Raw genomic sequence first — 113,931 nt, 5'->3', positions numbered from 1 at the left:
GCCCGCTCGGCCTGCTCGGCGTGCAGCCGCCGGGTGAGTTCGGCGGAGCGGCGGGCCAGATGCCCGAACCAGACCAGCACCGAGCAGTACAGCAGGGCCTGGCCGAGCACGGACGCCATGGACGGGGTGCGGCTGACCACACCGGCGTACGCCCAGACCCCGGTCATGGCGGCCGCGCAGACCACGGCGGTGCGCACCGGGCGGACGGAGGCCACGGTGTACAGCGCGAGCATGGCGCCGAAGGTGCACACCACCGGCCAGTAGCCGAGGGTGATGTAGACGACCGCGGCGGCCTGGACGACGGTGAAGACGGCGAGGGGCCGACGGCCGCGCAGGGCGACCGGCAGATGGGCGAGGGCGACCAGGACATAGGCGCGACCGTCGAGTTCCGGCCAGCCCTGCGACCGCGACTCCTGTCCGAGCAGGACGGCGACCACGGCCATGGCGACCGCGATCAACGTGTCCACGACGAGCGGGCGGGGGGTCATCGGTCGCACCGCCGCAGGGTAACGCCCGAGGCCGGACAGGGGAGTCAACCGGACGCGGTACCGCGGAAGTTGCAGACACCGGCCGGGCACCTCCCGGGGCGGTACGGGAGTTCAGCCTGTCGGCGGAGGCGGGAGGGGGGCGGGCGGCCGTAGCGTCGGGGACGGGATGCGCCGATGGCCCGCGCCCCGGGGGGAGGCGTGGGCCATCGGCGCACACGGACACCGCCGCGCGTCGGCGCGGGCGCCGCTATCTGTTGCTGGTGAGCGTGAAGTGCAGGGTGTCCTTCAGGAACGGGATCACGATCCACGGCTTGGGCTGGGCCATCAGCGCCAGCAGCACGATCGCGAGGCCGAGGATGCCGTAGGTCGCGACGTCCGTGAAGCGGGAGCGGACGGCGAGCATGCCGACGCTCGGCAGTGTCCAGCGCATGACCGCGCCGGCCAGCAGGGCGGCGCCGATCAGCAGGGTGCCGAAGCGGAACATGTCGAGCGCGGTCAGCAGCAGGCCGAGCGCGACCGCGCCCAGCACGACGAGCAGCGGCCACTGCCGCGCCGGGGCCGGGGCGTCGCCGGGCGCGGCCCGGCCGCCGCCCTCCGGCCGGGCGGTGTCCCGCGTGATCCGCGGGAAGCGGCGGGTGACCCGCCGGGACCCCGGCTCGGTGCCGTGCGCTGCGCGGACCACCGCAGCCGCGTTCTTCGCTCCGCGGGTGGGCGCCCCCGCGCGGACGTCCTCAGTCGACACTGCGCTCCGCCGCCTCGACCACGTTGACCAGCAGCTGCGCCCGGGTCATCGGGCCCACACCGCCGGGGTTCGGGGAGATCCAGCCGGCCACCTCGACCACGTCCGGGTGGACGTCTCCGAGGATCTTGCCCTCGGCGTTGCGGGAGACACCGACGTCCAGGACGGCGGCGCCCGGCTTGACGTCCTCGGCGCCGATCAGGTGCGGGGAGCCGGCGGCCGCGATGATGATGTCGGCCCGCTTGAGGTGGGCGGACAGATCGCGGGTGCCGGTGTGGCACTGGGTCACGGTGGCGTTCTCGCTGCGCCGGGTGAGCAGCAGCGGCATCGGGCGGCCGATGGTCACGCCCCGTCCGACGACCACGACCTCGGCGCCCTTGATCTCCACGCCGTGGGCCCGCAGCAGGCTGAGGATGCCGTTGGGGGTGCAGGGCAGCGGCGCGGGCTCGTTCAGCACCAGCCGCCCGAGGTTCATCGGGTGCAGGCCGTCGGCGTCCTTGGCCGGGTCCATCAGCTCCAGGATGCGGTTCTCGTCGATGCCCTTGGGCAGCGGCAGCTGGACGATGTAGCCGGTGCAGTCCGGGTCCTCGTTCAGCTCGCGGACGACCGCCTCGATCTCCTCCTGGGTCGCCGTGGCCGGAAGTTCCCGCTGGATGGAGGCGATGCCGACCTGCGCGCAGTCGCGGTGCTTGCCGGCGACGTATTTCTGACTGCCGGGGTCGTCCCCGACCAGGATCGTGCCGAGGCCGGGCGTGACGCCCTTCTCCTTCAGCGCCGCCACGCGGGCGGTCAGATCGGACTTGATCGCGGCTGCGGTGGCCTTGCCATCGAGAATCTGGGCGGTCATGTTCCCATCCTCGCGGATGAACCCGCCGCGGTTCCAATCCGGGGGCCGGCCGCCGTACCGCATTGTCGGCAGATGATCAACGATGTTGCACTTGCACAACACCTGGGGCTTCCGGCTGGACAAGTCAGCAATCAGTCAAGAACGATGAGCAGCACAGTGCAGCGGGCAGCTCAACGGGGGGACGGACCGCATCTGTAGAAACGCTCCTCCGTGCAGTGCCGCGCCTCGTCCCCAGCACTCGGAACATACGGAGGAAACACCGCCATGAGCTTCGGCGACCCGAACAACCCCTACGGCCCGCCGCCCCAGCAGCCCCCGGCCGCTCCCGGCTACGGCTTCCCGCAGGCTCCCGGCGTTCCCCCGCAGGGCTACGGCTACCCGCAGCAGCCTGCCTACCCCGGCTACCCGATGGCCAACGCGATGCCGCAGACCATGCCGGGCCTGATGACCACCGCTCGGGTCCTGCTCTACATCGTGGCGGCCGTGCAGATCCTCATCGGCATCTTCGCCATATTCGGCGCGGCGACGATCAACGACGCCTCCAACGCGGGCGAGGACACCTTCGGGAACAACGGCTTCTCCGACATCGGGCACGCCGGGGCGGGCATCGTCCTCGTCGTCGCGCTGCTCTTCCTCGGGCTCGCCGCGCTGTCGATCACGCTGGGCGTGAAGTTCACCCGGGGCGGCCAGGGCATCCGCATCACCACCATGGTCTACGGCATCCTGGGTGCCCTCGTCGGAGTCCTGATCATGATCAGCGCGGCCAACGTGGGCTCCAGCGCCGCACTGGTCTGGGCGCTGCTGTGGATCGGCTTCGGCGGCATCATGGCGGCCGCGATGATCGCTCCGTCCGGCGCGGCCTGGTTCAACCGTCCTAGGTACTGAACCCGCTCGCGCGACAGAACAGTTCGCGCCAATCCGCGTCAAGGGCCGTGTCTCACCCGTCCAGGGGAGGCACGGCCCCGCCGTCTCCCCCTACTCTGACTTGCGTAGCCGTACCGGCCGGGGTGGCCGTCAGCTCGGGGAGACGCACCTTGTACAGCATCATCGTCGTACCTCCACCGCCCCCGGAGGACGGGGAGGACCGCAGTCAGGTCCGGCTCGCCCCCGGCGAGCGCCTCAGCTTCGGGCGGGCGTCCGGCAATGATCTGACGATCCCTCACGACGGGGTCTCGCGCCGGGCCGGCGAGCTGGGCGCGCAGGGCGCGTTCTGGATACTGAGCAACCTCTCCGCGCGGCAGACGTACGTCGTGGAGAACCCGGAAGGCGCCGGCGAGCACATCAAGGTCGGTCCGGGCCGACTCGACGCACCCGTCCCCTTCGAGTTCTCGCGGATCGTGCTGCCCGCCGCCGGTGACCTGCTGGCGATCGAGGTGTGGGCGCCGCGGCACGACTACCTGCGCGACGGCGGCGAGCCCGACGGCGACATCACCGCCCCCGCCTTCTCCGTCGACCGCACCAAGCGCTACTTCGCGGTCCTGGCCGCCCTGTGCGAGCCGCGGCTGCGCGGCGACCCGCATGCCCCGCTGCCCACCGTCGACCAGGTCGTGGACCGGCTGCGACCCGCCTGGCCGGCCGCCTCGCGCACCTCGGTGCAGTGGAACATCGACTACCTGGCCGTGAAGCTACGGCTCAAGCCCGGCCCGGAGACCGCGGACACCGGCCCCCGCCTCAACGGCAAGAAGGAGTCCCTGGTGTCCCTGGCGCTCCGCTTCGACCTGGTGCGGGAGGACGACCTGGTCGTCCTCAGCGGATCCGGATCCGCGAGCCGGGCGGGGCGGTGACCGAACCGTACGCCGTGCCGGTGCCGAGGGGCTACCGGGTCGGCGTCTGGGAGGTGCGCGAGCCGATCGCGACGGGTGCCTTCGGCAGCGTGTACACGGGCCGGCGCACCGCCGACGGTGCCGGTGAAGGCGCAGGCGCAGGCGGCGACGGCGACCGTGAACCGCCGCGCACGGCAGCGCTCAAGTTCCTGCCCACGGGCACCGGCACCCCGCGCCAGCTGACGCACCTGCGCGAACTCATCGAGCGCGAGATCGACTTGCACCGTCGGCTCAGACGGCCGCGGCTGATCCGGATGTACGAGAGCCTCGTCGTCGACGACCCGGCCCGCCCCGAACTCGACGGCGCCACCGTCCTCGTACTGGAGAAGGCGGAGCACTCCCTGTCCGCGCTGCTGGCCGCCTCGCCCCGCCCGGCCGCCGGGCCCGCCCTGCTCGCGCAGATCTGCGAGGGCCTGGCCCAGCTGCACCACGCCGGCTGGGTGCACGGCGATCTGAAACCGGCCAACGTGCTGCTGATGAAGGACGGTTCGGCGCGGCTGACGGACTTCAACATGGCGGCGGAGCTGGAGGGCACGCACGCGTACACGCCCGCCTTCTCCACGCCCGACTACACGCCCCCCGAACTCCTCTGGTCGGAGATCGGCGAACGCGGCCGCCGCATCCGCCCGTCGGCGGACGTCTGGGCCTTCGGCGTCCTCGCCCATCTGGTCCTGACGGACTCCTTCCCGCTCCCCGGAGGCACCCCGACCGCCCGCCGCGACGCGGCCGCCGCCTACGCGCGCGGCACCGACGAACTGCGCCTGTCGCCCGAACTGCCGGACGTCTGGCGGGAGATCGTGCGCGCCTGCCTGACCCGTACGCACGCGGACCGCATCGGCACGGACACGCTGCTGCGCCGTGTCGAGGCGGCGGCCGGAACGGGCCACTCCTTCCGGCTGCCCCGGCCCCTGCTGCCGCGCCGGCGCCGGACGGCGGTGGCCGTGGGTTCGGCGATCGCCACCGTGGCCGTGGCGACACTCGGCTACACCCTCAGCGACTGGAGCGGTGCGGGCACCCCCGCCGCGACGAACACGGCCGCCGCCTACGGCGCCTCCGAACTCCGCACGGACCAGGGCGTCCCCGTGCAGTACCGCCGGCTGATCGTCGACTCGGCCCACGCATGCCTCCAACGAGAAGTCACCCCGGCCCTCATCGCGGCGATGCTGAAGACGGAGAGCAACTTCGACCCCGGCCTGTCGGACCCTTCCGTGCCCGGCGGGGGCGAGTACGGCATCGCCCGCTGGACCCCGAAGGTGCTGCGCTGGTGGATGCGCGCGGACGGCAACCCCGCATCGGCGACCCCGACCCCGCCCCTGTCCCCCGCCGTCTCCATCCCGGCCATGGCCCGCTACCTCTGCTACATCGACCCGCGCCTGAAGGCCTCGCTGCCGGGCGACCGCCGCGTCCTGCTCGCCGCCTCCTACCGGACGTCGTACGAGAAGGTGAACGACACGGGCGGAGTTCCCCCGAAGTACCGCGACTACGCCGCCCGTGTCGCTCACTACCTCAAGGAGTACACGCCGCCGGGCAAGACGTGACCCTGAGAGTTCCGAGGTTCCGGCGTACGGGGACACGGCGGCACGGTGGAACCACTCCGCCACGGCGTCACGGGGCTCGCGGCGGAGCGACCGACACCATCCGTTCACATGGGGGAATCGTGAACATCGCCAAGCCCGCCGCGCTGCTCGTCGCGGCCACCGCCCTGCTCGCCGGCTCCACGGTGGCGGCCACCGCCGCCACACCGGACGGGATCCGGGTCAACGGCATCCAGGCCACGGCCGACCAGGTCCTCGCCGGCCACCCGAAGCCGCTCTCGGCCTCCGCCGACACGGTCCGCTACGACGGCCTGACCCTCACCGAGGCCCCGAAGGGCAAGGTCGCCGCCAAGGACCTGGACTGCGCCTACGGCCACCTGTGCATGATCGTCAGGGGCACCAAGTTCGACTTCTACAAGTGCCAGACCTGGACCGTCTCCAACTGGACCGGCGACGGCCCGTTCACGAACAACCAGACCCCGGGCACGGTCGCCAAGTTCTTCAACCAGGACGGCAGCGTCCGCTGGACCTCGACGGCCTACCAGGCCGGCACGGCGACGTGGGACCCGATCTACTCCCTGCGCCCCTGCTGACCCGTTGAGGCGGACGGCCTCCGGCTCCCTCGGGGGAGGGCCGGAGGCCGTCGACGCGTGTGCGGGACGCGATCAGTGGAAGAAGTGGCGCGTGCCCGTGAAGTACATCGTCACGCCGGCCTTCTCGGCGGCCTCGACGACCAGTTCGTCACGGATCGAGCCGCCCGGCTGGACGATCGCGCGGACCCCGGCGCCGATGAGGATCTCCGGGCCGTCCGGGAACGGGAAGAAGGCGTCCGAGGCGGCGTAGGAACCCCGGGCGCGCTCCTCGCCGGCCCGCTCGACCGCGAGCTTGCAGGAGTCGACGCGGTTGACCTGGCCCATGCCGACACCGACCGACGCGCCGTCCTTGGCGAGCAGGATCGCGTTGGACTTCACCGCACGGCAGGCCTTCCAGGCGAAGGCCAGCTCCGCCAGCTCGGCCTCGCTCAGGGCCTCGCCGGACGCCAGCGTCCAGTGGGCCGGGTCGTCGCCCTCGGCCTGGAGCCGGTCGGTGACCTGGAGCAGCACACCGCCGTCGACCTGCCTGGCCTCGACCCGGTTGCAGGGGGCGTCCGGGGCCTTCAGGACACGGATGTTCTTCTTCTTGGCGAGGGCCTGAAGGGCCCCCTCCTCGTAGTCCGGGGCGACGATCACCTCGGTGAAGATCTCGGCGACCTGCTCCGCCATCTCCTTGCTGACCGGCCGGTTGACGGCGATGACACCGCCGTACGCGGAGACCGGGTCGCAGGCGTGGGCCTTGCGGTGCGCCTCGGCGACGTCCGAACCGACCGCGATACCGCAGGGGTTGGCGTGCTTGATGATCGCGACACACGGCTCGTCGTGGTCGTACGCGGCACGGCGGGCGGCGTCCGTGTCCGTGTAGTTGTTGTACGACATCTCCTTGCCGTGCAGCTGCTCGGCCTCGGCGAGACCACCGGTGCCGTCGACGTACAGGGCGGCGTCCTGGTGCGGGTTCTCGCCGTAGCGCAGGGTGTTCTTGCGCTCGTAGGTGGCGCCCAGGAAGTCCGGGAACCGCGAGTCGTCGACGGGGGCGTAGGAGGACGCGAACCAGTGGGCGACGGCCACGTCGTACGCGGCGGTGTGCTGGAAGGCCTCGGCCGCGAGCCGCCTGCGTGCGGCGAGGTCGAAGCCGCCGTCCTTCACCGCGGCGAGCACGTCGGCGTACCGCTCGGGGCTGGTGACCACGGCGACCGACGGGTGGTTCTTGGCGGCGGCGCGGACCATCGACGGGCCGCCGATGTCGATCTGCTCCACGCACTCGTCGTCCGAGGCGCCGGAGGCGACGGTCTCGCGGAACGGGTAGAGGTTGACGACGACGAGGTCGAACGGCTCCACGCCCAGCTCGGCGAGCTGCTCGCGGTGGCTGTCCAGCCGCAGGTCGGCGAGGATGCCCGCGTGCACCTTCGGGTGCAGGGTCTTCACCCGGCCGTCCAGGCACTCGGGGAAGCCGGTCAGCTCCTCGACCTTGGTGACGGGGACGCCGGCGGCGGCGATGCGGCCTGCCGTGGACCCGGTGGAGACCAGCTCCACACCGGCCTCGTGCAGCCCGCGCGCGAGGTCTTCCAGCCCGGTCTTGTCGTAGACGCTGACGAGCGCCCGGCGGATGGGCCGCTTGTTGCTCTCGGCGGTGGCGGTCACTGGATAACTACCTTTCGTCCCTCAATGCGGTGGCCGTTGCGGGCGATCCGCCCCACGACCTCGACGAGCAGCTTTCGCTCGACTTCCTTGATGCGCTCGTGCAGCGCGCTCTCGTCGTCCTCGTCCCGGACCTCGACCACGCCCTGAGCGATGATCGGGCCGGTGTCGACGCCGTCGTCGACGAAGTGGACGGTGCAGCCGGTGACCTTGGCGCCGTACGCGAGCGCGTCGCGCACGCCGTGAGCCCCCGGAAAACTGGGCAGCAGAGCCGGGTGGGTGTTGATGAAGCGCCCGCCGAAGCGCGCGAGGAACTCCTTGCCCACGATCTTCATGAACCCGGCGGAGATCACGAGGTCGGGCTCGTACGACGCCACCGCCTCGGCGAGGGCGGCGTCCCACTCCTCGCGGCTGTCGTGGTCCTTGACCTTGCACACGAAGGTCGGCAGCCCGGCCCGCTCGGCGCGGGCCAGCCCCTCGACACCGGTGCGGTCGGCCCCCACGGCGACGATCCGCGCGCCGTACCGCTCGGCTCCGGTGCGCTCGATCTCGTCCAGGAGCGCCTGCAGATTGGTGCCGGATCCGGAGACCAGCACGACGAGGCGCTTGACCGCGGGGCCAGCGGGGGTGGCGGCCACTGTGGGGCCCTTTCTCGGGTGGCGACGGTTCCGGCCGGTGCCTTGTGCATTCGTACGAATGCTTCGCGCCCCGTGATACGGGGAAGTCTACGAAGCGGCCGACCGTCAGCAACGATACCGGCACCCGGGAAGGCCCCCACGGGACGGGGGCTCGGCCGGAAGGTAGCGTTCGCAAGGAATCACGAAGGGGCAGCCTTGGGAACGCGGTGGCCGTACGGTGCGTTGTCGGGGTGGAAGCTCATATCGGACAGCCGCATTCGCCTAGGGGAAGACGCTCTTTTGATGCCCGATCGCAGCCTGCGACTCCTCACGTTCCCTCCGCGCCCGGCTCGGGGAGGCGAGCGTGGCGCAGCCCTGCTGCGAGACCACCCGGCCTCGCCCCCCGAGGCTCCCGGCGGGCACACCGGCCAGGGCGGTCACGGACGTGGCGACGCCGGGCCGGGCGAAGGCGCAGGGCAGCAGGACGACGGACGCGGCACCGGGCAGCAGGACGACAACCCGTTCGCACCGCCGCCCGAGGGCGCCCCGGACCGACCCTGGCAGCCCCGCCATCCCGAGGGCTCCCACGACCAGGGCGGGCGCGGCTCCGGCCCCGGGGGCGGCTCCCCGTGGGGCAGTCAGTGGAGCGACCGCCAACCCGGACGCTCCCCCGGCGGCTTCGGCGAGCGGCCCGGCGGCGGCCCCCAGGGCCCCGGCTCCGGCGGACCGTCCGGCTCCGGCATGCGCTGGGACCCGACCGACCCCGCGCAGCGCCGTGCGCGCTACGCCCTCCTGTGCGGCATGTGGGCCGTCTTCTTCGCCCTGTTCAGCTGGCCGTACGTGTCCCTGCTGCTGGGCGCGCTCGCTCTGTACTGGGGCATCAGCGCACTGCGTGCCAAGCCGCGCGACACGGGCCCGGACGCCCCGCCGGCGACCGGCGCGGGCCGCCCCCAGACGACGGCGGCCGTCGGCGGCCTCCTCACGGCCTCCCTGGCCCTGGTCCTGGTGGCCTCGACCTTCACGGTCCAACTCGTCTACCAGGACTACTACACCTGTGTCGGCGACGCCCTCACCCACGAGGCCAAACAGTCCTGCGACCAACTGCTGCCGCAGCAGTTGCGGGGTGTCCTGGGCGTGGGGAACAGCTGAGGGGGAACAGCTGAAGACTCCTGATTCCCGACTCCTCACTCCTCACTTCTCACTCCTGACTCCTGACTCCTGACAACCGGCGGGCGGCGGGCGGCGGGCGGTTCGCCCGGTCAGTCGGTCGTGTCCGGGGGCTCCGTGTCGTCCGGCCGTGGGTCGTGCGGGTCGGGGCGGGGCCGCGGATCGATGACGTCCGGGCGGGGCTCAGGAGGGGGAGCCGTCGCGGGGCCCGCCGAGGCGTCGACCGAGTCGCGGGGGGCTTCGGGGTCGTCCTCGGCGGTGGCCTCTCGCCGGGCCGGCCGGTGCGAGACGCGCGCGAGGTCGTCGTGCCATGGCGCGGGGAACGGGTCGCCGGCCGGGAGGAAGTCGTACAGCTCCTCCTCGTCGGTACCGGTCGTACCGGACTCCTTGCCCCTGCCCTTGGTGTTCTCCCCGCCCTCGGCCTTGGCGGTGTCCTTCGCCTTCCGGTCCCCCTCCTCCGCCCCGTTCCCTGAGGTCGTCGTGGGTACCTTGCCGTGCCTGCCCGCCCCCGTGTCCTGCGCCGGGATCGCTCCGCCCCGCTTGCGCAGCCCCCACAGCCGACATGCCCGTACGACGAGTGCCACCGGCAGGGCGAACACCGCCGTCCACGCCCCTTCCACTCCCCCGGCCCGCCACCACACCGGCCCGAATTCGGCCAGCGCGGCGACGCCCAGCCGGCCGCCCGCCAGCTCGGCGAGCAGGGCGAAGGCCACCGCGCAGACCGTCGCCGTCAGCAGCACCACCCCGGCGGTACGGACGGCCGACCAGCGCACCGACGCCGGTGCGCCCGACCCCGGCCGGCTCACGGCCCCCCGCGCCACGAACCACCCCGCCGTCATCCCGGCCGCCGCCGGCACCAGCCCCGCCACCCAGTTCAGCGGTGTTCCGACGCCCGGGTCCGGCACCGCCGCCAGCAGCGGGAAGGGCGGCAGCAGCGGGGCCGGGGCGGAGGCGAACGGATGGACCGCGTGCCCGGCGCCGAGGAGGAAACCGGGACCGAGCGCATAGGACGCGGCCCACACCGCAGCGTTGGGAATCAGCGCGATCCCGAGCATCAGGACCGCGAACCGGCCCGTCCACCCCTCCGTCAGCTGGAGGAAGGACACCCGCGCCGCCTCGCCGTGCCAGATCAGCGACACCGCGACCAGCGACGCCCCGCCCCCGCAGAGCACCGCCATGGCCGCGCCGGTGGCCCGTACGGCCGTACCCAGCCGGGCGCGTGCGTCCGCGCCGAACACCAGCCGGCGCACCGGCGCCGGTACCACCACCAGCGCGCGCAGCACCGGCTCGCGCGGACTGCCGTAGGCCGACCACACCCCGGCCGCCGCCGAGCCTGCCGCGACCAGCGGCAGACATACCCTCACCCCGGCCCACGCGGGACGCAGTTCGCCGTTCGAGAAGTACAGCGCGACCGCGGCGCCGACGCCGAGATAGCCGAGGACGACCCCGGTCCACACCGTGCTCGCCGGTACGGGCGGCGGGCCGTCGGCGTCGTCGGGCGCGTCCACCGTGTCCCTGGCCGCCCGGTACACCCGCCACACGGGCAGCGCCAGCAGCAGCAACGGGGTCACCCCGACCGGCATGGGCGCTCCGGAGAGCGTGTCGGTGCGGACCAGTTCGACGCCGTGGGACAGCAGCCACAGCGCGGCGGCGACATGCAGCGCGCCGCCCGGACCGCTGTCGGGGTACGGCGAACTGACCCACAACACCATCAACAGCGCGGCGAACGAGGCAAAGCCGAGTCCGGCCGCGACGGCGCCGCCGAGCAGACTCGCGGCCAGTCCGGGCTCACGGTCGCGCAGCCACGTCAACAGGGGCGCCAGCGACGTTCGGCGAACGGTCATCAGGTTCACGCTCGCCATGCTCCCAACGACACGCGCCTTCCCGTCGTAACAGGCGAACCTCCGAAGTGTCGCTCAATATATGTTTATCGTCTTTTTCGTACGAAAGGGTGCATCGTGACGAAGCAGAACACTGCCAGTCCGCTGCCGCCGGCGAAGGAACGCCGACGCCCGCACGCGTCCTGGTCCCTGACACGGGATCAGAGCGGGCTCGTCGGCCGGCCCCTGACGCCGGCTCAGGCCTTCGACGCGCTGTACGCGTTCTGCGCCCCCGCCCTCGTACGCCAGACCTACCTGCTCACCGGGCGCCGGGAGCTGGCCCGCGAGGCCGTGGAGCGGGCCTTCCAGCTGGCCTGGCAGCGCTGGCCCGAGGTGGCCCGGGACCGCGATCCGGGCGGCTGGGTGCGGGCGGTGGCCTACGACTGCGCGCTCTCGCCCTGGCACCGCTACCGGCCCCGGTACCGGCACCCGGAGCCGCCGCCGGCCGACCCGGCCGACCGGGCGCTGCTGTACGCCTTGATGAGGCTTCCGGCGTCGTACCGGCGCACGCTCGTCCTGTACGACGGGGTGGGCCTCGATCTGCCCGAGACGGCGGCGGAGACGGAAGCCAGCACACCGGCCGCCGCCAATCGGCTGACCCACGCCCGTGCGGCGCTGGCCGCGCGGCTGCCGGAACTGGCCGACCCCGGCGAACTGCACCGCAGGCTGCTCGTACTGGCCTCGACGGAGCGGTTGCGCGCGGCCGGGCCGGGGCCGGTGCGGAGCGAGGGCGAGCGGCGGAGCGTGTTCTGGACCCGGGCGGCGATCGCGTTCACGGTGGCGATCGTCGGGGCGACGACGCTCACGCTGTGGACGGCGCCGACGCACTTCGAGGCACCGATCGTTCCGGCTCAGGCGGTGCAGGAGGTTCCGGTGTTCGGGCTCATGGGTCCCGCCCCGCTGGCGCGGCTGGAGCAGGCGCTGGGGGTGACGCTGCGGGGCGTTGCCGCGAGGGGGCCGGAGAGGCTGGCGCCGCAGGCCGGATGAGCGGTAACCGGTGTGGCGGGCAGATGGGCGGCGACCGGTGTGGCGGGCGGGAACGCGGACAGGCCCGCCCCGGCGTGCGGGGCGGGCCTGTCCGACGGTCGAGCCGAGGTCTCAGCCGCCCAGGATCTCGCGGGCGAGCTTGGCCGTCTCGGTCGGAGTCTTGCCGACCTTGACGCCCGCGGCCTCCAGGGCCTCCTTCTTGGCCTGCGCCGTGCCGGAGGAGCCGGAGACGATGGCGCCGGCGTGGCCCATGGTCTTGCCCTCGGGCGCGGTGAAGCCCGCGACGTAACCGACGACCGGCTTGGTCACGTTCTCCTTGATGAACGCGGCCGCGCGCTCCTCGGCGTCGCCACCGATCTCACCGATCATCACGATCAGCTCGGTCTCGGGGTCGTCCTGGAACGCGGCCAGGGCGTCGATGTGCGTGGTGCCGATGATCGGGTCGCCACCGATACCGACGGCCGTCGAGAAGCCGATGTCCCGCAGCTCGTACATCATCTGGTACGTCAGCGTGCCGGACTTCGAGACCAGGCCGATACGGCCCGGCTTCGTGATGTCGCCCGGGATGATGCCGACGTTCGACTGACCCGGGGTGATGATGCCGGGGCAGTTCGGGCCGATGATGCGGGTCTTGTTGCCCTTCTTCTTGGCGTGCGCCCAGAAGGAGGCCGTGTCGTGCACCGCGATGCCCTCGGTGATCACGACGGCCAGCGGGATCTCGGCGTCGATGGCCTCGACGACCGCGGCCTTGGTGAACTTCTCCGGCACGAAGATGACGGAGACGTTGGCGCCGGTCTTCTCGATGGCCTCGGCGACCGTACCGAAGACCGGTACCTCGGTGCCGTCGAAGTCCACGGTGGTGTCCGCCTTGCGCGGGTTCACGCCGCCCACGACGTTCGTGCCGTCACCGAGCATGAGCTTGGTGTGCTTCATGCCGGTGGCGCCGGTCATGCCCTGGACGATGACCTTGCTGTCCTTGTTGAGCCAGATAGCCATGGTGTGTTCTGTCCTCGTCCTGAGTGCTTACTTGGCAGCGGCCAGCTCGGCGGCCTTGTCGGCCGCGCCGTCCATGGTGTCGACGCGCTGCACCAGCGGGTGGTTGGCGTCGGTGAGGATCTTGCGGCCCAGCTCGGCGTTGTTGCCGTCGAGGCGGACGACGAGCGGCTTCTCGACCTTCTCGCCGCGGTCCTCCAGGAGCTTCAGGGCCTGCACGATGCCGTTGGCGACCTCGTCGCAGGCGGTGATGCCACCGAAGACGTTCACGAAGACGGACTTGACGTCCGGGTCGCCCAGGATGATCTCCAGGCCGTTCGCCATGACCTGGGCGGAGGCGCCACCACCGATGTCCAGGAAGTTGGCGGGCTTGACGCCACCGTGGTTCTCACCGGCGTACGCGACGACGTCCAGCGTGCTCATGACGAGACCGGCGCCGTTGCCGATGATGCCGACCTCGCCGTCGAGCTTGACGTAGTTGAGGTTCTTCTCCTTGGCAGCGGCCTCGAGGGGGTTGGCCGCGGCCTTGTCGTGAAGGGCCTCGAAGTCGGGGTGACGGAACTCGGCGTTGTCGTCGAGCGACACCTTGCCGTCGAGGGCGAGCACATCACCGGAGGCGACCTTCGCCAGCGGGTTGACCTCGACCAGGAGGGCGTCCTCCTTGATGAAGGTGTCCCACAGCTTGACGAGGACGTTCACGACCTTGTCGGCGACCTCGGCCGGGAACTTGGCGGCCTCGACGATCTCGCGGGCCTTGGCCTCGTCCACACCGTCGATCGGGTCGATCAGGGTCTTGGCGACGGCCTCGGGGCGGGTGGCCGCCACCTCCTCGATCTCCACGCCGCCCTCGACGGAGGCGATGGAGAGGAAGGTGCGGTTGGCACGGTCGAGGAGGAAGGAGACGTAGTACTCCTCGACGATCTCCGGAGCGGTCTCGGCGATCATGACCTTGTGGACCGTGTGGCCCTTGATGTCCATGCCGAGAATGTCCGTCGCACGCGCGACGGCCTCGTCCGGGGTGGCGGCGAGCTTCACGCCACCGGCCTTGCCACGACCACCGACCTTCACCTGCGCCTTGACGACGGACTTGCCGCCCAGTCGCTCAGTGATCGCGCGCGCCGCCTCAGGCGTGTCGATGACTTCACCGGCCAGCACCGGTACATCGTGCTTGGCGAAGAGGTCCCTCGCCTGGTACTCGAACAGGTCCACGCGCTTCCGTCCCTATCAGTGATCTCGCGGTTCGTTGGATGCGTGGGCGTGCCGCGAAGGGCAACGTGACGTCCGCTTGTCACAAGGGAGGCGCACACGGTGTCCGAGCGCGCGGCATGTCCGTCTCGCAGGTTATCGCCGCTTGAGGGGGCTCCCTAAATCGAGGGTCACACACGAGCGGTGATACCTGTCACATGATGCCGGGTTTTCTGGCACGGCGTGCCGAGGGAAGGGTGCTGGTCAGGGCGGATCAAGGTCTGTCGACGGCGTCTGAGGACTTCTGAGGGCTTCTGAGCGACGCGCGAGGCCTCACCGGGCTGGGGTTGGCCCGGTGAGGCCTCTGGAACGGCCCCGGTGGCGCCGGGGCCGGGGCGCCCGGCCCCCACCCCGATGGGGACCGGCCGCCCGGGCCGCGGGGCTCCGCCCGGACGGTCCGACGGCATTCGGCCGTCCGGGGCCGGGCACCCCGCGGAGCGGTTCGGGGCCCGAGGACGCGTGGGCGTCGGTACGGCCGTACGGGCGAACCGTCCGACCTCTTCCGCCCCTTTCCGACCCCTTCCCACCTCTTCCGACCCTTTGCGTCCCTCCGGCCCCACCGATGGCGTGGTGTTCTTGTTCATTGCGTGCGTCAAGTCCTTCGAAACAGCCGGATGAGCTGGACCGGCCGGAAACCGCCGGTGACCGCCTGGGCACGAGCACGGACGCCCCGGCGTCAGACGGTGTCCGGTATCGGCAGCGGCCGCTTCTCGAGTGCCGCGGCCATGACCTCGGGGAAGAGATCGGGTGTGCAGGCGAAGGCCGGCGCGCCGAGCGCGGCGAGCGCCGCCGCGTGTTCCCGGTCGTATGCGGGCGCTCCCTCGTCCGACAGCGCGAGCAGCGCCACGAACTGCACCCCGGACGCCTTCATCGCCGCCACCCGCTTGAGCATCTCGTCACGGATGCCGCCCTCGTAGAGGTCGCTGATCAGCACGACCACGGTCTCGGCGGGCCGGGTGATCCGTGCCTGGCAGTAGGCGAGCGCCCGGTTGATGTCCGTGCCGCCGCCGAGCTGGGTGCCGAAGAGGACGTCGACCGGGTCGTCCAGCTGGTCGGTGAGGTCGACCACCGCCGTGTCGAAGACGACCAGCCGGGTGCTGATCGACCGCATGGAGGCGAGAACCGCGCCGAACACGGACGCGTGGACCACCGAGGCGGCCATGGACCCGGACTGGTCGATGCAGAGCACGACCTCCTTCTTCACCGACCGCGCGGCGCGCCCGTATCCGACGAGCCGTTGCGGCACCACCGTGCGGTACTCGGGCAGATAGTGCTTGAGGTTGGCCGCGATGGTGCGGTTCCAGTCGATGTCGTGGTGGCGCGGGCGGCTGATCCGCGCGCTGCGGTCGAGGGCACCGGTGAGGGTGGCCCGGGTGCGCGTCGCGAGCCGCTTCTCCAGGTCCTCGACGACCTTGCGCACCACCGCGCGTGCGGTCTCCTTCGTCGTCTCCGGCATCACCTTGTTCAGCGAGAGCAGCGTGCCGACCAGGTGCACGTCCGCCTCCACCGCCTCCAGCATCTCCGGCTCCAGCAGCAGCGAGGCGAGGCCGAGCCGGTCGATGGCGTCGCGCTGCATGACCTGGACGACCGAGGCCGGGAAGTACGTGCGGATGTCCCCGAGCCAACGGGCCACGGACGGCGCCGAGGCGCCGAGTCCCGCCGAACGGTCACGGCCCGTCTGCGGCCTGTCCCCCTTGCCGTAGAGCGCGGCGAGCGCGCCGTCCATCGCCGCGTCCCGGCCGGACAACGCGCATCCCGTGCCGTCGGCCTGGTCGCCGCCGAGCACCAGCCGCCAGCGCCGCAGCCGCTCCCGCGCCGGATCGGCCACGTCCGCCGACATCGGCTCGCTCGTCATGCGCCCACCCCCGCGAGGCTGTCGTCGTCCGCCGTGTCGTACACCCCGTCCAGGCCGAGCAGCAGCCGCAGCACCGGCAGCACGGCGTCGGCGCGCCCGGTGTCCGGCTCGGCGGCGAAGCCGGGTGTCACGGCGCCTTGGGTCGCCCGCCCGGCCACTGTGTCTCCCGGCCCGCGCCGGAGCAGTTCGCCGAGCGTCCTGCGCACGCCCGGCTCATATGCCGCGAACGTCCGCCGCAGCAGCGGCAGTACGTCCGTGAACGCCTCCGTCGGCACCCCGGTCAGCCAGCCGTCCACCAGGCCGAGCAGCCGCTCGTCGTGCACCAGCAGCAATCCGCCCCCGCCGCCGACGAAGCCCTCGATCCAGGCGGCCGCGTCGGCGGGCGGCGTCCCCGGCGACAGCGCGAGCCCCATCAACCGCGCGGCTTCCTCGGACCGCAGCGCGCCGTCGTCCAGCAGCAGCCGTACCGCCCGCCCCCGGAGGACGCCGGGCATGCTGTCCCGCGACGACAACGCCCGCAGCACGGCCCGCCAGCGGTCCCGCAGATCCCCGGACCCGGCACCGGACACGGCAGCGCCCTTCGCGCCCGCACCGTCCCCAGCTTCGGCACCGGCGGGCTCCTTCGCACCGGCACCCGTCCCTGGGGCTCCCCGGACCCCGGCACCGGCCGGCGTCTCCGCCAGCAGGCCCACCGCCGTGTGCACGGCGTCCACATGGCCACGCATCTCCTGCGCCGCGTCCCCGTCGAGCGCGGCACACGCCGGAGGCAGGCCGACGAAGATGCGTTCGGCGAGGCCCGCGGCGACACCGGCCAGCGCACCGGTGTCCGTGCCGCGTACGTCGCCGTAGCGCAGGGAGCGGACCAGGGCGGGCAGGGCCTGGGCGAGATGGCCGACGTCCGCGTCCAACGCGGCCCGGTCGGCGAGTACCCGCATGACGAGCGGCAGGGCGTCCGGCAGACCGGCGAGCAGGCACTGCTCGGCGAGCGCGGTGACGTCGGCGAGAGAGCCGGCGGCGGTCGCGTCCGCCTCGGCCCTGGCCTGCGCCGCGGCCAGTACTGTCGTCCCCCACACGCCCGCCTCGGCGACGCGCACCGACAACTCCGGCTCCCAGCGCAGCCGCCAGGTCTCCCGGAACGTGCCCGTGCTCCCCCGGGACCGCGCGGGCTCGCCCCAGCCGACGCCGAGCAGCCGCAGCCGGTGCAGCAGCCTGCTGCGTCCGGCGTCGGTGTCCCCCCGCAGGTCCAGCTCCAGTTCGCGCTCCAGCGCCTCTGGCCTGAGCCGCAGCGAACGCTGTTGCCGGGTCAGGTCGCGCTGCAGCGGCACCGCGGGCGCCGACTCCGGGACCTCCCCCAGGACGTCCCCGACCACCAGCCGGTCGTGCACCAGCGCCAGCGGCACGTCCGAGCCGTCGCCGAACACCGCGCGAACCGCGTCGGTGGTCTCGCTCAGCCCCGGCAGCGGGCGGCCGCGCAGCACCGCCAGGGTCTCGGCGAGCCGGACGGCCTCGATGACATGGGCGCAGGACACGATCCGGTCCTCCTCGCGCAGCAGCCGGGCCACCTCGGTCAGCCAGCGCTCGACCGGCCGGTCGGGCGCGTGGAACAGATGGCCGTACCAGCCCGGCGAGTCGATGCCCGCGCCGTATCCGCTGGACCGGGCGAGCCTGCGGTGGGTCCAGGGCACCCAGGTCAGATCGGTCCTGACCCTGGGCAGCCCCTTGAGGAGGGTCCGGTCGGCGGCGACGGTGGTCCTCGCGCGCAGCGCGGGCACATGCCAGGCTCCGCAGACCACGGCCACCTCGTCCCCGAACTCCTTGCCCGCCGCACGCAGTCGGAGCCGCATGTGCGCCTCGCGGACGAGATCCCGGGCGTGCCCGCCTGCGCCGTACCGCTCGCGGAGCGCATCCATCGCCTCCGCCAGCGCGGCGAACGGGGCGAAGGGGTCCCGCTCCCCCGGGCCCCGGTGCTCGACCACGTCCTCCCACCAGCGTTCGGGGTCGTCGTATCCGGCGGCCTCGGCGAGCACGGCGAGCGGGTCGACTCGGACCTGCTCCTCGCTGCCCAAAGGCTCGTCGGCAGCCCCGGCCCCGGCCCCGGCCCCGGCCCCGGCCCCGGCCCCGGCAGGAGTCTCCTTCTCCTTCTCCTCCTTCTCGTCCGCACTCTCCTTCCACGCGAGCGTGTGCGCGGCCGGCAGGTCGATGAAGTGGGCCGGTACGCCGTGCTCCAAGGCCCAGCGGATCGCCACCCACTCGGGGCTGAACTCGGCGAACGGCCAGAACGCCGAGCGGCCCGGATCGTCGAGGGCATGGGCGAGCAGGGCGACCGGGGGCCGCAGGTCCGGGTCGGCGGCCAGCGGGATCAGCGCGTCGGCCTCGGACGGACCCTCGATCAGGACGACGGCCGGGCGGGCGGCGTCGAGCGCGGTGCGCACCGCGCGGGCGGAACCGGGACCGTGATGCCGCACCCCCAGCAGGAGCGGACCGGAGTCGTAAGCCTTGGGCCAGCGCGTGTCGTTCATGCGCTCACCTCCCGGCACGCGCGGTAGAAGTCCGTCCAGCCTTCGCGCTCGCGGACGACGGTCTCCAGGTACTCCTGCCAGACGACCCGGTCGGCCGCTGGATCGCGCACGACGGCGCCGAGGATGCCCGCGGCGACATCGCCGGGCCGCAGCACGCCGTCGCCGAAGTGCGCAGACAGCGCCAGGCCGTTGGTCACGACGGAGATCGCCTCGGCCGTGGACAGCGTGCCGCTGGGCGACTTCAGCTTGGTGCGGCCGTCGGCGGTGATGCCGTCGCGCAGCTCGCGGAAGACGGTCACGACCCGGCGGATCTCCTCGATGCCGTCGGGCGCGGGCGGCAGGTCGAGGGAGCGGCCGAGTTGCTCGACCCGGCGGGTGACGATGCCGACCTCGGCCTCGGCGCTCTCCGGCAGGGGCAGTACCACGGTGTTGAAGCGGCGGCGCAGCGCGCTGGAGAGGTCGTTGACCCCTCTGTCCCGGTCGTTGGCCGTGGCGATGAGGTTGAACCCGCGGACCGCCTGGACCTCCTGGCCCAGCTCCGGGACGGGCAGGGTCTTCTCGGACAGGATCGTGATCAGCGTGTCCTGCACATCGGCCGGGATCCGGGTCAGCTCCTCCACACGGGCCGTCATGCCCTCGGCCATGGCGCGCATGACGGGACTCGGCACGAGGGCGTCGCGGCTCGGGCCGTGGGCGAGCAACTGCGCGTAGTTCCAGCCGTAGCGGATGGCCTCCTCGGGAGTGCCGGCCGTGCCCTGCACCAGCAGGGTGGAGTCGCCGCTGACGGCGGCGGCGAGGTGCTCCGACACCCAGGTCTTGGCGGTGCCGGGCACGCCGAGCAGCAGCAGGGCGCGGTCGGTGGCGAGCGTGGTGACGGCGACCTCGACGATCCGGCGCGGGCCCACGTACTTGGGTGTGATCACCGTGCCGTCCGGCAGGGTGCCGCCGAGCAGATACGTCGCCACCGCCCACGGCGACAGCTTCCAGCGGGCCGGGCGCGGTCGATCGTCCTGCGCGGCGAGCGCGGCGAGTTCGTCGGCGAAGGCGTGCTCGGCGTGCGGGCGCAGCACCTGTGCGCTCTCGCCGTGGGTCGGTTCGGCGGTGGTGGTCGGTCGCTCGGACGCGGATGTGGCAGACATGGCGGACATGGCTGAGGCCCCCTCCAGCTCGGCCGGTTCGGTCTGGCATCCACCGTGCACCACGCCACTGACAATCGCTCTGACCTGCACAAATGACCGCTCCGGATCGATTGTCAGTGGCGGGACCTACCGTCGTTGGCATGACTGAGCAGGGGGTGCGCTGGAGCGCGGAGCAGGTGCTGTCGCTGGCGCCTGACGCCGCGTCACGCACAGCGGGAGGCAAGCTCGGCACGGCCGTTCCGTGGTCCGGGGCGGGAAGCGGGGAGGGGACGGTGTGGGGGCTGTGCAAGGGCAGCGGCAGCAGGCCGTATCAGACGGTGGTCGATCTCGCCGACCCGGCGGGCCCGGCGTACAAGTGCAGTTGTCCGAGCCGTAAGTTCCCGTGCAAGCACGCGCTGGGGCTGCTCCTGTTGTGGGCGGGCGACGACGGCTCGGTGCCGGCGTCCGCCGAAGTGCCGGGGTGGGCCCACGAGTGGCTCACGGGCAGACGCGAGCGCACCGAGAACAAACAGCCCCGGAGCGAGGGAGGTTCCGGGACCGGCGTCGCCGATCCCGAGGCGGCGCGGCGACGGGCCGAGCGCCGGGCCGAGCGGGTCACCGCGGGCGCGACGGAGCTGGAGCAGCGTCTCGCGGACCTGCTGCGCAGCGGCCTGGCCGCGGCCGAGCAGGCGGGGTACGGCGCGTGGGACGAGACGGCGGCCCGCATGGTCGACGCCCAGGCGCCCGGACTCGCCTCACAGGTGCGGGAGTTGGGGGCGATACCGGCGTCCGGCGCCGGCTGGCCGGCCCGGCTGCTGGAGGAGTGCGCGCTGCTGCACCTGCTCGACCAGGCCTGGCTGCGGCGCGACCGGCTCCCGGACGCCCTCGCGGCCACGGTCCGCTCCCGGCTGGGCCTGCCCGCCACGGCGGACGGAGCGCCGGTGCGCGACCACTGGCTGGTTCTCGCCCAGTACGACACGGTGGATCCGAAACTGACGACCCGCCGGACATGGCTGCACGGCGCCGCGACGGGCGGCACCCGGCTGCTGCTCTCCTACGGCGCGGCCGGCCGGGCTCCGGAGCTGTCCCTGCCGGTCGGGCTGGCGCTGGACGCGGAGCTGTCCGCCTATCCGGGGGCCGGTCAGTCCCGGTCCGCGCTGGGTGAGCGGTTCGCCGCGCCCGCTCCGGCCGCGTTCCGCCCACGGGGCACGACCACGGCCGAGGCGGCGGCCCGGTACGGCGAGGCGCTGCGCGACGACCCTTGGCTGGATGCGGTCCCCGTGACGCTGGACCGGGTCGTACCGGTCCCGGACGGCGATCTGTGGCAGCTGGCCGACGCCGAAGCGGACTCCGCCCTGCCACTGACCCGGACCGCCCGGTCCCGCCCCGGCCTGTGGCGACTGGTCGCCCTGTCCGGCGGCGCCCCGGTCACCGTCTTCGGCGAGTGCGGCCACCGCGGCTTCACCCCCCTCACAGCCTGGCCGGAGCACTCGGGCGAGGCGGTGACGCTGTGCTGACCGCGGCGGGAGAAGGCGTCATGGGCGCCCTCGGCACACCCGGCCGGGGCGCCCCACCGTCCCGGCCGTCCCAGCCGGGAGCGGCACGATGGCACCCCTCGGACACCTGCAAGGACCTCGGACCCCTGCAAGGGAAGGGAACGCGATGAACGGGACGTCCTCGACGGACGCGACCGGCACACCCACCCCGGCCGCCCCGGCGTCTGCTACCTCTCCGCCCTCTCCGACCGCCCCGAGCCCCTGGGAAGACCTGGTCACCACCGCTCTCCTCGGCACCGACCGACGCCCCGCGGCATACGGCCGATCCGGCCGGGAGGCGCCCCTGGCACTGCTCGACGAGGCCGCCATGGCGACCGTACGGCGGCGGGCCGGGCTACGGCCCGCGCGGGCCGCCCGCCGACCGGAACCGGCGCCCGAGGATCCGCGCCCGGCCCTGCCCACCGCGGCGGCCCGCAGACTCGCCACGCTGCTGACCGACCGTTCCGGCGGCGGGAGCGGGGGGCGCCGGGGCAGTTCACCGGACCTCATGGAGCTGCTCCCGCAGTGGCTCGCGGCGGCCAACGCGCACGGGTACGCGGCGCCCCCGCAGGCGCTCCCCGCCCTGCTGGACGCGGCGCGGGGCCGTACGGACCTGCGCCCGGCGGCGCTGGCCTTCGCGGGCCCGCGCGCGCTGTGGCTGGCCCGGCTCAACGGGGACTGGCGGTTCGCCCTGCGCGCGGCCCCCGGCGGCGGCGCCACACTGCCGGACCCCGGGGACGCCGAGGCGGTGCGCCGGCTGTGGCAGGAAGGCCTGTTCGCCGAGCGCGCGGCCCTGCTGGGAGCGCTGCGCGCCGGCACCCCCGCTCCCGCGCGCGAGCTGCTGGCATCGACCTGGGCCACCGAACGGGCCGAGGACCGGCTGATGTTCCTGGACTCGCTGCGCACGGGCCTGTCCGCCGCGGACGAGCCCTTCCTGGAGCAGGCGTTGGGCGACCGCAGCCGCAATGTGCGGGCGACGGCGGCGGAACTGCTCTCGGCGCTGCCCGCTTCGGCGCTCGCCACGCGCATGGCCGTACGGGCCGCGGCCTGCGTGGCCCTCGACCGCACGCAGAGCGCACCGGCGATCGCGGTGGAGCCACCGCTCGAGTGCGACTCCGGCATGGAGCGGGACGGTGTGGTGGGCACACCTCCTGCGGGACGAGGGGAACGGTCGTGGTGGCTGGGGCAGTTGGTGGAGTCCGCCCCGCTCGGCACCTGGCCGGGACGGCTCGGCGGACGGACGGCGCGGGACATCGTGGCACTGCCGGTGACGGACGGCTGGCAGGGCGAACTGCACGCGGCCTGGTGCCGGGCCGCGGTGCGGCAGCGGGACGCGCGGTGGTCGAGGGCGCTGCTGGGCTCGCCGTCGGCACCGGAGGCGGGCGGGCCGGGCGCGGTGTCGCTGGCCGATCGGGCGAAACTGCTGGCCGCCCTGGAACCGGCGGAACGGGCCGACTGGGTGGCCGGGTTCATCGCGGCACACGGCCTGTCGGAGGCGTTCCAGCTGCTCGGGGTGTGCGCCGTGCCCTGGGCCGCGCCGCTGGGCCGGTCGGTCGTCGACGCGCTCAACATCGCGCGGGACGCGGGCAGTTACCCGTGGAGCTTCAGTGGGGTGATGGGCCTGGCCGAGCGCTGCCTGGACCCCGCGCAGGCCGTCCGGCTGGAGGGGCTGCTGGCGATGCCCGACGAGCGGGAGGACGCCGCGCCGGGGGCCGGTGGGTACTGGGCGGAGGCGTTCCAGCGGCTGATGACCACATTGCGGTTGCGGGCACAGATGACCGAGGAGCTGGCACCGGCCATCATCGAGAGACCGTCCGGGGGTGCCCCCCGCGAGGGAGAGTGAGGACGCGGCAGTTCAGGCCGAAGCACCGGAACAGGGCGCCGGGAACGCGGCTCCCCGGGGGCACCGGCCTCCGCTCAGCGGACCGTCGGCTCGACCGCCGGAGGCACCCGTACGTTCTCCCGCACCCAGTCGACGATCGACGCGGTCGTCGCGCCCGGCGTGAAGATCGCCGCGACGCCCTTCTCCTTCAGCGGCGCGATGTCCTCCTCCGGGATGATGCCACCGCCGAAGACGAGGATGTCCGCGGCGTCGCGCTCCTTGAGCAGGTCGATCACCGCGGCGAACAGCGTGTTGTGCGCACCGGAGAGGATGGACAGGCCGATCGCGTCGGCGTCCTCCTGGATGGCGGTGCCGACGATCTGCTCGGGCGTCTGGTGGAGCCCGGTGTAGATGACCTCCATACCGGCGTCGCGCAGGGCACGCGCGATGACCTTGGCCCCGCGATCGTGGCCGTCGAGCCCCGGTTTGGCGACCACCACACGGATCGGACCGGCTGCCACACCCATCACTGCCTCCATCACACGACCACGGAAGCGATCGCTTCCGTCCGTAACGACAAGTACCGCACTTTTGGCGCGTTCCGCCACCCGTCGCGAAGTGAACGAACGTTATCTCCAGCATCCCGCAACCGGCAGTTTTACGGTGCGCAGCGAGGGGGAAATCACATGATGGGACATGAGGGCACACGGGGGATGGAGCCGTCCTCCGGCGTGCCGACAGGAGGTCGGCCATGAAGGTCACCGGGGTACTGCCGCTCTTCCTCCCGATGTGCCGCCGCCTGTGGCCCGACAGACTGACCGGACTCTCCCTGGCGCTGCTGAAGGCGACCGCCCTCGAAGCCGCGATCCTCACCGGCCATCTCCTGCTGTATCCGACCGGCCTCACCCAGGAGCGCTTCCCCGCCCCGCCCGCCCGGGACGGCACCGCCCAGCTGCCGGTCCGGTCCGGCCCGCCGGTCGTACTGCTGCACGGCTTCATCGACAACCGCTCGGTGTTCGTACTGCTGCGCCGCAATCTCGCCCAGCACGGCGGGCAGCGCGTCGTATCGCTCAACTACTCCCCGCTGACCTGCGACATCCGCGCCGCCGCCGAGTTGCTCGGCCGGCACATCGAGGAGATCTGCGAGCGCACCGGCAGCGACCGGGTGGACATCGTGGGGCACAGCCTCGGCGGCCTGATCGCCCGCTACTACGCGCAGCGCCTCGGCGGCGATCTGCGGGTGCGCACGCTCGTCACGCTCGGCACGCCGCACTCCGGGACCAGTGCGGCGCCGCTGGCCAACGCCCATCCGATCGTGCGCCAGATGCGGCCCGGTTCGGGGGTGATCGAGGAGCTGGCCCGCCCCGCGCCCGGCTGCCGTACGCGGTTCGTCAGCTTCTGGAGCGACCTGGACGCCGTGATGGTGCCGCAGGAGACGGCCTGTCTGGAGCACCCCGACCTCGACGCGCACAACGTCCGGGTGACCGGCATCGGACATCTCGCCCTGCCCGTGCACCCCGCCGTCGCGGCCGGGATACGGGAAGCCCTCGACGCCACGCACCCCGGGGACCGGGTTGCCGACGGTCTGACGGTGGCGTGACACATCCGACGACGGGATGACATGGAGGTGACGAACAGTCACCACACGTCGAACACCATTCGAACTCTCGGCCAAGCTCGTGTCCGGCGCCCCCGAAACACCGCCGAATGCCCGTTTCCCGCCAACGCGAAACCAGCGGAAGATTGTCGCGCCCAGGTACCGGCGGGTACAGTCGCCGCACTGCTCTGGCAGCCCCTGTTGTCGAGGCGAAAGAGAAGTTGGTGAACGACCGTCACCTGTCGGGGACCATGACCACCCCGGCCCCGGCTTCCGACGCCTCCGCAGCGCACTGCGCGCCGTACGGAAGCCATGAAGCCCCCTACGGTGACCTCACCACATACGGCGGCTACGGCACCACCGGTTTCCCGGACGGCACCGGCTCCTTCTCCACCGATCCGCTCTTCGGCAGCCTGCCCGGCCAGCAGAGCACCGGCGCCTACGACACCACGCAGTGGCAGACCGGCCAGAGCCCGCACTACGACCCGTACGCGGCCCAGCACGCCGCCGTCCACGGCTCCGGCGTCCACGACACCACCGCCTGGACGGTCCCCGCCCAGGCGACGGGCCACGACACCGGCGGCTGGGGGTCCCCCCTCTGGGAGCGGGACGCGAACGCCTGGCTGCAGCCCGACCAGTCCGGCGACGCCGCCCCGACCCAGCAGTGGGAGTGGGGCGCCCAGACCTTCGAGTCGGGCACGTACGACGCCACGCAGTGGAACTCCGGCGGCGAGGCCCGTCCGGCGGGGCCCGAGCAGGCTGCGGAACCGTTCGAGCAGCAGGCCACATCGGTCTTCGACCAGGTCGGCGACCCCCGGGCCACCGCCTCCTTCCCACAGGCGCCGTACGAGCAGCAGGCGCCCTACGGGGACCACGCGTCGTACGAGGACGGGGCGACGTACGAGGACGGGACGCCGTACGAGGGCGCGGTCTTCGGTGAACAGTCTTCCGGGGAGGGCGAGTCGGACGCCACGGGCGTACTGCCCGCCGCGACCGAGCTGCTGGACGGCCAGGAGGAGATCACTCCGGCGCCGACGACCCGCGCCGGCGCACGCAGCGCCGCGCGTTCCCGCCGTCGTACGCCCGCCAAGCGCTCCGCGCTGCTGACCATCGCCGTGCCCTCGGTCTGCGTCGTGGGGGTCGCCGGGATCGCCGCCGCCTCGGTCGGCGCCCTGACCGACGACAGCAAGGACACCACCGCCTCCGCCTCGGACGCGCACGCGGTCAAGCCGTCGGTCGCCAACAGCAAGCTGGACAGCCAGCTCACCACCCTCTCCGCCGGTGCCCACGACTTCGCCGACCGGGCGAGCCGGACGCAGGAGCGGCTCGACCTCAAGAACCAGCAGGAGCTGGAGAAGAAGAAGGCCGCCGCGGCGGCCGCGCTCAAGGAGCGGCTGCGCCCGAAGTTCGTCCTGCCGGTCACGCAGCGGGGGCTCAGCGCCTTCTTCGGCCAGGCGGGCGTGAACTGGATGTCCGTGCACACGGGCATCGACTTCCCCGTCTCGTACGGCACCACGGTGATGGCGGCGACCGACGGCGTCGTCTCCACCAAGTGGAACAGCGCCTACGGCAACATGCTGATCGTGACGGCGAAGGACGGCACGGAGACCTGGTACTGCCACCTGTCCAGCTACCGTGTCGCTTCCGGTACGAGCGTCAAGGCCGGCGAGCCGATCGCCTACTCCGGCAACTCCGGCAACTCCACGGGCCCGCACCTGCATTTCGAGGTGCGTCCTGCGGGCGGGGCGGCGATAGACCCGCTGCCGTGGCTGCGGAGCCACGGACTCGACCCGACCTGAGCGACCCGTGTGCCCTCGCCGACCGCGAGGGCACACGGGTCGCGTCGGCCTACAGCTTCTCCACCGGCGCGTACCGCAGTAGAAGTCGCTTCGGCTTGGTGTCGCCGAAGTCGATCGTCGCCTCCGCGTTCACGCCCGTGCCCTTCACGGCGACGACCGTGCCGAGCCCGAACTGGTCGTGGGTGACCCGGTCCCCGACGGCCAGACCGACCACCGGCTTCTCCGCCGTGCGCCGCGTGGCGAACCCGGACGCGCCCGACGCCGAGGAACGCGAGCGCGTCGAGGACAGCGAGGCCGCGATCCCGGAAGCCGGGCCGGAGGACACCGGCGCAGTCGCTCCCGTCCGCTTCCACTCCACATGGACGGGCGGGATCTCCTCCAGAAAGCGGGAGGGCGGGTTGTACGACGGCTGGCCCCAGGCGCTGCGCATCGCCGAGCGGGTGAGATAGAGCCGCTCCCGCGCGCGCGTGATGCCGACGTACGCCAGGCGCCGCTCCTCCTCCAGCTCCTTGGTCTGGCCGAGGGCGCGCATGTGCGGGAAGACGCCGTCCTCCATGCCGGTCAGGAAGACGACCGGGAACTCCAGGCCCTTGGCGGTGTGCAGGGTCATCAGGGTGATGACGCCGGCGCCCTCCTCCTCGTCCGGGATCTGGTCGGAGTCGGCGACGAGCGCGACCTGCTCCAGGAAGTCGGCCAGCGTGCTCTGCTCGCCTTCGCCGCGCTCCTGCTCGAACTCCAGGGCCACGGCGGCCAGTTCCTGGAGGTTCTCGATGCGGGTCTCGTCCTGCGGGTCGGTGGAGGCCTGCAACTCGGCCAGGTAGCCGGTGCGTTCGAGTACGGCTTCCAGGACGGTGGCCGGTCCGGCGCCGGACTCCACGATCGTGCGCAGGTCCTCCATCAGCGTGTTGAACCGCTTGACCGCGTTGGTGGAGCGCGCGGCCATGCCGTACGCCTCGTCGACGCGCTTGAGCGCCTGCGGGAAGCTGATCTTCTCGCGCTGGGACAGGGCGTCGATCATCGCCTCCGCGCGCTCGCCGATGCCCCGCTTGGGCACGTTGAGGATGCGGCGCAGCGGCACCGAGTCCTCGGGGTTGGCGAGGACGCGCAGATAGGCGAGGACGTCCCGGACCTCCTTGCGCTCGTAGAAGCGGACACCGCCGACGACCTTGTAGGGCAGGCCGACGCGGATGAAGACCTCTTCGAAGACACGGGACTGGGCGTTGGTGCGGTAGAAGACGGCGACGTCCCCGGACTTCGCCTCGCCCGCGTCCGTGAGGCGGTCTATCTCGTCGGCGACGAACTGGGCCTCGTCGTGCTCGGTGTCGGCGACGTAGCCGGTGATCTGCGCACCATGGCCGGCGTTGGTCCACAGGTTCTTCGGGCGGCGGGACTCGTTGCGCTCGATGACCGCGTTGGCGGCGGACAGAATGGTCTGCGTGGAGCGGTAGTTCTGCTCCAGCAGGATCGTCGTCGCGTTCGGGTAGTCCTCCTCGAACTGGAGGATGTTGCGGATCGTCGCGCCGCGGAAGGCGTAGATCGACTGGTCCGCGTCACCGACGACGCAGAGTTCGGCGGGCGGGAGGTCGTACTCGGCCGGGGGCGCGTCGGCCGCGTCGGCGGCGCGCTCCCCCGTGCCCACCAGTTCGCGGACGAGGGCGTACTGGGCGTGGTTGGTGTCCTGGTACTCGTCGACGAGGACGTGCCGGAAGCGGCGGCGGTAGTGCTCGGCGACGTCCGGGAAGGCGCGCAGCAGGTTGACCGTCGTCATGATCAGGTCGTCGAAGTCGAGCGCGTTCGCCTCGCGCAGCCGCGACTGGTAGAGCGCGTAGGCCTGGGCGAGGGTCTTCTCGAAGCCGTCGGTCGCCTGGGCGGCGAAGTCCTCCTCGTCGATCAGCTCGTTCTTCAGGTTGCTGATCTTCGCGCTGAACGACTTCGGCGGGAAACGCTTGGGGTCGAGGTCCAGGTCACGGCAGACCAGGGCCATCAGGCGCTTGCTGTCGGCGGCGTCGTAGATGGAGAAGGACGACGTGAAGCCGAGCCTCTTGCTCTCCCGGCGCAGGATGCGCACGCACGCACTGTGGAAGGTCATCACCCACATCGCGTTCGCACGCGGGCCGACGAGCTGCTCGACACGCTCCTTCATCTCGCCCGCGGCCTTGTTGGTGAAGGTGATCGCGAGGACCTGGCCCGGATGCACATTCCGCTCGGCGAGGAGGTGGGCGATGCGGTGGGTGAGCACGCGGGTCTTGCCGGAGCCGGCGCCGGCGACGATGAGCAGCGGCGAGCCGGCGTGCACGACCGCGGCGCGCTGGTTGTCGTTCAGCCCGTCCAGGAGCGCCGCCGCGTCGAGCGCGGGGCGCGGGGCGCCGTCGCGGTAGTAGGCGTCCCGGTCCGGCGGCACGTCGAACTTCCCGCCGAACAGATCGTCCGGAAGCGGCTCCGGAGCGTGATCGTCCTCGGGCGGCGGCGGGGGCTCCTCCTCACGCCCGCGAGGGGTCTGGAGGTCCGCCAGGAAGCTGTCGTCAAAGAGGCTGCTCATCGCTCTACGAGTCTAGGGCGCCCCACCGACAACCGGTCCCCGTCCCCGGAACATGGCCGGGTTTCGAGGAGGGCCGGTCCTCGCGCCGGAGCGGCCCGTCATCCGCTCACGCTGCGGAACTGTCCGATGACGCAGCCATGAAACCGCCCCCAGGTCACGAAAATGTATCGGACATATCACGCACCAACCTTCACAAGAGTCACACGAGTTGGCTAGCGTGCCGTCGGGCCGTACGACCCCTACCGGCGAACCCCGCCGGGCCGCGCGGCCTCCGCCGAGTCCGGCGTGCCCGCAAGGCGCCCGGAGCCGGGGACCCACCGATCCTGGGGTGAATCGGCCGACTCCCGCCCGGGACGAGGCCGTAGGGCAACCCTTCCGAAACACCGCCCGAACCCGACAGCTAACCCGGTAGGCGGCCCACTGGAAGGAGTCGCCTCCCTTGGCGTCGCACCGCAAGCCGCGACCCGGCGGGACCATCGGAGCGGGTCTTCGCACCCCCGCCCTCGCCACCGCCGCCCTCACCTCCATGGCCGTGCTCTCACAGAGCGCCGAGGCCGCCCCGGGAACCGATCACACCAAGCCGAGCCTGGAGGAGGTCGAGAAGAAGGTCGACGACCTCTACCGCCAGGCGGAGTCGGCGACCGACAAGTACAACGCGGCCAAGGAACGCACCGGCAAGCAGCGCGGACGCGTCGACACCCTGCGCGACGAGGTCGCCCGGCGCACCGAGCGCCTCAACAAGGCCCGTGAGGAGCTGGGCTCCTTCGCCGCGGCCCAGTACCGCACCGGCGCCGCCGCTCCCGACACGGCCACCTTCCTGCTCGCGGACAGCCCGCAGGACTACTTCGACCAGAGCCAGCTGATGAACCGGCTGACCTCGCGCGAGAAGAGCGCGGTCGACGACTACGTGAGCGAGCAGGCCTCGACCATGAAGAAGCGGCGGGAAGCCGCGCAGAGCCTGCAGACCCTGTCGGATTCGCAAACCGACCTGCAGACTGCCAAGGCCACCGTCCAGAAGAAGCTCGCGTCCGCGCGCGAGCTGCTGTCGCAGCTGACGACCCAGGAGAAGGCGCGGCTCGCCGCCCTCGAGCGGAAGAAGGAGCAGGAGGCGGCACGCAAGGCGGCCGAGCTGGCGAAACAGCAGGCCGAGCAGCAGGCCGACTCCTCGTCGTCGTCCTCGTCCGGGTCGTCCGGATCCGGGTCCAGCTCCGGTTCTGGCTCTGGCTCGACGGGCTCCGGTTCGGGCGGCTCGACGACGTCCACCTCGTACGACACGAAGGCCGCGAAGGCGATCGCCTTCGCGCGCTCGCAGATCGGCAAGCCGTACGTGTGGGGCGCCACCGGGCCGGGCTCCTACGACTGCTCGGGCCTCACCCAGGCCGCCTGGAAGTCCGCCGACGTCACGCTTCCGCGCACCACCTACGACCAGGTCAACGCGGGCACCACGGTCTCCCTGGCCGACGCGCGGCCGGGCGACCTGGTCTTCTTCTACGACGACATCAGCCACGTCGGCCTCTACATAGGCAACGGCATGATGATCCACGCCCCGAAGCCGGGTGCGTACGTCCGCGAGGAATCGATCTACTACGGCGGCGAATCGATCATCCACAGCGTGGTCCGACCGGGCTGACCGCCACCGGGCTCGGACACGTCCAGCCGCCCGCGCCCCACGCGCGCGTACCGCGCTTCTGCGCCGCACGCGCGGGTGGGGCGTGCTTGTGCCGCGCCGGGCCGGGCCGCGCCGGGCCGGGCCGTACGCACGTGTGCCGCGTTCGTGTGTCCCACGCGCCACGCGCGCGTACCGGCGTTTTCGCCACGCCCACACGCCCAACCTGGACTTTCGCGCGCCACGCGCGCGTGCCGTTCCGGGCGGGGATCCCACGGCTCCCTAGCATCGGGCGCATGCCCGGCATCCCAGGTCTGCGCGCGTGGTGGGCGGACCGGCCCCCCGCGGCCGGGGCCGCCGTGATGGCGACCGGAATCCTGTCGGTGGGACTGCATCTGACCGGCGCCGAGGCGGTCTCCCGGGTGGCCTTGGCGCTGGCCTGCGTCACGTGGGCGGCCCTCGCCGCCGACTTCGTCCTGCGGCTGCTCGGCGAGCGGCGGCGCTGGGTGGCCGAGGCGGGAAGCCCCGGCGCGCTCACCGCCGTCGCCGCGACCACGGTGCTCGGCATCCGGATCTCGGCGCTGGGCCGGCAGACCCTCGCCGAGGCGCTGCTGGCGCTCGCGGCACTGCTCTGGCCGGTGCTGCTGCTCCTGGTCGTACGGCACTGGAAGCGTCGCATGCCCGGAGGAGTGTTCCTGTGTTGTGTGGCCACACAGGGACTTGCCGTGCTGGCCGCCGCGCTGGCCGCGGCCGAGCGCACGGCGTGGCTCGCGCACACGGCGCTGGTGCTGTTCTGGCTCGGCCTGGCGCTCTACGGCCTCGCGCTGGCCCGCTTCGACCTGCGGCAGGTGCTGGAGGGGGCGGGCGACCACTGGGTCGCGGGCGGGGCGCTCGCGATCTCGGCACTCGCCGGGGCGAAGCTGCTCATCGCCGGGGACTCGGGCCTGTATCTGTGGGACGACGACGACCGCGGCGTGCTGCGGTTCGCGACCGTCGCGCTGCTCGTGCTGGATCTGGCCTGGTACCTGGTGCTGCTGGCCGCCGAGGCGGCGCGGCCCCGGCTCGGCTACGACATGCGGCGATGGTCGACGGTGTTCCCGATGGGGATGACGGCGACGGCGACGCTGTCCGTCGCGACCGCCGTCGGCGTCCCCTGGCTCAGATGGCCCGGACGGGTGCTGCTGTGGGTGGCGGTGGCGGTGTGGCTAGCGGTCGCCGCCGGTGCGGTGCTCGGGGCTCGCGCCGACGGCAGGGACGGTTGACCGTCAGGTCCACAGCACGGCGATGAAGATGTTCGCCATGGTCAGCAGGCCGACCGCGCCGAACATCCCCTTGTCGATCTTCTCCTCGTCGCGCTTCACATAGACCAGTCCGAGGATCACGATCAGCAGCGCCAGCTTGATGCCGATCTTGATGGTGTTGACGTGGTGGTGGTCGGCCTGGTTGAGCCCGACCAGGGCCACGCCGGTGACCAGCATGGTCAGCGCGCCGTGCAGCATCCCGGGCACGAACCGGGCCGTGCCCTGGCCCATCGCCTTCATCTGGGTGAGGAAGCCGCCGAGCAGCGCGGCGATGCCGATGATGTGCAGGCCGACGAAGAGATGGATGAGTACGTCCATGGGGCCGGAGCCTAGCCAGGGGCCCATGGCCTGATGTCACCGGGCCCGGTACAGCACTCGTCGATCCGCGTCGGTGATCTTGCATATATGCGTCCCATAGCACCCCATGCCTCCCGCCCGTTCCGCTTTCCGCGCTTCGGTCACCACGCTGCGTGAAGGCGACGACTCCAGAACGGCAACGTGGTCACATACGGTCACATCGCGGTCCGTCCGGACCAGTTCCGTACACCCCGTTACCTGCTCGTCACAGTCGGGCCTAGCGTCCTCCCCCAGGTGACCGGCTCCCCATCGCCGTCCGAGCCAGGGCGGCAGTCGGCCACCACCGCCGAGAAAGGTCCGGCGGTGGCCCGCTTCCCCTGTGCGGGCCGCCGTCGGACATGACGTACGGACCACTCGGCCGGACCGCCCGGTCGACCCATGGCTGTACGCGTCGTATCGAAAGGACGTGACGGTCCAGGTGGCAGCGCACCGCAAGCCCCGGCAACGCTCGCTCGGTGGCCATACGGCCCGGACGGCCGCCACTCTCGCCCTCGCGGGCGCGGCCACCGCGACGGGGTTCGACGGGACGGGGCACGCCGAGCCGCAGCTGACGCCGGCACAGGTGAAGGCCGAGGTGGACAAGCTGTACCAGGAGGCCGAGGCGGCGACCGAGAAGTACGACGGCGCCAAGGAGGAGGCGGACTCGGCGCAGCGGCGGCTGAACACGCTGCGGGACGAGACCGCCCGCAGGCAGGACGGGCTCAACACGGCCCGGGAGAAGCTCGGTTCGTTCGCGGCGGCGCAGTACCGCGACGGCGGCATCGCCCCGGCCTGGCAACTCGCTCTGTCCGGCGATCCCGACCGCTATCTGGACGACGCCGCGTTGGCGGAGCGGGTCGGTCGACGGCAGGCCGACGCCGTGTCACAGGTGCGCGAACAGCTGCGTGGGATCGAGCAGTTGCGCGGCGCCGCACGCGTCGAGCTGGCGTCACTGCGGTCTCGGCAGGCGCAGCTGAAACGGCAGAAGAAGACCGTCACCGGCAAGCTGGAGGAGGCCCGGCGGCTGCTGGCGGGTCTCACCGCCCGGCAGCGGACCGAGGTCACCGGTGACGGCACCGCCCCGGGCCGCGCCTCCAGGTCGGCCTCGGACCCCCGGGAGGCGCTGGGGCAGGACGGGCCGGCCCCGACCGGGAGCGCACGCGCCGCGGCGGCCATCGCCTACGCCTACACCAAGCTCGGCAGCCCCTACGTCTGGGGCGCGACCGGCCCGAACGCCTTCGACTGCTCGGGCCTGGTCCAGGCCGCCTACCGCTCGGCCGGCATCACCCTGCCGCGCACCACCTACGCCCAGATCAACGCGGGCCGGCGCGTCGACCGCTCCGAACTCCAGCCCGGGGACCTGGTGTTCTTCTACTCCGGGGTCAGCCACGTCGGGATCTATGTGGGCAACGGGCAGATGATCCACGCGCCGAACCCCTCGGCACCGGTCCGGCTCGCCTCCGTCGACCTGATGCCGTTCGCGGGGGCGACCCGGGTGGCGTGAGGGCCGGGCCCGTAGGGGTCAGACCAGGCGGCGGGCCGTCGCCCAGCGGGTCAGTTCGTGGCGGTTGGACAGCTGGAGCTTGCGCAGCACCGCCGAGACATGGGACTCGACCGTCTTCACCGAGATGAACAGCTGCTTGGCGATCTCCTTGTAGGCGTAGCCACGGGCGATCAGGCGCAGCACCTCGCGCTCGCGCTGGGTGAGACGGTCCAGGTCCTCGTCCACGGGCGGGGCGTCGGTGGAGGCGAAGGCGTCGAGCACGAACCCGGCCAGCCGCGGCGAGAAGACGGCGTCGCCCTCCTGGACGCGGAAGATCGAGTCGACCAGATCGGTGCCGGTGATGGTCTTGGTGACATAGCCACGGGCGCCGCCGCGGATCACACCGATCACGTCCTCCGCCGCGTCCGACACGGACAGCGCGAGGAAGCGGACGGGCCGCTCGGTGTCCGCCGTCAACGCCGCGCACCTGCGGAGCACTTCGACACCGCCGCCGCCCGGCAGATGGACGTCGAGGAGGACCACCTCGGGCCGGGTCGCCGTGATGACCGTGACCGCCTGGTCGACGTCCGCGGCCTCGCCGACCACCTCGACACCGGTCTGGGCGGTCTGCCCGATCTCGGCCTGGACACCGGTGCGGAACATCCGGTGGTCGTCCACGAGGACCACCCGTACATGCCGTCCGGCCGCACCGCCTGCGGCGGCCCCGGAACCGGCCGCCTCGGCGGGTCCCGCCGTGCCGTTCGCCTCGGTCGCGTCACTCATGACGTCTTCTCCGCCCTCTCCATCTCCAACTCGACCTCCGTGCCGCCGCCCGGCACCGACCTCAGCCGGGCCGTGCCGCCGTTGCGCTCCATGCGGCCGATGATCGATTCTCTGACACCCATCCGGTCGGCGGGTATCGAGTCGAGGTCGAAGCCCGGGCCACGGTCGCGCACGGACACGAAGACCGTCCTCCCCTCGACTTCGGCATAGACCTGTACGGCGCCGCCCTCGCCACCGTACTTGGCCGCGTTCACCATCGCCTCGCGCGCGGCCTGCATCTGCGGGCCGGTCCTCTCGTCCAGCGGGCAGTCGCCGACGACCACGACCTCGATGGGCACCCCGTGCTTGTCCTCCACCTCGGCGGCGCTGCGCCGCACGGCCTCGGCGACCGTGTCCGGCTCGTCGGCCTCGTCCTTGCCGGTGCCCTCCGGCTTGTACAGCCAGGTGCGCAGGTCGCGCTCCTGGGCCCGGGCGAGGCGGCGCACCTCGTTCGCGTTGTCGGCGTTGCGCTGGATCAGGGTGAGGGTGTGCAGGACGGAGTCGTGGACGTGGGCGGCGACCTCCGCGCGCTCCTGGGCGCGGATGCGCATCAGGCGTTCCTCGGACAGGTCCTGGGTCATGCGGACCAGATACGGGCCGGCCAGCAGCGTGATACCGACGAGGACGGCGAGGGCCGCCTGGAGGACCGCGCCGGGATGGGCGGCCGAGCCCTGCAGTACGAAGACTGCGGAGACACCGGCCGTGACGAGCAGGACACCGCCGGCCGCGCGCAGCAGGGTGAGGGTACGGCGCCGGCGGCCGACCTCGACCCAGCGGGCCCGGCGGGCGTTGTCCGCCTGGCGCCAGACGAGGGCGACACCGGCCGCGACGAGGACGGCGGGCAGCAGATACGCCTTGGCCGCGCTGGTCAGATTGACGCTGCCCACGAACACCATGGACACGATGACCATGAGGAGCAGCGCGACGATCTGCCCGCGGTCGGGCTTGCGGGCCATGAGTCTTCGGCGGCCACCTGGAGCGCTCTCCGTGGCGACCGGCGGCGGCCTGTGATCTCCGACGCCACCGACGCCGAGCGGGACGAAGAACCAGAACGCCGCGTACAGCAACGCGCCGAGGCCGTTGGCCATGAACAAGCCGACGAACGCGAGTCGGACCCAGATGACGGGCAGCCCGAGATGCCCGGCGAGGCCCCGCGCCACTCCGCCGAGCCAGCGTCCGTCGCTGCTGCGGTAGAGCTTGCGCGGCGGCCGCGGGTCGTCGACTGGCAGGCTTGCGGCTTCCGGCATGCCAACGATGGTCACATGGCCGACGGAGCCAGGCATCAGGGTCTGCCCCCGAGACGCCCCTGATCTTCGGCGGGGCGGGGTCGGGGAGCACCGGACCGGGGCGGCCATGTGCCGCTCGAACGGTTCCCCGCCTCGTCTCAGGGCCGATTTCAGGGTTCGCCCAGGGTCGTCCCGACTCCCGCGGCGGCGGCCGGGCCGTCACCATGGACGCATGAAGGATCACGAGCACGCCGCGACGGGTCCGGGACCCGGCCCCGGCCCGCACCCGACCCCGGGCGCCGGACCGACGGATGCCGCACCCGCCGCGACGGAGGAGACGGGAGGGAAGGGCGCAGGGACTGCCCCAGGCGCTGGCGCAGGCAGTGACATAGGCGCGGGCATGGGCACCGGTACCCGCGCCGACGAGCAGCCGCAGGATGAGGAGGAGCCGAGCGCCGGCGCCCCCGAGCGGTTCCGGCGCGACCGTCGGCACAAGATGATCGCGGGTGTGTGCGCGGGCCTCGGCCGGCGGACCGACATGGATCCGGTGATCTTCCGGATCACCCTGGCCGTGCTGGCCGCCACCGGCGGCATCGGCCTCATCTTCTACGGCTTCGCCTGGCTCCTCGTGCCGTACGAGGACGAGGAGGAGAACGAGGTCCGCAAGCTCCTGACGGGCCGGGTCGACGGCCAGGCGCTCGCCGCCGTGCTGTTCGCCCTGGTCGGCTGCGGAATCTTCCTGACGATGCTGAGAAACGGCGCGGTGCTGACCTTCGCCGTGGTGCTCTCGCTGCTGCTGGCGGGTGCCGGGTACTGGTCGCGGCGCCGCGGCGCTCCCGATCCCGACCCGCTCGCCGCGCAGGCCGCCGCCGACGCCCCACCGGAGGCCAAGGCACCGCCGGTCATCTCCATCTACCCCTCCTGGTGGCGGGATCCGATCGTCAAGGACGGCACCCATGTCGGCGGCACCGGCTATCTCTGGGGCCCCGGCGACGGTCGCGGCCGGGACCTCGTCTCCGTGGTCGACGTCGGCATCGCCACCCCCTGGCCCCACACCAGCTCCGTGCGGCCCCAGCCCGCCGCTCCCCCGAGAACACGCGGCCCGCGCTGGATCGGTGGCTGGGTGTTCCTGCTGGCCCTGGTGGCGGGCGGTCTGGGCACCGGGCTGACCTGGGACACGCATCCGCTGGGCACCAGCCTGCAGACCGGCCTGGCGTGCGCGCTCGCGGTGTTCGGGCTGGGCCTCATGGTCAGCGCGTTCCTGGGGCGGACGGGAGCCGGGACGGTGTTCTGGGCGATCGTCACGGCAGCGCTGCTCGCCGGCGCGTCGGCCCTGCCCAAGGACATCACCACCCACTGGAGCGACGCTTCCTGGACGCCCTCGGCTGCGGCCCAGGTACGGCCGTCGTACGAGCTGGGCACCGGGCGCGGCACCCTTGACCTGAGCCGGGTGCGTCCGGGCATGGGACGGACGGTCGAGGCGGAGGCCCGCGTGGGGGCGGGACAGCTGAAGGTGATCGTGCCCGCGGACACGACGGTGCGGATGAAGATCGATGTGGGGGTGGGCGACATCCGGTTGCCCGGGAACGGCCGGAAGGACGTGGACGTGCAGCCGAACAGACACAGGACAGTGACGCTGGCTCCGGTCAAGGGTGCCAAGGACACGGGCACGCTGGACCTGACGCTGGAGGTCGGGGTGGGAGAGGTGGAGGTCGGTCGTGCTGCGTCATGAGTTCCAGCCCGGGAGGCTGGTCGCCGGGCTCTTTCTCACCGCCACCGGCGCGCTCTTCGCGGGAGACGCGGGCGGGCTGTGGCAGACGCCGTGGTTCACGGTCGTACCGCTGGTCGTGGGCGGCCTGTGCCTGGCCGCTGCCACGGCGATCGTGGCGCGAGGCATACGCAGACGGGGCGGCACGGAGAGCGGCTAGGCCGTGTGGCCCGGGGAGCGGCTAGGGAGTGTGGCCCGGATCGGGCCGACCGGGCCGGGTCAGTCCGACCGGGGTGAACCGGGCGGACCAGGTCGACCGGGGGCAGCGGTGGCCCCCGGCCGTTCCGGCCGGACGTAGAGGCCCTCCAGGAGCGCGGTCAGATAGCGGCGGGCGGTCTCGACGCGGGTCGCGGGGGCGCCGTGGACGGTCGCGGCGTAGGCGACACCGCACATCAACGGGACCAGGTCGGCAGGGGTCAGGTCGGCGCGCACCACCCCGGCGTCACGGGCCCGCTCCAGCAGCTCTGTGCCGACCGACGACAGCGCCTGCTTCAGTTCGGTGGTGCGCGGCAGGGCGTCGGTGGCCGCGGCGGTGACCGGGGCCAGGGAGGCGTCCGTGACCTGCGCTTCGACGGTGCGGGTCAGGAAGTCGGCGAGGGCGCGCCCGGGGTCGTCGTCGGCCAGCGCCTGCTCGCCCTGGGCGGTGAGTGCCTCCAGGGTGGGGGTGGCGACGGTCTCCAGGAGCGCCTCGGCGGTGGGGAAGTGGCGATAGACGGTGCCGACACCCGTACCGACCCGGCGGGCGATGTCGTTGAGCTGCAGGGGGGTGCCTTCGTCGACGAGATCGCGAGCCACCGAGACGATCCGTTCCCAGTTGCGGGCGGCGTCCTTGCGCAGGGGGGCGGTCGTCATGGGAGAAGTTTAACTGGATAGCTCATCCGCATCGCTGGAGTGGCACATCGCCGGAGCGCGCGATGTGGACGAGCCGAGCCCCCGCGCCGGGTTTCGTCACGCCGCCGCGAGTGGTGCGAGGCGCTCGCTGAGGCGGCGGACGGCTTCGGCGGTGCGGGGGTCCGTCGCCGAGCGGAAGGGGGAGACCGGATGCGCCTGGGGGCCGATGACGACGCCGGTCCGGCCGGTCAGCGATTCGTCGGTCGCGGCGAAGATCGACGACCTGGCCGCGAGGGACGCCGGGCCCGAGGTCGAGCGTTCGAACCTGCGCCGGACCAGCGGCCACAGCAACCGCAGCCCCGGCGAGACGATCTTCGGATCGCGCATGGTGCCGTTGGTCATGTCGGTCGCGGCGCCGCCGGGGTCCGCCGCGAAGGCCGAGACGCCCGTGCCGTCGAGACGGTCGGCCAGTTGCAGCGTGTAGGCGAGGTTGGCCAGCTTGGCGCGGCCGTACCAGTGGAAGCCGTAGTAGCCACCCGGCGGCTCGACGGTGTCGAAGACGCGCTTGGCGACACCGATCGCGCCCGAGGTGACGTTCACGATCCGGCTCGGCGCACCGGCGTGCAGCGCGGGCAGCAGCAGTTCGGTCAGCAGGTAGGGCGAGAGGTGGTTGACGGCGAACGTCGCCTCGATCCCGTCGACCGAGTCCCGCCGGTCCGGGAACATCGCTCCGACGTTGTTGACCAGCACGGTCAGCGGACCGTCGGCGAGGATCCGGCCGGCGAGGTCGCGGACGGCGTCCAGCGAGGCCAGGTCGGCGGCCAGGAACCGGGCGGAGTGCAGGGGCGCCGTGGCGTTGATCCGCTCGACGGCACGGGCACCGCGCTCGGCGTCGCGCCCGACCACGGTGACCGCGAGGCCCGCCTCGGCCAGCCCCGAGGCGGTCTCGAACCCGATTCCCGCCGTCCCTGCCGTGACCACCGCTGTCTGCTTCATCGCCCAACCCGTTCTGGATATGTGGATAGGTTATCCGTTTGATGCCACCGTCACCGTAGCAGATGATCCGGATGACCTATCCGGTTGTCCGGGAGGATCGGGGCAGTCCGAAGGGCACCACCCGGCACGAGCGGCGAGGCGGCACAGAGGGAAAGCGGAGGGAGAGGAGAGGGAGTTGAGAGGGAAGGTCGTCCGACCGGGTGAGGCGGCTGAGGGTGTCGTCGGTTAGCGGTAGCCGCCGCCCAGCCGACGGCGGCGGCGTGCTCGCCAGGTCGCGTCGACGGAGAGGTAGGGCGCGCCGGCGAGGATCAGGGGGATCCAGGCCATCAGATAGGCGAGGTCGTTGCCGTAGTAGTAGGGGGTCGTCGCCCAGCTCACCGTGAGCCACAGGCTGAGCGAGATCAGCGCGCCGCCGAGCGCGGCCAGCCGGCCGAGCAGACCGAGCAGGGTGCCGATGCCGACGGCCAGTTCGCCGAAGGCGATGGCGTAGCCGAAGCCGACCGGGGCCTTCAGGGCGAGGTCGACCAGGGCCGGAACGGCGGCGGAGTCACGGGCCGCGCGCATGGTGTCGCCGATGGACCCGGCGCCGCCGGACTTCATGAAGGCGCTGTCGGTGAGCTTGTCCAGACCGGCGTAGATGAAGGTGACGCCGAGGAAGACGCGCAGCGGCAGAAGGGCGTAGTGGGCGGCGGCATCCCGCCAGCCCCGGAGGCCGTTGATCCGGTCCATGTGCGTGTCGGTCCGCATGCCGTGAGTCATCGTCGCCAGCCGCCTCTCGCCCGCTGTCCCACCCCTCACCTGACCATACGTACGACCAGGGGGCACGGTTCAATCCCGTCCCGGATGTTTTTCCGGATTTCGGCTCCGCGTACGACCCCTCGTGCACAGCTGTGCGCTGGCGTTCAGTCGGTCACCTGGACGATGCAGCGGTTGGTCGCCAGCCCGGCCGCGGTGACCACCTGGACCTCCACCGCCCCGGGCTCGACGTCGGCCGGTACGGGCACGGTCAGGGAGGTGTCGGTGGGGTTGCTGAAACCACCGGTGACGGGGACCAGCGGCACGTGCACGTCGACGGTGCCGATGCGGACCACCATGCGGGAGAGCCGGTCGGGGCTCTGGGCGCCGGGCGGCACGAAGCCGGCACCACGGATCTCGATGTCGTCGCCGGTGCGGATCGGCCCGTCCAGGTCGCCGGGTTCGCGGACGCGGACCACGGAGAGGACCACCGGGCGGCCGCCCTCGGCGTACTTGCCGGCCAGGTAGGTCGCGGCGGAGACCAGGACCACCACGCCCAGCCCCCAGGGCAGGTCGGGCAGCTGGTCGGGGCGGCGGGCCAGCCGCACGGCGGCGAACAGCAGGGCGACGGCGCTGATCGCGACGTACTGGATGTCGGCGAAGGCGCCCCGGCCGGAGTCGTCGGTGAGCAGGTCGGCGGCGCGCGGCCGGTGCGCCGGCACCTTCTGCAACCGCTGCGCGACGACGCGCAGACCCACCACCCGGCGGACCAGGACGGCGATGCCGCACACCACGGCGAGGACGGTCACCACACCCGCGCCGCGCGCCAGGTCGAGGCCGGAGATCAGCGCGTCGCGTTCGGCGTGGCCGGAGGCGGCCGCCAGCCGGGCGGCCAGCAGCAGGACGGCGTAGCCGACGAACAGCACCCAGCAGGCGGCCACCGTACGGGAGGTGGACATCCGGTTGTCCTCGCCGATCACCGGTGCCAGCGCCCCGCCGCGCGCCCGGTGCAGCCAGGAGGCGGCACTGAGCGTCGCGGCGACGACGAGCGCGGCGACCAGGGCCGCGGTGCGGGCGCCGGTCCAGCCCGCGCCGACCGCGCTGAGCGCCTCGCCGAGCAGCAGCCCGAGGACCGCGCCCCACACCGTGGCCAGCGTGCGCAGCCACAGCCGGGCGAGCCATGTCTCGCCCTCGGCCCGGCCACGCCGGGCGACGGCCTCCGCCCGCTGGGTCAGCTCCTCGGAGACCCACTGGCGCGACGCCGAGGCCGAGTGCGCCACGGCGGCCGGCAGGCCCTGCCCGGCCGCGAACTCGTCGCGCCCGCGCAGAAACGCGGCGACGGCCCGCCGGTGCCCCTCCCGGACGCCGTGCGGGCAGCCCCCGCAGGTACAGCCGCCCTCGTGCATCCCCTCGATACCCGTGCCCTGTCTCGCCTCCTGCACCGCCACGCCCGGCGCCCGCCTTCCCCACGACTCACCGGCACGGCCCGCGCCCCTTCGATGGAAGGTCTCGCCGCCGTGCAACTCCCTTGCGTCGACAGCGAATTGTGCCCTACATCAGGCCGTCCGCCATCGTCGGACCGGGTCACGGCGGGTGAAGTACGGGCCGCCGTGTTGACCCGGCTGCGAGAATTTCCGTATGGCCGAGATCATCCAGCGGGACGGGACCTGGGCCTTCGACGGCAGCACGATCCGGATCACCCCCGGACTACACCGCCGCGTGCCGCTGTTCCGGCAGACGTACGGCGAGATCTCCGTGCCCCTGGAAGCGGTCTCGGACATCGCCTACGAACCCGAGCGGGGGCGCGGGCGGCTGCGGATGCGACTGCGCGAGGGCGCCGATCCACTGCTGCAGGCGACGGGCGGGCGGCTGCCGGACCCGGCCGACCCCTACCGGCTGACGGTCGCCGCGGACCGGGACGGGGCCGCCGAGTACGTCGCCGAGGAGATCCGGCACGCCCTGCTCCTCGACCGGATCCCCAAGGAGCCCACGACCGGCTATCTGCTGCCGGGCCCGCCGGTGCCCGTGTCGGTGCGCTCCTCCGACGGCACGGTCTCCTTCGACGGCACACAGGTCCGCATCGACTGGGCCGACTCCTCCGACCGGGTCAAACGCGCGACCGGCCCGCGGATCATCGCCCTCGGCGACCTGGCACAGGTGGAGTGGCTGCCCAACTGCGGTTACGAGGACGGCTTTCTGCGGTTCGTGACCCCGGAGACCATGTTCTCCAAGCTGCCGCCCGAACGGGACCCCTACACCCTGGACCTGTGGGGCAGTGTGCGGCGCGATCTGCTCACTGCGCTGGTCGCGACGGCCGTCACCGCCCGGCTGCCGCATCCCTCCACCCGCACGGGCGGCGCCCACGACGGCCGGGAGCGGCGCCGGACGGTCGTACCGGCCCAGGCCGACCACCATGACGTGCTGCTGCGCCGGCTGCGGGAGTTGGGTGAACTGCACCGGGACGGGGTGCTCACGGACGAGGAGTTCGCGAGGACCAAGGCCGCCGTGCTGAGAGGCTTCAGCTGAGCAGATCCGGCTCGCTGCGGCTGATGTCCTGCCACAGGGGCTGGTAGTTGATCCAGGCCACCAGGTCGCCGCCGAGCTGTTCACGGGTGGCGACGGCCAGTTTGTGGTCGATGAGGACGGGCCGGCCGGCCGCCTTCGCCATCAGCTGCACCTGGCAGGACCGTTCCATGGACAGGAACCACCACGCGGCGGCGTCCACCGAGTCGCCGACGGTGAGGGTTCCGTGGTTGCGCAGCACGAGCGCCTTGCGCGAGCCGAGGGCGACGGCGATGCGGCGACCCTCCTCGGCGTCGACGGTGACGCCGGTGTAGGCGTCGTAGAGCGCCACGTCCTCGTAGAAGGCGCAGCTCTCCTGGGTGATCGGGTCGATCAGCTCGCCGAGCGCGGCGAGGGCGCGGCCGTGCACGGAGTGGCAGTGGGCGACGGCGACGACGTCCGGGCGGGCGGCGTGCACCTGGGCGTGCACGGTGAACGCGGCCTGGTTGACGTGGTAGCGGCCCTCGACGACCTGGCCGTCCTCATTGGCGAGGACGAGATCGCCGACCGTGACGTGCCTGAACGGCATCCCGAACGGGTTCACCCAGAAGCAGTCGGTGAACTCCGGGTCCCGCGCGGTGATGTGTCCGGACACCCCGTCCTCCAGCCCGGACCGCCCGAAGATCCGCAGAGCGCCGGCGAGCCGCTCCTTGCGGTGCCTGCGTTCGTCCTCCATCGAGTCGTGCATCGGCGGCATGGCGAACTGCAGCTGGTCGGTGGGCAGCGGCAGGGGCGGAGTGGGCCCGTGCATAGGTCCTCCAGCGCTGGGATTGCTGTACGCGCCGGAAGTTACCGCCGGTCAGCGCAAAAGGGCAGAGGTGTTTTGTAAAGATGACGTACGCGGCGGATACCCGACAGAAGATGTCCGGATTTCCGGTGAGACTGGCGCGTATGACGCATATGAACTGGGCGGCCTTCGCCACCGCCGCACCCGCACTCGCGGCGATCACCGAGCAGCGCTTCGACGGCCACCGGCACCATGTCCTCGCCACCCTGCGCAGGGACGGCTCCCCGCGCACCAGCGGTCTGGAGGTCCGCTTCCTGGGCGAAGAGCTGTGGCTCGGCATGATGCCGGACTCCCTCAAGGCCCGCGATCTGCTGCGCGACCCGCGCTTCGCACTCCAGGCCAACCCCGGCGACGGCACCGGCATGGGCGGCGGGGACGTCCGGATCAGCGGGCGGGCGTTCGAGGTCGAGGACGCCGCCGCCGAGGCCGCGTACGTGAAAGAGGTGGAACCGCCGCAGCCGTTCCACCTCTTCCGCACCGAGCTGACGGAGGTCGTACGGACCTACGTCGAGGACGAGAGGTATCTGGTCGTCCAGGTCTGGAAGCCCGGAGAGCCGGTGCGTGCTCTCAGGCGGACATGACCGTCGAAGGCGGCGGGACTACTCCCACTCGATGGTGCCCGGCGGCTTCGACGTCACATCGACGACGACCCGGTTGACGTCCCGGACCTCGTTGGTGATCCGGGTCGAGATCCGGGCGAGGACGTCGTACGGCAGCCGGGACCAGTCGGCGGTCATGGCGTCCTCGGAGGAGACCGGGCGCAGCACGATCGGGTGACCGTAAGTGCGGCCGTCGCCCTGGACGCCCACGCTGCGGACGTCCGCGAGCAGGACCACCGGGCACTGCCAGATCTCGCGGTCGAGGCCGGCCGCGGTCAGCTCCTCGCGGGCGATGGCGTCGGCGTCGCGGAGGAGGTCCAGACGCTCCTTGGTGACCTCGCCGACGATGCGGATGCCGAGGCCGGGACCCGGGAAGGGCTGGCGCTGGACGATCTCCTCCGGCAGGCCCAGCTCCTGGCCGACCATCCGGACCTCGTCCTTGAACAGCTTGCGCAGCGGCTCGACGAGCTTGAATTCGAGGTCCTCGGGGAGGCCGCCGACGTTGTGGTGCGACTTGATGTTCGCCGTGCCGGTGCCACCGCCGGACTCGACCACGTCCGGGTAGAGCGTGCCCTGGACGAGGAACTCGACCGCCGGGCCCGCGTCGGCGATGATCTCGGCCTGCGCCTGCTCGAAGACGCGGATGAACTCGCGGCCGATGATCTTCCGCTTCTCCTCGGGCTCGGAGACGCCCTTGAGTGCGGCCAGGAAGCGCTCCTCGGCGTCGACGACGACCAGCTTGACGCCGGTCGCGGCCACGAAGTCCTTCTCGACCTGCTCGGTCTCGCCCTTGCGCATCAGGCCGTGGTCGACATACACGCAGGTCAGCTGGTCACCGATGGCGCGCGCGACGAGGGCGGCGGCGACGGCGGAGTCCACGCCGCCGGACAGGCCGCAGATGGCGCGCTTGTCGCCGACCTGCTCACGGATGGCGACGACCTGCTCCTCGATCACGTTGCCCGTGGTCCAGGACGGGGTCAGGCCCGCGCCGCGGTACAGGAAGTGCTCCAGCACCTGCTGGCCGTGCGTGGAGTGCATGACCTCGGGGTGGTACTGGACGCCGTAGAGCTTGCGCTCGTCGTTCTCGAACGCGGCGACCGGGACGACGTCCGTGGACGCACTGACCGTGAAACCCTCGGGGGCGGCGGAGCAGGCGTCGCCGTGCGACATCCACACGTGCTGCTCGGCCGGGGTGCCCTCGAAGAGGGTGGAGGACGTCCGGGAGACGTGCAGGTCGGTACGGCCGTACTCGCGGGCGCCGGTGTTGTCGACGGTGCCGCCGAGGGCCTGCGCCATCAGCTGGAAGCCGTAGCACATGCCGAAGACGGGGACGCCGGCCTCGAAGATCGCGCGGTCGAGGCGGGGGGCGCCCTCCTCGTACACGGACGAGGGGCCGCCGGAGAGGATGATCGCCGCGGGGTTCTTGGCGAGCATCTCGGCGACCGGCATGCTGCTGGGCACGATCTCGCTGTAGACCCGCGCCTCGCGGACGCGACGGGCGATGAGCTGGGCGTACTGCGCGCCGAAGTCGACGACCAGAACGGTGTCGGGGGTGGCGGCAGCGGGAGTCGCTGATGACACGGGGTGCCTTCCGGCGGTGGGGCGGGGGTCTGTACTACCGATTCTAACGGGGTGGGCGCCGTGCCATACTGTCCCCATGCTTTCGCAGACGACCCGCTTCTTTACCTATGGCAACCGGCCCGCCGGCTGCCATGGTCGTCCTGCTTGAGCAAACCGCCGAGCGACTTCCCAGGCGCCCCGGGCCGACAAGGCCCGGGGCGCCTGTCGTTTTCCGGGTCCTGCCGTTTCCGGGGTGTCACCGTCACCTTCACCAGGAGCCCCGACATGACCACCACCACCGCGGAAGAGACCATCGCCGACGCCCGTGAGCGCATCGACGTGCTCGACGACCGGATCATCGGTCTCATCCAGGAGCGGATGGCCGTCTCCTCCGTCGTCCAGCAGACCCGGATCGCCTCCGGCGGCCGGCGGCTGCACCTCTCCCGCGAGATGGAGATCCTCGGCCGCTACCGCGAGGCCCTCGGCAGGCCGGGCACCGGCCTCGCCATGACCCTGCTCGAACTGTGCCGGGGCCGCGTCTGACCGCCGAGGTGCCGTGGCCGAGCCGTGCCGCGTCCGAGTCCGACTCCGCGTCCGATCACATCTCACCCGTCCGGCGCGTGACCGGCTCGCGCGGCTGTCGTTGAGCGGGGTGTCCGTGCCAGCCAGGGGCGGGCCCGACAGAACCACGCGTGGCTCGCTGGGGCGATGAGGCGTACGGGTCGTGCCGTACGCCGTGGGACCTCGCTCCAGGGAAGTGACCGGACGGCAGGGGACAGCAGCCCGGTCACCCAAGAGAACGGTCGGCTCCGGGGACGCCCGGAGCCGACCGGCGGAAAACTTCACATATGCACCAGTGTCGGGTCAAACGGTTGCGGATGTGTTGCCCATCCAGCACGATGCGCACAACCCCAAGTCCCCGCGCGGACGATGGCATTGCTGCACTCTCCATCCGCCACGAGGCGGGGGGGGGACCACCGGACCAGCGGCGCAACCCCCCGGCGCCGCTCCCAGGCACCGACGCTGCCCTGACGTCGGTGCTGACCGAGAGAAGGGCCCCGCGGCGTCTCCGTCCCGCGGGGCCCTTCGTCACACCCGCCCCATGATGTGACTCATGCCACACGGTAAACCTGTGTCGCCCGAGCAACCCTTCGCGGCCTTCGCCGATCAAACCTGCCGAGCCGACAAACGGCCGATAGGGACCTGCCTTCGGAGGGGGATGCAGGTCCCTCTTCGCTTTCCCGGGGCGGTCTACTTCTTCGGTGGTACCGCCGGCATCCCCAGGAACGGCAGGCGCAGCGCGCCGAACGCCTCCGCCGGGACCGCCGGGGCCTGCGGCTCCACCGGCTTCAGCCGCTCGTACGCGGCGCCCGGCGCCGGACGCTGGTCCTCCTCGCCGTTGTTCGGCCAGAAGGACATCGCGCGCTCGGCCTGCGCGGTGATCGTCAGCGAGGGGTTCACACCCAGGTTCGCCGAGACGGCGGCGCCGTCCACGACCGAGATGCCGGGGTGGCCGTACAGGCGGTGGTACGGGTCGATCACCCCCGTCTCCGCGGAGTCGCCGATGGGGCAGCCGCCGAGGAAGTGCGCGGTCAGCGGGGTGCCCATCAGCTCGCCCACATTGCTGCCGGCGAAGCCGTTGATCTCGGCGGCGAGCACGGAGGCGGCCTGTGTGGCGGCCTTGATCTGCTTGGGGTTCGGCGAGCCGTGGCCCTGCCGTGCGGTGAGCAGGCCCTTGCCGACGCCGCCGGGCTTCAGGTACGTCGTCAGGGAGTTGTCCAGCGACTGCATCACCAGGCCGATGATGGTCCGCTCCGACCAGCGGCGGTTGGACAGGGAGCGGGCGACCAGCACGGGGTGGCGGGTCGCGTTCGCCAGCCAGCCCAGGACGCGCGAGGAGCCCTCGGCGTAGGGCACCTGGAGGATCGACAGGCCGCCCATGGAGTTGGAGCCCTTGCCGTAGCGGACCGGCTCGATGTGGGTGTTCTCGTCGGGGTGGATGGAGGAGGTGATGGCGACTCCGCGCGTGAAGTCGGCCCGCGCCTGCCCGGTCGCCTTGCGGTAGCGGCGGTCGTCGGTCTGCGCGCCGACCAGCGCCTCGGAGTTGGTGCGGGTCAGATCGCCGAGGCGGGCGGAGAGATAGGGCAGCTGGCCGCCGGTCTTCATGCGGTGCAGCAGGGTCTGGGTGCCGTACGTGCCGGCGGCGAGGACGACCTTGCGGGCGGTGAAGAGCCGGCCCGAGCCCTTCTTCCTCCCGTCCGTCGGCAGGGTCGCCACCGCGTACCCGCCCCGGGAGTCGTCCGTGACGGACACGACCGTCGTCATGGGGTGGACCACCGCGCCCGCCTTCTCGGCGAGGTAGAGGTAGTTCTCGTTCAGGGTGTTCTTCGCGCCGTGCCGGCAGCCGGTCATGCACTCGCCGCACTCGGTGCAGGCGTTGCGGGACGGACCGGCGCCGCCGAAGTACGGGTCGGCGACCTGCCCGCCCGGCCGCGCCGTCGCCGCGCCGTCGGCGTCCTTGCCGTCGCCGAAGAACACGCCGACCGGGGCGAGGTGGAAGGTGTCACCGACCCCCATCTGCTCGGCCGCGGCCTTCAGATGCACGTCGGAGGGGGTCATCGTCGGGTTGAGCCGTACGCCGAGCATGCGCCGGGCCTGGTCGTAGTACGGCTTCAACTCCTCCTGCCAGTCGGTGATGTCCCGCCACTGGGGGTCGTCGAAGAAGGCCTTCGGCGGTACGTAGAGGGTGTTGGCGTAGTTCAGCGAACCCCCGCCCACGCCCGCGCCGGCCAGGACCATGACGTTGCCCAGCAGATGGATGCGCTGGATGCCGTACATGCCGAGCCTGGGGGCCCACAGGTAGTTCTTCAGGTCCCAGGAGTTCTTCGGGAGGGCCTCGCGGGTGAAGCGGCGGCCGGCCTCCAGCACGCCTACTTTGTAGCCCTTTTCCGTGAGGCGCAGGGCGGTCACCGAACCGCCGAATCCCGATCCGACCACGATGACGTCGTAGTCGTAGGCATGGGCGTCCTGGGGCACGGGGGTCTCCTCGTCGAGTATCGCGTGCGGGCCGTCTGTGGTCTGTCGCGCAGTTCCCCGCGCCCCTCGGTGGGTTACCTGAACCGGAATGCCTTCATCAGGCGCAGACTCGTGCTCATGAAGCGGGCGTAGCCCTCGTCGGTCATGCCCAGGGACGGCGCCATCGGCAGCAGGCGCTGCTGGGCCACGGTCTGGGCCTCCGTGTACTTGAGAATGCCCTCGGAGCCGTGGCGGCGGCCGAGGCCGGAGTCCTTCATGCCGCCCATCGGGGACTGGACGCTGCCGTAGGCGGGAGCGTAGCCCTCGTTGACGTTGACCGTGCCGGTGCGCAGACGGGCGGCGACTTCGCGGCCGCGCCGGGCGTTCTGCGTCCAGACCGAGGAGTTGAGGCCGTACGGCGTGGCGTTGGCGCGCTCGATCGCCTCGTCGTCGGAGGAGAAGCGGTAGATCGAGACGACCGGGCCGAACGTCTCCTCCTCGCACACGGCCATGGAGTCCTCGACGCCGTCGAGGACGGTGGGTTCGAAGAAGTACGGGCCGATGTCCGGGCGGGCCGTCCCGCCCGCGACCACCGTCGCGCCCTTGGCCACCGCCTCCTGGACGTGCCGTTCGACCGTCTTCAGCTGGCGTTCGCCGACCAGCGAACCCATGTCCGCGCCGTAGGCGAGGGAGTTGCCGAGCCGCATGGCCCGGGTGCGGGCGGCGAAACGCTCCAGGAAGGCGTCGGCGATCGACTCGTGGACGTACAGCCGCTCGATGGAGATGCAGAGCTGCCCGGCCGAGGAGAAGCAGGCGCGTACGGCACCGGCGGCGGCCTTCTCGACGTCGGCGTCGGCCAGCACCAGCATGGCGTTCTTGCCGCCGAGTTCGAGGGACACGCCGACCAGGCGGGCGGCGGCGCCCTGGGCCACCTCGCGGCCGGTGCGGGTGGAGCCGGTGAAGGAGACGTAGTCGGCGTGCTTGACGACCTCGGGGCCGACGACCGGGCCGTCGCCGAGCACGACCTGGAAGACGCCCTCGGGCAGGCCGGCCTCGATCAGCAGGTCGCGCGCCCAGAGGGCGGTGAGGCAGGTCTCGGTGTCCGGCTTCATGACGACCGCGTTGCCGGCGGCGAAGGCGGGCAGCGCGTCGCCGACGGACAGCTCCAGCGGGTAGTTCCAGGGCGCGATCTGGCCCACGACCCCGCGCGGGTGGCGCAGTTCGGTGACCTTCGTGAGCGTGGGGACGGCGCCGGTGTGCCGCTTGGGGCGCAGATAGGCGGGGGCCTTGCGCCCGTAGTGGCGGGCCGCGACGGCGACGGCCTGCACCTCCTCGTGCGCGTGCAGCCGGGCCTTGCCGGTCTCCAGCTGGATGAGGTCGAGCACCTCGGCCTGCCGCTGGAGCACCAGGTCGTGGAAGCGCAGCAGGACGGCGGCCCGCTGCGCCACCGGGGTCCTCTCCCACACGGTCTGCGCGGTGCGGGCGGCCTCGAAGGCCCTCCGCACGTCCTCGGGCGTGGACTCGGGCAGGTCGGCCAGCTTCTCGCCGGTGAACGGGGTGTGGTTGGCGGTACGGCCGGAGCCGACGACGCCCTTGGTGAGCTGGGCCACCAGTTCCGGGGTGACCACGTCGGCGGCGGTGCGAGCGCCCTCGGGGGCGGGCGCGAGGGGGTTGGTGCCGGTGCTGTCCGGGGCCTGCGTGTCCGTCATGACGCGCAGGGTATGCCGGAGTGCAAGCTTTGTGTACCCGTCGGTAATGGGGATTCACCGACTGCTCACATGCTGCCAGTGATCACTGGCAGCGAATGCGCTGATCAGGGCGTTGACAGAGCCGCAAGCAGAACGATCATTCGAGTCCGGCTTTTTTCGCCAGAAGCAGCCCGAGCGCGGTGCGCGGGGCGCGGCGACGGGGGTCCGGGCGGGGCGCGGACGAGGGCTCCGCCGAGGATCCGGAGGCGGGCGCGGGCGCCGGGCCAGGTGCGGCTGGGGGTGCGGCCTCGGGTTCCGGGTCCGGTACGGGCGCCAGGCCCAGGTACGCGCGCAGTGCCGCCGTGACCTCCCGCGCGTCGGGGCGCGCCGCGGGCTCGTCGGCGTGCAGTCGGTCCAGCAGGGGGCCCAGCGGGCCGGGGTCCGTGTCGCCCAGGGCGGCGTGGAGCAGCGCGCCCAGCGACCACAGATCGGAGGCCGGGCCGGCGCCGGGGCCCGCGGCGCGCTCGGGGGCGATGAAACCGGCGGGCAGGTCCCCGGGGTGTCCGTCACCGGTCCCGAAGTCGGTGACGACGACCCGCCCGGTGCCGGACTCCAGCAGGACGTTGGCCGGTTTGACGTCCCGGTGCACGATGCCGACGGCGTGCGCGGCGCGCAGCGCGCCGAGGACGGCGAGCCCGATCCGGGCGGCCTCCTCGGGCGGGAGGGGGCCGCGCCGCAGCACCTCCTGCAGCGACTCGCCCTCCACCAACTCCATGACGATCCAGGGCACATGCCCCTCGGTGACGACGTCGCACACCGTGACGGCGGAGGGATGGCGCACCCGGGCCGCGGCGCGGGCCTCCCGGTAGAGCCGGTGAGCGGCACGGCGACTGCCCTCGTCGTCGGCCGGATCACCGGGCAGCAGCGGCTCCTTGACGGCGAGCGGGCGGCCCTGCGCCTGCTCGTCCCGGGCCCGCCAGACGGTCCCGGTGGGCCCGGAACCGAGCGGTCCGGCCAGCCGGTAGCGGCCGCCGATCAGACGTGCGCCGGGCGCGGGTCCGCCCGGACGCGCGCCGGGCACGGGTTCGCTCAGAGGTGCGTCGGGCGGGTGTGCGCCGTCTCCACTCATGTCACATGAGTACCGTGCGCACCACGCCCTTGTCGAAGCGGGGGTGGGGCCGCGCCGCCGGAGCCGACCACCCGTCAGGGCTTCTCGATGTCCAGGTTCGCGATCGCCGCCTCGGCCACCTCCCGGCCGCGGGCCGTGAAGTCGCCCCGGGCCGGATAGGAGACGGTGAGCTTGTACATGTCCCCGGACGCGGTGCGGTAGTAGAAGATCTGGAGTTCCCAGGGGCGGGGATCGCTGTCGGTGCCGGTGTAGTCGACCGTGTTCCTCGCCGCCTGTCGACCGTGGTAAGTGGCGTCCGCCGGGCGGGTCTTCGCCCCCTTGGGCATGTTGAGGGTGTACTCGCCCTCGTTGCGGAACTTCTCGTTCTCGGCCTGCATCTGGGCCGACGCGTTGCTCGCGATCTCGTGCAGGGGGTCCTGCGACTTCCGGGCCAGGTGCAGATTGATCCAGATGCCGCCGCTCGCGTCGCGGTACGTCACCCAGTTCTTGTCGGTGTCGTCCTTGCCGGGCCTCCCGGGCCGGTAGCCCGCCGGGACGCCCAGGGACGCCCCCAGCCCGGGCTCGGCCACCGTCTTCCAGCCGTCGGGCAGCGGGCCCGCGAACGGATCGGCGAGCACCACGGCGCCGGCCGCCGCCGCCACGACGACGGCCGCGCCCACGGCGAGCCACACCGTGCGGCCCGGGCGGCGGGAGCGGCCGGCCGGGGCGGGCACCTGGACGATCTGCCGGGTGGGCACCGGCGGGCGCAGCGCCTCCTCCAGCAGCGCGCGGACCCGGTCCGCCGGGAGCCGTCGCGCGGGGTCCTTCCGGAGCAGCCCGTCGATGACCTCGGCCAGCGGGCCGGAGGCGGACGCGGGCGCGGCCGGCGTGGAGTTGAGGACGGACTGGAGGGTGGCCGGGGTGTTGCTGCGGCGGAACGGCGAGACGCCCTCGGTGGCCGTGTAGAGCAGCACCCCCAGGGACCACAGGTCGCTCTCCGGGCCGGGCCGCTGCCCCAGCACCCGTTCCGGCGCGATGTACTCGGGCGAGCCGAGGAAGCCACCGGTGTCGGTGAGCCGGGTGTCGCCCTCGATCTGCGCGATCCCGAAGTCGGTGAGGACCACCCGGTCGTGGCGGCCGAGCAGGACGTTGTCGGGCTTGACGTCCCGGTGCAGGACGCCGGCCGCGTGCGCCGCCTGGAGCGCGCCGAGCACCTGCAGGCCGATCCGGGCCGCCTCCCGCGCGCCCAGCGTGCCCTCGTGCAGGACGTCGCCGAGAGTGCGCCCGCGCACCAGCTCCATCACGAGCCAGGGCCGGCCGTCGACGACCGCGACGTCATGGACGTTCACCACCGCGGGGTGATCCAGCCGGGCCGCCGCGCGGGCCTCGCGGCGCATGCGCTCGAAGGCGTTGGCGCGTTCCCGTTCGGGAAGGTGGTCCGGCAGGCGGGGCTCCTTGACGGCGACCTCCCGGTCCACCGTCTCGTCCTCGGCCCGCCACACGGTCCCCATGCCGCCGTGGCCCAGCTTGTCGAGCAGCCGGTACCGGCCGCCGATGAGCCGTCCGGCGCCCGGTTCCCGCTGCCGGGGCGGGACGGGGTGCGGCCGTACCTCCGGCTGCGCGTCCGACTGCGGCTTCGGTGGTCGCAGAACAAAGCTCGTCGTGTCGTCGGCCTCCTGGCCGGTACCCCCGTTGCTGCTCATGCGTCATCCATACCGCGCCCCGCACGCACCCAGCCACAGGGAAGGGCGACCGGTCACGAACCCGTGACCGAGCCGCCGTCAGGTCCCCGCTCGAAAGGTGTCGAGGGCCACGTCGAAGTACTCCCGCGCCTCCCGCACCTTGCCGACCGGCGCCGACACCCACACGTCGTACATCCGCCCGGCCTCCTCCCAGCACAGGTCGTAGGTGTGGCGCGGGCCCTCCGCCGCGCTGTAGCCGTCCCAGGTGAACTCCCACAGCGCGGCCGGGTGTCCGCCGTGCGAGGTGGCGGTGACCCGGCCGTCGTGGTAACCGGGGTTGGTGTCCGGGCCCTCGGCCGCCGAGCGCTCCATCACGCCCTGCGGGCCGCCCGGTTGGGGGGCGGCCACCTTGACGCCGAGCCGGAAGGTGTCCCCCGGTGAGAGATAGAAGACGCGCCCGCCCTGCGGAGTGCGGGTGAAGTCCTCGGGTACGGCGAGGGAGAAGCCGGCGGGGTCCCGGGCCGTGCGGTAACCGGAGGGCGCGGTGCGCGAGCCGGCCGGGCCCGCCGAACCGGTGGCCGTCGGACGGGTCCCGGTGGGTGTGGGGCTCGCGGTGGTCGATGCCGAGGGCGAGGCCGACGACGCGGTCGGGCCGGTGCCGGTCCCGGTCGCCGGGGAGGTCGCCGTGCCACCGGGGTTGCCGCCGCCCCCGCCGCCGCTGCCGTGCAGCAGCAGCGCCGCCGCCGACACACCGGCCCCCGCCAGCGCGGCGACGAGCAGGGCCGCGACCAGCACACCGCGCGTGGACGTGCGGGCCGGGGCCTGTGCCGCCGCCGCGGACGCGGTGGGCGGCGGGGGTCCGCCGTGCGGTACGTCCTGCTGGGTCGGCGTGTAGGCCGCGGCGGCGCTCGCCGTACCGCTGCCCGACGTGTCGGACCCCGCGAAGCCGCCCCCGGCCGCATCGGACGTCGGCGTACGCCCCCCGGGCGTCCCGGCCCTCGGCGTCCCGGCCCTCGGCGTGCGGGCCCCGCCGATGCGGTGGCCGCGCCCGGCGGCCGGTGCGCCGGACGTGCCCGGCGCCTCCGGGGTCCGGCCCGTCTCCAGGAACGCACGCAGCATCAGCTCGGCGTCTCCCGCGCCGAGTCGGCGGTCGGGGTCGCGTTCCAGCAGGCCCCGTACGACCGGCAGCAGCGGCTCGGCCTCGGCGGGCGGCCGGATGTCGGCGGCGACGACCGCGTGCAGGATGCCGCCGAGCGAGTCGCGCCGGAACGGCGACTCGCCGCTGAGCAGCGTGCACAGCAGCGCGCCCAGCGACCACAGGTCGGACTCCGGGCCGGTGCGCAGCCCCGACATCCGCTCCGGCGCGGTGTATTCGGGCGAGCCGACGAAGGAGCCGGTCTCGGTGAGCGTGGTGGCGCCCGCGACCTGCGCGATCCCGAAGTCGGTCAGCACGACCCGGCCGGTGCCGGACTCCAGCAGGACGTTCGCGGGTTTGATGTCCCGGTGCAGCACCCCTGCCTCGTGCGCCGTGCGCACCGCGCTGAGCAGGGCGATGCCGATCCGCGCGGCCTCTGCGGCGTCGACCGGGCCCTGCCGGGAGATCAGGTCGGCGAGCGAGCCGCCCTCGACCAACTCCATGACCAGATAGGGGCGTTCGCCCTGCTCCACCACGTCGTGCACGACGATGATGTGCGGATGCCGCAGCCGGCCGACCGCCCGCGCCTCGCGGAAGGTGCGGTCCCGGCGGCGCCGCGCGTCGTCCTCGGAGAGGGAGTCGTCCGGGAGGAGTTCCTTGACCGCGACCCGGCGCCCCAGCAGTTCGTCGGTGGCCCGCCACACGACGCCCATGCCGCCACGCCCGATGCGTGCCTCCAGGCGATAGCGGCCCGCGATCACCCGGAAGTCGGCGCCCTCGGTCCCCATGAGGCCCATCATGCCGCACCGGACCCATGGGCTCCGGGGCGCCGATCAGCCAAGCCGCGTCACACGACCAGCGCTTTTCAGCCGTATCGGCTGTCGTTCAGCCCTCGTTCGGCTGCTGCCAGCTCTGCAGTACCCACTTGAACTGCTTGCTGGTCTTCGCCCAGTCCCCGGCCGGTGTCGACATGTAGATGGCGTACTCGGTGCCCGCGCGCGAGTAGTACGTCTCCTCGATGGCGTGGCGCGCGCCGGCGACGTGCGGCGGGTCCTTCTTCAGGGCGTACCAGGTGTACTCCCACAGCGAGCCCTTGCGGTCGCGGTAGAGGTTCTCCTTCATGGCCACGCGCTGGTAGTCGACCAGCCGCTGCAACTGCTGCTCCAGGTCCTTCTGGTGCGCGAGGGCGTCGGCGAAGTCCGGCGAGCTGTCGATGGCGATGCGCACGAAGTGCAGGCCGCCGTCCGGGCTGTAGTCGACCTGCTTGAGGGCGCCCTGGTTCTGGTAGACCGTCCGCTTCCAGCCCTTGGGCAGGGAGAGGCTGAAACCGAGCGGGTCGCGGTAGAGCCTCCAGCTGTCGGGGACCGTGCCCTCGGAGTCCGGTGCGGTGCTGCCGCTCGCGGACGGTGACGAGGTGGCCGGGCCCGCGCCCCCGCCCGACCCGGCGTTCTGCTCCGTGCCGGCGGCGAACTCCTGGAAGGCCACCGCCGCACCGCCGCCGAGCACGGCCGCGACGGCGACGACGAGCGCGAGGGTGCGCAGCCGGCGACGACGCCGGGGCCGTACCGGCGCCGGACCCTGGGGAGCCGGGGCGACGGCCGTGGCCCCGGTCGCGGAACGGCCCGGGACCGCCGGTGCGCCGGGGGCCGTCCCGGCGGCGCCGAAGCCCGAGGCGGACAGGGTGCTCGTCCGGCCCGCGTGCAGGCCGGAGTTCTGGGTCGGGACGAACGCCTGAGCCGCGTGCGGGCGGCGGCCCTCCGCCGCCTCGGCGAGCATCTGCTCGGCCTCCTCCGCACTCGGCCGCCGCTCCGGTTCCTTGCAGAGCAGGGCGGCTATGACGGGGCCGAGCGCACCGGAGTGGCGCGGCTCGTCGGCATCCTCCTCGACGACCGCCTGCATGGTGCTCAGCGGTGAGGTGCGGCGGAACGGGGAACGGCCCTCGACCGCCGTGTACAGCGTGGCGCCCAGCGCCCACAGGTCCGAGGCGGGGCCGGGATCGTGGCCGCGCACCCGCTCGGGCGCGAGGTAGTCGACCGAGCCGACGACCTCTCCGGTGCGGGTGATGGTGGAGTCGCCCTCGATCTGGGCGATGCCGAAATCGGTGAGCAGCACCCGGCCGTCGCGGCCGAGCAGGACGTTGCCTGGCTTGACGTCCCGGTGCAGGACGCCGGCGGAGTGCGCGGCGCGCAGGGCCCGCAACACCCACAGGCCGATGCGCGCGGCCTCCCGCGGCTCCACGCGTCCACGCTCCTTGACCGCGTCGGCCAGCGAGTTGCCCTCGACCAGCTCCATGACGATCCACGGGCGCCCGTCGTGCTCGAGGACGTCGTGCACCGTGACGACGGCGGAGTGGTTGATACGCGCGGCGGCACGTGCCTCGGCCCGGGTACGGGCCAGGAGAACGGCCTGATCGCTGTCGGAGACGTAGAGCGCGGCGGTCAACTCCTTGACGGCGACCGTCCGGTGCAACACCTCGTCGTGGGCACGCCACACCCGGCCCATGCCGCCGCTGCCGATGGAATCGGCAAGCCGGTAGCGGCCCGCTATGAGCAGGCCCTGCATCTGATTCACGTTGCCCCGCAATGCTCTTGACAGGGTCAGATTAAGGACCGGTCCGTAAACAGGGAACCAGTGGGGTCCCAAGGTGACAGCACTGTGACGGTTGTCGCCGCCGCAAATCGGCCAGGACCGGACGGCCGGTATACGCGGCGCTCAACGCGTGTAGCGGTACGTCGTCGTGGCCTGCTCGTACAGCCGGGTCACCGTGTCCCGCTCGGCCTCCGGGCCGCGGACCTGGACGATGTGATAGCGGCCGTCCAACAGGATCGCCATGTTCCGCACGAACAGGTCGCGACCCTGCCCGTCGGTCCAGGTGAACTGCCCCTCGGCCATGGTGCGTCCGCCCACCTCGATGGTTCTCAGGCCGGTGGCCGTGGCCCAGCTGGAGGTGCGGTACGGCTGGAGTTCGCTCTCCTTGTCCCGCTGGTAGGCCATCGGATCGCTGCCGTAGGCCGCGGCGCCGTCCCGTCCGGGTACGACGATCAGCTCGAAGTTCCCGTGCGAGTAGACCACCTGGCCGCTGCCGTTCTTCGGGGTGCGGTCCCAGCCCTTGGCCACGGAGATCTGGAAACCGTCCGGATCCTTGCGCAGGCTGAACCCGTCGGCGACGGGCTGGTCGCCGTCGGTCCGGGTCCCGGTGGCGGGCGCGGAGGCGGAGGGGCCGCCGTCCGCGGACTGCCCCGAGGACGGCCGCGGGCCGTGCGAGGGAGCGGGGCCCGCCTGCCCCGCGCTGCCGGTGCGGTCGCTGCCCGCCGCCGCGCCGTGACCCTGCTTCGGCATGAACAGCATCGCGTACGCGATCGCCCCGGCCAGCAGGAGCAGGATCAGCAGGAGCAGGGTCCGGCCGAGGCTGCGCGGCGCCCGCGCCTCCTCCCGGGCCCGTTTGTGCCGGCCGTGCGGATGGGTCTCGGGCAGCGCGGCGCGCCGGCGCCGCAGCCGCACCAGTTCGCCGCGGCGGCGCACGATCGGCAGCCGGCGCGGATCGGCGGACGGCACGGGCACGACATGCGTACCGGCGTCGGGTTCGGGCGCGGACCGCACCAGCGAGCGCAGCCACCCGCTCAGCTCCTCGAAGTCCAGTCGCTCGGTGGGGTCCTGACGCAGCAGCGACTCCACGACCGGCCGCAGCGGCCCGCACTCCTCGGCGAAGGCGGGCGGCTCGGCGCACACCAGCTGCACCAGCTCGGCCGTCGACTCCTCCGGGTACGGCGCATGCCCCTGCACGGCCCGGAACAGCAGCGCGCCGAGTGCCCACAGATCGGTCGCGGGCCCGATCGGCGCCGCCAGCTGCCAGTTCTCGTGCACGGGTCCGGCCTGCTCCGGCGCCCAGCGCTCGGTCACCGGCCCGACGACGGTCGTCCGCACCTGCCGTGCCCGCTCGGCGGCCAGCGCCGTCGCGGGGCCGCGCCGGGGCGCGACCGGATCCCCGCCTTCGTCCCAGCGCGACTGCTGCGGCGGGAGGGAGGGCCGGTCGGGGGCCTGGTCCGGGAGCGGTGGGAGGCCGGGGCGGGGGTCCGCCGGGGGCAGCCCGGGGCGCCGGGGGGTGCCGCCCGGGGCCGGGGAGCCGCCGGCGCCGGTGCGCGGCGAGGCGCCGTGCCAGGGGGCGCCCCGCACGCCGTAGGGGTCTGCTGTGCGGCCGGGCGGTGTCGTGGTGCCGGGTCGGCCGGGGTACGACGACGGCGGCGCGCCGTCGGCCCGGTCGGCGCCGGTGCCGTCCTCGGCGGGCGGTCTGGCGGCGGGCAGCGCGGGGCGCCCGCTCTCCCGGGTCTCCTGCACCCGGGCGGCGGCACGCGCGCCCGCGCGGTACGCGGCGATGGCCCCGGCGCGGGCGGCACGGATGTCCGCGCCGCTCTCCAGGGGCCGTTGCCCCGCCGCACCGGGCACTCCGCCGCCGCCGGACGCGCCGTTCGCCCCCGGCGGCGGGAGCCCGCCGGCCGCCCTCGCCTGGATCGCGGCCCGGCGGGCGGCTTCGGGATCGGCGTCGGCGGAGGGCGCACCGTGGGTCGGGCCGCCGACGGCGGGCTCGGCCCGCTCCACCCCGGCCGCCGCCTCCGCGGGCGCCGAACCGCCCTCGTCCGGCACCGGGTCGTACCCGCAGAGCGCCTCCTCGGCGGCACCCGTCGCGAGGCCGGTCAGCATCACCCTGCCGTCGTCGCAGACCAGCACCGTGCGCGCGGTGATGTTGCGGTGCACCCAGCCGTGGCCGTGCAGCACCCTGAGCGCCATGAGCACGTCGGAGGCGACCTCGGCCGCCCGGTACGGCGACAGGGGCTGCTCGGCGAGCAGTGCGGCCAGCGGACGCGCGGCCACCGACTCGCTGACGATCCACAGCGACCCGCCCTCGGCGAACACGTCGAAGACCTGGTCCAGCCGCGGATGGTCGGGGATGCGGGCCGCCGCCTGCACGGCCTCGACGGCGCGCCGCACGGCAGGATCGGCGGGCCGGCGGGTGGCGGTGCGGGCGTCCGCCGTCCGACGGGTCCCGCGCTCACGCGCGGTGAACCCCTCGGGCAGCCCCTCGGCATCGAGCACCTCGGCCTCGACGACCTCAGGCAACGGCACCTGCCGGACGAGCACTTCCTGACCGCTGTAGGTGTCGAAGGCGCGGGTCTCGGTGAGTTCGTACTCGTCGGAGGGTGGCAGCGGCAGGCGGTAGCGGTCGGCGAGCACCCGACCCGCGTAGTCGTCCACGTTGCCTCCCCCGGCCGCCCGGTCGGTCACATCCGTTCGCCTCACGACCCGTTTCGCACACGCATCCGGCTGCGTACGGTCCTCAACCATTCACGATACGTGCCGGAGGCAACCCGCATTGAGTGGATGACGGATTCTCACGCCCCAAAACGGCGCCCGCGGCCCGCGACTTGGGCCTACGACGGCTACGACTTGGGCTCGAAGGACGTCGTCAGGGTCTTCCAGGTGTCCTCGCGCAACGCGCTGTCCCAGTTCGCGGCCTTCGCGGTGTACATCAGTCCGTAACCGAGACGGGCGTTGACGACGAAACCCCGGTCGATGGTGCGGTACTTGGGGCCGTCGACGTAAGTGAACTCCCAGTCGGCGGTGTTCCAGTCGCGGTAGTCCACCTTCTCGATGCGGATCTTCTGGTACTGCGCGCGCACCATGGAGCGTTCCTGGTTCTCCCAGTCCGCCACCGGGTCGTCCTTGGGGGTGGCGGTCCAGCCGACGAGCAGCTTCTGCCCGTCGGGACCGGTGTAGCGGTCGCCCGCGCCGTCGCTGGACTTGAACGACCATCCTTTGGGCAACCCTATCGAGTACCCCTGGCCGCTCTTGCGGGTCGACACCGCCGGCGCGATTCCGCCGCCCTTCGCACCGGACTTGCCGGAGTCGCCGGTGGACGCGCTCGCGTCGACGGCGGAGCCCGGAGCGGAACCGCTACCGGCGGACGACGGGCTCGCCCCGTCGGTCTGCGCCCCGCCGCCCTTGGCCTTGTCGCCCTTGTCCTGCTTGGCGGACGCGCCGGCGCTCGCCACCGCCTTGGAACCGCTGCCCTTGTCGTCCTTGCCGCCGTCGCCGCTCAGGGCGATGGCCAGGACGGTGCCGAGCACCGCGAGGGCGACCACCACGGCGATGATCACCAGCGTGCGCCTCGGCACCACGTCGGTCAGCGGCGCCCTGGGCACCGGCCGCGGCGGCAGGTCCAGGTCCGGCGGCGGGACCACGGGCCAGCCGGAACTCGTCTTTTTCGCGCCGGAGTTCGGCGCGTCGGTGGAACCGGCGGCTCCGGAGGCGGACCCCGTCCGTCCGCCGACGGCCCCGGCACCCGCCGCGGGGGCCCCGCCCCGGGCCCCACCGGAGGCACCGGGCCGCACCCCGCCGGGGGCGGCCGGGCGGGCGCCGCCGGGCGTGGCCGGGCGGGCGCCGGCGGCACTGCCGCTCGCGCCCCTCGGTCCGCCCGCACCCGGTGTGTCCGTGTCCTCGCCGTTCTTCGTCCGGGCCGCCGCACCGGCCGCCTTGCGGACCGAACGCAGCGCGCCGCGCAGCTTCTCCCCGGCCTCCTCGCCCCGCTTGCCCGCGACCGGACCGGGCGGCACCGGCAGCGGCACCACGCGGGTGGCGTCCAGCGCCTCCGGCTCGGGCGCGTGGATGACCTCGCCCAGCATGGCCCGGGCCCCGGTGTCGTCGAGCCGCTCGGCCGGGTCCTTGGTGAGCAGGCCGTAGATGACGTCCTTGAGCGGGCCCGCGTTCTTGGGCTCCCCGAGGGGCTCGGTCATCACCGCCGTGAGCGTGGCGATCGCCGATCCCCTGTCGTACGGCGGCACACCCTCGACCGCCGCGTACAGCAGGCCGCCGAGCGACCACAGGTCGGCCGCCGGTCCCGGCTTGTGACCGCGGGCGCGCTCGGGCGCGATGTAGGAGGGGGCGCCGACGAGCATGCCGGTGGACGTGATGGACGGGTCGCCCTCGACCTGCGCGATGCCGAAGTCGGTGAGCACGACCCGGCCGTCCTCGGCGATGAGGACGTTGGACGGCTTCACGTCGCGGTGCAGGATGCCCTCGCGGTGCGCGGAGCGCAGCACGTCGAGGACGGCGAGACCCACCTCGGCGGCGCGCTTCGGCGCCAGCAGACCGTCCTCGCGGATGGCCTCGGCGAGGGACTTGCCCTCCACCAACTCCATGACGATCCACGGCCGGTCGTCCTCGTCGACCACGTCGAAGACCGTCACCGCGCTGTTGTTGCGGATCCGGGCGATCGCCTTGGCCTCGCGCAGGGTGCGCGTGATCAGGCGCCGCTTCTCCTCCTCGTCGATGTTCGACGGGAACCGCAGCTCCTTGACGGCGACCGTCCGGCCCAGGGTCTCGTCCTCGGCGCGCCAGACCGTGCCCATACCGCCCCGGCCCAGCACGTCTCCCAGCCGGTACCGCCCGGCGAGGAGACGACGCTCGCTCTTGTCCTGACGAGTCCCCTGACGAGATGCACCCGCCCGCTCCGCCTCCGACATGCGTCCCCTCATACAACCCGCCCTGACAGAGCCTCCATTGTCTCTCACTCGACAAGTGCCGGGCGCCCAGGGTGCCCCTGGGCACGGCCCGGCCCCCCGGGATCGCGCAGTTCTGTGAAGCGGGCGTTCCGCTTACCGGGATGATGGGTCGTAAGAAGGGAGAAACCGGCACGTCGACCGGCGAGTTCCGCGGCGCTCCGGTGCCGTGGGCCGGGTGAGGGCGTGTGGGGGGCGCGCCCGTCAGTTGAGCGGCACGATGTCCGGCGCCCCCAGCCGGGCCGCGTCCGCCGTCTGGTCGTCGGGCTGGAGCTGGGACTCCCGCTCGGCCTCCACCCGCTTCTCGTAGTGCTCGACCTCGCGCTCGATCTGGTCCTTGTCCCAGCCGAGGACCGGCGCCATCAGCTCGGCCGCCTCCCGGGCGCTGCGCGTGCCCCGGTCGAAGGTCTCGATGGAGATGCGCGTACGGCGGGTGAGGACGTCGTCCAGATGCCGGGCGCCCTCGTGCGAGGCGGCGTACACCACCTCGGCGCGCAGGTAGTCGTCGGCGCCCTGCAGCGGATCGCCCAGGCCGGGGTCGGCGGCGATGAGCTCCAGGACCTCCTCGGCCATCGAGCCGTAGCGGTTCAGGAGATGCTCGACGCGGGCCACGTGGAGTCCGGTGCGGGCGGCGATCCGGGCGCGCGCGTTCCACAACGCCTGGTACCCCTCCGCGCCCAGCAGCGGGGTCTCCTCCGTCACGCAGTCGGCGACGCGCACGTCCAGGCCGTGCACCGCCTCGTCGACCGCGTCCTTGGCCATCACCCGGTACGTCGTGTACTTGCCGCCCGCCACGACCACGAGTCCCGGCGCCGGGTGGGCGACCGTGTGCTCCCGGGAGAGCTTGCTGGTGGCGTCGGACTCCCCGGCGAGCAGCGGGCGCAGACCGGCGTACACCCCTTGCACGTCGTCGCGGCCGAGGGGCACCGCGAGCACCGAGTTGACATGCTCCAGCAGGTAGTCGATGTCGGCGCTGGAGGCGGCCGGATGGGCCTTGTCGAGGTCCCAGTCGGTGTCGGTGGTGCCGATGATCCAGTGCCGGCCCCAGGGGATGACGAAGAGGACGGACTTCTCGGTGCGCAGGATCAGGCCGGTCGTGGAGTGGATGCGGTCCTTGGGGACGACCAGGTGGATGCCCTTGGAGGCGCGGACGTGGAACTGGCCGCGCTCCCCCACCATGGCCTGGGTGTCGTCGGTCCACACACCGGTCGCGTTCACCACCTGCTTGGCGCGGATCTCGTACTCCCCGCCGCCCTCCACGTCCTGCACCCGGGCGCCGACGACCCGCTCGCCCTCGCGCAGGAACCCGGTCACCCGCGCGCGGTTGGCCACCTTCGCGCCGTAGGACGCGGCCGTGCGCACCAGTGTGGCAACGAAGCGGGCGTCGTCCATCTGCGCGTCGTAGTACTGCAGGGCGCCGACCAGGGCGTCCTTCTTCAGACACGGGGCGACACGCAGGGCGTGACGGTGGGTCAGATGGCGGTGCAGAGGCAGGCCTCGGCCGTGTCCCCGCGCCATGGACATCGCGTCGTACAGCGCGACGCCCGAGCCCGCGTACAGCCGCTCCCAGCCCTTGTGCTGCAGCGGGTAGAGGAACGGCACCGGCTTGACCAGGTGCGGGGCGAGCCGCTCCAGCAGCAGTCCGCGCTCCTTCAAGGCCTCGCGGACGAGGGCGAAGTCGAGCATCTCCAGATAGCGCAGACCGCCGTGGATCAGCTTGCTGGACCGGCTGGAGGTGCCGGACGCCCAGTCGCGCGCCTCGACCAGACCGGTGGACAGACCGCGGGTGACGGCGTCCAGCGCGGTGCCCGCGCCGACGACTCCGGCACCGATCACCAGCACGTCCAGCTCCCGCTCCGCCATCCCCGCCAGTGCCTCGGCGCGCTGCACCGGGCCCAGAGTCGCTGTCCTCACCGCTGCCTCCCGCTGTCGCAGACTCGCATCCGTCGGCCGCACCCGGTGGGCGAAGCCCGGTTCATCCCCTCCTCATGCCCAAATTCTGACCGGGATGCCCGACTTCAGCCACCACGGGCTCCCAACCTGTGGACAACTCGCGCACAACCCTCGGAAGACACACGAACACAATCACACATAACTGTCATATGTGTACCTAGTCTGGCAGAGCACTCGCTCAACGTGTCGACAGCGGTTGCGCACCTGTCCCGCTTCGGCTACTGGGAAGGACGGCCCACGCATGCCCGCAGACCTCGCCGTCATCGGACTCGGCTCCTACGGCTTGCCGCTCGCCCAGGCCGCCGTCGCGGCAGGCATCCCGACCATCGGCTATGCCACCGGGCCCGAGGCCGGCTCCCTCAGCCCCGCCGAACTGCGCCGGATGCACTCGGGCGGCTTCCGGCCCGGCACCGACCCGGCCGAGCTCGGCCGGGTGCGCACCGCGGTGATCTGTGCGCCGACCCCGCGCGGCGCCGACGGCGGACTCGACCTCAGCCAGGTGGAGGCGGCGGCCCGCGCGCTGGCCGAGCGGCTGCGCTCGCACACCACGGTCATCCTGGAGTCGCCGGTGCTGCCCGGCACGACGGAGGAGTTCCTGCGGCCCCTGCTGGAGGAAGGATCGAGGCTGCGCGCCGGCCGCGACTTCCATCTCGCCTACTCGCCCAGCCGGGTCGACCCCGGCAGCCGCGACCACACACCGGCCAGCATCCCCAAGGTGATCGGCGGTCTCACCCCCGCCTGCACCGAGTCGGCCGCCGCCTTCTACAGCCGGCTCACCGACAAGGTGGTACGCGCGCGCGGGCTGCGCGAGGCGGAAACCGTGCAGCTGCTGGAGACGAACTTCCGGCACGTGAACATCGCCCTCGTCAACGAGATGGCCGTTCTCTGCCATGAGCTGGGGGTCGACCTGTGGGACGTCATCCGGTGCGCCGAGACCAAGCCCTTCGGCTTCCAGGCGTTCCGGCCGGGGCCGGGCGTCGGCGGACACGGTGTCCCGCAGGACCTGACCGGCCACGCCACCCGCACCCTGCGGATGGTGGAGCTGGCCCAGCAGGTCAACCACCGCATGCCGCGCTACGTCGTCCAGCGCGCCGCCACGCTCCTCAACGAGCACGGCAAGTCCGCCCGCGGCGCGCGCGTGCTGCTGCTCGGCGTCACCTACAAGCCCGACATCGCCGACCAGCAGGGCACACCGGCCCAGGAGATCGCGATCCGGCTGATGGAGCTGGGTGCCTCCGTGAGCTACCACGACCCGCACGTGGCCCACTGGAACGTCCTGGACCGCCCGGTGCCGCGCGCGGACGCGCTCTACGACGCCGCCGCCGACGCGGACCTGACGATCCTGCTCCAGAACCACCGGACGTACGACCTGCAGGGCCTGTCGGTGAAGGCCCAGCTGCTGCTGGACACGCGCGGAGCCACACCCGCGGGGTCGGCGCACCGGCTCTGAGCCTGATCACGAACGGAAAACAGCCGGGAGCGGCGGCCTCCCCGGCTGTTAATCTCCCCCGGACTCGTCGCACACGCGTGTGTGCGGGGGTTTTCCGTCTCCGTCTTTCAGCCGTGTTCCATCTCGGGGGGATCTCTGTCATGAGCCAGTCAATTCCATCGCCGCAGCCGCCGCAGCCCGGTCCGGTCGACGCCGCCCCGTACGCCGAGCAGGCCCCGGCCGGCGCGCCGTACCCGCCGCAGCAGGGCGCCTTCGCCGGCCAGCCGGGTACCTTCGCCCCGCCGTCGTCGCCGCGGTGGCCGCCGCCGCGCTCTACGGGCTCGTCATCGGCGCCACCAAGCACGAGATCGGCTACGCGGCCGTCGGTGTCGGCTTCGTCGTCGGTCTCGCGGCCGGCAAGGCGGGCGGCCGCAACCCGGCCCTCCCGGTGATCAGCGCCGTCGTCGCGCTCGGCTCGGTGTACATCGGCCAGCTGGTCGGCGAGGCGATGATCGGCGCCAAGGCGGTGCACATGGGCTTCAGCGAGGTGTTCTTCCAGCACTTCGACGTGGTCCAGCAGGCATGGAAGCAAGACGCCGACCCGCTGACCTTCCTCTTCTTCGCCATCGCCGCGTTCGCCGCGTTCTCCGGCGCCAAGAAGGCCGCCGCGTAGGCACGCCGCGGCGTGCGCCGCACACGGCGCGCCCGCAGCACGAAGGGCCCGTCCACCTCCCTGGTGGCCGGGCCCCTCACGTCGTCCGCGTCAGCGCTTGTGCTGACTGTCCGCGACCGTCACCTCGACCCGCTGGAACTCCTTCAGCTCGCTGTAGCCGGTGGTGGCCATGGCGCGGCGCAGGGCGCCGAAGAAGTTCATCGAGCCGTCGGGGGTGTGGGACGGGCCGGTGAGGATCTCCTCGATCGTGCCGACCGTGCCGAGGTCGACCTTCTTGCCGCGGGGCAGCTCCTCGTTGACCGCCTCCATGCCCCAGTGGTGGCCCCTGCCGGGCGCGTCCGTGGCACGGGCCAGCGGCGAGCCCATCATCACGGAGTCGGCGCCGCAGGCGATCGCCTTCGGGAGGTCGCCGGACCAGCCGACACCGCCGTCCGCGATCACGTGCACGTACCGGCCGCCGGACTCGTCCATGTAGTCCCGGCGGGCCGCGGCCACGTCCGCCACGGCCGTGGCCATCGGGACCTGGATGCCCAGCACATTGCGCGTGGTGTGGGCCGCGCCGCCGCCGAAGCCGACGAGCACACCCGCGGCACCCGTGCGCATCAGGTGCAGGGCCGCCGTGTACGTGGCGCAGCCGCCGACGATCACCGGGACGTCCAGCTCGTAGATGAACTGCTTCAGGTTCAGCGGCTCGTGCGCGGACGACACGTGCTCCGCCGAGACCGTCGTACCGCGGATGACGAAGATGTCCACGCCCGCGTCCACGACCGCCTTGGAGAACTGGGCGGTGCGCTGCGGGGAGAGCGCGGCCGCCGTGACCACACCGGAGTCGCGCACCTCCTTGATGCGGGCGCCGATCAGCTCCTCCTTGATGGGAGCCGCGTAGATCTCCTGGAGGCGACGGGTCGCCTGCTCGGCCGGCAGCTCGGCGATCTCGTCCAGCAGCGGCTGCGGGTCCTCGTACCGCGTCCACAACCCTTCGAGGTTGAGGACTCCGAGGCCGCCCAGCTCGCCGATGCGGATCGCGGTGGCCGGGGAGACGACCGAGTCCATGGGGGCGGCCAGGAAGGGCAGCTCGAAGCGGTAGGCGTCGATCTGCCAGGCGATCGAGACCTCCTTCGGGTCCCGCGTACGGCGGCTGGGGACGACGGCGATGTCGTCGAAGGCGTACGCCCTGCGGCCGCGCTTGCCGCGCCCGATCTCGATCTCAGTCACGTCTTGGCCTTTCCCTGATGCGTTTCAGCGTCTCCCAGTATCGCCGACAGGTACGACAACGGCGGCCCCGGAGGGTCCGGAGCCGCCGTCGGTCACGCCTCGAAGGGCCTCACGCGCGCGTGTACGTCACCTCTTGCTGCTGTAGTTGGGCGCCTCGACCGTCATCTGGATGTCGTGCGGGTGGCTCTCCTTCAGACCCGCCGAGGTGATCCGCACGAACCGGCCGTTCGTCTGCAGCTCCGGAACGGTCTTGCCGCCGACGTAGAACATCGACTGGCGCAGGCCGCCGACCAGCTGGTGGACGACGGAGGACAGCGGGCCGCGGTAGGGCACCTGGCCCTCGATGCCCTCGGGGATCAGCTGCTCGTCGGAGGCGACACCCTCCTGGAAGTAGCGGTCCTTGGAGAACGACTTGCGGTCGCCGCGGGACTGCATCGCCCCGAGCGAGCCCATGCCGCGGTACAGCTTGAACTGCTTGCCGTTGATGAACAGCAGCTCGCCCGGGGACTCCTCGCAGCCCGCGAGCAGGGAACCGAGCATCACCGTGTCGGCGCCCGCGACCAGGGCCTTGGCGATGTCGCCGGAGTACTGCAGACCACCGTCGCCGATCACCGGGACACCGGCCGCCTTGGCGGCGAGCGCGGCCTCGTAGATCGCGGTGACCTGCGGGACGCCGACGCCGGCGACCACACGGGTCGTGCAGATGGAGCCGGGGCCGACACCGACCTTGATGCCGTCCGCGCCCGCGTCGACCAGGGACTGGGCGCCGTCGCGCGTGGCCACGTTGCCGCCGATGACGTCGACGCCGGAGGAGTTCGACTTGATCTTGGCGATCATGTCGCCGACCAGCCGGGAGTGGCCGTGCGCGGTGTCCACGACGATGAAGTCGACACCGGCCTCGATCAGGGCCTGGGCGCGCTCGAAGGAGTCGCCCGCCACGCCGACCGCCGCACCGACCAGCAGCCGGCCCTCGGCGTCCTTCGCCGCGTTCGGGTACTGCTCGGCCTTGACGAAGTCCTTGACGGTGATGAGGCCCTTGAGGACGCCCTTGTCGTCGACCAGCGGAAGCTTCTCGATCTTGTGCTTGCGCAGCAGCTCCATGGCCTCCGGGCCGGAGATGCCGACCTTGCCGGTGACCAGCGGCATCGGGGTCATGACCTCGTGCACGCGGCGGCTGCGGTCGCTCTCGAAGGCCATGTCACGGTTGGTGACGATGCCGAGGAGCCTCTTGTCGCCGTCGGTCACCGGGACGCCGCTGATGCGGAACCTGGCGCACAGCGCGTCGGCCTCGGCGAGCGTGGCCTCCGGGTGGATGGTGATGGGGTCGGTGACCATGCCCGACTCCGAGCGCTTCACCAGGTCGACCTGGTTGGCCTGGTCCTCGATGGAGAGGTTGCGGTGCAGCACGCCGACGCCGCCCTGGCGGGCCATCGCGATCGCCATGCGGGACTCGGTCACCTTGTCCATGGCGGCGGACAGCAGCGGGATGTTGACCCGCACGTTCTTGGAGACGTACGAGGCGGTGTCGATCTCGTCGGGCGCCATGTCCGACGAGCCCGGCAGCAGCAACACGTCGTCGTAGGTCAGCCCGAGTGTCGCGAATTTACCGGGCACTCCGTCGACGTTGGCAGTCATGACACCTTCCCCAAATGGCCTTGATCGGTGCGGATGTCCATGCTAACGGGAAGCATCGCTAGCAAATTCCACGGTACGGGGTCGCTTCAGGCTTCGTATGTTCGTACGGATGCGGAAGCCTGGCCGTTCGACGAAGGGAGCAGCGCGGGCTCCGCTCAAGGGGGTTACTGCTCGGCCAGCGCCCGGAGACGGCTCAGGGCTCGGTGCTGGGCGACCCGGACCGCGCCGGGTGACATTCCCAACATCTGCCCCGTCTCCTCCGCGGTCAAGCCCACGGCGATGCGCAGCAGGAGCAGTTCGCGCTGGTTCTCGGGGAGGTTGGCGAGCAGCTTCTTGGCCCACTCGGCGTCGCTGCTGAGCAGGGCGCGCTCCTCTGGGCCGAGGGAGTCGTCCGGGCGTTCGGGCATCTCGTCGGACGGCACCGCCGTGGATCCGGGATGGCGCATCGCGGCGCGCTGCAGATCGGCGACCTTGTGGGAGGCGATGGCGAAGACGAACGCCTCGAAGGGGCGGCCGGTGTCACGGTAGCGGGGCAGGGCGAGGAGGACGGCCACGCAGACCTCCTGGGCCAGGTCCTCCACGAAGTGGCGTGCGTCGCCGGGGAGCCGGGACAGCCGGGTGCGGCAGTAGCGCAGCGCCAACGGGTGGACATGAGCGAGCAGATCGTGAGTGGCCTGCTCGTCCCCGTCGACAGCGCGATGCACGAGCGCACCGATCGCCCCCTGGGCAGTGCCCGCCTCGTCGTCGCGCATCGGTCCATCGTGCCTTGCGGCCGTCCGGTCCGTCGCACTGTGCTCGTGGTTGTGCACCGAAGCGTTATGAGCAGGCGCGCCGACACTCATCCCCTGCGCCCTCCCCTTCACCTCGACCGACTCGTCCCCGAGAGACTCCACACCTCAAGGATGCGGCATCCGCGCCGAAACGAGCGTCGCGCGCCCGGCGGGCCGTCTTGCACGCCGCCCGCCGAGGCGCCCGACCACGTCGTCCGCCGGGGGCGTGAACAGCCCTCCCGAGTACGCCCCGGCGCTCGCCGCGCGGCGTCGACCACGGGTGTTCGGCAAGTGGATCTCCGTGCCCGCACACGAGCGGCCACCGGGCCGCCGGCCTGCCGGGCGCCTCCGCGAATGTGACCGGGTCCACCCCTCGCAGACGCGTCACGGCCGCCTCCACGGACGACGAGGACGCACCAGAGGGACGCTCCCCCGCTGCCGGGCACACGGCGGGACCCACAGGCCACCGCCTCCGCGGACGGACCGGGGCGCGGCGATCCGAGACCCGGAGCACCGGGCCGCGTACGACCACCGCGCGCACAACCGCGCGTACGACGACCGGGATGCGCCGACGCGCTCCGGGAGCCGCGGGGCGTCGCATCCGCCCGCGCGCGGGTGCCGTCGCCCGCCGCGCGACGGCACCTTCACCCACCGCACGTACGGATGGAGCACGTCGACACGCGGCCGCGGCACATCGACACGCCGCCACGAGGGCCAGGGCGCGTCGAGACGCCGCCACGGAGGCCGGGGCACGTCGACGCGCCCCTGGGGGCGTGGGACGCGCGCCTACGGCCCGCACAGCCCGCACACCAGCACCCGAGTCCGGCCGAGCCCCAGCCCGGCCGGGCCCCGGGTCCGGGGACCGGCGCCGTGCCGCAAGCGGGTCGTGGTTCGGGACGGCAGCCGGCCCGGACGCTCCCGTGGGGCGTGCCGGGTCCCGTGCCGTCGGCGGTTCGGGCGCCGGTGGGGCGCCCTGCTGCTGCCGGGGGAGGCGGACACCCGTCCGGCTCCGCCCGAGATGCCCGGTGGTGGTCGGTCCCGCCGGCCCCGCAGGGCTGCGCACCGCCTACCGGACCAGTCCCCAGCGGAAGCCGAGCGCCACCGCGTGGGCCCGGTCCGAGGCGCCGAGCTTCTTGAACAGGCGCCGCGCGTGCGTCTTGACGGTGTCCTCGGAGAGGAACAGCTCGCGGCCGATCTCGGCATTGGAGCGGCCGTGGCTCATGCCCTCCAGGACCTGGATCTCGCGCGCGGTGAGCGTGGGCGCGGCGCCCATCTCGGCCGAGCGGAGCCGACGCGGCGCCAGCCGCCAGGTCGGGTCGGCGAGGGCCTGCGTCACCGTGGCGCGCAGCTCCGCGCGCGAGGCGTCCTTGTGCAGGTAGCCCCGGGCGCCGGCGGCGACCGCGAGGGCGACACCGTCGAGGTCCTCGGCGACGGTGAGCATGATGATGCGCGCGCCGGGGTCGGCGGACAGCAGCCGACGCACGGTCTCCACACCGCCCAGGCCGGGCATGCGCACGTCCATCAGGATGAGGTCGGAGCGATCGGCGCCCCAGCGGCGGAGGACTTCCTCGCCGTTGGCCGCCGTCGTCACACGCTCGACGCCGGGCACGGTCGCGACCGCGCGGCGCAGCGCCTCTCGGGCAAGCGGGGAGTCGTCGCAGACGAGGACGGATGTCATGACCGCCCTCCGCAGCTGATGCGCGTCACCTTGAGCCTCCAGGCTGGTACGGAATCGTCACCTGTGCGGTCGACCGTCTCGGACGCCTGCCCGAGCGCTTGTGTTTTCAACCGCCTCCGCACTCTCAACGACGGTCACTCGAAAGAGTTACGGGGCTACATGCCGTCTTCGGCACTCTACGTGAGGGTCTCGACACGGTGCAGACATGGCCGACAGACCCTCAACTTTTCATCACAACTATGCCCCATTTGGCCGCTTTTCTTCCCGTTTTGTGGTGTCCGAGGCTAGATTGCCAATGAGTCATATTTTCATCTCCTTAGACCGGAGATGTACGGTCGATGGCACCGTATCCGCTCAGAACGGCTACAAGGGGTCACGTAATGGCAGATTTCTCCCGCCTTCCCGGACCGAACGCGGACCTGTGGGACTGGCAGCTGCTGGCTGCCTGCCGCGGTGTGGACAGCTCGCTCTTCTTCCACCCCGAGGGCGAGCGCGGGGCGGCTCGGAGCGCTCGCGAGAACTCGGCCAAGGAGGTCTGCATGAGGTGCCCTGTCCGCGCGGAGTGCGCGGCGCACGCGCTGGCGGTACGCGAGCCGTACGGCGTGTGGGGCGGCCTGACCGAGGACGAGCGTGAGGAGCTGATGGGGCGTGCGCGCAACCGCCTGGTGACGGCCTCGGCCGCCGGCGCGGACACCGCCCCGGACCACTGAGGGACACCGCTCCGACATCATCAAGAAGGAACGTTTCTGCACTTCCCGGCGCGCCGGGTGCGCTCGCGCTCCCTCCAACAGGGCACGCCGCCACGCCGCGTGCGTGCCCTCGCCTTTGCCGCCGCGCCCCTGCGGGGCGTGCGATCCACCGTGTCACGAGGCGAGCCGCCCCCGGTGCCGCCCGCCGGCACTTCCCCTTCGGATCCCGCCGGGCCGCGGGTCCTAGGCGCGGCCGGTCGCGCGGGCCAGTTGCTCCAGCGTCGCCGCCACGGCCGGGACCTGTGCCAGGTCGGGCAGGGTGAGGGCGACGATCTGACGGCGCACCGCCGGTTCCAGCCGTACCGTGCGCACGCCCCTGGGCCGTACCGACTCCACTGCCAGCTGCGGCAGCACGGCGACTCCCAGGCCCGCGCCGACCAGGCCGACCACCGCCGGGTAGTCGTCCGTGGCGAAGTCGATGCGCGGGGTGAAACCCGCCCCTTCGCACACCTCGACCAGCTGGCCGCGGCAGCGCGGGCAGCCCGCGATCCAGGGCTCCTGGGCCAACTCGTCGATGGCGACGGCCTCCGCGCGCGCGAGTCGGTGCCGCTCGGGCACCAGGGCGACCAGACGGTCCGTCAGCAGAGGCCGTACGACCAGGTCGTCCCACTCCTCGGCGACCGCCGCGCCTTCGTAGCGGAAGGCGAGGGCCAGGTCGCAGTCGCCCTCGCGCAGCAGCTCCACGGACTTCGGGGGCTCGGCCTCCTCCAGGGAGACGCGGGTGCCGGGATGGGCGGCGCGCAGGGCGGCCAGGGCGGTGGGGACCAGGGTGGAGCTGCCGCTGGGGAAGGAGACCAGCCGGACCCGGCCGGCGCGCAGGCCCGCGATCGCGGCGACCTCCTCCTCGGCCGCGGTGAGCCCGGCGAGGATGCCGGAGGCATGCCTGACCAGGGCTTCCCCGGCCTGGGTCAGCCGCATCTCGCGGCCGTTGCGGACCAGCAGCGGGGTGCCGACCGAGGTCTCCAGGGCCTTCATCTGCTGGCTCACGGCGGGCTGGGTGCAGCCCAGTTCGCGCCCCGCCGCCGAGAAGGAACCGGTGGTGGCGACGGCGCGCAGGACACGGAGATGACGAGCCTCGATCACCTCTTGAGTATAAGACCGTCTTGGAGGTGCCGCGCGATATTCGCTCGACGCTTTGAGACAGGTGCCGTACCGTGCGGACATGAAGCTTCTCTCGGTCAATCTGGGCCGCCCCCAGCCGGTGTCGTACACGGATCAGCCGCAGGGCGTGACAGGCATCGACAAGAAGCCGACCGACGGACCGGTGCGGGTGATCGCGCCGGGTCCCAAGGGCGAGGGCGCGAGCGGGCTCGTGGGTGACACGGTGTGCGACCTGCGGCACCACGGCGGGGACGACCAGGCGGTGTACGCCTATGCGCGCGAGGACCTCGACGACTGGGAGCGCGAGACGGGCCGATCGCTGACCAACGGCTGCTTCGGGGAGAACCTGACGACGGACGGCCTGGACCTCTCCGGGGCGCTGATCGGCGAGCGCTGGCGGATCGGCGACGAGGTGGTTCTGGAGGTGACCTCGGGCCGGATCCCGTGTCGCACGTTCCAGGGCCATTTGGGCGAGCGCGGCTGGGTCAAGCGATTCACGCAGAAGGGCGCAACGGGTGCCTACCTCCGGGTGATCGAACCGGGCCAGGTGCGGGCGGGCGACCCGATCGAGGTCGTGCACCGGCCGGGCCACGGGGTGACGGTGGCGATGCAGTTCCGTGCCGTCACCGCCGAGCGGGAGCTGCTGCCGAGCCTGCTCGCCGCGGGCGAGGCGCTGGACGCGGAGACACTGGCGGCGGCGCGCAAGTACACGGCCCGGCCGAAGGACTGAGAGCCCGTCGGCCGATCCGCCGCACCGCCCCACGGGCAGCGGACGCGCTCGCTCCGGGTCACTACCCTTGGGCCATGACAACGGCTCTGATTACGGGATCGACCGCGGGGATCGGTGCCGCGTTCGCGCGGCGGCTGGCGGCTGACGGGCACGACCTCGTCCTGGTGGCGCGGGACACCGGGCGACTGCGCGAACAGGCGACCGAACTGCACGACCGGCACGGCATCGAGGTGGAGGTGCTGACCGCCGATCTGTCCGAGGACAAGGGCATCGAGACGGTCGCCGACCGCCTCGGCGACCGGAAGAACCCGGTCGACCTGCTGGTCAACAACGCCGGCTTCGGCAACAAGGGCCGCTATCTCGATGTGCCCATGGCCGACGAGCTGCGGATGCTCAAGGTGCACTGCGAGGCGGTGCTCCGGCTGACCTCGGCGGCGACGGAGGCGATGCGGGAGCGGGGCCGGGGCGGCGTCGTCAACGTCGCCTCGGTCGCGGCCTTCGTCCCCCGGGGCACCTACGGCGCCTCCAAGGCGTGGGTCGTGCAGTTCACCCAGGGCGCGGCCAAGGACCTGGCCGACAGCGGTGTACGGCTGATGGCCCTGTGCCCCGGTTTCGTGCGCACCGAGTTCCACCAGCGGGCCGGGATGGGCACGGACAACATCCCCGGCTGGATGTGGCTGGACGCCGACAAACTGGTCGCGTCGGCCCTGTCCGACCTGGCCCGCGGCAAGTCCCTGTCCATCCCCGACCCCCGCTACAAGGCGCTGATGGGCCTCGTGAAGGTCACCCCGCGGGGGCTGATGGGCGGGATCTCCTCCCGCACGGGGCGGAAGTACGGGCCCCGGTAGGGCCGGTGAGCCGCTCGGCGCCGCACGGGGACGCTCGCGGTTCCCTGTGCGCCGCATCGGCCGGTGACGTGTCCGCCGCCGCCCTCGTCGGCCGGCCCCGGGCGGACGGCGACCGCCTCCCCCGCCGGCGCACGGCCCGATGACGGCGCAGCAGCACGAGGGCTTCGGGGCCCGGTGGGACAATGGGGCCGTTCGACCGGACCCAGGGGGGCCGGAGGCAGCCATGACGTTTGTGCAGCTCATCGAGTGCAGGACCAGCCAGTTCGACGCGATGAACCGGCTGATGGACACATGGGTCGAACAGACCAAGGGGAAGCGGACGGCGACGCATGCGCTGGTCGGCAAGGACCGGTCGGACGCGTCGCACATCGTCGAAGTCGTGGAGTTCCCGTCCTACGAGGAGGCGATGCGGAACTCGAACCTCCCGGAGACCGACAGGATCTTTCGGGGGATGGTCGCCCTGTGCGACGAGACGCCGACGTTCCTCGATCTGGACGTCGTACGCGACGAGCGGCCGGCCGAGGCGACCGTACGGCGGTTCTTCGCGGCGCTGGCGGCTCCGGGCGAGCTCGCACCGCTCAACGACCTGTTGGACGAGGACGTCCACAGCCACGATCCGATCAGCCCGCAGGACGTCATCGGGCTGGACAGCACCCGCGCCGAGTACCGGATGTGGCGTGCCGCCTTCGACTTCGGGTTCACCGTCGAAGACGTGCTCACCCAGGGCGGCCGGGCCTGCGCGCGGTGGACCTGGAACGCCACGCACCATGGCGACTTCCTCGGCATCCCGCCCACCGGCAGGCAGGTCACCATGACCGGAATGACGCTCTTCCGGTTCACCGAGAACGGCAAGATCGCCGAGATCTGGTGGCAGGACGACCAGCTCGGGCTGATGCAACAGCTCGGGGCGCTGGACGAGTTGGAGCAGTAGACAGGGCGAAGGCCCGGCACCCCCTACCGGGGTGCCGGGCCTTCGCTACGACTCACCGACCTGCGTCAGTGGGCGTGGCCGTGGCCGTGGCCCGCGGCGGCCGGCTCTTCCTCTTCCTTCTTCTCGACGACCAGGGTCTCGGTCGTGAGCAGCAGGGAGGCGATGGAGGCGGCGTTCTCCAGGGCGGAGCGGGTGACCTTCACCGGGTCGATGACGCCGGCCTTGACCAGGTCGCCGTACTCGCCGGTGGCGGCGTTGTAGCCCTGCCCCTTCTCCAGGTCCTTGACCTTGGAGACGATGACGTAGCCCTCCTGGCCGGCGTTCTCGCCGATCCAGCGCAGCGGCTCGACGACCGCGTTGCGGACCACGGCGACACCGGTGGCCTCGTCGCCGGTCTTGTCGAGGTTGCCCTCGAGGACCTTGGAGGCGTGCACCAGGGCGGAGCCACCACCGGAGACGATGCCCTCCTCGACCGCGGCGCGGGTCGCGGAGATGGCGTCCTCCAGACGGTGCTTCTTCTCCTTCAGCTCCACCTCGGTGGCGGCGCCGACCTTGATCACGCACACGCCGCCGGCCAGCTTCGCGAGGCGCTCCTGGAGCTTCTCGCGGTCCCAGTCGGAGTCGGTGTTCTCGATCTCGGCCTTGATCTGGGCGACACGGCCGTGGACGTCCTCGGTGTTGCCGGCACCGTCGACGATGGTGGTGTCGTCCTTGGTGATGGTCACCCGGCGGGCGGAGCCCAGCACGTCCAGACCGGCCTGGTCGAGCTTGAGGCCGACCTCCTCGGAGATGACCGTGGCGCCGGTGAGGATCGCCATGTCCTGCAGCATCGCCTTGCGGCGGTCACCGAAGCCCGGGGCCTTCACCGCGACGGCGTTGAAGGTGCCGCGGATCTTGTTGACCACCAGGGTCGACAGGGCCTCGCCCTCGACGTCCTCGGCGATGATCAGCAGCGGCTTGGAGGAGCCGGCCTGGATGACCTTCTCCAGCAGCGGCAGCATGTCCTGGATGGAGGAGATCTTGCCCTGGTTGATGAGGATGTACGGGTCCTCCAGGACGGCCTCCATGCGCTCCTGGTCCGTCACGAAGTACGGCGACAGGTAGCCCTTGTCGAAGGCCATGCCCTCGGTGAAGTCCAGCTCCAGACCGAAGGTGTTGGACTCCTCGACGGTGATGACACCGTCCTTGCCGACCTTGTCCATCGCCTCGGCGATCAGCTCGCCGACCTGCTGGTCCTGGGCGGACAGCGCGGCGACGGCGGCGATGTCGGACTTCTCGTCGATCGGCCGGGCCGTCGCGAGCAGTTCCGCGGAGACGGCGGCGACGGCGGCGTCGATGCCCTTCTTCAGGGCGGCCGGGGAGGCGCCGGCGGCGACGTTCCGCAGGCCCTCGCGCACCAGCGCCTGGGCGAGCACGGTGGCGGTGGTGGTGCCGTCACCCGCGATGTCGTTGGTCTTGGTCGCCACCTCCTTCACCAGCTGCGCGCCGAGGTTCTCGTACGGGTCCTCGATCTCGACCTCACGGGCGATCGTGACACCGTCGTTGGTGATGGTGGGGGCGCCGAACTTCTTGTCGATGACGACGTTGCGGCCCCGGGGGCCGATCGTCACCTTCACCGTGTCGGCCAGCTTGTTGACGCCGCGCTCGAGGGCGCGACGGGCGTCCTCGTCGAACTTCAGGATCTTCGCCATGACAGCGGGAGCCCTCTCGGAAATCTGATGGGTGACAAGACAACTGCGCCCCGGGCGCCCGGCTTCGTTATCGGTCGCGGGGGCCAGGGGCGCAGCTCAAGAGCAATGCTTTGCTCGAGGTGACTACTTCTCGATGATCGCGAGCACGTCGCGAGCCGAGAGGACGAGGTACTCCTCGTTGTTGTACTTCACCTCGGTGCCGCCGTACTTGCTGTACAGGACGACGTCGCCGACCTTGACGTCGAGCGGAAGACGCTCGCCGTTCTCGAAGCGACCCGGGCCCACGGCGAGGACGGCGCCCTCCTGGGGCTTCTCCTTCGCGGTGTCCGGGATGACCAGGCCAGAGGCCGTGGTCTGCTCGGCGTCGAGCGGCTGGACCACGATGCGGTCCTCGAGCGGCTTGATGGCAACCTTGGAGCTGGTGGTCGTCACGATCCGACCTCCCCCTTCGGAGATCTCACGGGGTTAACTGTCTGAGGTGGCGACCAGGTGGATCCGTCGTCGCGGGTGCCGGACCTGCCCGTCGCTTTTTTGGCACTCTCACTTGGGGAGTGCCAGAGCCGAGACTATGACCGCGATTAGCACTCGGTCAAGCGGAGTGCCAATGCCGTCCGGCGCGTCGGCCGAAGTCCGCCGGCGCGGGGCTCCTTTTGGCGCTCGGCGCCGTCCCGCTGTCGCCGGGGGCCGGCACCGGATCGGGCACTACAGGTAGTCCTCGAGTCTCCCCACCGTCAGCCCCCGCTGCTGCACCCTGCGGAGCACCAGGGTCGTGCGCTGCTGCAAGGGCACCCCCGTCGTCTCGTCCGGGCCGACCAGGATGATGTCGCCGGGGCGCAGGTGGTGCTTGCCGTGGGGGTAGACGAGGTCGGTGGGGGTCATCGCGGCCCGCCACAGGACGAGGGCGGAGATGCCGCAGTCGGCCGCCGCGCGCAGGGTGGTGGTGTCGTACGAGGCGTACGGCGGGCGGAAGAGGCGGGGGCGCGCGCCGAGCCGGGATCGGAGTCTGGCCTGCTGGCCGCAGATCTCGGCGCGCTGTCCGGCGTACGGCAGTCCGGCCAGCACGCGGTGGTCGAGGGTGTGGTTCTGGATGCCGGCGCCGAGTTCGCGCAGGCGGGCGAAGTGGCCGTAGTCGGGGCCGGCGGCGGTGTCGGTGAGGAACACGCTGACCGGCAGCCGCAGTTCGCGGACCATGTCGACGAACCGGGGGTCCTTCTCGGCGCCGTCGTCGTAGGTGAGGAAGACGACCCGGTCGCGGGTGGGGACGTGGTCGACGACGCGGGGCAGGGCGCGGCCCGCGGTCTGCGGGGCGAGGGCCAGGGCACGGGCGGCGGGCCGGGGCGGGCGGGCGAGGGGCTCGGTCAGGCCCCAGCGGCGGTAGCTCTGGTCGGGGGTGGGGCCGTGCGGGCGTACGCCCTCGGCGGCCTTCTTGCCGAGGCGCTCGATGGGGTCGACGGACTGGGCGCAGCCGGTGAGGAGGAGGGCCGAGGCGAGGAGCCCGGCCAGGGAGCGGCACGGGCGCCGCCCGCGACCGGACCCCGCGCGCCGCGCCCGCGGGCTCCTCCCCGGCCTCACAGGTAGTCCTCCAGGCGGGCCACGGCGAAGCCCTCGCGCGTGACCTTGTCCAGGAAGCGGCGCATGTCGTCGATCATCGTGCCGTTCCAGTCGGAGCGACCGCGGAAGTGGGTGAGGACGATGTCGCCGCGGCGGATGCGCTGGTCGTCCTCGCGGAACTCCCAGTGGTCGACGTAGACCTCCTCGTTCCAGATCGGCGCGTACTTGATGCCGCAGGACTTGGCGGCGCGCAGGGTGTCCTCGTTGTAGTTGCCGTAGGGCGGGCGGAAGACCGTCGGGCGCGTGCCGAACTGCTGCTCCATGATGTCCTGCATGCCGCAGATCTCGGTCCGCTGCCCCTCGTAGGACAGGCCCGGCAGATAGGGGTGGTGCAGGGTGTGGTTGTTGAGGGTGTGCCCCTGGGCCTGCATCTCGGCGAAGTAGCTGTAGTCGTCCTCGACCAGGTAGTTGCTGAGGAAGGCGGTGTACGGGATCTTCAGCTCCTGCATCATCTGCAGGAACCTGGGGTCCTTCTCCGAGCCGTCGTCGATCGTCAGGAAGACGATCTTCTGCAGGGTGGGGACGGTGGTGAAGACCGGGGGCAGGTCCCAGTTCTTCTGCTGGTGCTCCACCTCGAAGCCGTACCGGGTGGCGATCCTCGGTTTCTCCTCGGGCGGCGGCGGGGGCGTCAGCGGCACCTGGGCCAGTCCCCAGCGCTTGGCGGCGGCGACCAGGCGGGCGTGTTCGGCGGCCTGCGGGCTCAGGGGCCGGACGGGGCCGCCATGGCCGGGTGCGGGTGCGGGGCGGGTCACGGAGGGGCCGGCGCAGCCGGAGAGGAGGGCCGCGGAGGCCAGCGCGACGGCTCCGCAGCCGCGCATCAGACGCCCGAAACGGGACGATCTTTTATCGTTTTGATCGTTTTGTACGACTGCTCGCATGGTGCCGGATCCTCCCAGCCCCGTGCCCGGCCGCCGGGCCGACAGCGCCGCCGGAAGGCGCACGATCCACCGACTGGCTCACAATGTCCCGGTGAACGACCTCGCTCTGCTCCTCACCCCCGAAGGCCGCGCCCTCCTCGACGAGGTCCGCGACACCGCGCCGGCGGACGAACTCGCCGTCGCCACCCGGCTGCGCCGCGACCACCCCGCCGAGCTGGTGTCGGCCGCGCTGGGCCAGGCCCGGCTGCGGCAACGGGCGGCGGCGAAGTTCGGGGCGGCGGACGCGGGGCGGATGTTCTTCACGCCGAACGGGGTCGAGCAGTCGACGCGGACCACCGTGGCGACCTACCGCGCCGAGCGGCTGGGGAGCCTCGGCGTGACGTCGGTGGCCGACCTGTGCTGCGGGATCGGCGGGGACGCGATCGCGCTCGCCCGTGCGGGCATCCGGGTGCTCGCGGTGGACCGGGATCCGGCGACGGCGGCCGTGGCACGGGCGAACGCCGAGGCGCTGGGGCTGGGCGGGCTGATCGAGGTGCGGGAGGCGGACGTCACGGAGGTGGACACGGCCGGGTACGACGGGGTCTTCGTGGACCCGGCCCGGCGGGGCGGGCGAGCGGGAGGGGCCGCGCGGAGCGCGTCGGCGAGGGGTGGCGGCCGGGCGGCGGGCGGGCGGATCTTCGACCCGGAGGCCTACTCGCCACCGCTGTCCTGGGCGGTCGAGGCCGCCCGCAGGGCACCGCACGCCGCGCTGAAGGTGGCGCCCGGCATTCCGCACGAGGTCGTGCCCGCCGACGCCGAGGCCGAGTGGATCTCGGACGGCGGGGACGTGAAGGAGGCGGTGCTCTGGTTCGGGACCGGGACGCCGGGCGCCGTACGCGCCACGCTGCTGCCCGGCCCGCGCACGCTCCTCGGCCGGAAGCTGCCCGATCCCCCGGCCCGGCCCGTCGGGCGGTACCTGTACGAGCCCGACGGCGCCGTCATCCGCGCCCATCTGGTCGCCGAGGTGGCCGAGGAGGTCGGCGGCGGGCTGATCGACCCCACCATCGCGTACGTCACCGCCGACGCCCTACGGCCCACCCCGTACACCTCCGCCTACGAGATCACCGACCAACTCCCCTTCAACGTGAAGAAGTTGAAGGCCCTGCTGCGGGAGCGCGGGGTCGGCACACTGACCGTGAAGAAGCGCGGCTCGGCGGTCGAGCCCGAGGAGCTGCGCAAGAAGGTCAAGCCACAGGGGCCGAACGCGGCGACGGTGTTCCTCACCCGGGTCGCCGGGGCACCCACGATGCTCGTCGGACGGCCCGCCTAGCCGGGCAGCTCCTCGGCCCGGCGGCGCAGGAGTGCGCGTTCCTTCTCGTTGCCGGCCAGGGCGGCCGCCCGTTCGAACTCCGCGCGTGCCTCCGCCGGGCGGCCGAGGCGGGACAGCAGGTCGCCGCGGACGCTGGGCAGCAGGTGGTACTCGCGCAGGGCGGGCTCGGCGGCCAGGGCGTCCACCAGCCGCAGCGCCTCGGCCGGGCCGTCGGCCATGGACACGGCGACCGCGCGGTTCAGCTCGACCACCGGCGACGGGGCACGGGCGGCCAGCAGGCCGTACAGGGTGGCGATGGCCCGCCAGTCGGTCTCCTCGTACGTGTAGGCGTGTGCGTGGCACGCGGCGATGGCCGCCTGGAGGGCGTACGGGCCCGGGGCGCCGGTCGCCGTGGCCTCGGCGCGCTCCAGGGCGCGGACGCCACGTGCGATGAGCATGCGGTTCCAGCGGCGGCGGTTCTGGTCCTTGAGGAGGACGGGCCCGCCGTCGGGGCCGGTGCGGACGGCGGTACGGGACGCCTGGAACTCCAGCAGCGCGGTCAGGCCGTGCACCTCCGCCTCCTTGGGCATCAGCGCGGACAGGACGCGGGCCAGGCGCAGCGCGTCCTCGCACAGGCCGGGGCGCAGCAGGTCGTCGCCGGTGGTGGCCGCGTACCCCTCGTTGAAGATCAGGTAGATGACGTCCAGGACGGAGCCGAGGCGGGCCTCGCGCTCGGGGCCGCAGGGCACCTCGAAGGCGACGTTCCTCCTCGCCAGGGTGCGCTTGGCGCGCACGACGCGCTGGGCGATCGTCGACTCCGGGACGAGGTGGGCGCGGGCGATCTCGGCCGTGGTCAGACCGCCGAGCAGGCGCAGCGTGAGCGCGGTGCGGGCCTCGGCGGACAGCACCGGGTGGCAGGTGGTGAAGACGAGCCGGAGCAGGTCGTCGTCGATGTCGTCCGGGTCGGCCGGCACCTCGGGCGCGGCCGTGGTCTCCAGGTCGCGGCCGATCTCGGCGAGCTTGCGGGCGTAGGTCTCGCGGCGCCGGACCAGATCGACGGCACGGTGCCGGGCCGCGGCCATGAGCCAGGCGCCGGGGTTGTCGGGCACGCCGTCGCGCGGCCACCGCTCCAGGGCGGCGACCAGCGCGTCCTGGGCCAGTTCCTCGGCGATGCCGATGTCCCGGACGATCCGGGCGACACCCGCGACGACCCGGGGGGACTCCAGGCGGAAGACGGTCTCGATGGCGTGTGCCGCGGCGGAGTCCGGGGCCCCGGGGCGGGCTGGGGTGGGCTGTGCTTCCACAGCCCACCATGCAACACCCCCGGGGGCCGCAGGGCCAGCGAACACTCAGCCCTCGGCGATCTCGCGGACCTCGCAGCTCACGGTCCAGTAGTCCTCGTGGACCTGGAGGAAGCGCTTGGTCCACTCCAGCGCCTCGGCCTTGTCCTTGCACTGCATGATCGCGTAGCCGCCGATGACCTCCTTGGACTCGGTGAACGGCCCGTCGGTGACGGAGACCTTGCCGCCCTGCCAGCGCACCGTGGTGCCCTGCACGGACGGCGTCAGCCCGGCGGTGTCGAGCATCACGCCGGCCTTGGTGACCTCCTCGATCAGCCGGCCCATCCGCTGCATCAGCTCCTCGCTGGGGCCTTCGGCGGGGGCGGAGGACTCGTCGATGTGCACGATCGACAGGTAGCGGGGCATGGTGACTCCTTCGGTCGGGCGGCGGGGCCGTTCCCCGTCCGCTCACCCCGTGCGTCGAACGGGAGGCACCGGGATCGACACCCTCGCGAAACATTTCCGCGAGAATGTTCCGGTCAGCGCAGGGACGCCCACAGATCGCTCGCCGCCGGCTCCTGCGCGATCACCCGGTTGGGGTCGGAGGGCGCGGTGACGACCGGCATCATCACCGTCCTCACCCGGCCTGCGGTCAGGCCCTTCAGGCTCTGCCCGAGCCGCATCAGCTCGGTCAGGGAGTCCAGGCCGGTGTCGGTGGTGAGGCCGGCCGTGGCGGCGTCGGCGACCCGGTACAGCCTGGCCGGGTCGGTGAGCAGCTTGATGCCGGCCATCTGCTCCAGCAGGGCCTTCACGAGTGTCTGCTGCAGCCCTATGCGGCCGAGGTCGCTGCCGTCGCCTATGCCGTGCCGGGTGCGGGCGAGCGCGAGGGCCTGCGTGCCGTCGAGGTGATGGGCGCCGGCCGCCAGACGCAGATGACTCTTGTCGTCGTCGATGTCCTGCGTGGTGGTGACGTCGACCCCGCCGAGCGCGTCGACCAGCTTGGCGAAGCCGGAGAAGTCGATCTCGATGTAGTGGTCCATGCGGACGTTCGTGATCGACTCGACGGTCTTCACCGCGCAGACCGGACCGCCCAGCGCATAGGCGCTGTTGAACATCGTGCCGTACGCCACCGCCGTGGAGCCGCCCGAGGCGAGCGGGCAGGACGGGCGGGTGACGAGGGTGTCGCGCGGGATGCTGACGACGGTGGCCTTCGTCCGGCCCGCGTCGATGTGCACGACCATCGCCGTGTCCGAGCGGGCACCGGAGCTGTCGCCGCCGCCCAGTTCCTTGTTCGCCTTGCCGCTGCGCGAGTCCGAGCCGAGGACCAGGATGTTCAGGGACCCGGTGGGCAGCGGGGAGGCGGAGACCGAGTCGGCCGGGGACGGGGTGGTCATCGCCGGGGCGGGCCGGTCGTCGCCGAGCGCGCTGTTGATGTCGACGCTTTTGATGTTGTGGTCGAGGTGCCAGTACACCCAGCCCACGGCGGCCGAGCCCAGCACCAGGGCGCCCGCCAGGGTGAGGCCGACGATCTTCAGCGCTCCCGACCGCCGGCCCAGCCGTCCGCCCGCGTCGCCCTGCTCCTCGTGGTGCTCCTCGTGTCGCGTCACGGCAGGAACGTAAGTCCGAATTATTAGGGGACTGTTAGCGCAAGGGGGCGGAGTCGGCTTTCTTCGGAAATTCTCACCGCAGTACACCTGGGCGAAAAGGCAATACCCGCGCGGCGTGTGTTCAGGAAGCGTTCAGGTTGCCCCTGGAAGGGTCGGGCAGAACGCGACTCCCCCCACAGGAGCACCCTTGACGACGACGCCTTCGACGACGAAATCCGTCATGAAGAAACTGCCCGAGGTCACCCTCGCCTTCTGGATCATGAAGATCGCGGCGACGACCCTGGGCGAGACCGCGGGCGACCTGTTCGCCCAGACCCTCCGGCTCGGCTACTTCCTCACCACGATCGCCCTGTTCGCGCTCTTCGTGGTGACACTGGTGATCCAACTGCGCTCCCGGCGCTACAACCCGTTCTTCTACTGGACGGTGATCCTGTCGACCTCGATGGCCGGCACCACCATGTCCGACTTCATGAACCGGGACGCGAGCACCAAGTACCTCTCGAACGGGGCGACTTCGCTCGGCTGGGGCCCGCAGGGCCTCGGTCTCGGCTATCCGGAGGGCGCCGCGATCCTGATCTCCCTCCTGCTGCTGATCTTCCTCGGCTGGAAGCTGAGCGGGATGACCTTCCAGATCACCGAGATCGTCACCTTCCGCGGCGAGGCCCTGTTCTGGTCGGCGATCCTGGTCTCCAACACCCTCGGCACCTCGATGGGCGACTTCCTCTCCGACAGCTCGGGGCTCGGCTACCTGGGCGGCGCGGCCCTGGTGACCGGTGTGCTGCTCGTCCTGGTCGCCCTGATGCAGGTCCCGGCCGTGCCGAACGTGCTCCTCTTCTGGATCGCGTTCGTGCTGACCCGCCCGCTCGGCGCCACGGCCGGCGACTTCCTGACCAAGCCGGTCGCCAAGGGCGGCCTGGACCTCGGGACGATCGGCTCCTCGGCGGTGCTGCTCGCGGCGCTGTTCGGACTGATGGCGTACGCGCACGTCAGGGAACGGCGCTCCACGGCCGCGGAGTTCGCGGGAGCCGAGGCGACGGAGGCGGTCCGGCCGCAGCGGGCCGGTCGCCGATAGCGACACTCCTCGGACGACGACGAAGCCCGCCCCGGAGAACCGGGGCGGGCTTCATGTGGAGCGCCGGGCAGGCCTTGCACCTGCATCTCCCCGCAGGAAGCGGGACGTCTTTCCTTGGACCACCAACGCACTGCGTCCGGGCCGGTTTTCCCTTTCGGGTCCCTGCCGTTCGCTGTGTGATGATCATAGCCCAGTCGGGCCGGACTCCTCAACCTCAGTGGTCCGCCACCGACTCGAACCGCCAGCGATGCACGGCCCGGATCACCAACTCCGGGCAGGGTTCGGGCAGTTCAGGCAGCTCGGCGTCGTACGGCGCGTCCCACCAGGTGATGACCAGCACCCGGTCCTGCGGCGCACGGAAGGTCTCGCGCCGCAACGGCTCCCCGACCGGCGCCTGCGCCCGCACCCAGGCGAGCAGCTCCGCGCCCCGCCCGTCGGCGGCTCGGGCCTCCCACATCAGCGCGACGGTCACGAGTAGAGGTTCTCCTTGCTGACCTCGTGCACATGGTCGTGGTCGTGGGTGCGGCCCGGGACATGCGGGTCCGTCACCGGCAGCGAGGAGTCGGCCGACAGGTCCCAGCTGGAGGCGGACCGATTGCGGGCGACCATCTCGGCGCCCAGCGCGGCCACCATCGCGCCGTTGTCCGTGCACAGCTTGGGGCGCGGGACGCGCAGGCGGATGCCGGCCGCCTCGCAGCGCTCCTGCGCCAGGGCGCGCAGCCGGGAGTTGGCCGCGACACCGCCGCCGATCATCAGGTGGTCGACGCCCTCGTCCTTGCAGGCGCGGACGGCCTTGCGGGTGAGGACGTCGACGACGGCCTCCTGGAAGGACGCGGCCACGTCGCGGACCGGGACCTCCTCGCCGGCCGCGCGCCTGGCCTCGATCCAGCGGGCCACGGCCGTCTTCAGACCGGAGAAGGAGAAGTCGTAGGCGGGGTCGCGCGGGCCGGTCAGGCCGCGCGGGAAGGTGATCGCCGCGGGGTCGCCCTCGCGGGCGTACCGGTCGATGACCGGGCCGCCGGGGAAGCCCAGGTTCAGCACCCGGGCGATCTTGTCGAAGGCCTCGCCGGCCGCGTCGTCGATGGTCGAGCCCAACGGGCGGACGTCGGAGGTGATGTCCGCGGAGAGCAGGAGCGAGCTGTGGCCGCCGCTCACCAGCAGGGCCATCGTCGGCTCGGGCAGCGGGCCGTGCTCCAGCTGGTCGACACAGATGTGCGAGGCCAGGTGGTTGACGCCGTACAGGGGCTTGCCGAGGGCGTAGGCGTAGGCCTTGGCCGCCGAGACGCCGACGAGCAGGGCACCGGCCAGGCCGGGGCCCGCGGTGACCGCGATGCCGTCGAGGTCCTTCGCGCTGACGCCCGCCTCCTTCAGCGCGCGGTCGATGGTGGGGACCATCGCCTCCAGGTGGGCGCGGGAGGCGACCTCCGGGACGACGCCGCCGAAGCGGGCGTGTTCGTCGACGCTGGAGGCGACGGCGTCCGCCAGCAGGGTCGTGCCGTGGACGATGCCGACCCCGGTCTCGTCGCAGGAGGTCTCGATGCCGAGTACGAGAGGCTCGTCGCGTGAGTCAGCCATGATTCTTCTCTTCGGTTGCTTGGTCGGTGGTCAGGCGCATCACCAGGGCGTCCACATTGCCCGGCTGGTAGTAGCCGCGCCGGAAGCCGATGGGCTCGAAGCCGTAGCGCTCGTAGAGCTTCTGGGCGGGGATGTTGTCGACCCGGCACTCCAGCAGCACCTCGTGGCACTCGAACGCGGTCGCCGCGCGCAGCAGCTCGGTGAGCAGCCGCCCGCCGAGGCCGGTGCCCTGGTGGCCACGGGCCACGGCGATGGTCTGCACGTCGGCCTGGTCGCCGGAGGAGGCGAGGCCCGCGTACCCCACGATCCGTTCCTCCCCCTCGGCGACCAGGTAGCGGCGGGTCGCCTCGGGGCCCCTGGCGTGGGCCAGTTCGGACCAGAACATGCCCCGCGACCAGGCGTCCTCGGGGAACAGGTCCTTCTCCAGCTCAAGGACCCGGTCGATGTCCCACCAGCGCATCTCGCGCAGTCGCACGGTCACTTCGGGGTGACCACCTTGTAGTTCTTGGGGACCTGGGCGTCCGGTCGGCGCAGATACAGCGGCCGGGGCGCCGGCAGCTGCTCGCCGGCCGCGAGTCTCTCGGCGGCCAGCGAGGCGAGCGCGGCGGCGGAGACGTGCTCGGGTTCGTGGACGCGCGGGAACGTGTCCGGGTAGAGCAGCGCGCCCGCGCCGACCGCCGGCAGGTCCGCGACCTGCTCGGCGATGTCGGCCGGCCGGTCCACGGCGGGGTCGGTCAGCCGGGTGCGGGAGTCGGCGTACCGCGCCCAGTAGACCTCCTTGCGCCGGGCGTCGGTCGCCACGACGAAGGGGCCCTTCTCGATGTCGGCGGCGTAGGCGAGGCCGTCCAGCGTGCACAGGCCGTGCACCGGGACGCCGAGCGCGAGGCCGAAGGTGTCGGCGGTCATGAGGCCGACGCGCAGGCCCGTGTAGGGGCCGGGCCCGGTGCCGACGACGATGGCGGTGACGGCGTCCAGTCCGAGCCCGGCCTCGGTGAGCACACGGTCCACGGCCGGCAGCAGCAGCTCTCCGTGCCGGCGCGCGTCCACCTGGCTCGACGAGGCGATGACGTCCGTGCCGTCGTGCAGCGCGACGGTGACGGCGGGTGTTGCGGTATCCAGAGCGAGCAAGAGCACGCGAACAGCCTACGGCGCCGTGGGGCCTGTGTCGGAAATCCCGACGTACGCCCGCATCGCCGTCCGGGGCGGACGGTCACCGACTGCTACGGTCTGTACGAAGTACGACATATGGCGCGAGGCGGAGGTGAGCGCGGGTGGCAGGGACCAGCTCGGGGATCGTGGCCGGCCTCGCCGTGGCTGCCCTCGGCGCCGTCGGCTTCCTCGGCTACCAGGCCCGCGCGACCGTACCGGCGAGCCTGGCCGGCACGACCGCCGCGAGCGCGTCCCCCTCGACGACCGCCGGCGGCGCCCCGCGCGACCACCACTCGACGGCGCTGCCGAGCGCGTCCGGCACGGGTGAACGGGTCGTGTACTCGCTGGACGACGACCGGGTCTGGCTGGTCGACCGCACCGACCAGGTGGAGCGCACCTACCGGGTCGACCCGGGCAGCGTGGATCCGGTGCCCGGCACGTACTGGGTCCATTCCCGCTCCAGCGCGGTCACCGGCACCGACGGCACCCCCGTCGAGCACGTCGTGCGGTTCACCGAGGTGGACGGGGTGGCGATCGGCTTCAGCGCGGCGGTGAGCACGGCGCCCGGCCCCGTGGCCGAACCGGACGCGCGGACCGGGGGGATCCGGGAGACGCGGGCCGACGGGGAGGCGATGTGGGAGTTCGCGACGATCGGGGTGCGGGTGTTCGTCATCCGTTAGGCGGCGGCTCGGGGGCGTTGGACGGCGGCTCGGGGGCCGTCAAGCGGCTGCCCGGGGGTGCCGCGGCGGGTCGTCGGCCGTCTGCGGGGCCACGGTGGCCGCTCGCGCCCCCGCCGGGCGCTCGGGGGGCTGCGGGGGCCTGGAGATCGTCTCCGCCGCCGCGCATGCCGCGAGCAGGTCGCGTACGGACACCCCGGCGGACACCGCGGGCCGGGACTCTTCCGTGGGGCGGGAATCGGTCATGGACGCCTCCTGAGGTGCGGGGGCGGCGTAGTTAGGCACACCTAACCACGGGCTGGATACCATGTGACCACGCCCGGGACGTCCGGCGCAATATCTTGCCGACGGCCTGTCGGAATCCTGATGCCGGTCAGGCGGTGAGCGTCTCCAGGCCGGCCTCGGCCCAGCGCCCGCCCAGCCCGGTCAGCGTCACCTGCCGCACCTCGTCGGCGCCCGGGTGTTCGGGGGTGTCCCCCGGGGCCGCGGTACCGACGGCGCGGTGGATGACGACCTGGAGGCGGTCCTCGGTCAGCTCCTCGACCTTGCCCTCGCCCCACTCCACGACGACCACCGAGTCGGGCAGCGAGACATCGAGGTCCAGGTCCTCCATCTCGTCCAGGCCGCCGCCGAGCCGGTAGGCGTCGACGTGCACCAGGGGCGCGCCGCCGCCGAGGGAGGGGTGCACCCGGGCGATCACGAAGGTCGGCGAGGTGACCGCGCCGCGCACGCCGAGGCCCTCGCCGAGCCCGCGGGTCAGCGTGGTCTTGCCGGCGCCCAGCTCACCGCTGAGCATCACCAGATCGCCCGCGCGCAGCAGCTTGGCCAGCCTGCGGCCCAGCTCCCGCATCTGCTCGGGCGAGGTGATCGTCAGCCGGGTCTCAGCGGGGTTCCGCGGTGCTGCTGCTGGTGCTTCCATAGCCCATAACCGTAGCCCCTGCGGGCACCGCGCCCGCGCGGGTGAGCAGGTCGGCGAGACGGTCGGTGACCACTTCCGGGTGTTCCAGCATCACGAGGTGCCCGGCGTCCGGAACGAGGACCAGCTCGGCGTCGGGCAGCAGGTCGGCGATGACCTCGCTGTGCTCGCTGGGCGTGACCAGGTCCTGGACGCCGGCCAGCACGAGCACCGGCATCGGGCGGAAGGAGGCGAGCGCCTCGGTCTTGTCGTGGTCGGTGAAGGCCGGGTAGAACTCGGCGACCACGTCGATCGGCGTGGACTCGATCATCCGCTCGGCGAACCGCTCGACGGCCGGGTCGACGTCCCGCCCGGCGAACGAGTACCGCTTGATGATCCCGGCGAACAGATCGGCGGTGGCCCGGCGGCCCTTCTCGACCAGCTCCGCCTGCTGTCCGAGCGCCTTCAGCACTCCGGGCAGGATCCGGCGCACCGCGTTGACGCCGACGAGCGGCAGCCCGAAATCGACCTCGCCGAGCCGCCCGGACGACGTGCCGACGAAGGCGGTGGCGACGACCCGGTCCCGGATCAGCTCGGGGTACTGGGCGGCGAGGGCCATCATGGTCATGCCGCCCATCGAGTGCCCGACCAGCACGATCGGCCCGTCCGGCACGGCGGTGTCGAGGACGGCCTTCAGATCGCGGCCGAGCCGGTCGATGGTGACCGGCGCCCGGTCCCGGCTCTGGGCCGTGCCCCGCCCGGACCGGCCGTGGCTGCGCTGGTCCCAGTGCACGGTCCGCACGACCCCGCGCAGGGCCGCCCGCTGGAAGTGCCAGGAGTCCTGGTTGAGGCAGTAGCCGTGGCTGAAGACGACGGTGACCGGGGCGGGAGCCTTGCGGCCGAACAGCCTTCGCCTGCGCGGGGAGACGTTCGGGCCGAGGTCGGGCTCGACCTCGTCGACCTCGTAGTACAGCTCGGCGCCGTCGTCGGCGTACGCCTTGCCCGGGGTGCCGCGCAGGGTGCCGTAGGGGCCCGCCGAGTCCAGCGCCAGCCGGGCCTTGCGGCGCATCCCGCGGCCCACCGTCATCCGCTCTATGGCGACACCGGCCGCCGCGCCCGCGGCGAGCACGCCTATCGCGGCACCGGCGATGCCGGTCGCCCTGCGCCAGCTCCCGGCCGCCCCCGCGGCGGAGGCGGCGGCCGCCGAGGCGACGACGTCCGCCACGGCCTCCGCACTGCTCTCGCTCACGTACCGCTCCTCTCCGCCGTACTGCAGTTCGCCTGGGTGGTGATACGGATGAATCCGATGGTGCCGGTAGGACGGGTGCCGAGGGCGCCGGTGTGACTGGTGTTACAGGGTGACCCCGGTCGCTCTCGCACAGCTACCCGAGTTCTTCCCCGTTCACATAGACGCGAGGAACCCGGGTGCCGATGCGTGTGACGATTTCGTAGGCGATCGTGCCGCAGGCCTGCGCCCAGTCCTCGGCGGTGGGCTCACCGCGGTCGCCGGGCCCGAACAGCACGGCCTCGCTGCCCACCTCGGGCTCGTCCCCACCGAGGTCCACCACGAACTGGTCCATGGCGACCCGCCCGGCGACCGTGCGCCACTTGCCGTCGACCAGCACGGGACCGGTGCCGGAGGCGTGCCGGGGGATGCCGTCCGCGTAACCGACCGGCACCAGGCCGAGGGTGGTCGCGCCGGGCGTGACGTAGTGGTGGCCGTAGCTGACGCCGTGCCCGCCCGGAACATGCTTGACCAGGGCCAGCGAGGCGCTGAGCGTCATCACCGGACGCAGCCCGAAGTCGGCCGGCAGGCCCAGCTCCGGGCTCGGCGAGACGCCGTACACGGCGATGCCCGTACGGACGAGGTCGAAGTGGGTCTCGGGAAGGGTGAGCGCGGCGGGCGAGTTGGCGATGTGCCGCACCTCGGGGCGTACGCCCCGATCCTCGGCGTAGGCCACCATCTCCCGGAACCGGGTCGTCTGAGCGGCGATGGAGGGATGCCCGGGTTCGTCGGCGCACGCGAAGTGCGACCACAGGCCGGTGATCCGGACCAGCCCCTCGGCCTCGGCGCGCAGGGCCGCGTCCACCAGCTCGGCCCAGTCCGGGCCCGGTTGGCAGCCGCCCCGGCCGAGCCCGGTGTCGGCCTTGAGCTGCACGCGCGCGGTGCGCCCGGCCTCGCGGGCTGCCAGGGCGACCTCGCGCAGGGCCCACATCCCGCTCAGGGACACGTCGAGGTCGGCCTCGATCGCCTGCCGCCAGGGGCCGCCCGGCACCCACAGCCAGCACAGGATCCGGCCCGGCAGCCCGGCCGCGCGCAGCGCGAGGGCCTCCTCGGGCGTGGCCGTGCCGAGCCAGGTCGCGCCCGCCGCGAGGGCGGCGCGGGCGCACGGCACGGCCCCGTGGCCGTAGCCGTCGGACTTGACGACGGCCATCACGGCAGCGCCGGACGTCCGGGCACACAGAGCACGCACATTGGCCCGCAGGGCGCCCAGGTCGATCTCGGCACGGGCGCGCGCGGGGGTGGTCGGCACAGTCGCAGTCTCACTCATCGCGCCCCCAGTCTCTCAGAGGGCCCCCCGGGCCCCGGTCACCGTCTCAGGTACCCGGCCGCCGCCCCCACACATAGACGCGGTCGCCCTTCTTCAGCACGTCCCACAGCTTGCGCGCGTCACCGAGCTTCAGATTGACACAGCCCCAGGAGCCGATCGTGGTGTAGATGCTGCCGTAGACGGCGTGGAAGGCCTCGCCGCCGTCGAAGAACTGGGCGTACGGCATGGGCTCGTTGTAGAGGGTCGACACATGGTTCTTGTGCCGCCAGTAGACCTTGTGCCAGCCCTTGCGCGTGAGGTGGCCCGTGCGTCCGCTGCGCATGGGCACCGGCCCGAACACCACATCGGAGTCCTCCTGCACCCAGGTGAGCTGACGGTCCAGATCGACGCAGGCGACCTTGTACGAGCGGACGGGGCACTTCTTGGCGGCGTTCGGGTTCTTCCTCGCCGAGATGAGCATCATGGACGACCAGGTGACGGGGCCGGCGAACCCGATGGCGGGCTTGATCTTGTGCTTGACCTGGAAGGCGCGGATCGCCTCGCAGTCGGCGGTGGACTGCTTCCCGTCGGCCTTCAGCTTCAGCCAGCGCTCCACCTGCCGCTGATAGGGCCCGGCCTGCTTGCTGCAGCTCACCTTGGCGACGGCGTCGGCGAGCGGCACGTACTCGATGAGGTCGTACGCCCCCGGCGCCGCGTCCCTCGGCTCCACGGCGTCCTCCTGCGCGGTCGGGGTGTACACCTCCGGCGGCAGCGCCTGGTCGGGCGTGTCGATCTGCCAGGGCTGGTCGGGCCCGAGGGGGACGCCGGGGACCAGGTCGAGGTCGGGGGCGGGGGCCGGGGCCGGGGCGGGGGGCGCGGGGGCCCGGGGCACCGCGTGGGCGGTCGCGGGGAGGGCGGTCACGGTGGCGAGCAGTACGGCGACGCCTCGGAACACGATTCGTCTACTGATCATGCAATCAGCCAAACGTGTGGCTCCGCCGGATCAGCGGCGCCGCGCGGGTGGGTCACCCGAGGGGTGGAGGCGGTTGCCCCCAGGGGGCCGGAACGGCTCTTCGTTCGTCCGCTGCGCCGTCGTGGCTGGTGCAGCCCCGCCCAGCCATCGCACCGGCCCCCACAAAGCACTCAGGCCCGAACGTCCCTCCACGCCTCGGGAATCAGCGCCGCCACGTCGTGCGCCCCCGCCGGTGCCCCGTCCGCCGCGAAGCGGCCCGCCAGGCCGTGGAGGTACGCCGCCGCGCTGCCCGCGTCCCGCGCGGACAGGCCCGCGGCCAGCAGGGATCCCGCGAGCCCCGAGAGCACGTCCCCGCTTCCCGCCGTGGCCAGCCAGGACGTCCCCGTGGGGTTGACCCGCACGGCCCCGCCCGCCGCGTCGGCGACCAGCGTCGTGGACCCCTTCAGCAGCACCGTCGCCCGGTACACCGCCGCCAGCTCCCGCACCGCGGCGAGCCGGGCCCGTTCGACCTCCTCCCGCCGTACCCCGAGCAGCGCGGCGGCCTCCCCCGCGTGAGGGGTCATCAGCGTCGGCGCCGTACGCCCGCGCACCGCGTCCCGTTCGGCCAGCCGCAGCCCGTCCGCGTCGAGGAGCACGGGCACGTCCGTCGCCAGCACCTCGGCCACGGTCGCCGCGTCGTCCCCGGCGCCCGGCCCGACCACCCAGGCCTGTACGCGCCCCGCCTTCGCCGGCCCCAGATCGGACACGAGCGTCTCCGGGAAGCGGGCGACGACCGCCTCCCCCGCGGGCCCGACGTACCGTACGGCCCCCGCCCCGCCGCGCAGCGCCCCGGAGACGGCGAGCACGGCGGCGCCCGGATAGCGCGCGGATCCGGCGGCGATGCCCACGACCCCGCGCCGGTACTTGTCGCTCTCCGCGGCCGGCACCGGCAACAGCTGGGCCACGTCGGCGTGTTGCAGGGCCTGCAGCTCGCCCTCTACGGGCAGTTCGAGACCGATGTCGACGAGCCGTACCACCCCGGCGTACTCCCGCGCGGGATCGATCAGCAGGCCGGGCTTGTAGGTGCCGAAGGTGACGGTGAGGTCGGCCCGGACCGCGGCTCCTCGCACCTCCCCGGTGTCGGCCTCGACCCCGCTGGGCAGGTCCACGGCCACCACGGCGGCACGGGTGTGCCGGACGGCCCGGGCCAGGGCCTCGGCCTCGGGCCGCAGCCCGCCCTTGCCGCCGATCCCGACGATCCCGTCCACGACGAGGTCGGCCCGCTCCACGAGTTCCTCGGCGCGGTCGGCCGGGGCGGCCCTGCCGCCCGCCCGCAGCAGCGCGTCCAGCCCGCCGCCGTGCGCCCGCTCGGGCGAGAGCAGTACGGCGGTGACCCCGGCGCCGCGCCGGGCCAGCCGCGCCCCCGCGTACAGCGCGTCTCCGCCGTTGTCCCCGCTCCCGACGAGCAGCACCACCCGACTGCCGTACACCCGGCCGAGCAACTCGGCGCAGGCCGCGGCCAGCCCCGCGGCGGCCCGCTGCATCAGCGCGCCCTCCGGCAGCCGTGCCATCAGGGCCCGTTCGGCCGCCCGCACCGTCTCCACGCTGTACGCACTCCGCATGGCACCGAGTCTGCCCCGCGACCCCCGCCGCCCACACCCCGGGCGCCGCCGCTCAGCCCTCGGCGACCACCACGGCCGAGGCGACGCCCGCGTCATGGCTGAGCGAGACGTGCCAGGAGCGCACGCCCAGTTCCGCGGCCCGCGCGGCCACGGTGCCCGTCACCCGCAGCCGGGGCTGCCCGCTGCCCTCGACGTACACCTCGGCGTCGGTCCAGTGCAGTCCGGGCGGCGCCCCCAACGCCTTGGCCAGCGCCTCCTTGGCGGCGAACCGGGCCGCGAGCGAGGCGATCCCGCGCCGCTCCCCGCTGGGCAGCAGCAGTTCCCGCTCCACGAACAGCCGCTCGGCCATCCCGGGCGTCCGCTCCAGCGACGCGCGAAAGCGGTCGATCTCGGCGACATCGATCCCCACTCCGATGATGCTCATGCCGGGCAGCCTACGGTCGGACCCGTCCCACCTGCCGAAACCCCCTGCCGAGCCGCGTACGTGCCGCCTACGCTCCCACTCATGACGTCCCAGGCTTATCTCTCCGACCTGTTCTCGCTGGACGGCCGTGTCGCCGTGGTGACCGGAGGCAGCTCCGGCATCGGCCGGGCCATCACCGGGGCGCTGGCCCGAGCCGGCGCGAGCGTGGTGATCGTGGCCCGCACCGAGCGGCAACTGGAGGAGACCGTCCAAGAGTTGACCGCCGAGGGCTGCCGGGCCGCCTGGGTCGCGGCCGATCTGGGCACCCGCGACGGTGTGCGCGGGGCGGCCGAGGAGGCGGCCGGTGTCTTCGGCGAGCCCGACATCCTCGTCAACTGCGCCGGGATCAATGTGCGCCCGCCGATGGGCGAGCTGGGCGAGGACGTGTGGGACACCACCATGGCCGTGAACCTGGACGCGCCGTTCCTGCTGGGGCAGCGGTTCGGGCCCGGCATGGCGGAGCGGGGCTTCGGCCGGATCATCCACATCAGCTCCCAGCAGGCCCACCGCGCCTTCGTGAAGAGCGGGGCCTACGGCGTCTCCAAGGGTGCGCTGGAGTCGCTGGCCCGCTCGCAGGCCGAGGCCTGGTCGCCGTACGGCGTCACCGCCAACACCCTGGTGCCGGGCTTCGTGATGACCGCGCTCAACCGGCAGTTGTCCTCCGACCCGGAGAAGGTGGCGGCGCTGGCCGCGCGCACGATGACCGGACGCAACGGTCTCGCCGAGGACTTCGAGGGTGCGGCCGTCTTCCTCGCGAGCCGCGCCTCCGCCTATGTGACGGGCCAGTCGATCCGTGTCGACGGGGGCTTCTCGGTCCACTGAGCAAAAGCGGGCCCAGGGCCACCCCAAGATCACGGCAAATTCCCGGCACCAGTAGTCTTCCCCGCGACCGGTGCCCCGCCCTGCGACGGGGCACTATCGCACGTAACGGGAGGACACAGTCTTGAAGTTGAAGTCTCTGGGCACCGCGCTCACCACCGCCGCCCTCATCGGCACGGCCCTCACCGGCGTCGTCGCCACCGCCGGCACCGCCGCCGCGGCCAACCCGCCGCAGGACTGCAGCAGGTCGATCGTGAACGTGCCGGCCAAGGAGACCGTCAACGTCCGCACCTCGCCGAAGACGACCGCCACGGCCATCGGCATCTGGGGCAAGGGCAAGAAGGGCGGCCTGTGCAACGACGGCAAGGCCTACAAGGGCGGCTCGTACAAGGCCTGCGGCAAGACCAGCAACATGTGGCTGTACGGCGGCGACAAGAAGACCGGCTGGGTCCCCGCGACCTGCATCAAGTGGTAGCCGGCTGACCGGTCGGCAAGGGGCGGACGGCGGTGTGCCGTTCGCCCCTTCTCCTGTTCCCCTTCTTCTGTTCCCCTTCTCCTATTCCACCGTCACGGACTTCGCCAGGTTCCGCGGCTGGTCCACCTCGTTGCCGCGGGCGGTGGCCAGTTCGCAGGCAAAGACCTGGAGGGGGACCGTCGCCACCAGCGGCTGCAGCAGGGTCGGGGTGGCCGGGACACGGATCAGGTGGTCGGCGTAGGGGACGACCGCCTCGTCGCCCTCCTCGGCGATCACGATCGTGCGCGCCCCGCGGGCCCGGATCTCCTGGATGTTGGAGACGATCTTGTCGTGCAGTACCGAGCGTCCGCGCGCGGACGGTACGACGACCACCACCGGCACGTCCTCCTCGATCAGCGCGATCGGACCGTGCTTCAGCTCGCCCGCCGCGAAGCCCTCGGCGTGCATGTAGGCGAGTTCCTTGAGCTTCAGGGCGCCTTCCAGGGCCACCGGGTAGCCCACGTGCCGGCCGAGGAACAGCACCGTGTTCTTCGACGCGAGCGTGCGGGCCAGGGCCCGTACCGGCTCCATCGTCTCCAGGACCCGCTCGACCTCCACCGAGATCCTGGAGAGGTCCTTGATGACGGCCTGGATCTCGTCGCCCCACTTGGTGCCCCGGACCTGGCCCAGATACAGCGCCACCAGGTAGCAGGCCACCAGCTGGGTCAGGAACGCCTTGGTGGAGGCGACGGCGACCTCCGGACCGGCGTGCGTGTACAGCACGGCGTCCGACTCGCGCGGGATGGTCGAGCCGTTGGTGTTGCAGATGGCGAGCACCTTCGAGCCCTGCTCGCGGGCGTGGCGCAGCGCCATCAGGGTGTCCATGGTCTCGCCGGACTGGGAGATGGCGATCACCAGGGAGCGGCCGTCCAGGATCGGGTCCCGGTAGCGGAACTCGCTGGCCAGCTCCACCTCGCAGGGGATGCGCGTCCAGTGCTCGATGGCGTATTTGGCGATCAGCCCGGCGTGGAAGGCCGTACCGCAGGCGACGATGACGACCTTGTCGATCTCGCGCAGCTCGGACGGGGAGATCCGGACCTCGTCCAGGGTGAGGGAACCGGACGGGTCGATGCGGCCGAGCAGCGTGTCGGCGACCGCCTTGGGCTGCTCGGCGATCTCCTTGAGCATGAAGTAGTCGTAGCCGCCCTTCTCGGCGGCGGAGGCGTCCCAGTCCACGTGGTAGCGGTGCACCTCGGCCGGGCGGCCGTCGAAGCCCGTCACCGTGACGCCGTCCCGGCGCAGCTGAACGACCTGGTCCTGGCCCAGTTCGATCGCCGAGCGGGTGTGGGCGATGAACGCGGCGACGTCCGAGGCGAGGAACGCCTCGCCCTCACCGACGCCGACCACGAGCGGCGAGTTGCGGCGGGCGCCCACGACCACGTCCGGCTCGTCGGCGTGCACCGCGACCAGCGTGAACGCGCCCTCCAGCCGCCGGCACACCAGCCGCATGGCCTCCGCCAGGTCGGCGGTCGCCGAGAACTCCTCGGCGAGCAGATGGGCGACGACCTCGGTGTCCGTCTCGGAGGTCAGCTCGTGGCCGCGCTCGGCGAGTTCGCCGCGCAGGACCGCGAAGTTCTCGATGATGCCGTTGTGGACGACGGCGACCCGGCCCGCGTTGTCGAGATGGGGGTGGGCGTTGGCGTCCGTGGGGCCGCCGTGCGTGGCCCAGCGGGTGTGGCCGATGCCGGTGGCCCCCGTCGGCAGCGGCCGTTCGACCAGTTCCTTCTCCAGGTTGACCAGCTTGCCGGCCTTCTTCGCCGCCGCCAGCCCGCCGTCGGCGAGCACGGCGACGCCCGCCGAGTCGTAACCCCGGTACTCCAGTCGCTTCAGTCCGGCCATCACCACATCGAGCGCCGACTGCGACCCTACGTATCCCACGATTCCGCACATGAGCCGCAGCCTACGACTCAATCGGCGCCGGAAAACGCTTCATCCTGCCCGAATTCAGAAATTCCCACAGCCATACGAACGGCCGACGGGCCCGGAACTCGCGCCGGCGGCGCGGCAACGCGCGGAGCGCGACGGTGCGTTCGACCGGGCAGGGGCGCGCGCCGGGGCAGTGGCCGCGTCATCGGCGGGCCTCCTCGCGCACGATCCGCTCCAGGGCGTCGACGGCGCGGTCGATGTCGTCGGCGGAGTTCAGCACGCCGGGCGCGAACCGGACGGCGCTGTCGCGGTACGGCGTCTGGCCGGCCATGATCCGGTCCCGTTCCAGCGCGGCCACGACGAGGGCGGGATCGCGGCCGGTCACGTCGAAGCAGACCATGCCCGAGCGCATCGCCGGATCGGCCGGGGTGCGCACCCGGACCCCGGTCAGCTCGCTGAGCCGGGCATGGCAGTAGGCGGTGAGTTCGGCGATCCGGGCGGCCACCCGGGCCTTGCCGAGCGCCGTCTGGAAGTCGAAGGCCTCCGCGAGCGCCCACCGGTGTTCGAAGGCGGGGAAGCCGCCCGGCGTGCACAGCCGGGCGCGCGGCGCCTCGCCGTCCGGGACGCGGCCCAGGTACCAGGGCCAGAAGACCTCCACATCGAAGGAGGTGACGGTCGGCTCCACGGCCGCCCAGCCCTGGTCGCTGCCCCAGACCAGTCCGGTCCCGCGGGGGCCGAAGAACCATTTGTGGCAGCCGGCGGCGAAGAAGTCGCAGCCGAGCCGCTCGACCTCGAAGTCCTCCACACCCAGGCCGTGTACGGCGTCCACGCAGACGAGGATCCGCCGCTCCGGCGGTCGGCCCAGGTTGGCCCGCGCGACAACCTCGCCGATGCGGGCCAGCGGCAGCTTCACGCCGGTCCCGGAGTGGACCCAGGTCAGGGCCAGCACCCGGGTGGTGTCGCGCAGTCCGCGGGCGACCGCGTCGGTGATCTCCTCGGCGGTGGCCGCGGGCGCGTGGTCGTAGAGCCGGATCGAGCGCTGGACGGCGCCGCTCGCCGCCGCCTTGAAGCGCAGCAGCTCCAACGCGGCGTAGTGCTCGTGCTCGGTGCTCAGGATCTCGTCGCCGGGTGCGAGCCGCATCCCGGTGTGGACGACGGCCAGACCGGCGGTCGTCGACTCGGTGAGCGCCAGGGAGTCGGGGCTGGTGCGCAGATAGCCGGCCGCCTTGTCGAGGACCTGGCGGACCTGGCTGTCACGCTGGTGGAAGTGGTGGGCGGGGTTGCGGTCCAGAGCGCGCCGGTGCCGTTCGACCGCCTCGCGGACGGGCCGGGGGTGCGGTGCCAGCATCGACAGCGCGAGATGGACGTAGCCGGGGTCCAGCTCGAACTGCTCCCGCGCCCACTCCCACAGGGGCGCGGGCACGGGCCGTGGCGGCACGATGCCCGGTCCGCCGTCGATGCGCTGCACGGTCATTGCTCCTCCGGTGCGAAGACGTCCGGCTCGGCCGGATCGGCCGTATCAAGGGGGTCAGGGGGAGGGGTGGGTGGGCCCGGTGGTGTGCGGGCGATGACGTACGTCACCGGGACGCGCAGGGCGATGCGGTCGGCGGCCGCGCTGCGGGCCTGGGCCTCGGCGCCGATGGCCTCTTCGATGCCGGGGCACCGGTCCGGCGGGATCCGCTCCCACAGCCGGCGCATCCCGTGGGTCCGGGTCCAGCGCAGGAACTGTCCGGCCGTGCGGGCGGTGATGTACGCGGTCTCCTGGTGGATCTCCACCTCGGCGAAGCCCGCGCCGAGCAGGGCCGCGCGGGCGTGGCGCGCGCCGCCGAAGGGCTCTCCGTAGGGGTAGACACCGCTGCCGCCGGCGTACGCGGCCGCGGCACGGGCGATGCTGCGCAGCCCGAACACCTCGGGCTCGGGCCGGTGGACGGTGGCCGGGGCGGACAGCGCGAGGCGTCCGCCCGGCCGCAGCAGCCGGCGGTAGGCACGGAAGGCGGCGGCCGGGTCGGGGAGCATGTGCACGCTCATGCCGCCGGTGACCGCGTCGAAGGTGCCGGGCGGGAAGCCCGGTGCCTGGCCGTCGCCGACCAGGACACCGACGGTGTCCAGCCCGGCGGCCCGGGCCTCGGCCCGGGTGGCCTCGACCATGGCGGCGGAGATGTCGATGCCGGTCGCGGTGCCGCCCGTTCCGAGGGCCCGTGCGGCGGGGAACAGCACGGCACCGCGCCCGCAGCCGATGTCGAGCACCGCCTCGCCCCGGCGCAGCGCCGCGAGCCGCACGAGGCGCTCCCCGACGGGGCCGAAGAACGCCACGCCGGTGCGGTCGTAGACGCCCGCCACGTCGTCGAAGAGGTCCCGGGTCTCCCGGACGGCCCGGCGGGCCCGGTGGTCGTGGATGTCCTGCTCCATGGCTGTCACGGCTCCCTCAGACCCGTTCCCGCTCGGCGTCCATGGCGCCGAAGATCTCGTGGTGGAGGTCGCGCAGCAGCTCCCGCTCGCCCGGCTCGCGGCCGGTGAGCAGCCCGAGCCGGTCGGCCCGGGCCAGCGGGTCCTCGGCGCCGGGTACGGCGAGGCCGTAGCGGTCGAGGACCGCCCGCACCGGCACCGGCAGCCGGTCGGAGCCGAGGGACGGGCACGGCTCGCCCGGCGCGGCGGGCCCGGCCGCCGCCATCCGCTCCAGGACCCCGGGCAGCACCTTCATCGTGTGCTCGTAACGGGCCCAGTCCGGCACCTGCGCGGGAAGCGGCGCACGCCGGTCGAGCACACGGCGTACGACGGCGGCGAAGTCGTCCTCCCGCATCCGCGCGAACTCGTAGGGGCTGGTGTGCGGACGGTCGAGGTAGTCGACGTCGACGAGTCCGCCGTTGCCGTCGCCGATGAAGTACGGAAATCCGTCCCAGCGCGGTACGACGGCCGGCACCCCGCAGGCCAGCGCCTCCAGCGGCGACTTGCCGTAGGTCTCGAAGACGCTCGTCGCACCGGAGACGAACACGTCGGCCGCGTTGTACAGATCGGCCGTGCGCTCCTTCTCCAGCCGGTGGAAGAGGACGACGTCCCGCATCAGCGGGGCCAGCCGGTTGAAGTAGGGCGGGTCGATGTGGGTGACGGACATGGTGAGCAGGACTTCGGGGTCCTCGGCGCGCAGCAGGTGGTAGCCGGACAGCAGCGCGTGCAGCCCCTTGTCGTTCATGAACCGCCCGGTGTACAGCAGCAGCCGGCCCTGCTCGGGCAGTCCGAGCGCGGCCCGGCTCGCGGCGCGGTCGCGGGGGCGGTAGATGTCCTTGATGCCGAAGGTGCAGATGTTCTCGGCCGGGATCCCGGTGATGTGGCGGTAGGCCCGCTCGGCGTTGCGGGAGCCGCAGACGACCAGGTCGGCGGGGTGCGGACGGGCGGCCACGAGGAGGAAGTAGAGCAGGATGTGCAGGGGGTAGGGGTTGGTGTGCGGGATCATCAGCGCCGGCGGCCGGTATCCGTCGCGCCGCATGAAGTGCAGCAGCGGGAGCGACTCGACGTACTCCGCGACGACCACGTCCACCTGGGACAGGTCGCAGGACGCCTTCAGCGCCCGGTAGATCTCCTCGAACCGCTCGTAGGTGTGCTCCTCGGGCGGCAGCAGCCGGATCCGGAACAGCAGCGTGTCCCCTGCGGGGCAGAAGCGGCGCACGTCCTGCGGGGAGTCGGTCAGCGCGAGCACTCTGGGCATCGGCGTCAACTCGCGGGCAGCGACTCGAAGTACATCTGCGCGTCCTTCAGCGCGGGCCACTGCCCGGACTCCTGCGCCCGGCGCGCCGCCGCGACCACCCGTCGCACGCCCTCGCGCACGTCGATCTCGTGCCGGAAGCCGAGGACCCGGCTCGCGCGGTCCACATCGGCCCACAGCCGCTGGGCGTAGATCGCGATGGGGACGTCGACGTACTCGCGTTCGAGGAGGCTGCCGACCTCCTCACCGATCATGGCGAGGATGTCGTTGAAGCTGGTCTCGATGCCCGTGCCGACGTTGAACTCATGGGTGGGCAGGTCGGCTTCGAGGGCCGTGCGGAAGGCGCGGCCGGCGTCCTCCACGTAGATGAAGTCGCGGGTCTGGCTGCCGTCGCCCCACACGACCGGGGTGACGCCGTTCAACACCGCCCACGCGAACAGGGAGATGACGTTGGCGTAGCCACCCTTGCTGAACTCGTCGTGGCCGTAGACGCTGAAGGGGCGCAGGCCGAGGGCGACGAGGCCGTAGCGCTCCGCGTACTGGCGGGCCACCTCCTCGTTCCACTTCTTCGACAGGGCCTTCAGGTCCGGTGGTCGCAGCCCCATGGTCTCGGAGTACGGCACCGGGTTGCCCTCGTAGACCGCGCTGGTGCTGGCGTAGACGAGTTTGCCGACGTCGGCGCGGCGCATCGTCTCCAAGACGTTCAGGAAGCCGTGCACGGTGACCGAGGCGCCGTCCACGGGGTCCTCCTCGTACATGAGGAAGGAGGAGGGTGCGGCGAGGTGGACGACGGCGTCGCGGCCCTTCATCAGCTCGGTCAGCAGGGGCAGATCACGGGTGTCGCCCTCCAGCCACTCCACATGGTCGCGCAGGTCCCCGGGGATGTGCCGGCGGCCGCCGATCTTGAAGTTGTCGACGGAGGTGACGGTGTGGCCGTCATCGAGCAAGCCCCGGATCATGTTCCGGCCGATGAAGCCGGCGCCTCCGGTGACCAGGAGGTTCTTGGGCGTCATAGCTCTCCTCGGGTGCGGGGTGGCGTGCCTGGAGTGGGCGCAGCCGCCGCCCGGGGGGGCGAGGGCTGCGCCCGGTGCGGGTGGTCACGCGAGCGGGACCAGCTGGTAGTAGTCCGCCTCCGCCGGCATGTCCTGCGGCGCCCACTGCGGACGCTCCGGGAGCCAGGCGGACCCGGCCGGCGCCCACTGCGGACGCTCGGGCAGCCAGGCCGTGGCGACGGGCGCCCACTGGGGACGCTCGGGCAGCCAGGAATTCTGCATGACGGTCTCCAATCCGGACATGGAATATCCCTCAGAATGAGGCAATACCCCGATCCGAGGGCCAGTTTGCCCATGCCACAGACGGGCGTCAATGGACCTAATCAGACAGCCACCCACAGCGCACCTTTGGCCAATGCGCCGACATTTGTCATACGGCATTGCGCACACGAAACCCCGCTGCTTCACTGGAGCCTCAGCGAAGTCAACAGGAGGGTAAAATAGCAGGTGAGGGAGGCTTGTGAGCGTCAGATTCGATAAAAGAAAGGCATGCCGAAGTACGTCGTGCCGCCCTCTTCGGATTCCTCGGCACGACGATTCAAAACCTCACCCTCTTCAGTTACCCCCCGGCCTCCATTCCAGCTTTCCCGGCTGTTCCCTTTCCCTGGACGAACGCCACGGGCGAAAGCGACGGCCGCAAGAGGAACGCGCGATGCCGCGGCGGACGAACGATCCTGCAAGCGCATCGGCCATATCGGCCGCACCGTTCACAGCAGAGGCAGCAGAGACAGCAGAGACATCACCCCCGATGGACGCCGTGGAGCAACCGGCCGGGCGGTTCACCGCGGCCCCTGGACCCGTTCCCGCTCCGGTCCGCCCACGGCCCTCGCCCGCGGGGCCGTACGGGTACGGGTCGCCAGGGTCAGCGCGAGCGCGACCAGCACCGAGAACGCGGCGGCCATCGGCAGCAGCCCCGGGCGGAGCGCGATGACGAGCCCGCCCAGGACACCGCCCAGCGCCGCTCCCGCGTACACCGAACTGCTGTGGACGGCCACGGCCTGGCCGGCGGCGCGGGTGCCGGCGCGGGCGAGCATCAGCGCCTGGATGCTGGGCGGCACCGCCCAGGCGGCCGCCGACCAGACCATCAACAGCACCGCGACCACGGCCACCGGTACCGGCCGCACCACCCACAGCAGGGCGAAGGCGACCAGGGCGGCGCAGAAGGCACAGCTCGCCAGGACGAAGGCGCGCAGCGGCGCCCAGCGGTCGACCAGCCGACCGGCGTACTGCGTGCCGAGGATGCCGCCGGCGCCCGAGCAGACCAGAAGCACGGCGAGGGAGCGCGGGGAGACTCCGGCGAGGCCGGACAGGAAGGGCTGGAGGTACGTCTGGAAGGCGAGGTTGCCGGCGACCGTGAGGACGGTGACGACGAGGACCGCGGCCACCGCGCCGTGCAGCAGCGGCCGGATCAGGTCGCCGACGGTGCGGTGCTCCGTGGCGCGCTCCGCCACCGGGAGCAGGACCGCGGCCCACGCCAGGGCGGCCAGCCCCAGCAGCCCGCCGAAGGCGAAGGTGGCCTGCCAGCCCAGGGCCGCCCCGACCCAGGTGCCGGCCGGGACACCGAGCAGGACGGCACCGGTCAGCCCGGTCATCACGGTGGCCAGATAACGACCCTGCTGCTCCGGCGGCGCCTGGGTGCTCGCGGCGGCCAGCGCGGCGGGCAGCACCACCGCCGCCGCGAGCGCGGCCACGGCCCGCAGGACCATCAGCGCCGGGAAGGAGCCGCCGACGAACAGCGCGGCGAAATTCGCCGCGCAGAAGACGGCGAGCGCCGCGAGGAGCGCCGTACGCCGGGCGACGCGGTCGAGCAGCAGCGACCACGCCGGCGCCGCGAGGGCGTACACCAGCGAGTACACCGTGACCAGCTGTCCCGCGGCGGTCTCGGAGCGGCCGGTGCCGTCCGCGATCGACCGGAGCACACCGACGATCACGAAGTCGTCGGTCTGCACGGCGAAGGCGGCGACGGTCAGGGCGTAGAGCCAGACGGGGCGCCGGAAGGAGGACGACGAAGGGGTCGTGATGGCGGTCACTTCGTTAGGGTAACACTCGTTTCCCTCATCTCGTGTGCGAGAGTGAACGCCCTGAACACCGTCAGCGACCGGCCGCGGGCCGGGAGTTCACCAGGAGCCGCCGCCCATGCCGAGGCCCGCCAGCCCAGAACGCCGCCGCGAGGTGACCGACGCCGTGATCGGGCAACTCGCCCGCACCGGCATCGGCTCCTTCTCGCTGCGCACGCTGGCCGAGGGGCTGGGCCAGAGCACCCGGGTCCTGACCCACCACTTCGCCGACAAGAACGCCCTGCTCACCGCCGTGCTCCAACGGCTGGACGAGCGACAGCACAAGGCCCTGCGCGCCACCACCGGCTGGGACGACCCGGCGGTCCCGGTCAGCGAGGTCGTCCGCTCCGCCTGGCACCGCAACCTCGGCCCCGAGGAACGCGACATGACCCGGCTCATCCGGGAGATCGAGGGCCTCGCCGCGGCCGGCCGGCTCACCCTCCCGCACCCCGGCTTCGTGCGCGGCCGGGCCGAGTTCGTCGCCTCCTGCCTGGTCCACCGCGGCCTGTCCGACGAGGCCGCGCTGACCTGCGCGACCCTCCTCAACAGCGCCTTCTCCAGCCTCCAGGCCGACCTGCTGATCACCGGCGACCGCGAGCGCGTCGAGACGGCCCTGGACGCCCTGTGCGCCTGGATCGACGCACAGGTGGGCAGAGCCTCGTGAGAGCGCCGCATGAGGCGGCCTCGTGGCGAAGTCGCGTCCCGCGGCCGCGTGACGGACCCCACCCACCACCGAGTTCAAACTCCGTTAACAATGGAATGTGATCTCACCGGTCTCCCCGATGCCCCGGAGCGCCCACCGGCACAGGCCGGAGGCGACTCCCTACGTCGACCTCACCCGTGCCGAGTGGAGCGCGCTGCGCGACAAGACGCCGCTGCCGCTCACCGCCGAGGAGGTGGAGAAGCTGCGCGGTCTGGGCGATGTGATCGACCTGGACGAGGTGCGGGACATCTACCTCCCGCTCTCCCGGCTCCTCAATCTCTACGTCGGTGCCACCGACGGCCTCAGAGGCGCCCTGAACACCTTCCTCGGTGAGCAGGGCTCCCAGTCCGGCACCCCGTTCGTCATAGGCGTGGCCGGCTCGGTGGCCGTGGGCAAGTCCACCGTCGCCCGCCTCCTGCAGGCCCTGCTCTCGCGCTGGCCCGAGCACCCGCGGGTGGAACTGGTCACGACGGACGGCTTCCTCCTGCCCACCCGGGAACTGGAGACCCGCGGCCTCATGTCGCGCAAAGGGTTCCCCGAGTCCTACGACCGCCGGGCCCTCACCCGTTTCGTCGCCGACATCAAGGCGGGCAAGGACGAGGTCACGGCCCCCGTCTACTCCCACCTCATCTACGACATCGTCCCGGACGAGAAGCTCACGGTCCGCCGCCCCGACATCCTGATCGTCGAGGGCCTGAACGTCCTGCAGCCCGCCCTGCCCGGCAAGGACGGCCGCACCCGGGTCGGCCTCGTCGACTACTTCGACTTCAGCGTGTACGTCGACGCGAGCGCCGAGGACATCGAGCGCTGGTACCTCAACCGCTTCAAGAAGCTGCGCCAGACGGCCTTCCAGAACCCCGACTCGTACTTCCGCAAGTACACCCAGGTCTCCGAGGAAGAGGCCCTCGACTACGCCCGCGCCCTGTGGCGCACGATCAACAAACCCAATCTGGTCGAGAACATCGCCCCCACCCGCGGCCGAGCCACCCTGGTGGTGCGCAAGGGCCCCGACCACAAGGTGCAGCGGCTCCGCCTGCGCAAGCTCTGAGCCGTTTTGGGGCGTCCGCCGAAGACGCCTGTTAGAAAGGCGTCATGCTGCATCTGCGCCTGATCACCCCTGCCGAGAAGACGGACGAGGTGGTGCGGCTGATCGAGACGACGGTCGGCACCGCCCATCTCGTCGTCCTGCCCGCAGCCGCCCGCAACCCCGTCGGGGACGTCGTGATGTGCGACGTGGCGCGCGAGGCGGGGGACGAACTCATCGGCGGGCTGCGCCGGTTGGGGCTGGACGAGACCGGCTCGATCGCCGTGGAGGACATCGACCTCACACTGTCCCGGCGCGCCGACAAGGCCGAGGAGGAGGCGCCGGGCGAGGCCGCGGACGCGGTGCTCTGGGAGGGCCTGGCCGACGCCACCCACGAGGAGTCGACCCTGTCGATCACCTACGTCGCCTTCATCACCCTGGCCACGATGATCGCGGCCTGCGGTGTGGTCCTGGACAACGCGATCCTGATCGTGGGCGCGATGGCGGTGGGCCCGGAGTTCGGCCCGCTGGCCGGTTTCAGCACAGCCCTGGTGCAGCGCCGCCCCCGGCTCGCGCTGCGCTCGCTGACCGCGCTGCTCGTGGGCTTCGCCGTGGCGATGACGGCGACGGTCGGCTTCACCTACTTCATGGACGGCGTCGGCCTGTTCACCAAGATCCAGCTGGAAGCCGGGCGCCCCAACACCAACTTCATCTACCGCCCCGACGCCTTCTCCTTCGTCGTCGCGGTCCTCGCCGGCATCGCGGGCATGCTCTCCCTGACGTCGGCGAAGTCCGGCGCCCTGGTCGGCGTGGCGATCTCGGTGACCACGATCCCGGCAGCCGCCAACGCGGCGGTCGCCTTCACCTACACCGAGTACCGCCAGGCCTCGGGCTCGACGATCCAGCTCCTGCTGAACCTGGTGGGGATCGTCCTGGCGGCGACGCTCACGCTGCTGGCCCAGAAGTACTTCTGGAAGCGGCAACGGCAGGCAGCCTGAGGGGCGCGGGGAACCGCGCGATCAACTGCGACGAACCCGCAGTCCACGGCACACAGGTCCCGGCCCCTCGAACCCGGCGACTACCCCAGCGCCGACTTCACGGCATCGGCAAGCCGCCCGGCGACACTGCGCGCCTGCTCGATGTCCGCGGCCTCGACCATCACCCGCACCAGCGGCTCGGTACCCGAGGGACGGAGCAGCACCCGACCGGTCTCTCCGAGTTCCCGCTCCGCCTCGGCGACGGCGGTGGCGAGATCGGCCGACGTACGCACGCGCGACTTGTCCACGTCCGGCACATTGATCAGCACCTGCGGCAGCCGCTCCATCACCGACGCCAGCTCCCGCAGCGTACGACCCGTCTCGGCGACCCGCGCCGCCAGCAGCAGGCCGGTCAGCGTGCCGTCACCGGTCGTCGCGTGATCGAGGATGATCACATGCCCGGACTGCTCGCCGCCGAGGGCGAACCCGTGCTCCTTCATCTCCTCGAGCACATACCGGTCACCGACGGCCGTCTGCACCAGCCGGATCCCGGCCCGCTCCATCGCCAGCTTGAACCCGAGGTTGGACATCACGGTCGCCACCACGGTGTCCTCGCGCAGCGCCGAGCGCTCCCGCATGGCCAGCGCCAGCACCGACAGGATCTGGTCGCCGTCGATGTCCTCGCCGGTGTGGTCCACGGCCAGGCAGCGGTCGGCATCGCCGTCGTGCGCGACACCGAAGTCCGCGCCGTGTTCGAGGACCGCGGCCTTCAGCTGGTCGAGGTGGGTCGAGCCGCAGCCGTCGTTGATGTTGAGCCCGTCCGGCGCCGCGCCGATCGTGACGATCTCGGCGCCCGCCCGGGAGAACGCCTCCGGCGAGACCCCCGAGGCCGCGCCGTGCGCTTCGTCCAGGACGATCTTCAGCCCGTCGAGCCGGTTGGGCAGGACGGACAGCAGGTGGCCGACGTACTGCTCGAAGCCCTCGTCGTAGGAGCGCACGCGCCCCACGCCCGCGCCCGTCGGCCGCTCCCACGGCTCACCGTGCCGGTGGGACTCGTACACCGCCTCGATCCTGTCCTCCAGCTCGTCGGCGAGCTTGTGGCCGCCACGGGCGAAGAACTTGATGCCGTTGTCCGGCATGGCGTTGTGGCTGGCGGAGAGCATCACGCCCAGGTCTGCGCCGAGCGCGCCGGTCAGATGGGCCACCGCCGGTGTGGGCAGCACACCGACCTTCAGTACGTCCACGCCCGCGCTGGCCAGGCCCGCCACCACGGCCGCCTCCAGGAACTCCCCGGACGCCCGCGGGTCCCGTCCGACCACCGCCGTCGGCCGGTGGCCCTCGAAGGTGCCCGCCTCGGCCAGCACGTGGGCCGCCGCCACGGACAGGCCGAGCGCCATCTCGGCCGTCAGGTCCGCGTTGGCGACACCGCGCACGCCGTCCGTACCGAAGAGTCGTCCCACTTGTCCTCCTGAGGAAGCGTCCTTGCTGCCATGCATGGTGGCAGACGCCGGGTCATCCGATCACACCAGCCTTTGAGCGTCTTGTGTCGTTATACGCCCTTGGCCGGGATAAACGAACGCCCCGACGGCACATGTGGCGTGCCGCCGGGGCGTTCGGAGTACGTAGGGGCCGGAGCCCGTCATACGTACGAGCAGGCAGCGGAGCTTAACGCTTGCTGTACTGCGGAGCCTTGCGGGCCTTCTTCAGACCGGCCTTCTTCCGCTCGACCGCGCGGTCGTCGCGGCGCAGGAAGCCGGCCTTCTTCAGCGGGCCGCGGTTGTTGTCGACGTCCGCCTCGTTCAGCGCACGGGCGACACCGAGACGGAGCGCACCGGCCTGACCGGAGACACCGCCACCCGCGATGCGGGCGACGACGTCGTAACGACCCTCGAGCTCGAGCACCTTGAAGGGCTCGTTGACTTCCTGCTGGTGCACCTTGTTCGGGAAGTAGTCCTCGAGGGTGCGACCGTTGATCTTCCACTTGCCGGTGCCCGGAACGATCCGGACGCGGGCGATGGCGTTCTTGCGACGGCCCAGGCCGGCGGCGGGCTGGGGCTCACCGAAGCGCGAGCCGAGGGACTCGGAGGTGTACTCGCCCTCCACCGGAACCTCGGACTCGGTGGTGTAGCTCTCGATGTCTTCGATCTCTTCGATCGGCTGCTCGGCAGTGGTCTCGGCCACGATTCTCCTCAGATTCTCTTCAGTCTTAGGGGGTGGCCGGACTTACTGCGCGACCTGGGTGATCTCGAACGGCACCGGCTGCTGGGCAGCGTGCGGGTGCTGGTCGCCCGAGTAGACCTTCAGCTTGGAGAGCATCTGACGGCCCAGGGTGTTCTTGGGGAGCATGCCCTTGACGGCCTTCTCGATGGCCTTCTCGGGGTTCTTGTCGAGCAGCTCGTCGTAACGGACGGAGCGCAGACCACCCGGGTAGCCGGAGTGGCGGTACGCCATCTTCTGGGTCCGCTTGTTGCCGGACAGGTGCACCTTGTCGGCGTTGATGATGATGACGAAGTCACCGGTGTCGACGTGGGGCGCGTAGATCGGCTTGTGCTTGCCCCGGAGAATGGAGGCGGCGGTGCTGGCGAGACGACCCAGGACAACGTCCTGGGCGTCGATGACGTGCCACTGGCGCGTCACATCGCCGGGCTTGGGGCTGTACGTACGCACGGTTCGTAGCCTTCGCTTCGAGTGAATGGTCCTGAACAGGTCACCGAAACGATCACGACAGCCTTGACCGCACCGCGGTGACGCAAACCGCGTGCTGATCGCTGGTCATCGGCCCGGCGGACCGGTGTAAGGGCCCGTCCCGTGAGAATGAGCAAGCCAATACACAACGAAGAAGCAGAGTACCCGGGCGGACCGGGACGGGTCAAAACGAGGCATGCCGACGGACGCACGCCGGACAAACGAGGCATGCCGACCGACGCACTCCGGCACCCCCCGGCGCCCGTCTAAGATGCGCCCCATGAGTTACGGGCAGGGGGGACCCCAGTCTCAGTGGGATCCCTGGAAACCGCAGAGCCAGCAGCAGCCCTGGAGCAGCGGCGGTGAGGACGGGACACCGGACTGGGCCGCGCTCGCCCAGGCCTCGGAGACCCGGAACAAGCGCCGCAAGCTGCTGTTCATCGGCGGCGGCGCCGTCGCCACGGTCGCCGTCGGCACGGCCGTCGCCATGGCCGTCGTCTCCGCGGGCGGCAACGACAGTGCCCACGGCACCCCCACCAACCTGCCCGCCAGCGCCTCCGTGCCGAACGGCTCGGCCACGCCGTCCTTCGCGCCCACCAGCGCCCCGCCGCCGCTGGACCCGAAGGACTTCATATCCAGCGCCAAGAAGGACACCGCCCCGCTCAGCGCCGCGAGCCTCTTCCCGGGCACACAGCTGACCATGGGCGACACGGTGTACAAGAAGGGCGCGACGGCCGACACCACGAGCTGCGCCACGGCCGCCGACGGCAAGCTGCCGAAGATCCTCACCGCCAACGGCTGCACCCGCCTGATCCGCGCCACCTACAGCAACGGCCACGGGATCGCGATCACCGTCGGCGTCGCCGTCTTCCCCGACCAGGCACAGGCCGCGAAGGTCAAGACGCAGGCCGCCAAGAAGGCCATGGTGCGCTCCCTGCCCGGCAAGGGCGTCAAGAACTTCTGCGACGCCGCGGTCTGCCTGACGACCTCGAACGCCGTCGGCCGCTACACGTACTTCACGACCGGCGGCTTCCTCGACGGCAAGAACGTCACCGACAAGGACACGAAGGTCTTCCGCGTCGGCGACGATCTGCAGCAGTTCATCTTCAACCAGATCTACCGCCGCGGCCAGGCCCAGGCGTCCGCGGCGGCGAACCAGTAGCTCAGCAGCACCCCGCCGACGGAAGCGAGCGCTTGTTCCGCGCCTCCTTGTTGCGCGCGGCCAGCAGCTCGTCGGCGGGGTAGCCGACCTCCTCCAGGGTCAGCCCGTGCGGCCGTACGACATGCACGGCGGAGTCCCGCACCCCCGCGGCCAGCACCTTCCCGGGCCACTCCGGCCCGCGGTGCCCGTCCCCGACGAACAGCAGCGCCCCGATCAGCGAGCGCACCATGTTGTGGCAGAACGCGTCGGCGCGCACGGTGGCGGTGACGACCCCGTCGGACCCGCGCACGAGGCTCAGCTCCTGAAGGGTCCGGATCGTGGTGGCCCCCTCGCGCTTCTTGCAGTAGGCGGCGAAGTCGTGCTCGCCGACCAGACGCCGCGCGGCCTCGTTCATGGCCTCGACGTCGAGCGGCCAGTCGTGCCAGAGGACGTGGCCCCGCAGCAGGGGGTCGACTCCCCCGGGGTCGTCGGTCACCCGGTACGCGTACCGCCGCCAGATCGCCGAGAACCGCGCGTTGAAGCCCTCCGGCGCCTCCGTGAGCCGCCACACCCGCACGTCCTTCGCCAGTCGCCCGGCGAGCCGCTTGAGCAGCTTCCCGCGGTGCTCCGCCCACAGCTCGGCCGGCAGGTCGACGTGGGCCACCTGGCCGCGCGCGTGGACGCCAGCGTCGGTCCGCCCGGCGACGGTCAGCTCGTACGTCGTGTCCTTCGTACGCGTCACCGTGCGCAGCGCGTCCTCGATCTCCCCCTGCACGGTCCGCCTGCCGCCGGCCTGCTTGGCCCAGCCGTGGAAGTCGGCGCCGTCGTAGGAGAGGTCGAGGCGGATGCGGACGTGACCGGGCTGTACTTCGTCACTCACGTGGCAATCCTCTCAAGTACGCGAAAGCGGGCCCGCCCCGAAGGGCGAACCCGCTTCCCGAGTCAGGCAGAGCCTCAGGCGTCCTTCGACTCCTCGGCAGCGGCCTCCTCGGCCGGAGCCTCGGTGGTCTCCGCAGCCTTGGCCTCGTCGGCCTCCTTGACCGCACGCTTGGTGGCGGCCTCGGCCTCACCCACGGCGTTCTGCTGCACGGTCAGCGCCTCGACCAGCTCGATGACGGCCATGGGCGCGTTGTCGCCACGGCGGTTACCGATCTTGGTGATGCGGGTGTAGCCACCGGGACGGTTCTCGTACCGCGGGCCGATCTCGGTGAAGAGCGTGTGGACGATGCCCTTGTCCGTGATGACCTGGAGCACCTGACGGCGGTTGTGAAGGTCGCCCTTCTTCGCCTTGGTGACCAGACGCTCGGCGTACGGGCGCAGGCGACGAGCCTTCGCCTCGGTGGTGGTGATGCGGCCGTGCTCGAACAGCGCCTTCGCGAGGTTCGCGAGAAGCAGCTTCTCGTGCGCGGCGCTGCCGCCCAGACGGGCACCCTTGGTGGGCTTCGGCATTCTTCTTCTCCTGTGTCTCTGCCCCGGCCGTGTCAGGTACCGGAGTCAGTATCCGAGCGAGCGGTTGCTCGTCGAAGATCCGGGTGCCCTTTCAGACACCCGGAGGGTCCGCGCCCTCGAAGGGGCGCGGGGAACTGCGGCTCTCCTCGCGGAGCGCTCAGTACTGCTCGGTCTCGACGAAACCGGCATCCGCGTCGTCGTCCGCGCCGAACGCGTCCACCGCGGCGGTGGGGTCGAATCCGGGCGGGCTGTCCTTCAGGGCCAGGCCCATGCCGGCCAGCTTCGCCTTGACCTCGTCGATGGACTTCGCACCGAAGTTGCGGATGTCCAGCAGGTCCGCCTCGGAGCGCGCGACCAGCTCACCCACGGAGTGGATGCCCTCGCGCTTGAGGCAGTTGTAGGAGCGGACCGTGAGCTCCAGCTCCTCGATCGGCAGCGCCAGGTCGGCGGCGAGGGCGGCGTCCGTCGGGGACGGACCCATGTCGATGCCCTCGGCGTCGATGTTCAGCTCGCGGGCGAGACCGAACAGCTCGACCAGGGTCTTGCCGGCCGACGCCATGGCGTCACGCGGACGCATGGCCTGCTTCGTCTCGACGTCGACGATCAGCTTGTCGAAGTCGGTGCGCTGCTCGACACGCGTGGCCTCGACCTTGTACGTGACCTTGAGGACCGGCGAGTAGATGGAGTCGACCGGGATACGGCCGATCTCCTGGCCCGCCTGCTTGTTCTGCACGGCGGAGACGTAGCCGCGACCGCGCTCGACGGTCAGCTCCATCTCCAGCTTGCCCTTGCCGTTGAGCGTGGCGAGGACG

Annotated in this window: 100 protein-coding genes and 1 riboswitch (1 of these 101 running past the window's edge); of the genes, 33 read left to right on the top strand and 67 right to left on the bottom strand. The window is 72.2% G+C overall.

All coding sequences use genetic code 11. The features are described 5' to 3' along the window. From AQI95_RS08285 to AQI95_RS08275, 3 genes are all read right to left on the bottom strand, one after another. Positions 1 to 488 carry the 5' end (the start) of a sensor histidine kinase gene (locus AQI95_RS08285; RefSeq protein ID WP_167361935.1) on the bottom strand. 697 nt of this gene lie to the left of the window's left edge, so only the first 488 of its 1,185 coding nucleotides appear in the window; the start codon lies at positions 486 to 488; the stop codon falls past the left edge of the window. A gap of 247 nt (positions 489 to 735) precedes the next feature. Next, positions 736 to 1,170, bottom strand: a complete 435-nt coding sequence (locus AQI95_RS08280) for a DUF3017 domain-containing protein (protein ID WP_067119692.1) — start codon at positions 1,168 to 1,170, stop codon at positions 736 to 738. A 49-nt stretch (positions 1,171 to 1,219) separates the two neighbouring features. After that, the gene (locus tag AQI95_RS08275) at positions 1,220 to 2,074 is read right to left on the bottom strand and encodes a bifunctional methylenetetrahydrofolate dehydrogenase/methenyltetrahydrofolate cyclohydrolase (RefSeq protein WP_067119689.1); all 855 of its coding nucleotides are present in this window, start codon (positions 2,072 to 2,074) and stop codon (positions 1,220 to 1,222) included. A 264-nt stretch (positions 2,075 to 2,338) separates the two neighbouring features. Between AQI95_RS08275 and AQI95_RS08270 the strand changes: the two genes are divergently transcribed. The 4 genes from AQI95_RS08270 (at position 2,339) to AQI95_RS08255 (ending at position 6,025) form a co-directional block, all read left to right on the top strand. Then, positions 2,339 to 2,959 carry a hypothetical protein gene (locus AQI95_RS08270; protein WP_067119682.1) on the top strand — a complete coding sequence of 207 codons (621 nt, stop codon included), beginning with the start codon at positions 2,339 to 2,341 and terminating at the stop codon, positions 2,957 to 2,959. A gap of 149 nt (positions 2,960 to 3,108) precedes the next feature. Further along, positions 3,109 to 3,858, top strand: coding sequence for an FHA domain-containing protein (locus tag AQI95_RS08265; RefSeq protein WP_067119680.1), 750 nt, complete (start codon positions 3,109 to 3,111; stop codon positions 3,856 to 3,858). Further along, positions 3,855 to 5,435 (top strand): protein kinase domain-containing protein, encoded by a 1,581-nt coding sequence (locus AQI95_RS08260; protein ID WP_067119678.1) that lies wholly within the window; start codon positions 3,855 to 3,857, stop codon positions 5,433 to 5,435. Before AQI95_RS08265 ends, AQI95_RS08260 begins: the two co-directional genes overlap by 4 nt. A gap of 119 nt (positions 5,436 to 5,554) precedes the next feature. Continuing rightward, positions 5,555 to 6,025: a hypothetical protein gene (locus AQI95_RS08255; RefSeq protein WP_067119675.1), complete on the top strand. Its 471-nt coding sequence runs from the start codon at positions 5,555 to 5,557 to the stop codon at positions 6,023 to 6,025. A 72-nt stretch (positions 6,026 to 6,097) separates the two neighbouring features. Here the strand turns inward: AQI95_RS08255 and purH are convergent, their stop codons facing one another. Together purH and purN are read right to left on the bottom strand one after the other, a co-directional pair. Beyond that, a complete protein-coding gene (gene purH / locus AQI95_RS08250) occupies positions 6,098 to 7,666 on the bottom strand; it encodes a bifunctional phosphoribosylaminoimidazolecarboxamide formyltransferase/IMP cyclohydrolase (RefSeq protein WP_067119668.1) in 1,569 nt (522 codons plus the stop codon). Next, positions 7,663 to 8,301, bottom strand: a complete 639-nt coding sequence (purN, locus tag AQI95_RS08245; protein ID WP_067119667.1) for a phosphoribosylglycinamide formyltransferase — start codon at positions 8,299 to 8,301, stop codon at positions 7,663 to 7,665. The genes purH and purN overlap by 4 nt, the downstream gene beginning before the upstream one ends. Before the next feature lie 282 nt (positions 8,302 to 8,583). On the opposite strand from purN, the gene AQI95_RS08240 reads away from it, so the two are divergent. Then, the gene (locus AQI95_RS08240; protein WP_067119666.1) at positions 8,584 to 9,429 is read left to right on the top strand and encodes a hypothetical protein; all 846 of its coding nucleotides are present in this window, start codon (positions 8,584 to 8,586) and stop codon (positions 9,427 to 9,429) included. Positions 9,430 to 9,539: 110 nt separating this feature from the next. Here the strand turns inward: AQI95_RS08240 and AQI95_RS08235 are convergent, their stop codons facing one another. After that, on the bottom strand, positions 9,540 to 11,309 hold the full coding sequence (locus tag AQI95_RS08235; protein WP_067119665.1) for a cell division protein PerM: 1,770 nt from the start codon (positions 11,307 to 11,309) through the stop codon (positions 9,540 to 9,542). 93 nt (positions 11,310 to 11,402) lie between these two features. Here AQI95_RS08235 and AQI95_RS08230 point away from each other — a divergent pair, with 93 nt between their 5' ends. Continuing rightward, on the top strand, positions 11,403 to 12,314 hold the full coding sequence (locus AQI95_RS08230; protein WP_425264870.1) for a sigma factor-like helix-turn-helix DNA-binding protein: 912 nt from the start codon (positions 11,403 to 11,405) through the stop codon (positions 12,312 to 12,314). A gap of 111 nt (positions 12,315 to 12,425) precedes the next feature. Here AQI95_RS08230 and sucD read toward each other — a convergent pair whose 3' ends face one another. From sucD to AQI95_RS08205, 5 genes are all read right to left on the bottom strand, one after another. Beyond that, the gene (gene sucD, locus AQI95_RS08225; protein WP_067119664.1) at positions 12,426 to 13,310 is read right to left on the bottom strand and encodes a succinate--CoA ligase subunit alpha; all 885 of its coding nucleotides are present in this window, start codon (positions 13,308 to 13,310) and stop codon (positions 12,426 to 12,428) included. Between the two features lie 27 nt (positions 13,311 to 13,337). Next, positions 13,338 to 14,516: an ADP-forming succinate--CoA ligase subunit beta gene (gene sucC, locus AQI95_RS08220; RefSeq protein ID WP_067119659.1), complete on the bottom strand. Its 1,179-nt coding sequence runs from the start codon at positions 14,514 to 14,516 to the stop codon at positions 13,338 to 13,340. Between the two features lie 712 nt (positions 14,517 to 15,228). Beyond that, positions 15,229 to 16,392: a VWA domain-containing protein gene (locus tag AQI95_RS08215; RefSeq protein WP_067119655.1), complete on the bottom strand. Its 1,164-nt coding sequence runs from the start codon at positions 16,390 to 16,392 to the stop codon at positions 15,229 to 15,231. 11 nt (positions 16,393 to 16,403) lie between these two features. Then, positions 16,404 to 18,926 carry a DUF5682 family protein gene (locus AQI95_RS08210; RefSeq protein WP_067119652.1) on the bottom strand — a complete coding sequence of 841 codons (2,523 nt, stop codon included), beginning with the start codon at positions 18,924 to 18,926 and terminating at the stop codon, positions 16,404 to 16,406. After that, positions 18,923 to 20,065 (bottom strand): ATP-binding protein, encoded by a 1,143-nt coding sequence (locus AQI95_RS08205; protein WP_067120419.1) that lies wholly within the window; start codon positions 20,063 to 20,065, stop codon positions 18,923 to 18,925. The genes AQI95_RS08210 and AQI95_RS08205 overlap by 4 nt, the downstream gene beginning before the upstream one ends. Positions 20,066 to 20,205: 140 nt before the next feature. Between AQI95_RS08205 and AQI95_RS08200 the strand changes: the two genes are divergently transcribed. Next, entirely contained in the window at positions 20,206 to 21,561 is a 1,356-nt protein-coding gene (locus AQI95_RS08200) for an SWIM zinc finger family protein (RefSeq protein WP_079071131.1), read from the top strand. Positions 21,562 to 21,706: 145 nt separating this feature from the next. After that, complete coding sequence (locus AQI95_RS08195) at positions 21,707 to 23,422, top strand: DUF5691 domain-containing protein (protein WP_067119648.1); 1,716 nt, start codon at positions 21,707 to 21,709, stop codon at positions 23,420 to 23,422. Positions 23,423 to 23,496: 74 nt separating this feature from the next. On the opposite strand, the gene icmB is transcribed toward AQI95_RS08195, so the two are convergent. Next, complete coding sequence (icmB, locus tag AQI95_RS08190) at positions 23,497 to 23,928, bottom strand: coenzyme B12-dependent isobutyryl CoA mutase small subunit (protein WP_067119645.1); 432 nt, start codon at positions 23,926 to 23,928, stop codon at positions 23,497 to 23,499. A gap of 224 nt (positions 23,929 to 24,152) precedes the next feature. On the opposite strand from icmB, the gene AQI95_RS08185 reads away from it, so the two are divergent. Both AQI95_RS08185 and AQI95_RS08180 read left to right on the top strand, forming a co-directional pair. Continuing rightward, a complete protein-coding gene (locus tag AQI95_RS08185; protein ID WP_067119642.1) occupies positions 24,153 to 25,001 on the top strand; it encodes an esterase/lipase family protein in 849 nt (282 codons plus the stop codon). Between the two features lie 107 nt (positions 25,002 to 25,108). Next, a complete protein-coding gene (locus AQI95_RS08180; protein WP_208614104.1) occupies positions 25,109 to 26,797 on the top strand; it encodes a M23 family metallopeptidase in 1,689 nt (562 codons plus the stop codon). Positions 26,798 to 26,846: 49 nt separating this feature from the next. On the opposite strand, the gene pcrA is transcribed toward AQI95_RS08180, so the two are convergent. Beyond that, positions 26,847 to 29,336, bottom strand: coding sequence for a DNA helicase PcrA (gene pcrA, locus AQI95_RS08175; RefSeq protein ID WP_067119635.1), 2,490 nt, complete (start codon positions 29,334 to 29,336; stop codon positions 26,847 to 26,849). A 262-nt stretch (positions 29,337 to 29,598) separates the two neighbouring features. Next, positions 29,599 to 29,768: riboswitch (cyclic di-AMP (ydaO/yuaA leader) on the top strand. Between the two features lie 7 nt (positions 29,769 to 29,775). Between pcrA and AQI95_RS08170 the strand changes: the two genes are divergently transcribed. Continuing rightward, positions 29,776 to 30,966 carry a C40 family peptidase gene (locus AQI95_RS08170; RefSeq protein ID WP_067119631.1) on the top strand — a complete coding sequence of 397 codons (1,191 nt, stop codon included), beginning with the start codon at positions 29,776 to 29,778 and terminating at the stop codon, positions 30,964 to 30,966. 272 nt (positions 30,967 to 31,238) lie between these two features. After that, positions 31,239 to 32,204, top strand: coding sequence for a tellurite resistance/C4-dicarboxylate transporter family protein (locus tag AQI95_RS08165; protein WP_067119628.1), 966 nt, complete (start codon positions 31,239 to 31,241; stop codon positions 32,202 to 32,204). Between the two features lie 3 nt (positions 32,205 to 32,207). Here the strand turns inward: AQI95_RS08165 and AQI95_RS08160 are convergent, their stop codons facing one another. Then, positions 32,208 to 32,561, bottom strand: a complete 354-nt coding sequence (locus AQI95_RS08160) for a hypothetical protein (protein WP_067120417.1) — start codon at positions 32,559 to 32,561, stop codon at positions 32,208 to 32,210. A 457-nt stretch (positions 32,562 to 33,018) separates the two neighbouring features. Here AQI95_RS08160 and AQI95_RS08155 point away from each other — a divergent pair, with 457 nt between their 5' ends. Continuing rightward, a complete protein-coding gene (locus AQI95_RS08155) occupies positions 33,019 to 34,083 on the top strand; it encodes a C40 family peptidase (RefSeq protein WP_067120415.1) in 1,065 nt (354 codons plus the stop codon). Positions 34,084 to 34,101: 18 nt separating this feature from the next. Here the strand turns inward: AQI95_RS08155 and AQI95_RS08150 are convergent, their stop codons facing one another. Then, complete coding sequence (locus tag AQI95_RS08150) at positions 34,102 to 34,845, bottom strand: LuxR C-terminal-related transcriptional regulator (protein ID WP_067119624.1); 744 nt, start codon at positions 34,843 to 34,845, stop codon at positions 34,102 to 34,104. Next, positions 34,842 to 36,167: an ATP-binding protein gene (locus tag AQI95_RS08145; protein WP_079071130.1), complete on the bottom strand. Its 1,326-nt coding sequence runs from the start codon at positions 36,165 to 36,167 to the stop codon at positions 34,842 to 34,844. The genes AQI95_RS08150 and AQI95_RS08145 overlap by 4 nt, the downstream gene beginning before the upstream one ends. A 175-nt stretch (positions 36,168 to 36,342) precedes the next feature. On the opposite strand from AQI95_RS08145, the gene AQI95_RS08140 reads away from it, so the two are divergent. Both AQI95_RS08140 and AQI95_RS08135 read left to right on the top strand, forming a co-directional pair. Beyond that, on the top strand, positions 36,343 to 37,842 hold the full coding sequence (locus tag AQI95_RS08140; RefSeq protein WP_167361933.1) for a PspC domain-containing protein: 1,500 nt from the start codon (positions 36,343 to 36,345) through the stop codon (positions 37,840 to 37,842). Then, positions 37,829 to 38,038 carry a hypothetical protein gene (locus tag AQI95_RS08135; protein WP_067119617.1) on the top strand — a complete coding sequence of 70 codons (210 nt, stop codon included), beginning with the start codon at positions 37,829 to 37,831 and terminating at the stop codon, positions 38,036 to 38,038. The genes AQI95_RS08140 and AQI95_RS08135 overlap by 14 nt, the downstream gene beginning before the upstream one ends. Before the next feature lie 59 nt (positions 38,039 to 38,097). Here AQI95_RS08135 and AQI95_RS08130 read toward each other — a convergent pair whose 3' ends face one another. The 4 genes from AQI95_RS08130 to AQI95_RS08115 form a co-directional block, all read right to left on the bottom strand. Further along, on the bottom strand, positions 38,098 to 38,730 hold the full coding sequence (locus AQI95_RS08130) for a TetR/AcrR family transcriptional regulator (protein WP_067119610.1): 633 nt from the start codon (positions 38,728 to 38,730) through the stop codon (positions 38,098 to 38,100). Between the two features lie 96 nt (positions 38,731 to 38,826). Then, positions 38,827 to 39,705 (bottom strand): SDR family NAD(P)-dependent oxidoreductase, encoded by an 879-nt coding sequence (locus tag AQI95_RS08125; RefSeq protein WP_067119608.1) that lies wholly within the window; start codon positions 39,703 to 39,705, stop codon positions 38,827 to 38,829. Between the two features lie 225 nt (positions 39,706 to 39,930). Further along, on the bottom strand, positions 39,931 to 40,464 hold the full coding sequence (locus tag AQI95_RS08120; RefSeq protein ID WP_067119606.1) for a DoxX family membrane protein: 534 nt from the start codon (positions 40,462 to 40,464) through the stop codon (positions 39,931 to 39,933). Positions 40,465 to 40,607: 143 nt separating this feature from the next. Next, positions 40,608 to 41,888: a hypothetical protein gene (locus AQI95_RS08115; RefSeq protein WP_067119604.1), complete on the bottom strand. Its 1,281-nt coding sequence runs from the start codon at positions 41,886 to 41,888 to the stop codon at positions 40,608 to 40,610. A 190-nt stretch (positions 41,889 to 42,078) separates the two neighbouring features. Between AQI95_RS08115 and AQI95_RS08110 the strand changes: the two genes are divergently transcribed. Beyond that, positions 42,079 to 42,966: a DUF4429 domain-containing protein gene (locus tag AQI95_RS08110; protein ID WP_067119601.1), complete on the top strand. Its 888-nt coding sequence runs from the start codon at positions 42,079 to 42,081 to the stop codon at positions 42,964 to 42,966. On the opposite strand, the gene AQI95_RS08105 is transcribed toward AQI95_RS08110, so the two are convergent. After that, the gene (locus AQI95_RS08105; protein ID WP_067119595.1) at positions 42,959 to 43,753 is read right to left on the bottom strand and encodes a class II aldolase/adducin family protein; all 795 of its coding nucleotides are present in this window, start codon (positions 43,751 to 43,753) and stop codon (positions 42,959 to 42,961) included. The two genes, AQI95_RS08110 and AQI95_RS08105, sit on opposite strands and share 8 nt — an antisense overlap. A 149-nt stretch (positions 43,754 to 43,902) precedes the next feature. On the opposite strand from AQI95_RS08105, the gene AQI95_RS08100 reads away from it, so the two are divergent. Then, complete coding sequence (locus tag AQI95_RS08100) at positions 43,903 to 44,370, top strand: pyridoxamine 5'-phosphate oxidase family protein (protein ID WP_067119592.1); 468 nt, start codon at positions 43,903 to 43,905, stop codon at positions 44,368 to 44,370. Positions 44,371 to 44,388: 18 nt separating this feature from the next. On the opposite strand, the gene guaA is transcribed toward AQI95_RS08100, so the two are convergent. Next, positions 44,389 to 45,969: a glutamine-hydrolyzing GMP synthase gene (gene guaA, locus AQI95_RS08095; RefSeq protein ID WP_067119589.1), complete on the bottom strand. Its 1,581-nt coding sequence runs from the start codon at positions 45,967 to 45,969 to the stop codon at positions 44,389 to 44,391. Positions 45,970 to 46,170: 201 nt separating this feature from the next. On the opposite strand from guaA, the gene AQI95_RS08090 reads away from it, so the two are divergent. Then, a complete protein-coding gene (locus tag AQI95_RS08090; protein ID WP_279616999.1) occupies positions 46,171 to 46,491 on the top strand; it encodes a chorismate mutase in 321 nt (106 codons plus the stop codon). Positions 46,492 to 47,199: 708 nt separating this feature from the next. Here AQI95_RS08090 and AQI95_RS08085 read toward each other — a convergent pair. The 9 genes from AQI95_RS08085 to AQI95_RS08045 all read right to left on the bottom strand — a co-directional run bounded on the left by AQI95_RS08085 (position 47,200) and on the right by AQI95_RS08045 (position 64,043). Further along, positions 47,200 to 48,984 carry a GMC family oxidoreductase N-terminal domain-containing protein gene (locus AQI95_RS08085; RefSeq protein WP_067119583.1) on the bottom strand — a complete coding sequence of 595 codons (1,785 nt, stop codon included), beginning with the start codon at positions 48,982 to 48,984 and terminating at the stop codon, positions 47,200 to 47,202. Between the two features lie 74 nt (positions 48,985 to 49,058). Further along, on the bottom strand, positions 49,059 to 50,672 hold the full coding sequence (locus tag AQI95_RS08080) for a succinic semialdehyde dehydrogenase (RefSeq protein ID WP_067119580.1): 1,614 nt from the start codon (positions 50,670 to 50,672) through the stop codon (positions 49,059 to 49,061). A 136-nt stretch (positions 50,673 to 50,808) separates the two neighbouring features. Next, complete coding sequence (locus AQI95_RS08075) at positions 50,809 to 51,780, bottom strand: serine/threonine-protein kinase (RefSeq protein WP_079071127.1); 972 nt, start codon at positions 51,778 to 51,780, stop codon at positions 50,809 to 50,811. 74 nt (positions 51,781 to 51,854) lie between these two features. After that, positions 51,855 to 53,462 carry a serine/threonine-protein kinase gene (locus AQI95_RS08070; RefSeq protein WP_067119577.1) on the bottom strand — a complete coding sequence of 536 codons (1,608 nt, stop codon included), beginning with the start codon at positions 53,460 to 53,462 and terminating at the stop codon, positions 51,855 to 51,857. 78 nt (positions 53,463 to 53,540) lie between these two features. After that, on the bottom strand, positions 53,541 to 55,364 hold the full coding sequence (locus tag AQI95_RS08065; RefSeq protein WP_067120410.1) for a serine/threonine-protein kinase: 1,824 nt from the start codon (positions 55,362 to 55,364) through the stop codon (positions 53,541 to 53,543). A gap of 97 nt (positions 55,365 to 55,461) precedes the next feature. Then, a complete protein-coding gene (locus AQI95_RS08060) occupies positions 55,462 to 57,138 on the bottom strand; it encodes a serine/threonine-protein kinase (RefSeq protein ID WP_067119574.1) in 1,677 nt (558 codons plus the stop codon). Positions 57,139 to 57,288: 150 nt separating this feature from the next. Continuing rightward, entirely contained in the window at positions 57,289 to 59,826 is a 2,538-nt protein-coding gene (locus AQI95_RS08055; RefSeq protein ID WP_067120408.1) for a protein kinase, read from the bottom strand. Between the two features lie 185 nt (positions 59,827 to 60,011). After that, entirely contained in the window at positions 60,012 to 62,093 is a 2,082-nt protein-coding gene (locus AQI95_RS08050) for a serine/threonine-protein kinase (RefSeq protein WP_208614102.1), read from the bottom strand. A gap of 240 nt (positions 62,094 to 62,333) precedes the next feature. Next, complete coding sequence (locus AQI95_RS08045) at positions 62,334 to 64,043, bottom strand: glycerol-3-phosphate dehydrogenase/oxidase (RefSeq protein ID WP_079071126.1); 1,710 nt, start codon at positions 64,041 to 64,043, stop codon at positions 62,334 to 62,336. 280 nt (positions 64,044 to 64,323) lie between these two features. Between AQI95_RS08045 and AQI95_RS08040 the strand changes: the two genes are divergently transcribed. Then, positions 64,324 to 65,532: a nucleotide sugar dehydrogenase gene (locus tag AQI95_RS08040; protein ID WP_067119568.1), complete on the top strand. Its 1,209-nt coding sequence runs from the start codon at positions 64,324 to 64,326 to the stop codon at positions 65,530 to 65,532. Positions 65,533 to 65,827: 295 nt separating this feature from the next. Further along, the gene (locus tag AQI95_RS08035) at positions 65,828 to 66,184 is read left to right on the top strand and encodes a hypothetical protein (protein WP_341849462.1); all 357 of its coding nucleotides are present in this window, start codon (positions 65,828 to 65,830) and stop codon (positions 66,182 to 66,184) included. Between the two features lie 90 nt (positions 66,185 to 66,274). Here the strand turns inward: AQI95_RS08035 and AQI95_RS08030 are convergent, their stop codons facing one another. From AQI95_RS08030 to AQI95_RS08015, 4 genes are all read right to left on the bottom strand, one after another. Further along, on the bottom strand, positions 66,275 to 67,399 hold the full coding sequence (locus tag AQI95_RS08030) for a GuaB3 family IMP dehydrogenase-related protein (RefSeq protein WP_067119565.1): 1,125 nt from the start codon (positions 67,397 to 67,399) through the stop codon (positions 66,275 to 66,277). 126 nt (positions 67,400 to 67,525) lie between these two features. Beyond that, positions 67,526 to 69,034 (bottom strand): IMP dehydrogenase, encoded by a 1,509-nt coding sequence (guaB, locus tag AQI95_RS08025; RefSeq protein ID WP_067119562.1) that lies wholly within the window; start codon positions 69,032 to 69,034, stop codon positions 67,526 to 67,528. 164 nt (positions 69,035 to 69,198) lie between these two features. Beyond that, the gene (locus AQI95_RS08020; RefSeq protein ID WP_067119558.1) at positions 69,199 to 69,786 is read right to left on the bottom strand and encodes a sigma-70 family RNA polymerase sigma factor; all 588 of its coding nucleotides are present in this window, start codon (positions 69,784 to 69,786) and stop codon (positions 69,199 to 69,201) included. A 1,084-nt stretch (positions 69,787 to 70,870) separates the two neighbouring features. Continuing rightward, positions 70,871 to 71,482 (bottom strand): response regulator transcription factor, encoded by a 612-nt coding sequence (locus AQI95_RS08015; RefSeq protein ID WP_003948568.1) that lies wholly within the window; start codon positions 71,480 to 71,482, stop codon positions 70,871 to 70,873. 380 nt (positions 71,483 to 71,862) lie between these two features. On the opposite strand from AQI95_RS08015, the gene AQI95_RS08010 reads away from it, so the two are divergent. Then, positions 71,863 to 72,192, top strand: a complete 330-nt coding sequence (locus AQI95_RS08010; RefSeq protein ID WP_067119555.1) for a WhiB family transcriptional regulator — start codon at positions 71,863 to 71,865, stop codon at positions 72,190 to 72,192. Between the two features lie 222 nt (positions 72,193 to 72,414). On the opposite strand, the gene AQI95_RS08005 is transcribed toward AQI95_RS08010, so the two are convergent. Beyond that, on the bottom strand, positions 72,415 to 73,314 hold the full coding sequence (locus AQI95_RS08005) for a LysR family transcriptional regulator (RefSeq protein ID WP_067119549.1): 900 nt from the start codon (positions 73,312 to 73,314) through the stop codon (positions 72,415 to 72,417). A gap of 79 nt (positions 73,315 to 73,393) precedes the next feature. Here AQI95_RS08005 and AQI95_RS08000 point away from each other — a divergent pair, with 79 nt between their 5' ends. The 3 genes from AQI95_RS08000 (at position 73,394) to AQI95_RS07990 (ending at position 75,841) form a co-directional block, all read left to right on the top strand. Further along, positions 73,394 to 74,062 carry an MOSC domain-containing protein gene (locus tag AQI95_RS08000; RefSeq protein WP_067120404.1) on the top strand — a complete coding sequence of 223 codons (669 nt, stop codon included), beginning with the start codon at positions 73,394 to 73,396 and terminating at the stop codon, positions 74,060 to 74,062. Positions 74,063 to 74,136: 74 nt separating this feature from the next. Then, positions 74,137 to 74,910 (top strand): SDR family NAD(P)-dependent oxidoreductase, encoded by a 774-nt coding sequence (locus AQI95_RS07995; RefSeq protein WP_067119547.1) that lies wholly within the window; start codon positions 74,137 to 74,139, stop codon positions 74,908 to 74,910. Positions 74,911 to 75,133: 223 nt separating this feature from the next. After that, on the top strand, positions 75,134 to 75,841 hold the full coding sequence (locus AQI95_RS07990) for an ester cyclase (RefSeq protein ID WP_067119544.1): 708 nt from the start codon (positions 75,134 to 75,136) through the stop codon (positions 75,839 to 75,841). 65 nt (positions 75,842 to 75,906) lie between these two features. On the opposite strand, the gene groL is transcribed toward AQI95_RS07990, so the two are convergent. The 4 genes from groL to AQI95_RS07970 form a co-directional block, all read right to left on the bottom strand. Next, on the bottom strand, positions 75,907 to 77,532 hold the full coding sequence (gene groL / locus AQI95_RS07985) for a chaperonin GroEL (RefSeq protein WP_067119541.1): 1,626 nt from the start codon (positions 77,530 to 77,532) through the stop codon (positions 75,907 to 75,909). A gap of 123 nt (positions 77,533 to 77,655) precedes the next feature. Further along, positions 77,656 to 77,964, bottom strand: a complete 309-nt coding sequence (gene groES, locus AQI95_RS07980; RefSeq protein ID WP_067119538.1) for a co-chaperone GroES — start codon at positions 77,962 to 77,964, stop codon at positions 77,656 to 77,658. A gap of 270 nt (positions 77,965 to 78,234) precedes the next feature. After that, on the bottom strand, positions 78,235 to 79,035 hold the full coding sequence (locus tag AQI95_RS07975; protein ID WP_067120402.1) for a polysaccharide deacetylase family protein: 801 nt from the start codon (positions 79,033 to 79,035) through the stop codon (positions 78,235 to 78,237). A 65-nt stretch (positions 79,036 to 79,100) separates the two neighbouring features. Continuing rightward, positions 79,101 to 80,021: a polysaccharide deacetylase family protein gene (locus AQI95_RS07970; protein ID WP_079071125.1), complete on the bottom strand. Its 921-nt coding sequence runs from the start codon at positions 80,019 to 80,021 to the stop codon at positions 79,101 to 79,103. A 91-nt stretch (positions 80,022 to 80,112) separates the two neighbouring features. Here AQI95_RS07970 and AQI95_RS07965 point away from each other — a divergent pair, with 91 nt between their 5' ends. Continuing rightward, positions 80,113 to 81,330: a class I SAM-dependent methyltransferase gene (locus tag AQI95_RS07965; protein ID WP_067120400.1), complete on the top strand. Its 1,218-nt coding sequence runs from the start codon at positions 80,113 to 80,115 to the stop codon at positions 81,328 to 81,330. On the opposite strand, the gene AQI95_RS07960 is transcribed toward AQI95_RS07965, so the two are convergent. The 3 genes from AQI95_RS07960 to AQI95_RS07950 form a co-directional block, all read right to left on the bottom strand. After that, entirely contained in the window at positions 81,327 to 82,613 is a 1,287-nt protein-coding gene (locus tag AQI95_RS07960) for an RNA polymerase sigma factor (protein WP_067119531.1), read from the bottom strand. The genes AQI95_RS07965 and AQI95_RS07960 overlap by 4 nt on opposite strands. A 45-nt stretch (positions 82,614 to 82,658) precedes the next feature. Continuing rightward, positions 82,659 to 83,015: a YciI family protein gene (locus tag AQI95_RS07955; RefSeq protein WP_067119528.1), complete on the bottom strand. Its 357-nt coding sequence runs from the start codon at positions 83,013 to 83,015 to the stop codon at positions 82,659 to 82,661. 113 nt (positions 83,016 to 83,128) lie between these two features. Next, a complete protein-coding gene (locus tag AQI95_RS07950; RefSeq protein ID WP_208614101.1) occupies positions 83,129 to 84,196 on the bottom strand; it encodes an LCP family protein in 1,068 nt (355 codons plus the stop codon). A 220-nt stretch (positions 84,197 to 84,416) separates the two neighbouring features. Here AQI95_RS07950 and AQI95_RS07945 point away from each other — a divergent pair, with 220 nt between their 5' ends. Further along, positions 84,417 to 85,268 carry a COG4705 family protein gene (locus AQI95_RS07945; protein ID WP_107121573.1) on the top strand — a complete coding sequence of 284 codons (852 nt, stop codon included), beginning with the start codon at positions 84,417 to 84,419 and terminating at the stop codon, positions 85,266 to 85,268. 214 nt (positions 85,269 to 85,482) lie between these two features. Here the strand turns inward: AQI95_RS07945 and AQI95_RS07935 are convergent, their stop codons facing one another. From AQI95_RS07935 to tsaB, 4 genes are read right to left on the bottom strand one after another with little or no spacing between them, the layout of a single operon-like run. Beyond that, entirely contained in the window at positions 85,483 to 85,740 is a 258-nt protein-coding gene (locus AQI95_RS07935; RefSeq protein ID WP_067119525.1) for a hypothetical protein, read from the bottom strand. Further along, positions 85,737 to 86,843, bottom strand: a complete 1,107-nt coding sequence (tsaD, locus tag AQI95_RS07930) for a tRNA (adenosine(37)-N6)-threonylcarbamoyltransferase complex transferase subunit TsaD (RefSeq protein WP_067119522.1) — start codon at positions 86,841 to 86,843, stop codon at positions 85,737 to 85,739. The genes AQI95_RS07935 and tsaD overlap by 4 nt, the downstream gene beginning before the upstream one ends. Then, positions 86,836 to 87,303, bottom strand: a complete 468-nt coding sequence (rimI, locus tag AQI95_RS07925; RefSeq protein ID WP_067120394.1) for a ribosomal protein S18-alanine N-acetyltransferase — start codon at positions 87,301 to 87,303, stop codon at positions 86,836 to 86,838. The genes tsaD and rimI overlap by 8 nt, the downstream gene beginning before the upstream one ends. A 17-nt stretch (positions 87,304 to 87,320) precedes the next feature. Beyond that, a complete protein-coding gene (gene tsaB, locus AQI95_RS07920; protein ID WP_067119519.1) occupies positions 87,321 to 87,977 on the bottom strand; it encodes a tRNA (adenosine(37)-N6)-threonylcarbamoyltransferase complex dimerization subunit type 1 TsaB in 657 nt (218 codons plus the stop codon). A gap of 137 nt (positions 87,978 to 88,114) precedes the next feature. Between tsaB and AQI95_RS07915 the strand changes: the two genes are divergently transcribed. Next, the gene (locus AQI95_RS07915; protein ID WP_067119517.1) at positions 88,115 to 88,672 is read left to right on the top strand and encodes a hypothetical protein; all 558 of its coding nucleotides are present in this window, start codon (positions 88,115 to 88,117) and stop codon (positions 88,670 to 88,672) included. Positions 88,673 to 88,711: 39 nt separating this feature from the next. Here AQI95_RS07915 and AQI95_RS07910 read toward each other — a convergent pair whose 3' ends face one another. From AQI95_RS07910 to AQI95_RS07880, 7 genes are all read right to left on the bottom strand, one after another. Next, positions 88,712 to 88,915 carry a hypothetical protein gene (locus AQI95_RS07910; protein ID WP_107121572.1) on the bottom strand — a complete coding sequence of 68 codons (204 nt, stop codon included), beginning with the start codon at positions 88,913 to 88,915 and terminating at the stop codon, positions 88,712 to 88,714. 127 nt (positions 88,916 to 89,042) lie between these two features. Further along, the gene (tsaE, locus tag AQI95_RS07905; protein ID WP_067119510.1) at positions 89,043 to 89,588 is read right to left on the bottom strand and encodes a tRNA (adenosine(37)-N6)-threonylcarbamoyltransferase complex ATPase subunit type 1 TsaE; all 546 of its coding nucleotides are present in this window, start codon (positions 89,586 to 89,588) and stop codon (positions 89,043 to 89,045) included. Next, complete coding sequence (locus AQI95_RS07900) at positions 89,551 to 90,813, bottom strand: alpha/beta fold hydrolase (protein WP_067119508.1); 1,263 nt, start codon at positions 90,811 to 90,813, stop codon at positions 89,551 to 89,553. Before AQI95_RS07900 ends, tsaE begins: the two co-directional genes overlap by 38 nt. Positions 90,814 to 90,946: 133 nt before the next feature. Next, positions 90,947 to 92,116, bottom strand: coding sequence for an alanine racemase (gene alr, locus AQI95_RS07895; RefSeq protein WP_067119505.1), 1,170 nt, complete (start codon positions 92,114 to 92,116; stop codon positions 90,947 to 90,949). A 46-nt stretch (positions 92,117 to 92,162) separates the two neighbouring features. Further along, on the bottom strand, positions 92,163 to 93,068 hold the full coding sequence (locus AQI95_RS07890) for a L,D-transpeptidase family protein (RefSeq protein WP_067119502.1): 906 nt from the start codon (positions 93,066 to 93,068) through the stop codon (positions 92,163 to 92,165). Between the two features lie 170 nt (positions 93,069 to 93,238). After that, the gene (locus AQI95_RS07885; RefSeq protein ID WP_079071123.1) at positions 93,239 to 94,669 is read right to left on the bottom strand and encodes an NAD(P)H-hydrate dehydratase; all 1,431 of its coding nucleotides are present in this window, start codon (positions 94,667 to 94,669) and stop codon (positions 93,239 to 93,241) included. Between the two features lie 52 nt (positions 94,670 to 94,721). Next, positions 94,722 to 95,093, bottom strand: a complete 372-nt coding sequence (locus tag AQI95_RS07880) for a holo-ACP synthase (RefSeq protein WP_067119496.1) — start codon at positions 95,091 to 95,093, stop codon at positions 94,722 to 94,724. Between the two features lie 81 nt (positions 95,094 to 95,174). On the opposite strand from AQI95_RS07880, the gene AQI95_RS07875 reads away from it, so the two are divergent. Both AQI95_RS07875 and AQI95_RS07870 read left to right on the top strand, forming a co-directional pair. Beyond that, positions 95,175 to 95,954: an SDR family NAD(P)-dependent oxidoreductase gene (locus AQI95_RS07875; RefSeq protein ID WP_067119493.1), complete on the top strand. Its 780-nt coding sequence runs from the start codon at positions 95,175 to 95,177 to the stop codon at positions 95,952 to 95,954. A 121-nt stretch (positions 95,955 to 96,075) separates the two neighbouring features. Then, a complete protein-coding gene (locus tag AQI95_RS07870; RefSeq protein WP_067119490.1) occupies positions 96,076 to 96,426 on the top strand; it encodes a hypothetical protein in 351 nt (116 codons plus the stop codon). An 81-nt stretch (positions 96,427 to 96,507) separates the two neighbouring features. Here AQI95_RS07870 and glmS read toward each other — a convergent pair whose 3' ends face one another. From glmS to AQI95_RS07835, 7 genes are all read right to left on the bottom strand, one after another. After that, complete coding sequence (gene glmS / locus AQI95_RS07865) at positions 96,508 to 98,355, bottom strand: glutamine--fructose-6-phosphate transaminase (isomerizing) (protein ID WP_079071122.1); 1,848 nt, start codon at positions 98,353 to 98,355, stop codon at positions 96,508 to 96,510. A 178-nt stretch (positions 98,356 to 98,533) separates the two neighbouring features. Further along, entirely contained in the window at positions 98,534 to 99,805 is a 1,272-nt protein-coding gene (locus AQI95_RS07860) for an aminotransferase class V-fold PLP-dependent enzyme (protein WP_067119484.1), read from the bottom strand. After that, a complete protein-coding gene (locus AQI95_RS07855; RefSeq protein ID WP_067119480.1) occupies positions 99,802 to 100,740 on the bottom strand; it encodes a class I SAM-dependent methyltransferase in 939 nt (312 codons plus the stop codon). The genes AQI95_RS07860 and AQI95_RS07855 overlap by 4 nt, the downstream gene beginning before the upstream one ends. Before the next feature lie 16 nt (positions 100,741 to 100,756). Then, entirely contained in the window at positions 100,757 to 102,034 is a 1,278-nt protein-coding gene (locus AQI95_RS07850) for a glycosyltransferase family 4 protein (RefSeq protein ID WP_079071121.1), read from the bottom strand. 5 nt (positions 102,035 to 102,039) lie between these two features. Then, positions 102,040 to 103,044 (bottom strand): NAD-dependent epimerase/dehydratase family protein, encoded by a 1,005-nt coding sequence (locus AQI95_RS07845; RefSeq protein ID WP_067119474.1) that lies wholly within the window; start codon positions 103,042 to 103,044, stop codon positions 102,040 to 102,042. An 84-nt stretch (positions 103,045 to 103,128) separates the two neighbouring features. Beyond that, positions 103,129 to 103,326 carry a hypothetical protein gene (locus tag AQI95_RS07840; RefSeq protein ID WP_067119471.1) on the bottom strand — a complete coding sequence of 66 codons (198 nt, stop codon included), beginning with the start codon at positions 103,324 to 103,326 and terminating at the stop codon, positions 103,129 to 103,131. Positions 103,327 to 103,862: 536 nt separating this feature from the next. Beyond that, a complete protein-coding gene (locus AQI95_RS07835) occupies positions 103,863 to 105,113 on the bottom strand; it encodes an MFS transporter (RefSeq protein ID WP_208614100.1) in 1,251 nt (416 codons plus the stop codon). Positions 105,114 to 105,219: 106 nt separating this feature from the next. Between AQI95_RS07835 and AQI95_RS07830 the strand changes: the two genes are divergently transcribed. The 3 genes from AQI95_RS07830 (at position 105,220) to AQI95_RS07820 (ending at position 107,865) form a co-directional block, all read left to right on the top strand. Next, positions 105,220 to 105,804, top strand: coding sequence for a TetR/AcrR family transcriptional regulator (locus AQI95_RS07830; RefSeq protein WP_067119462.1), 585 nt, complete (start codon positions 105,220 to 105,222; stop codon positions 105,802 to 105,804). 118 nt (positions 105,805 to 105,922) lie between these two features. Next, on the top strand, positions 105,923 to 106,891 hold the full coding sequence (coaA, locus tag AQI95_RS07825) for a type I pantothenate kinase (protein WP_067119460.1): 969 nt from the start codon (positions 105,923 to 105,925) through the stop codon (positions 106,889 to 106,891). 44 nt (positions 106,892 to 106,935) lie between these two features. Further along, positions 106,936 to 107,865, top strand: coding sequence for a DUF389 domain-containing protein (locus AQI95_RS07820; RefSeq protein ID WP_067119457.1), 930 nt, complete (start codon positions 106,936 to 106,938; stop codon positions 107,863 to 107,865). An 80-nt stretch (positions 107,866 to 107,945) separates the two neighbouring features. On the opposite strand, the gene glmM is transcribed toward AQI95_RS07820, so the two are convergent. From glmM to rplM, 3 genes are all read right to left on the bottom strand, one after another. Beyond that, the gene (gene glmM, locus AQI95_RS07815) at positions 107,946 to 109,304 is read right to left on the bottom strand and encodes a phosphoglucosamine mutase (RefSeq protein ID WP_067119456.1); all 1,359 of its coding nucleotides are present in this window, start codon (positions 109,302 to 109,304) and stop codon (positions 107,946 to 107,948) included. A 205-nt stretch (positions 109,305 to 109,509) separates the two neighbouring features. After that, entirely contained in the window at positions 109,510 to 110,025 is a 516-nt protein-coding gene (gene rpsI, locus AQI95_RS07810; RefSeq protein ID WP_067119454.1) for a 30S ribosomal protein S9, read from the bottom strand. A gap of 42 nt (positions 110,026 to 110,067) precedes the next feature. Further along, the gene (rplM, locus tag AQI95_RS07805; RefSeq protein WP_004927173.1) at positions 110,068 to 110,511 is read right to left on the bottom strand and encodes a 50S ribosomal protein L13; all 444 of its coding nucleotides are present in this window, start codon (positions 110,509 to 110,511) and stop codon (positions 110,068 to 110,070) included. Positions 110,512 to 110,809: 298 nt separating this feature from the next. Here rplM and AQI95_RS07800 point away from each other — a divergent pair, with 298 nt between their 5' ends. Further along, on the top strand, positions 110,810 to 111,691 hold the full coding sequence (locus tag AQI95_RS07800; protein ID WP_067119452.1) for a diacylglycerol kinase family protein: 882 nt from the start codon (positions 110,810 to 110,812) through the stop codon (positions 111,689 to 111,691). A gap of 1 nt (position 111,692) precedes the next feature. Here the strand turns inward: AQI95_RS07800 and truA are convergent, their stop codons facing one another. The 3 genes from truA to AQI95_RS07785 form a co-directional block, all read right to left on the bottom strand. Beyond that, positions 111,693 to 112,550 (bottom strand): tRNA pseudouridine(38-40) synthase TruA, encoded by an 858-nt coding sequence (gene truA, locus AQI95_RS07795; RefSeq protein WP_067119451.1) that lies wholly within the window; start codon positions 112,548 to 112,550, stop codon positions 111,693 to 111,695. Between the two features lie 74 nt (positions 112,551 to 112,624). Then, a complete protein-coding gene (gene rplQ / locus AQI95_RS07790) occupies positions 112,625 to 113,119 on the bottom strand; it encodes a 50S ribosomal protein L17 (protein WP_067119450.1) in 495 nt (164 codons plus the stop codon). A 157-nt stretch (positions 113,120 to 113,276) separates the two neighbouring features. After that, positions 113,277 to 113,931, bottom strand: a 655-nt coding sequence (locus AQI95_RS07785; protein ID WP_167361932.1) for a DNA-directed RNA polymerase subunit alpha, incomplete at its 5' end; no start/stop codon positions are given.

The organism is Streptomyces yokosukanensis (assembly GCF_001514035.1).
Lineage (GTDB): Bacteria > Actinomycetota > Actinomycetes > Streptomycetales > Streptomycetaceae > Streptomyces > Streptomyces yokosukanensis.
The sequence above is the reverse complement of the archived record's forward strand: the minus strand, read 5'-3'. Positions and strand labels throughout refer to the sequence as shown.

Bases quoted from the DNA above. Each gene is read 5' to 3' on its own strand.
- AQI95_RS08275 (WP_067119689.1), bottom strand. From the start codon at position 2,074: ATGACCGCCCAGATTCTCGATGGCAAGGCCACCGCAGCCGCGATCAAG.
- AQI95_RS08270 (WP_067119682.1), top strand. From the start codon at position 2,339: ATGAGCTTCGGCGACCCGAACAACCCCTACGGCCCGCCGCCCCAGCAG.
- AQI95_RS08240 (WP_067119666.1), top strand. From the start codon at position 8,584: ATGCCCGATCGCAGCCTGCGACTCCTCACGTTCCCTCCGCGCCCGGCT.
- AQI95_RS08235 (WP_067119665.1), bottom strand. From the start codon at position 11,309: ATGGCGAGCGTGAACCTGATGACCGTTCGCCGAACGTCGCTGGCGCCC.
- sucD (WP_067119664.1), bottom strand. From the start codon at position 13,310: ATGGCTATCTGGCTCAACAAGGACAGCAAGGTCATCGTCCAGGGCATG.
- AQI95_RS08215 (WP_067119655.1), bottom strand. From the start codon at position 16,392: ATGTCGGCGGACGTGGCCGATCCGGCGCGGGAGCGGCTGCGGCGCTGG.
- AQI95_RS08210 (WP_067119652.1), bottom strand. From the start codon at position 18,926: ATGAACGACACGCGCTGGCCCAAGGCTTACGACTCCGGTCCGCTCCTG.
- AQI95_RS08205 (WP_067120419.1), bottom strand. From the start codon at position 20,065: ATGTCTGCCACATCCGCGTCCGAGCGACCGACCACCACCGCCGAACCG.
- AQI95_RS08200 (WP_079071131.1), top strand. From the start codon at position 20,206: ATGACTGAGCAGGGGGTGCGCTGGAGCGCGGAGCAGGTGCTGTCGCTG.
- AQI95_RS08195 (WP_067119648.1), top strand. From the start codon at position 21,707: ATGAACGGGACGTCCTCGACGGACGCGACCGGCACACCCACCCCGGCC.
- icmB (WP_067119645.1), bottom strand. From the start codon at position 23,928: ATGGGTGTGGCAGCCGGTCCGATCCGTGTGGTGGTCGCCAAACCGGGG.
- AQI95_RS08185 (WP_067119642.1), top strand. From the start codon at position 24,153: ATGAAGGTCACCGGGGTACTGCCGCTCTTCCTCCCGATGTGCCGCCGC.
- AQI95_RS08180 (WP_208614104.1), top strand. From the start codon at position 25,109: ATGCCCGTTTCCCGCCAACGCGAAACCAGCGGAAGATTGTCGCGCCCA.
- pcrA (WP_067119635.1), bottom strand. From the start codon at position 29,336: ATGAGCAGCCTCTTTGACGACAGCTTCCTGGCGGACCTCCAGACCCCT.
- AQI95_RS08165 (WP_067119628.1), top strand. From the start codon at position 31,239: ATGCCCGGCATCCCAGGTCTGCGCGCGTGGTGGGCGGACCGGCCCCCC.
- AQI95_RS08160 (WP_067120417.1), bottom strand. From the start codon at position 32,561: ATGGACGTACTCATCCATCTCTTCGTCGGCCTGCACATCATCGGCATC.
- AQI95_RS08150 (WP_067119624.1), bottom strand. From the start codon at position 34,845: ATGAGTGACGCGACCGAGGCGAACGGCACGGCGGGACCCGCCGAGGCG.
- AQI95_RS08145 (WP_079071130.1), bottom strand. From the start codon at position 36,167: ATGCCTGGCTCCGTCGGCCATGTGACCATCGTTGGCATGCCGGAAGCC.
- AQI95_RS08140 (WP_167361933.1), top strand. From the start codon at position 36,343: ATGAAGGATCACGAGCACGCCGCGACGGGTCCGGGACCCGGCCCCGGC.
- AQI95_RS08130 (WP_067119610.1), bottom strand. From the start codon at position 38,730: ATGACGACCGCCCCCCTGCGCAAGGACGCCGCCCGCAACTGGGAACGG.
- AQI95_RS08125 (WP_067119608.1), bottom strand. From the start codon at position 39,705: ATGAAGCAGACAGCGGTGGTCACGGCAGGGACGGCGGGAATCGGGTTC.
- AQI95_RS08120 (WP_067119606.1), bottom strand. From the start codon at position 40,464: ATGACTCACGGCATGCGGACCGACACGCACATGGACCGGATCAACGGC.
- AQI95_RS08110 (WP_067119601.1), top strand. From the start codon at position 42,079: ATGGCCGAGATCATCCAGCGGGACGGGACCTGGGCCTTCGACGGCAGC.
- AQI95_RS08105 (WP_067119595.1), bottom strand. From the start codon at position 43,753: ATGCACGGGCCCACTCCGCCCCTGCCGCTGCCCACCGACCAGCTGCAG.
- AQI95_RS08100 (WP_067119592.1), top strand. From the start codon at position 43,903: ATGAACTGGGCGGCCTTCGCCACCGCCGCACCCGCACTCGCGGCGATC.
- AQI95_RS08080 (WP_067119580.1), bottom strand. From the start codon at position 50,672: ATGACGGACACGCAGGCCCCGGACAGCACCGGCACCAACCCCCTCGCG.
- AQI95_RS08075 (WP_079071127.1), bottom strand. From the start codon at position 51,780: ATGAGTGGAGACGGCGCACACCCGCCCGACGCACCTCTGAGCGAACCC.
- AQI95_RS08070 (WP_067119577.1), bottom strand. From the start codon at position 53,462: ATGAGCAGCAACGGGGGTACCGGCCAGGAGGCCGACGACACGACGAGC.
- AQI95_RS08065 (WP_067120410.1), bottom strand. From the start codon at position 55,364: ATGGGGACCGAGGGCGCCGACTTCCGGGTGATCGCGGGCCGCTATCGC.
- AQI95_RS08060 (WP_067119574.1), bottom strand. From the start codon at position 57,138: ATGCAGGGCCTGCTCATAGCGGGCCGCTACCGGCTTGCCGATTCCATC.
- AQI95_RS08050 (WP_208614102.1), bottom strand. From the start codon at position 62,093: ATGTCGGAGGCGGAGCGGGCGGGTGCATCTCGTCAGGGGACTCGTCAG.
- AQI95_RS08040 (WP_067119568.1), top strand. From the start codon at position 64,324: ATGCCCGCAGACCTCGCCGTCATCGGACTCGGCTCCTACGGCTTGCCG.
- guaB (WP_067119562.1), bottom strand. From the start codon at position 69,034: ATGACTGCCAACGTCGACGGAGTGCCCGGTAAATTCGCGACACTCGGG.
- AQI95_RS08020 (WP_067119558.1), bottom strand. From the start codon at position 69,786: ATGCGCGACGACGAGGCGGGCACTGCCCAGGGGGCGATCGGTGCGCTC.
- AQI95_RS08015 (WP_003948568.1), bottom strand. From the start codon at position 71,482: ATGACATCCGTCCTCGTCTGCGACGACTCCCCGCTTGCCCGAGAGGCG.
- AQI95_RS08010 (WP_067119555.1), top strand. From the start codon at position 71,863: ATGGCAGATTTCTCCCGCCTTCCCGGACCGAACGCGGACCTGTGGGAC.
- AQI95_RS08000 (WP_067120404.1), top strand. From the start codon at position 73,394: ATGAAGCTTCTCTCGGTCAATCTGGGCCGCCCCCAGCCGGTGTCGTAC.
- AQI95_RS07995 (WP_067119547.1), top strand. From the start codon at position 74,137: ATGACAACGGCTCTGATTACGGGATCGACCGCGGGGATCGGTGCCGCG.
- AQI95_RS07990 (WP_067119544.1), top strand. From the start codon at position 75,134: ATGACGTTTGTGCAGCTCATCGAGTGCAGGACCAGCCAGTTCGACGCG.
- groL (WP_067119541.1), bottom strand. From the start codon at position 77,532: ATGGCGAAGATCCTGAAGTTCGACGAGGACGCCCGTCGCGCCCTCGAG.
- AQI95_RS07970 (WP_079071125.1), bottom strand. From the start codon at position 80,021: ATGCGAGCAGTCGTACAAAACGATCAAAACGATAAAAGATCGTCCCGT.
- AQI95_RS07955 (WP_067119528.1), bottom strand. From the start codon at position 83,015: ATGCCCCGCTACCTGTCGATCGTGCACATCGACGAGTCCTCCGCCCCC.
- AQI95_RS07945 (WP_107121573.1), top strand. From the start codon at position 84,417: ATGAAGAAACTGCCCGAGGTCACCCTCGCCTTCTGGATCATGAAGATC.
- tsaD (WP_067119522.1), bottom strand. From the start codon at position 86,843: ATGGCTGACTCACGCGACGAGCCTCTCGTACTCGGCATCGAGACCTCC.
- rimI (WP_067120394.1), bottom strand. From the start codon at position 87,303: ATGCGCTGGTGGGACATCGACCGGGTCCTTGAGCTGGAGAAGGACCTG.
- AQI95_RS07910 (WP_107121572.1), bottom strand. From the start codon at position 88,915: ATGACCGATTCCCGCCCCACGGAAGAGTCCCGGCCCGCGGTGTCCGCC.
- tsaE (WP_067119510.1), bottom strand. From the start codon at position 89,588: ATGGAAGCACCAGCAGCAGCACCGCGGAACCCCGCTGAGACCCGGCTG.
- alr (WP_067119505.1), bottom strand. From the start codon at position 92,116: ATGAGTGAGACTGCGACTGTGCCGACCACCCCCGCGCGCGCCCGTGCC.
- AQI95_RS07890 (WP_067119502.1), bottom strand. From the start codon at position 93,068: ATGATCAGTAGACGAATCGTGTTCCGAGGCGTCGCCGTACTGCTCGCC.
- AQI95_RS07885 (WP_079071123.1), bottom strand. From the start codon at position 94,669: ATGCGGAGTGCGTACAGCGTGGAGACGGTGCGGGCGGCCGAACGGGCC.
- AQI95_RS07880 (WP_067119496.1), bottom strand. From the start codon at position 95,093: ATGAGCATCATCGGAGTGGGGATCGATGTCGCCGAGATCGACCGCTTT.
- AQI95_RS07875 (WP_067119493.1), top strand. From the start codon at position 95,175: ATGACGTCCCAGGCTTATCTCTCCGACCTGTTCTCGCTGGACGGCCGT.
- glmS (WP_079071122.1), bottom strand. From the start codon at position 98,355: ATGTGCGGAATCGTGGGATACGTAGGGTCGCAGTCGGCGCTCGATGTG.
- AQI95_RS07860 (WP_067119484.1), bottom strand. From the start codon at position 99,805: ATGACCGTGCAGCGCATCGACGGCGGACCGGGCATCGTGCCGCCACGG.
- AQI95_RS07855 (WP_067119480.1), bottom strand. From the start codon at position 100,740: ATGGAGCAGGACATCCACGACCACCGGGCCCGCCGGGCCGTCCGGGAG.
- AQI95_RS07850 (WP_079071121.1), bottom strand. From the start codon at position 102,034: ATGCCCAGAGTGCTCGCGCTGACCGACTCCCCGCAGGACGTGCGCCGC.
- AQI95_RS07845 (WP_067119474.1), bottom strand. From the start codon at position 103,044: ATGACGCCCAAGAACCTCCTGGTCACCGGAGGCGCCGGCTTCATCGGC.
- AQI95_RS07840 (WP_067119471.1), bottom strand. From the start codon at position 103,326: ATGTCCGGATTGGAGACCGTCATGCAGAATTCCTGGCTGCCCGAGCGT.
- AQI95_RS07830 (WP_067119462.1), top strand. From the start codon at position 105,220: ATGCCGAGGCCCGCCAGCCCAGAACGCCGCCGCGAGGTGACCGACGCC.
- coaA (WP_067119460.1), top strand. From the start codon at position 105,923: ATGCCCCGGAGCGCCCACCGGCACAGGCCGGAGGCGACTCCCTACGTC.
- AQI95_RS07820 (WP_067119457.1), top strand. From the start codon at position 106,936: ATGCTGCATCTGCGCCTGATCACCCCTGCCGAGAAGACGGACGAGGTG.
- AQI95_RS07800 (WP_067119452.1), top strand. From the start codon at position 110,810: ATGAGTTACGGGCAGGGGGGACCCCAGTCTCAGTGGGATCCCTGGAAA.
- rplQ (WP_067119450.1), bottom strand. From the start codon at position 113,119: ATGCCGAAGCCCACCAAGGGTGCCCGTCTGGGCGGCAGCGCCGCGCAC.